The organism is Alteromonas sp. OM2203 (genome assembly GCF_048517045.1).
In the GTDB taxonomy this organism is placed as follows: Bacteria; Pseudomonadota; Gammaproteobacteria; order Enterobacterales; family Alteromonadaceae; genus Alteromonas; species Alteromonas gracilis.
Genome location: NZ_CP183209.1, coordinates 461,372 through 574,746, shown reverse-complemented (window position 1 = coordinate 574,746; position 113,375 = coordinate 461,372). Strand labels below are relative to the sequence as shown.

The following is a 113,375-nucleotide window of genomic DNA, read 5'->3' as shown; positions in this document are numbered from 1 at the left end:
CGTTGACGAACAATGATGTTACCAGCAAGAACAGATTCGCCACCAAAGCGCTTAACACCTAGGCGTTTACTCTCTGAATCACGACCGTTTTTGGTACTACCACCAGCTTTTTTGTGTGCCATGTGTTCGTGCTCCTATTATGCGTTGATACCAGTGATTTTCACTTCTGTGAACCACTGACGGTGACCCGCTTGCTTACGAGAGTGCTTACGACGACGGAACTTAACGATTTTTACTTTATCGCCACGACCGTGTGTAACAACCTCAGCTGTCACCTTACCACCAGCAACGATTGGTGTGCCGATTTTTACGTCGTCACCGTTGCTTACCATTAAAACTTTGTCAAATTCAACCGATTCGCCTGGGGCTACTTCGATTTTTTCAAGACGAACGGTTTGGCCTTCGGCCACACGGTGTTGTTTACCGCCACTTTGGAAAACCGCGTACATAGTTAACTCCGCTCTGCGTCCACTGACGCTTCAATTCAAAAAACAGGGCGCGAATTGTACGTGAAACATCCGTAAATCACAAGCCCGATTCGCAGAAAAAATGATTATTTTTCCAACATGGGGCGAATTATGCCTCAATTGCTTATTTGATGCAGCTTCAAATGCGCATAATCATTGAAAAAACATCAATTTTTTTTAGAAAATGAAACTTAATTTCGAAATCTCAGAAAGAAAACATCGAGCTTTGAGCGGGTTTTATTGGCTAACATCGTATGGAAAACGCGTGGGATCCCGCGTCGCGGATCGGGTAATCTTGAAACAAAGATAATGGCGATCTATTTACGATCCCACGTTGAGATCGCATTACCTCCTTATATCAATCAGCTTCCTATCACGCTATCGCAGTTTTAATTTCTCGCCATCGCCGTTGCCCTAACGCTTAAGCCGATCTTTACTACACATATTGTCGATGCCGACAAACTTCTGCATTTCTTCAAATTACATGAGGCACCATACTTTTATCAAAAATGTGCTTTTGCCTTTAAAAATGATGGAAAGCGCCTAAAAAACATAAAATATAGTATGTGGGCTCTCAAAATAAGCGCGTAATGACTTAAACTAAATGAAATTGGATTTTAAAAGAAGGGATACGAGATAAGGCCTTTGGCTAATCGTATTTTAAAAATTACACGCAAAAACGTTAAGCCGTCATTTTTTAAGACAATTTGGTGGATAGTATAGGTGATTAAGGTACAATCGCGTTTAAATTATTGCCCAAGACGTAAGAGTAAGTATTTATTGCCATGCCTATGGATATAGTTCAAATCCGCGCCCTGTCTAATGACGATATGCAGGCGGTCAACCAGCTGATACAACAACAAGTCGACTCTGATGTTGCCCTTATCAATCAGCTTGGTTTTTACATTGTAAACAGTGGCGGCAAACGCTTACGCCCACTTCTTACCGTGTTGAGTGCCCGGGCAATGGGTATCGATAATAACGACCATCATACGCTTGCAGCTATTGTTGAATTTATTCATACCGCTACTCTTTTGCACGATGATGTGGTTGATGAGTCAACCATGCGACGAGGCCGAGAAACGGCCAATGCTATTTTCGGTAATCAAGCCTCGGTCTTAGTCGGCGATTTCCTATACACCCGCTCCTTCCAAATGATGGTGAGCCTTAAGCGCATGCGCGTAATGGAAATATTGTCGGAAGCCACAAATCAAATTGCTGAAGGCGAAGTTCTGCAATTGATGAACTGTAATGATGCAAGTACGACAGAGGCTCGTTACTTCGACGTCATTTACGGTAAAACAGCCCGCTTATTTGAGGCTGCGACTCAACTTGCTGCAGTGCTTACTGATCAAGATGAGCATATTGAGCACGCGATGCAAGAGTACGGCAAACACCTAGGTACCGCCTTCCAGCTAGCTGACGATATTCTTGACTACATGGCAGACAGTGAAGAAATGGGTAAGAATGCCGGTGACGATTTAGCAGAGGGCAAGCCGACGCTACCATTACTTTACGCCATGTGGCATGCGAAAAATGAAGAAGATAAAGTACTGATTCAAGAAGCCATCGAACAGAGCAATGGTTTGCCTCATTTAACGCGCATTCAACGCATTATGGAAGAAACCGGCGCGTTAGACTACACACGCGAGTGTGCGCAAAAAGAAGTGCAAATGGCCATAGATAGCTTAAATGCCATTAACGACTCTGAGTACAAAGACGCGCTTATTGCGCTGGCGCATATTTCAATTGAGCGCACAAGCTAGGGCGTGTGGTAACTAACACGCCTTTTTTGCTGTTAAACTTAGAAAAAATACAAAACGTGGGCTTTCACACTTATTGGTACACAAAACATCTCTGGTGCTTTAACAAGCCGTTTTAGTAAACATTTTTTCTGCATCAAATAAATATTACAGCGAAGTTTAGGCTAACCCCATTTTTGACAGGTTAGCCTTCAAGCATAAAGCCAATCATCCCCACCAAGAAACCAAGAATACCACCCAATGGCGGCAGCCAATGATTTTCCATTCGAATTTGCGGTGCGATATCTTGAAATACCGAGTACAAAATACCGCCTGCGGCAAATAGCATGATGCCGCTCATGATCACGGGGAACTGCGCAAGGTAATAAAACCCGAGCAGGCTAAACAGAGGCCCCAGTAACGCCATCAGCACAAAGATTACAATGAGCTTTGTGCTCCGCTTCTTATTTTTAGGCAGCATTTCTCGGTAAGCATTAAACCCTTCGGGCAGGTTTTGAACAGCAATTAATAGACCTAATAACATGGTGCCTCCGCCCAGCGCAGCGGTAGTACCAAGAGCAATTGATTCGGGCACAAAGTCGCTAAGCATGGCCGCTAACTGGCTGCCCGCAGTTTTCTTTTTGGCTAAATAAATATCAAGGGTCATAAAAGCAAGAGCACCGCCAACAAAGCACAATATGGCGGTAAAGACTGATACGTCTTTTATTCCTTCGGGCACAAGTACAAGACCCACCGCTGAAATTAGTGCGCCAGCGCCCAGGGCCAAAATTCCATGTCGCAATTCTTTCTCTAGCCACTTGGGCTGAATGCCTTTGTACGTGGCTAACATTGCCCCCGCAGGCATAGCAAGACCCGCTACCGTTGCCATTATGAGTAAACCTACAATGTCACCTTGTGGCATAAAGACTCCTTTCAACTATTTAAACTATCTACCATTGTTTACTTATAACAGCATCAATGGTTTACATAAAAGATAACGTTAACGGCCAGTTGCGCACGCAATGCGCCCAATGTACAGACGCCACATCTCAACTTTTTATTTAAGAAATGACTGCCATTACAAACCATCGGCAATTATCTGAGACTTATCACTCTAATCACTCTTATCAAATCTTGCGAGCTTAACGAAAAAGAGCAGCTTCATGCTGCTCTTTGATTTCACTATGACAATATTTACCCGCTAACAACGAGATACAGATTGCCCCATTAGTTTAAATCTAAATCTCGGGTCATGTTCTCGTTTTTATCGCGGTGCACAATAACATTGTCTTCAATGCGAATGCCGCCAAATGGCTTGTACGCCTCAATGGTATTCCAATTAATATACTTAGACGCAGGTGTCGCTTTAAGGTCGCGCAGAAGGCTCTCAATGAAATATAAGCCTGGCTCGATTGTGAACACCTGACGGGCCTCGACCATGCGTGTGCATCGCAAGAATGGGTGATCTTCAGGAGCAGGCTTAGGTGTGCCCCTGTCATCATTTACCAGCCCACCTACATCATGAACTTGTAGCCCCAAGAAGTGACCAATGCCGTGTGGGAAGAACGTGCGTGTAATCCCCATTTCTACGATTTCAGGTGGCGTTAAATTCACCATGCCGGTGTCATGAAGAATTTGCGCAATGCCATCGTGGGCTAACAAGTGAATGTCAGTGTAAGCTACACCCGGCTTCAACGAATCGACTAAAGTCAGCGTTACCTTGTCTACCGCCTGGATGAGGTCGCGGAACATCGCTGAATTATGAACAGAGTCTTGAGCGTAAGTACGGGTAATATCTGCCGCATAGCCATGATAATTTGCACCTGCATCAATCAAAAAGGAGCGTGACTCCTTTGGCGCTACCGTATCGCATTGCATGTAATGCAGAATTGAAGCATGCTCGTTGAGTGCCACAATGCTGGTGTACGGTACGTCGTTATCACCTTGTCTGCTAGCTGCTGCATAGGCAAGGTTAATATCGAATTCACTTTTGCCCTCACGAAAAGCTCGCTCAGCGGCTTTATGCCCTGCTACCGCCAGTTTGTTAGCTTCACGCATGCAGTCGAGTTCATAGTCGGTTTTATAAGCACGTTGATAGTGCAAATAATGCAACACGCGGTCTGGATTAACATTGTCAAAACCCAGCGCTTTGGCTACTTCGATGTATTCGCCGACATAGGCAAAACGGCTTTTATCGTAAGGCAGAAATTTCTCTACCGCATCGGCTTGTTGAAGTAGCTTAATGTCGAAGCTGTCAGTCCAGAAGTCATTAGGCTCTGGCGGCACTTTGTGCCAGAAATCTTCCGGACGATAAAAAATAAGCGTAGGTTTATCTACACCATTAACCACCAGCCAGCAGTTAGGGTTATCGATGACAGGTATCCACGCTTTGAACTGCGGGTTTACCTTGAACGGATAGTGGTTGTCGTCTAAGAAAAGGCGCTTGCCCTGCCCCGAGTGAATAACTAATCCGTCTAGTCCTTCTCGCTGAAGTGCTTCGCGAGTACGAGTTTGAAGCTCTTCGATATGCTGTTGGTAGGTTACTTGATGTTGCGACATAGCCCCTCTTATCTTTTTAGTCGTTAGGTGGAACACGCATCTAGTGTATCACGAGGCTTACATGACATGCATGTATGCCTCGCTTATTGCCTGGTTTGCAGGTTAAGGCCACCGACACGTTAAAGCGATATATTCGTAACGGCGCGTTTAAGCGTGCCTCATTGTATATCGCTAGCGTGGCGCCAGTTGCAGTGTTCCCGTTACCGGATGAGTACTTACCGCATCGGCCGAAGGGATCATATCGCGAGTGAGTTGAGGGAAGATATTCTCGTTTCCACCTAGCTGCTGGTCGTAAATGTGTTGATACGCCATTACCGCTTTCACGTAAGCACGGGTTTCCTTATAGGGGATATTCTCTATCCAAATATCCACAGGTAAGGATTCATTCGCGGGCAGCCATTCCAACACTTTACGCCATCCTGCGTTGTAAGAGGCTGACACCAGTACGGGATTGTTATTGAGCTTATCCATTAAATAACGAATGTATTGAACGCCGTACTCTACATTGTCATTTACCTTAAATAGCTCGCTTCTGCTCACCTTTTCTTTTGCCACGTAGCGTGCTGTACCTGGCATAAGCTGCATTAAACCTGCGGCGCCAACCGGCGATATGGCGTCGCTTCTGAACGAGCTTTCTCGACGTGCAATCGCCATAGCAAGCGACTTTGAAATGCTGTATGCCTCGGACTTTTCACTAAATACATCGTTGAAGGCCAGCGGGAATCGACGCTCGACGTCATCCCAGTAGCCACTGCGTGCAAAGCTGGTGATAGCCTGATCGTACAGCCCCCACTCGTAAGCTAATATGCCCGCATCGGTTACTTTCGAGTCGGGTAAGTGGGCAAGCAAATAATACCATTCTCTGCGTGCTTCTGTAGGTCTGTCTAGCCTAAAAAACTCAACCGCGCGCATGGTCGCAGGGGTTTTCGCCACGCTAGCGATGGCTGCCGTATCTCTTGGCGCTGGGGTATGCACTAGCGACGGAATTTCGCCAATGTGCGCGCTCGCCATAAAACCGTAGTAATGACGCTCTTGGGCAAGCTCTTTGTAAAGCACCGTTGCTTGCATAGTTTGGCCAAGCGCCTCTAGGGCACGGGCCTTCCAGTAGCGATAGTTTTCCTCTCGCTGCAAACTTGCTGGCGCATTATCAATAACATCCACCACTTCTTGCCATTTTTTCGTGCGAAGTAAATGGGAAATGTGCCAGAGTTTTATATCTTCACTAGCGCCATCGATATCGGCAAGCTCTAACCAATGATGAGCCTGAGGAAGACGGTCTAAAGTGTAGCTAAGCGCTATTGCTCTTCGCATAACGTGCTGCTGTGCTTTCGAAAAGACTTTTTTATCGTTGTAGCGGGTAAATACTTTGCCTGCTAAATCAGGGTTTCGCCACGCAAGCTTTTCTACCGCCCAGACTATGACTTCTGCTTCATGCGATGTGTTTTTTAGGGGAAAAAGCGCCGTTCTATTTACTCGGCTTGTATCTCGAGTGACAGATAACCAAGCGTCTGCAAGGTACTGCTTATCACTAGGTAATTGGCGCTTAAGATAAGAAATAATAGCTCGGTTATCTTCCTTCGCAGCAATTTCAATGCGCTTGATTACCATTTCAGGTGTCATCATGCCCGCTTTTTTCCACTTAGCAAAAAGCGGATCGCACTCCTCGGGTTGGGACTGACCATGAAGCCAAAGTGCGTCAACCTCATGTAAAACGGTCTTTTCGCTTTCCCCCTCTTTTAAGCGATAATTTAACGCGATACATGTGAGCCTTGCGCCCATACCCGAACGGTAGTTTTCTAAAAATGTACTGCGATAATCGTTTTTCGCTAGGTAGTTAAGCCATTTATAACGCACACCATAACTAACAGGCTGCCCATCAAAATCTTCTAAAAACTGCTTAACCTCGCGCTTTGTTCTTATTGACATCGTGCGCTCTAGTTTAAGGCGCAACAAATAAGGGTAAAGTGGATAGTGTGCTAAATCGTAAATATCGTTATCGAGATGCTGAACGCTGCGCTTTGAATAGGTTAATAACTTTTTCTCGACATCTAGATAGCGAGCGCGCTCTTGTTCAAAAATATCATTGGGAAGCGTTAACGGCTGTGAAGCCCATGCGCTGAGAGAAAGAAGTGAAAAAAGTGAACCGACAAAGGCCCCTGCGAACATGGCGGCCGTTTTCTTTATATTTGCCGGCGAACGCCGACCTAACCACGAATTAAAATAAAAATCAGACACAATAGAACTCCTACCCTGCTCTACACTCGAACGCCTGTGAGCGTTGGCGACATTGCCATAACGAGCTAATTGTAAAATGTTGCTGAAAAAGCAGCATTGCGACTAAAGAACCACACACGTTTTTAAAACGAAAGGAGAACTCTAGCCTGGCTCCTTGCCAATGAAGATGTTGTGCCAGCTGTCGTTAGCTATGCTTTACACGCATAGTTGACATGATTGTAGATTATTCTTTTGCTGGATTGGCGCTTTGCACCAATTATGCTCATTATACAACCACCATTGCCGAAATGAAGCTTGAATTTGACATTTACACTTGAATTTAAGTCATCGGACCACTACCTTAGACAAAATAAAACGATTGTTTGATTTTTTGTTGAAATTTTGTGTGGCTTTGTAAAGAATCTAGCCACCCTAACGCGTTAGTGAATGCATACGACCCTACAATTCAGTTGGATTAGTTCACTAACATCCTGGCCAATGCCGAAGGAGATGATAATGATATACACAGGCAAAAGTCTTTCCGTCAGCCTGTTAGATGACGGCTTTGCTGAGCTGGTATTCGACGCCCAAGGTTCAGTAAACAAGTTCGACCGCCAAACGGTGACAGAACTTGATGAAGCAACTCAAGCCCTACTTGCTAAAGGCGACATTAAAGGCTTAGTAGTTCGCAGCGCAAAATCTGCATTTATCGTAGGTGCTGATATCACCGAGTTCACTGGCTTATTTGCCATGGACGATGCTGAAGTACTACAGTGGGTTGCTAATACGTCACAAGTATTTGACCGCTTCGAAGACCTACCTTTCCCTACCATCGCTGCAGTTAACGGTTTCGCGCTAGGCGGCGGTTGTGAAATGGCATTGGCGTGTGACATGCGTATTGCAGACACAACAGCTTCAATTGGCTTACCAGAAGTTAAATTAGGCCTTATGCCTGGTTTTGGTGGTACGGTTCGCCTACCTCGCCTAATTGGTGCAGATAACGCCCTTGAGTGGATGACGACTGGACGCGACAGAAAAGGTGCAAAAGCCCTTGCTGAAGGCGCAGTTGACGCAGTAGTAGCACCAGAAGCACTTGTTGAAGGTGCACTTTCAATGGTGAAAGACGCCGCTGATGGTAAATTTGACTGGCAAGCACGTCGAGCAGTTAAGAAAGCCCCGCTACAGCTAAACAAAAACGAAGCCATGATGAGTTTTTCTACCGCACAAGCCATGGTATTTGCTCAAGCCGGTAAACACTACCCAGCTCCGCACAAAATGGTTGAGACGGTACAAAAAGCAGCAGGCCTTGACCGCGACGGCGCACTTAAGCTTGAAAATGAAGGCTTTGTAGCGCTTGCGAAAACCGACGCTGCGAAAGCACAAATTGGTATTTTCCTTGCCGACCAGCTAGTTAAGAGCAAAGGCAAGAAGCAAGCAAAAGCAGCCACTAAGCAGTCTAAGCTTAACGCTGTACTAGGTGCAGGCATCATGGGCGGCGGTATTGCATACCAAAGCGCAGTGAAAGGCACACCGGTAATCATGAAAGACATCAATCAAGGCGCACTAGACCTTGGTCTTTCAGAAGCAGCGAAAATTCTTGGTAAAGGTATGCAGCGCGGTAAAGTCGATGCGACTAAAATGGCGCAAACACTTAACGCTATCACGCCTACCCTTGAGTACAGCACACTTAAAGATGCAGACCTTGTAATTGAAGCGGTTGTAGAAAACCCGAAAGTAAAAGGTATTGTACTAAAAGAAGTAGAAGAGAACGTAGCAGACGACGCTATCATCACTTCAAACACTTCGACTATCTCTATCAACCAGCTAGCTGAAAGCTTAGACAAGCCAGAGCGCTTCTGTGGTATGCACTTCTTCAATCCAGTGCACCGCATGCCGCTTGTTGAAATTATTCGTGGCGAAAAAACGTCAGAAGAAACCATCAATGCAGTAGTAGCCGCTACCCTTAAAATGGGCAAAACCCCTATTGTGGTTAACGACTGCCCAGGGTTCTTGGTAAACCGCGTATTGTTCCCATACTTTGCGGGCTTCAGTAAACTTCTTATCGACGGCGCAGACTTTGTTGCGGTTGATAAAGTAATGGAAAAAATCTTCGGCTGGCCAATGGGCCCTGCTTACCTAATGGACGTTGTAGGTATCGACACTGGCGATCACGCGGCAGACGTTATGGCAGCGGGTATTCCAGAGCGTATGGCTCGCCTAGACAACGACCCTGTAACCTTGTTCTATAAAGAGAAGCGTTTAGGTCAGAAGAACGGTAAAGGTTTCTACAACTACGGTGTTGATAAGCGCGGCAAGCCGTCTAAAACACCAGCTGAAGAAGCATATGCACTAATGGCGCCACACGTAGCTGAGAAGACAGACTTTGAAGCTGACGACATTATTGCACGCCTTATGATCCCTATGGCAAACGAAGCAATTCGCTGCTTAGAAGAAGGTATTGTAGATAGCGCAGCTGAAGCTGATATGGCGCTACTTTACGGCTTAGGTTTCCCTCCATTCCGCGGTGGTATTTTCCGTTGGATTGAAACCATTGGCTTGGCGAACTTCGTTGCTATGGCAGACAAGTACGCTGAACTTGGTCCTATTTATCAGATCTCAGACGGCGTTCGTGAAATGGCCGCTTCTGGTAAATCCTATTTCGCATAAGACCCGGAGGAAAAACTAATGAAAGAAGTGGTCGTAATCGATTGCGTACGTACCCCTATGGGTCGTTCAAAAAACGGTGTTTTCAGAAATGTGCGTGCAGAAGACCTATCTGCAGCGCTAATGACCGCGCTACTAGAGCGTAACCCTGGTGTAAACCCAGCGGAAATTGAAGACATCATTTGGGGCTGTGTTCAGCAAACTAAAGAACAAGGCTTCAACGTTGCACGTAACGCGCAACTATTAACACAAATTCCACGCACAACAGGCGCGGTAACGGTAAACCGTTTATGTGGTTCATCAATGCAAGCCCTTCACGATGCAACAAGCGGCATCATGAGCGGCCGTGGTGACATTTACATGATTGGTGGTGTTGAGCACATGGGTCACGTACCGATGAACTACAACATCGACTTCCACCCAGGCCTTGCTAAGTACACGGCAAAAGCGTCCGGTATGATGGGGATGACTGCCGAGCTACTTGGCCGTCAAAACGGTATTACTCGTGAACAACAAGACGCATTTGGCGCGCGATCGCACCAACTAGCACACAAAGCACACCTTGAAGGCCGCTGGGCTAACGAGATTGTGCCTGTTGAAGGTCACGATGCAAACGGCGTATTAAAGCTTATTGACTACGATGAAGTAATTCGCCCAGAAAGCACTGTTGAAAGCATGGCAGCACTTCGCCCAGTATTCGACCCAGTTAACGGTACCGTTACTGCGGGTACGTCTTCTGCGCTGTCTGACGGTGCATCGGGCATGCTACTTATGTCAGCAGACCGAGCGAAAGAGCTTGGCCTAACACCACGTGCGAAAATTCGTGCAATGGCTGTGGCTGGTTGTGATGCGGCAATTATGGGTTACGGCCCAGTTCCAGCAACACAAAAAGCCCTTAAGCGTGCTGGCCTTACTATGGACGATATTGAACTTGCAGAGTTTAACGAAGCGTTCGCGGCACAGGCACTATCGTGCATTAAGCAACTAGGTTGGATGGACCACCTAGATACTAAGATTAACCTTAACGGTGGTGCTATTGCACTTGGTCACCCTCTAGGTTGTTCTGGTTCACGTATCTCGGGTACGCTTATCAACCTAATGGAATCACAAGACGTAAGCCTAGGCTTAGCGACTATGTGTATTGGTTTAGGCCAAGGTATTGCTACCGTATTTGAGCGTGTATAAGCGTTTAAATAGCTAAATGTTTAAAAGGGCCTTCGGGCCCTTTTTTATTGACTGTAATTTGCCTGTGCAAGTTACTTCAAAACGCGAGATAAAGGACTTACCACGCCCTGCGCCCCTTGCTGAAGCACATGAGTATAAATTTGCGTAGTCTTTACGTCTGAATGTCCTAATTGTGTTTGCACCGTTCTAATATCAGCCCCAGATTGCAGCAAATGCGTTGCAAAAGAGTGGCGCAGCGTGTGAGGCGTAACTTTCTTTTTAATGTCACAGGCTTTAGCAGTATTGCGTATCGCTTTTTGTATACTCGACTCATCAATATGGTGCCGTCGCACTCTTTTGTTTTCAGGATCGACAGATAACCGAGAAGAGGGAAATAAATAATGCCAGCCTAACTCTCTGGGCGCGTTTTTGTATTTCAAACGCAGCCGGTGAGGTAGATAAACCCCCGCGTATTTCGGGTTCTCAAGATCAGCCGCCAAGAAGTTTTCTACCATCGCGATTTGCCGTGTGAGGGCCGGCTTTAGCTCAGCAGCCAACGTTACAATGCGATGCTTGCCGCCTTTTCCATCCCAAATGCGAATAGCATTGTAGTCAAAATCAATGTCTTTAACTCGTAGCCTAACCGCTTCCATTAGTCTTAAACCACTTCCGTACAATAAGGATATAGGTAATTTTAGGTTGGCAGGGATTTGCTCAAAAAGAGAGACGACCTCTTCCTGTGTTAATACAACTGGAAGTTTGGCCTGCCTGCGACTTGAAACAAAGTTAAGTTCGCAAGAAAGCGGGCGCTCCAATATATCGCGATATAAAAAGGCCAACGCATTTAGCGCGCTCGCCTGAGTGGCAGGAGCTACATTTTTAGCGTTTACTAAGTGAGACAGAAACACTTCAACTTCTTTGTCTCCCATTTCAGAAGGGTGCCTATTATTGTTAAAGCGAATAAAGCTTATGATCCATTTGCTATAGAGTTCTATCGAACGCTTTGCATAGCGACGGTTGTACATATGCTCTATCACCATTTGCATAAACATTGATTTCATTTTTTTGAATTTTATTACTGTAAATAAATACAGAATTACGGTTTTTGGCTCGACCGTAAAATAAAAAGGAAAGATTCCGTACTTAAGTACAGTATTTTCAGTTACTAAGTGTAGGTTATTGATGAAAGTGTATTTCTATGCGAAGGTAATAAGATTGTAAAAGTGATATACGGAAATTATCCACCTTGCATAAAGGATTTTTTCCTTACACTAAATTGTTATGTGCCAAAGTTTATTTAGATTCCGAAGCAGAAATTTCGTATCGTTTAAAACAAGGAAAGTTGAGTGAGAAAAATAGTCAATATTTCAAAGAAGAAGCACTGGTTCTCTACTGAGCCAGATCTGGAGCTTTTAAATCAACAGATTGAGGAAATTGAAAGAGACGGCTGGACTGTAATTTCTATTGTGACCAACTGTAATTTATTTGGCGCCATAAGCTCTTATTCACTTCTGTTGGAACATACGAGCTAGTGGCACATAACAAAAAAATAAAGTCACTCACTTCGTTCGTTGGGACGCAAACATGTGGGCTGCTCACTTCGTTCGGATTTTAGCCCACATGCCTGCGCCCCTTATTTAAAAGTTATGTAGCACGATGAGAATTGAACTCCAAGAACTGAAAGAAGAAATGATTGCCCGAGGCGTGAACGAGTCAATCTATGCAATAGACACCCTTCCATCTTACGAAGGATTCTGTATTTATGATGCACGTAGTGAAATTGAAGTATTCTATTTTGAGCGCGGGAACCGCTTTGAACTACAACGTTTCAAGGATGTTCAAGAAGCAATAACATGCTTCAAACAATTGGTTTTTAATGAGAAATAGGCTGTATTGGGCTGTGCAACATAACAACTCAATAAACTCACTCACTTCGTTCGCTGGGACGCATACACGCAGGGCGGCTTCGCCATTATGCCCTACGTGCCTGCGCCCGTTATCGAAAAGTTAGGCGTCATTTACTTACAGCATTAAAAAGTAGGTTTAACTGTGACATTCGAGCATCAAGGTTGTTTCGCTAGGTTGTCGTTACAGCTTACTTTTTCGGTAGTTTCAACGGCTTTGGCAACGTGCTTTTCATCAACACCGCAACGCCAACATTCAACATTACTAGCCGTCTAAACTCGCTCTTTTATCCAGCATTGTCGTTAACATCTGGCATTTCGCACAGGGTTGTTTTATCTTAATTTCAACAATTTAAATAAGTGGCCTTATCGGCTAGTGTTGGCAGCAAAGCTGCGTACGTTCCTTTGTACGCCTAACAAAACGCTGTTGGCACTCCCTTCGGTCGCTTGGACGCTAACACGTGGGCTGACTCACTTCGTTCGGATTTTAGCCCACGTGCTAGCGCCCCAAAGCTTAGCGTTATAAGGCGTCAGCCTAAACTGCGTTTGGCTTTATGAAAATCCCAGTGGAACTACCCTCTCCTGTTTTCATTAACATCGCTCTGGCTTGTGGTAGGTTTAAATCCGCCGCTTTCACTTTAAAGGTGGTGTAATAGGCGCTTTATCGCCAAGTTCTTATTTTGAGTCAGCAAGCGCCATTACACTCGATAGTCCAACTGGCGGCTAGCTTCAGTCAAATCAAAAACATCACTGCAAAGTCGTTTTGCTTGTTTGTATTAACAATCAATCGTATGCTGGCTTCATCAGTTTTTAAACAGACCAAAGGAACTGGCTCTGCTTCTAACAAAGCGCTCAAGTTCACTCCCTTCGGTCGCTGGGACGCTAACACGTGGGCTGACTCACTTCGTTCGGATTTTAGCCCACATGCTAGCGCCCCTTAGCTTTAAGTTATGTTCTACAAGGATAAGTTGATGAATAAGCTCTTTATATCACTGTTACCTTTACTATTATTAATTACTTCCACGCCAGTTAAGGCTGCTCAAGATATCGCAGAATTGGAAAAATTAGCTAGTACCTCAGATAAGCTTGCAAGCATAGCTAAGGAATGCAAAACATCGGAGGACACTTCTTCCTCTTCCTGCAGAGAATTTATTAAGGAATTTAACAAAGGGAACGTTAATATACAGATTAAACTCTTTAGTAAAAATCTTAAGCAAAATTTTTCTTTAGACAAAGATTTAGCATTAAAAACATTAACGTCTATAGGTGTTATTTCAGAAGCATTAACGTTTGTGTTTGAAGAAAAAACAAAGGAAGTAAAAGGGCGAACATAACAAAAAAATTAAGTCACCCGCTTCGCGGCCTGGGACGCAAACATGTGGGCTGCTCACTTCGTTCGGATTTTAGCCCACATGTCTGCGCCCCTTATTTAAAAGTTAGCAGTCAAAAGGAATTTTATGCTTTGTTTGTTTTTAGGAAATGCAATTGTTGGCTTCTTCATTCTTCTTGGCATACCAATGGAAGATAAGCTTTCTACTGGGCAATACATATTTCTCATCGCCTTTTCTATATTCTTAGATTTTCTACCAACCTTGGGCTATTTACTTGGAAGGCGTTTATCTAAAACTACGAAAATTCATTGGGAAACTTTGCTTTTTCTAGGTGTTGTTGTGGGTTTGTTTACGCAAGTTGTATTACCTGAACTAGGCTTTGGCGTACCCGAAGATAGTTCACTTTGGTACGTTTCTGCCATTTTGTTTTTTGCAGTCGCTTTCATACCTCCAAAAATTGAAAAATGGCGGTTTAAATCGGCATGACTGCTAACAAGTCAATAAACTCGCTCACTTCGTTCGCTGGGACGCATACACGCAGGGCGGCTTCGCCATTTTGCCCTACGTGCCTGCGCCCGTTATTGAAAAGTTAGGCGTCATTTACTTACAGCAGAAAAAAGTGGGTTTAAGCGTGACATTCCAGCATAAAGGTTGTTTCGCTAGGTTGTCTTCACAGCTGGCTTTCTCAGTTATTTTCACGACTTTAGCAACGCGTTTTTCATCAACACCGAAATGCCAACATTCTGCATCACCAGTATTCTAAACTCGCTCTTTTATCCAGCATTAACGTTAACATCTGGCATTTCGCACAGGGTTGTTTTATCTTAAATTCAATAATTTAAACACGCGGTCTATTTGGCTAGTGGTGGCAGCAAAGCTGCGTACGTTCCTTTGTACGTCTAACAAAACGCTGTTGGCACTCCCTTCGGTCGCTGGGACGCTAACACGGGGCCGCTTCGCGATTATAGCCCCATGTTAGCGCCCCAAAGCTTAGTGTTAGCTGCCATTAGCATTAAGGACTTGAATGTACACCCCAAAAAACATGGAAATTCCAGATATTCATTCAATTAGTGCGTTTATATCGGAGTTTGGTTTTGGTACGTTAATCACTCAAGATTTAGAGGCAACGCGCCTTCCTCTAATTTTTGATACCTCAGAAAATGAAAGTGGCTGCATAATTGGGCACATGGCTCGAGCTAACCCACAATGGAAAGATTTATCTGGAAAGAAAGTATCTGTTCTATTTAATGGGCCGCATTCATATATTTCTCCTACTTGGTATTCTTCAAAACCAGCGGTCCCAACATGGAACTACGCGTCAGTGCATTGTTTTGGAATATTTCATGAACTGGATGCAACTGAAACGCTAAGGGCAATAAACTCATTAGTTCATAAGTACGAGCCTGAGATATTAGATAGCTCAGAACTCATGCCGCAAGAATATATTCAAAGATTATTAAAGGCAGTGGTTGGATTCAAAGTAGTTGTAACCGAAATTCACGGAAAAGAAAAACTGGGTCAGCACAAGAAAAGCGAAGATCAAGTTGGCGTTTATAAAGCATTACTTGGTAGCCAAAACAACGATTCAGTTCAGCTCGCAAATTATATGAAACAGCGGGGAGTAGGCCATGGCAGCTAACAATACGCTGTTGCCGCTCACTTCGTTCGCTGGGACGCCTATACGTGGGGCGGCTTCGCCATTATGCCCCACGCATCAGCGCCCCAAAGCTTAGCGTTAGGTGCTTCAGGGAAATCAATGGCTAAATCAGAAATAAGACGATTCTTAAAAGAAATCCGCACTAAGTTTCCTGACGTTGTTCCTCTTATGGAAAAACATGAGAGTTGGGCGCTTACATTTCTAATGGAAGAGTTCGCAAATTTGACAACTATTTTGTTAAACCAAGGCGACTTAGAAGAAGCACTTGAGCAGTTGCAGTACATGAGCGAGAAACTAGATACTGCAACCAAGGCGGAATTCGAGTACATAGATGTATATTATACAGAGCACTTATTCTGGAAAGGTACCAAAGAAGGTATTGAACGTGGCTGGCCTCTCGTACCAGATAATCTCAGAAAATTGTACTTGGACTTTCATGGTAAACCACCTAGGGTAGTGGTTTAAAAATGCACGCACCTAACAAAAAAATCAAGTTCGCCCGCTGCGCGGGCTGGGACGCAAACATGTGGGCTGCTCACTTCGTTCGGATTTTAGCCCACATGCCTGCGCCCCTTATTTAAAAGTTAGGGCAAAAGGACTATTCCCACAGTGATTATTTTAAAAGAAGAGCCGCCAAACGCGATTGATTTTACTTCAATAAGAAATGCCATTGGCTGGAAAAATCCAGAGTTGTTATTCGTTCAACGCAGCATAGATTCTTCTTTATTTTGGGTTTCATTGTACCTAGATAATGAACTCGTTGGTTGTGGCCGAGTGATTGGTGACAATTCTATGTTCTTTTATATCCAAGACGTCATTGTTCACCCAAAACATCAAAAACTTGGCCTAGGTTCTAAAATAATGCAGTCTATTAATAATTACCTAACTTTAAACTGCCCACCGGGGTCAACTATTGGACTTTTTTCAGCATATGGAAAAGAAAAGTTCTATGAAAAATTTGGGTTCCAATCACGAACTGGTGAAACTCTTGGCTTTGGCATGTGCAGGTTTATTTAGCCAAAGCCCTAACAAAGCGCTGTTGCCACTCACTCCGTTCGCTGGGACGCATACACGGGGCCGCTTCGCGATTATAGCCCCGTGCCTGCGCCCCAAAGCTTAGTGTTATGAGCCACAGGGAGTTTTAGATTGGCAGCTTTTTTTGTAACTGTTTTTGTTCTGACCTTCCTATGGGTCGAACTTAATTATTACGTTTTACGCTGTTATGGACACAAGTTTACGATACTCCTGTCTTTTACTGGTGGCTTTGTAGGTTGTATTTATTCATATTTTTCTTCTTCCGACTACGTCATTGAAACGAGACAGATGGCCTTAATCAGCTTCAGTCTAATAATGTTTTTTGTACCAGTAATTGTTTTACATATTGCTTCGTGGCTAACATTAAATGTAAAACCTAAGACAAGGCATATAATTGCAACTTGTCTAGCAATGGTTAACACTATGGCTTGGCCATTTTTTGGCGTTGTAACAGGCTGTTATGTACAGCTAGATTGCATTTAACATGGCTTATAACAAACAAATTAAGTCTCTCGCTGCCGCTCGCTGGGACGCAAACACGTGGGCGGCTTCGCCATTTTCGCCCACGCGCCTGCGCCCCTTATTTGGAAGTTAGCTGCCTTTGGAAAGAATCATGGATGTATTAGATATAAAAACATTTGTTCCAAGTAAGGATTACGAAGCCTCAAAGTCTTTCTACTCGGAAATTGGATTCAAATCCGAATCCATAAACGACGATCTCACACTTTTCGAAAATGGAGATTGTTTTTTCCTCTTGCAACGCTTCTATAATGAAGACTTGGCCAAAAACTTCATGTTGCAAATTTGCGTCTCTGACGTCTACGATGCGTATGAGTTATGCGCAAAGTCCGAACACAAAACTAAAATAACCCCAGTCCAACAAGAAGCCTGGGGAAAGGTTTTTTATTTATGGGGGCCAGTTGGTGAACTGTTGCATATTACGCAGTTGGGCAGCTAACAAAACGCTGTTGGCACTCACTTCGTTCGCTGGGACGCAAACACGGGGCCGCTTCGCGATTATAGCCCCGTGCCTGCGCCCCAAAGCTTAGCGTTGGTATGACTCCCTTTGTCAACCCTGAACGAGCGTATCCCTGACATTCTTTCAGTCCATAATTAGCTTTGTTTCTCACTTAAAATAAATGAGCTAACGCACCGGATGAGGCAGTAATGTCGTCGGTTAGTATGCTGGTATTCGTAGGTTACTCATTCGTTGAATGAGCAGTGCTGACCTTACATGTTCCGCCGTAGCACCTTCTCATCAGTCTATGCTCGTGGGTCAATCACGATTAAGTGATTGCCATCATAACGCCCTCGTAGGTTGTGCCACATCCCGCGGCCTGATCCGAATGCGTTAGCTCAAACTCGTTTATCATGCAGGTACTCGGCTCAGTCTTAGTTTTGGATTAACCGGAGTAAGTACCACTTCCTTTGCAATGGCCCATATGTAAGCCGCCATCTCCCTAGCTATCGCGGTAATGATTAAATTGTAGTGTTTACCTTTTTTACTCATACGATGATAGCGTTTGCACAGACGCAATTGTGCTTTCCAAGCAATATCGACGATGTCTTTGGGTAAGCCTTCTTGCCTTAACTGTAATTCGGTAGAGACATTCGCTGGATAGCGATAGCTGTGCGCACCTTCAATTAGTAGACGCCTTGCTCTGCCGTTACCTGCTTTGGTAATGGCACCTAAGTGACGTTTACCACCGGAGGATTGTTCGCTGGGCACTAAACCTAAATACGCCATGAGTTTTCTTGGGTGATCGAAGCGGTGTAAATCACCAAGCTCTGCCACCACACCAACGGCGACTAGCAATCGAACGCCACGCATAGCCTGAATAGCCTTCACCACAGGATAATAACGCCACTGGTGAACGTGATGGGTTAACTCATTGTCGAGCCTTTCTAGCCGGCGAATACGCTCTTCTATGGTTTGCAATTGTTCCTGCAAGACAATTTGCTGGGCAGGATGAGGCAATATGAGTTCGGTAAGCCAGCGCAGATGCTTCTTGGACCAATTGGCCGTGCCTTCGTAACGAATGTTGTTGCGAAGCAGTAAGGCTTTAAGCTGATACTTGGCTTCTTTTAAATCCTTCATTGCTGCTTCACGGGCTCGGGACAAATCTCGAACTGCTTCATCCTCCGGCTCAGGCACATAGATGGGTGTAAGGTCTTCAGATTTTAGTGACCTAACGAGTTTAAGCGCATCCCTGCGATCGGTTTTAATTCGCTCCCCTGGCTTTTTAGGGATAAGAGATGGAGCCACGACATAGCAACAATGTCCCAAGCTCGTAATCAGCCGGTAAATCCAATAACCACACGGTCCAGCTTCATAAACAACGTGAAGCGTTGCGCCAGGATATTTGGATTCAAACTGGCGGAGCAGCTTCTTTACACTGACCTTAGACGAGGGAATACGCCCATAATGAACTGGTGTCGCTCCACGCTGTTCTTCACAATAAGCAACCTCATGAAACTCTTTATGCGTATCCAACCCGATAAAAATCATGCTATGTTTGTTCATGCTAGCCTCCAAATTGATTTAGTATTGAACAAACTAATTATGGCTCTGGCTGAAAAGTTAACCCACGAAAATGCGGAGGCTAGCATTTCTCAGGGAGTCATTGTGTCTAGGCGTCATTTACTTACAGCATTAAAAAGTAGGTTCAACCGTGACATTCCAGCATCAAGGTTGTTTCGCTAGGTTGTCTTTGCGGCTAGCACATATTGCTGTTTAAGCGACTTTAGCAACGTGCTTTTCATAAACACCGCAACGCCAACATTTAACAATACAAGTTATCTAAACTCGCTCTTTTATCCAACATTACCGTTAACATCTGGCTTTTCGCACAGGGTTGTTTTATCTTAAATTCAATAATTTAAACACGCGGTCTATTTGGCTAGTGGTGACAGCAAAGCTGCGTACTTTCAGTTGTACGCCTAACAAAACGCTGTTGGCACTCCCTCCGGTCGCTGGGACGCTAACACGGGGCCGCTTCGCGATTATAGCCCCATGTTAGCGCCCCAAAGCTTAGTGTTATACCGCTTGTTCATCTTAAAGGATATTTCATGGAAGGAAGTTGTAACTGTCAGAGTCTTCAATTTAGCTCATCGGATGAAATTAGAGCTATTGTTAATTGTCACTGTAATCTTTGCCGCAAAATGAATGGAAGTGCATTTTCAACATATGCAGTTGTTCCGAGTGAAAATTTTATTTTAAAAAGTGGCTCATTGAAAACTGTGCAAGTGTCAGAAAACGCTTCTAAAAGTTTCTGTGAGCATTGCGGTACGCCGATTTACAATCAAAATCCTAAACTTGCTGGCCTAAAGATTTTATACCTGGGCTCAATAGACAAGGCTCCGGATATTAAACCAGCAATCAATATTTATTGTGAGTCTCAACTTCAATGGGTTAATCAGTTGGATGCATTACCCAATTTTGAGCAAGGTGTGGTGTAGGCGGTATAACAAACGCATTAACACTCGCTGCGCTCGCTAGGGACAAAAATACGTAGGCTCCCTGCGCTTCGCTTGGTATTGTAGCCTACGTATTTTTGCCCGTTATGCGGGCCGTTATGATTCAAAGGGAACCTCGTGGCTCAACTAGACTTCTATGCCAATAGCTCAGATATAATTGAAGTCATTGACTATATGTTCGAATTATCTCCTATGAGATTATTTGAAGCCTATTCTCATACTGATCATGATATTAGAGAATTTAAATCAAGTTCAGATATTCTTATGTCTTCTCATATTGAGGATAATCACGGTGGTATATTTGTACGTGGTTGGTGGGAATCAGTTACATCTACACCATTTGTTAAAACCTTTAAATTAAGCCCTAATATTGGCAAATATCGCCAGTCGCTTGAAGGAGTGGGGACTTTTCAATTAATCCAAGGTAGACCACATGATTTGGTTGAAAATGCGCTAAGTTTGAGTCGTTTTACCCATTGGGATGAAAGAGGTGCGCGGCAAGGTGCTCATTTCTCTGAAGGTGATATCAACGAAGTGAATTGGAATGAGTTCAAAAGTCTTTCCGGTAAACTTCATAGGCACCTTCGAAACAAAATGTTTCACGCTAAGCTTTTCAAACGCCCAATTTTAAAAGGCGCATACTCTGAACTGAAAAACGGTGGTAAATTATTCGGACAGCCGGGAGTCTACTGCTTAGGCTCAGTGGAAATTGAATCATAACAATCACATTAAGTCGGTCGCAAGCTCCCTGGGACAGTAACACGTGGGCTCTGTCGCTTCGCTCGGATTTTAGCCCACGTGTTACTGCCCCTTATGTGGGTGTTATAAGGCGTCAGCCTAAACTGCGTTTGGCTTAATACAAATCCCAGTGCAACTACCCTCATCTGTTTTCATTTGCATCGCTCTGACTTGTGGTAGGTTTAAATCCGCCGCTTTCAATTCAAAGGTTGCGCATTAGGCGCTTTAGCGCCAAGTTATTACTCAACGTCAACAAGCGCCAATGCATTTGACACTTCAAATGGCGGCTAGCTTCTGCCAAATCAAAACCATCAGCCCACTGTCGTTCTACTTGTTTGTGTTAACAATCAATCGTATGCTGGCTTCAACAGTTTTTAAAAAGACCAAAGGAACTGGCTCTGCTTATAATCGGGTAGCCGGAGGTATCTAACCTCCAGCCCCCACAACACCCTGCATGCGGCTCCGCACAGGGCGTTTCACTTAGAATGGTGAAGCGCGATCCAACCATCACGCAATGAATAAAGCCCTTCGGATTTTAAGTAATCAAGTGATAAAGCTTGATTAACCCCCGGAGTTTTAGCACTGCGCCATGGCCCTTTGCTGGTGATACCACACGCAACTGCGGCCTGAACTTGCACACCCAATTTCATTAAGCGTCTCACTTTGGTGCGCGGCTTTCGCCATTGTCGCCAATAGGCCATTCTGATTCTGCGCCTGATCCAATGATCTAGATCGACGCATCGCTGATAGCCACTAGCGATACCAAAGTAATTTATCCAGCCACGTAAATATTGGCTGAGCTTAGAGAGTTGGTAGTGCATAGACACGCCCCAGTTACGGTTCGTTAACCGTCTGACCTGTTGCTTAAATTTCAGCAATGTCTTTGGGTGCCATTGAATGCGACCTGCCTTGAATGTGAATCCAAGGAACTTGCTTTCACTGGTTTTGACGACGTGGCTTTTGACCGAATTCACGATCAGTTTCAGACGGTGACTCAGGAAGCTGCTGATACTGCTAAGCACGCGCTTACCCGCACGTGGAGTATTCACCAAGATAGTGAAGTCATCCGCGTAGCGAGCAAACTTATGGCCTCGTTTCTCAAGCTCTTTGTCCAAAGGGTCGAGCATAATGTTCGCCAGTAAGGGTGATAACGGCCCGCCTTGAGGAACACCTTCTCGGCTCTCACTATAAAGCTGGTTATCGATAACCCCAGCTCGCAAGTAGCGTTTAATCAATTTAAGCAATCGCTTATCCTTCACTTTATAGCCAAGGTGGGTCATGAGTAAATCGTGATTAACGCGGTCGAAGAACTTTGACAGGTCCACATCTACAGTAAAACGGCGTCCCATTTTAATGATGCTTTGTACCTGCTTCACCGCTTGTTGCCCATTTCGGTTTGGCCTAAACCCAAAACTGTTGTCTGAGAAGGTTGGGTCGAAGATGGGCGTTAACACTTGAGCAATAGCTTGTTGGATAACCCTGTCGAAGACGGTAGGAATACCTAGTTGGCGTTTACCGCCATCGGGTTTATCAATTTCCACGCGTCTAACAGGTGAAGGTTGGTATTGGCCTGAGTGGAGCTCATTCATAATACGTTTCCAGTTGCCCTGTTTTGCCCAAGCAGGGAAATCATCAATGGACATGCCATCGATGCCAGCGGCCCCCTTATTGGCTCGAACTCGTTTCCACGCAGCTAGAATATTAGCGGGTCGGAGAATGAGCACAAGTAGATCAGCACTAAAGGCTGGCTGCTTATCGATACGCTGAGTCACGTCACTACCGGTCGGCATTCGTGTATTCAAGTTCAATAAGGCTCCTCCTTTGATCTAAGTATTCAGGCCTTCACCGTGTCCCAACCATTACGATGGGCGTTTGGCTACTATGCCGTCTGCTGACTTCTACTTAATCACCTTCAAGGTTACCCTTGTAGGCGCTATCGGTTTTCATCTAGTTCGCTCCTTCCAGTCGATGACGCTGAAAAGCCAAGGCACTTGTATACCAGAACCTCACTGGTTAATTACCGATCGCTTGTTAAGCAGATCTCCCCAGATAAGAGCATGCACTGTCTCTGCACTGCTGCATCATTTACGGTAGCCGTTAAGTCACATGGTTTCGTTGTCTTGTGCCAACTCACCTTCAGCCTACGCCTCATATGATGTTCTTGTTCATCAGCTCGCAGATTTGCTAGCGGCTTCCTCCAGACAAGCCCTCACGGGTTTGCCCTTGCCATTCGCTAGTAGTTATCATCTAATAGCAATATTAATCGCTAAGGATGGTGACCTTCCTACAGAGGACTTTCACCTCATTAGTTCATGCCCATGCTGGGCGTACACAAAAAAATCAAGTCGCCTGCTACGCAGGCTGGGACGCATACAAGCGGGGCGGCTTCGCCATTATGCCCCACATGTCTGCGCCCCTTATTTAAAAGTTAGTACCCTCGGAGCAGGAAGCTTGAAAGTAAAACCATCCAAAAAGCTATATCTAAAAATGCTAAGAAGTCTTTTGATAATTAGCGTTCTATTCGGTCTTACTGCATATGTCTGGTCAACTTCAGTTTATGAATGTATTTCTATATTTTCATGGGACTTTTGCGGCTCTATTGGCCAAGCAGAACTGATTTATCCACTTTTTGCTCTAGATGTGCTGCTAGCTTTTTATTTACTTTCGCCATTTTTTACCTATTTCAGCTATCGTGAAATAATAAAAAATAGGAATAAAATTAAATAATGTTGCTAGGTAGTATTGGGTTTACGGGTACTAACAACTCAATAAACTCGCTCACTTCGTTCGCTGGGACGCATACACGCAGGGCGGCTTCGCCATTATGCCCCACATGCCTGCGCCCCTTATTTAAAAGTTAGGAGACAAGGAAATGTCAGCAGGCGTCACACAAGCAAACAAATTTTACGAAGAAGTCGCAGCGACTCAAATAGTTTGGTTTGGTTGCCTACCAAACGAAATACTCTTAGAGTTTGATGTTGGTGACAACAAAGTATCTTTGCCCCTATGGTCTTCCAAATCTAGAATCGATAGGCTTAAAAAACTGCATCCTGAACTGCTCGGAGGCGTAGAAGCACGAAGTGTTAGCTGGGCACAATTTAAGGAGGACTTCTTACCTATCCTACAGGATGATGAGAAAGTAGTGGGAGTAAATCTTTCTGGCAAAAATCTTACAGGCATCGACATACCCGCATCACTTTTAGTTAAACAAATAGAGGCATTTGGGTAATGTCTCCTAACAAAAAAATCAAGTTCGCCCGCTGAGCGGGCTGGGACGCAAACATGTGGGCTGCTCACTTCGTTCGGATTTTAGCCCACATGCCTGCGCCCCTTATTTAAAAGTTATGCGCCAAAGCGTACAGGATTTACATCCATACTTTTATGAAGGATTCTTATGATCAGAATCTCCTGACTGCCCGTTTGTTTGTAGAAAATCACATGGCTACCTTGAGGAAATTTTCTGTATCCATCTCTTATTTCGTCGCAGCTTTTACCAATATCAGGATTTTCAGACAACATCCAAAATGAATCGTCGAATTGTTTAAGATATACATTACGCTGTTCTCGGCCCCACTTCCGTTGTGTAAACAATGCGATATCTTTTAAATCTGATTTTGCTAGTACGGTTAATTTAAACGGTTTCACTCTTTTAATTCACCGTCTAGTTCTGATATCAGATGCTCAAGGTCGTATTCAGCTTCACCGCTTTCTTCACCTGCTACAAGTAATTGACGCAGAGTGTTTAATTTGGTTTCCTGTGTTTCTAGCAAGCGAAGAGCTGAACGAATCACCTCACTTGCTGAACCATACCGACCAGTTTGAATTTGGCTTGCAATAAAGCCATCAAAATGGTCTCCAAGGGTAATGCTGGTGTTTTTAGCCATCTGATTTCTCCAAGTACCAATATATACCTAATTATGGTACTTGCGCGTTGTAAGTCAATAGCGCATAACAATCACATTAAGCCGCTCGCAGGCTTATGTGGACTCCCCCATGTCAACAACCAAAATTTAATATCACAAAAAGAAAAATGCGTGCTTATGTTCGAGCTCTAGTAGAGAAGCTATCTCTGGCTCACTGATGTTTACGCGAACAAACGGCCAAGTCTCGCTGGCGAGCTTTCATGCTCCAAGCTTGCGGCTGACTTCGAAGGGATCCATTTTTACAATATTTACCTATGGTTCCCATGACTTCTTTCCCACCAGAGGAATGCTGAATGGGCGTTAAACCAATGCAAGCAGACGCATTCTTTCCACTCTTAAATGGCTGCGATTGATTTGCACCTAGTGCGATATACAGGTTTACTGCATTAACTGGACCTACACCCTCAAGCTTTAATAGCTTCTTACAATCAGGTAATGATTGGATACTCTGTTCTAAATATTTATCGTATTCACGAATAGCGCTAATCATATTTTCAAGTTGCACTTTAGCGACCAAAAGAGTGGCACGGAAGGTATCAGACAAATTATTCTCTCCATCTTCAAGTACCCCTTCTAACCCATTTAGTAAGCCAGCTTATGTATTGGGTAAACGGATATTTAGCTCTAACAATAATGATACTATTTGTTTCTGCGAGGCATTTTGGCTCTTTATTGCTAACTCGCGCAATCGTTGAATTGATTGTAACTGTTGTTGCTCAATATTTTTGCCGTTTATAAAAGACACTTCTGGTAAAAATAAGGTCTGTGCGATTGCCAATGCATCATTTTTATCCGTTTTTTGGTTTTGCCTAACAGCTTTAACCAATTTGGCACTAATTAGTCGAGCATCATGACCAGCTTTAATGGCTTGTTGATACCAGTAGTTTGAAGTAGAGCAAGCTTCAAACGCTACAGTGACAGGTTTAGATTTAGCTAACCAAAGTGAAAATTCAACGGTACTCATCCCTACATTAGACGTAACTTTTTTACCGTGTAGTGTGCAAACCTGAATTATATTTTTTGCTAAATCGACGCCGACTTTAGTACGATACATATTAAGGACTCTCTTTAATATTTTTTGTGTGGTAACAAAAATATTACCCCAAGCCCTCAGGTGCGGGGGAGTCCAATTATCTCGCTGGGACAGTAACACGTGGGCTCTGTCGCTTCGCTCGGATTTTAGCCCACGTGTTACTGCCCCTTATGTGGGGTGTTATATGACAGGAGGTTTACTTGATCAAAAAAGGATTTAATTGGCTTCTAAGTAGGCTTCCTTTCTACTCATTATTTTTTATATTTCCAGTACTCGGAATGATGAACTGCCAAGGATGGAATGAAGGCAGCATGACGTCAGAAACATGCCTAATAAACTCATCTTTCCTTCAAGCATATGCGGACTTTTACTACGCACTAATTCTTTTTTCTTCTTTTATGCTGCTTTTACCGCTGGTAGTTTATATTGTTATCGCAATTTGGCTTTCAGAAGTCTTTGGCCGCAAGCTAGCCGGTGAGTAATGTCATATAACAAGTCAATAAACTCACTCACTTCGTTCGCTGGGACGCATACACGTGGGCTGCTTCGCATTATAGCCCACGCGTATGCGCCCCTTATTTAAAAGTTATGCGCTCACAAAAATTACGCTAGCAATCCGTAACCCCTGAGGTTACAATAGAGTCATGATTAAGAGTTTTATACATAAAGGCCTTCAGAAGTTTTACGCTAAAGGAACCACGTCAGGAATTCAGAAAAAGCACAAAAATAAGCTTCGTCTTATTCTGTCGAATCTCGATCAAGCCGAAACACCTGATGACATGGATTTACCAGGCCTTTATATGCATAAACTCAAAGGTAACAGAAATGATATTTGGTCTGTCCGAGTAAGTGGGAACTGGAGAGTAACATACCGCTTTGTTGGACGAGATGTTGAAATCGTTAATTACGAGGATTATCACTAATGAATATGCATAACCCTGCGCATCCCGGTGAGATACTCAAAGATCTTGTTATTGGTGCTCTAGAACTGACCATTACTGATGTAGCGCAACATTTAGATGTGAGCCGTAAAACATTATCGAAAGTTCTTAATGGTAAAGGGGCTATCACCCCAGAGATGGCTCTTCGTCTTGAACTAGTTTTCGGTAAGCCTTCTGCGGCCCATTGGCTTCGTTTGCAAAATGCTTTTGATTTGTGGCAAACGAGACAACATCAAGGCTCTTTGCATGTCTCACCGTATAATATGGCTGCGGTATAAAACGCGCATAACAACAAAATCAAGTTCGCCCGCTGCGCGGGCTGGGACGCATACACGTGGGCTGCTTCGCATCATAGCCCACATGTCTGCGCCCCTTGTTCAAAAGTTAGCTGCCAGAAGGTGAGCATGGACAAAACAACAAAGACGGTAGTTATTTTTCTTCTTATTGTCGGAAGTCTTTCATTGATTTCGAATTCGGTATGGAAACCTTTTTTGCAGAAAGAGTCGTTAAAAATTAGTGACGCTCAATTACAAGATGTTGTGAATCAGATGAATGAAATGACACCTATATTTCTAGACGACATTACTAAGTTAAATCGAGTCCACCTTGAAGGTAGAACAATTGTTTACGAGTATATCCTTGAACATGATGAATCCGAGGATATTTTAGCTTTTGGTCCGCTTGAAGAAGCGCAGTTAAATGAATACTGTAATTCAAATGAAAATAGTTATTTTTCTAAGGTGGGTGTTGCAGTGACTTCAAACTACGTAACCCGTGATGGGGGAAAATTACATAGTTTTACTATGCGGCCATCTGATTGCATTGGCAGCTAATCGGGTAGCCGGAGGTATCTAACCTCCAGCCCCCACAACACCCTGCATGCGGCTCCGCACAGGGCGTTTCACTTAGAATGGTGAAGCGCGATCCAACCATCACGCAATGAATAAAGCCCTTCGGATTTTAAGTAATCAAGTGATAAAGCTTGATTAACCCCCGGAGTTTTAGCACTGCGCCATGGCCCTTTGCTGGTGATACCACACGCAACTGCGGCCTGAACTTGCACACCCAATTTCATTAAGCGTCTCACTTTGGTGCGCGGCTTTCGCCATTGTCGCCAATAGGCCATTCTGATTCTGCGCCTGATCCAATGATCTAGATCGACGCATCGCTGATAGCCACTAGCGATACCAAAGTAATTTATCCAGCCACGTAAATATTGGCTGAGCTTAGAGAGTTGGTAGTGCATAGACACGCCCCAGTTACGGTTCGTTAACCGTCTGACCTGTTGCTTAAATTTCAGCAATGTCTTTGGGTGCCATTGAATGCGACCTGCCTTGAATGTGAATCCAAGGAACTTGCTTTCACTGGTTTTGACGACGTGGCTTTTGACCGAATTCACGATCAGTTTCAGACGGTGACTCAGGAAGCTGCTGATACTGCTAAGCACGCGCTTACCCGCACGTGGAGTATTCACCAAGATAGTGAAGTCATCCGCGTAGCGAGCAAACTTATGGCCTCGTTTCTCAAGCTCTTTGTCCAAAGGGTCGAGCATAATGTTCGCCAGTAAGGGTGATAACGGCCCGCCTTGAGGAACACCTTCTCGGCTCTCACTATAAAGCTGGTTATCGATAACCCCAGCTCGCAAGTAGCGTTTAATCAATTTAAGCAATCGCTTATCCTTCACTTTATAGCCAAGGTGGGTCATGAGTAAATCGTGATTAACGCGGTCGAAGAACTTTGACAGGTCCACATCTACAGTAAAACGGCGTCCCATTTTAATGATGCTTTGTACCTGCTTCACCGCTTGTTGCCCATTTCGGTTTGGCCTAAACCCAAAACTGTTGTCTGAGAAGGTTGGGTCGAAGATGGGCGTTAACACTTGAGCAATAGCTTGTTGGATAACCCTGTCGAAGACGGTAGGAATACCTAGTTGGCGTTTACCGCCATCGGGTTTATCAATTTCCACGCGTCTAACAGGTGAAGGTTGGTATTGGCCTGAGTGGAGCTCATTCATAATACGTTTCCAGTTGCCCTGTTTTGCCCAAGCAGGGAAATCATCAATGGACATGCCATCGATGCCAGCGGCCCCCTTATTGGCTCGAACTCGTTTCCACGCAGCTAGAATATTAGCGGGTCGGAGAATGAGCACAAGTAGATCAGCACTAAAGGCTGGCTGCTTATCGATACGCTGAGTCACGTCACTACCGGTCGGCATTCGTGTATTCAAGTTCAATAAGGCTCCTCCTTTGATCTAAGTATTCAGGCCTTCACCGTGTCCCAACCATTACGATGGGCGTTTGGCTACTATGCCGTCTGCTGACTTCTACTTAATCACCTTCAAGGTTACCCTTGTAGGCGCTATCGGTTTTCATCTAGTTCGCTCCTTCCAGTCGATGACGCTGAAAAGCCAAGGCACTTGTATACCAGAACCTCACTGGTTAATTACCGATCGCTTGTTAAGCAGATCTCCCCAGATAAGAGCATGCACTGTCTCTGCACTGCTGCATCATTTACGGTAGCCGTTAAGTCACATGGTTTCGTTGTCTTGTGCCAACTCACCTTCAGCCTACGCCTCATATGATGTTCTTGTTCATCAGCTCGCAGATTTGCTAGCGGCTTCCTCCAGACAAGCCCTCACGGGTTTGCCCTTGCCATTCGCTAGTAGTTATCATCTAATAGCAATATTAATCGCTAAGGATGGTGACCTTCCTACAGAGGACTTTCACCTCATTAGTTCATGCCCATGCTGGGCGTACACAAACGCATTAACACTCGCTGCGCTCGCTAGGGACAAAAACACGTAGGCTCCCTGCGCTTCGCTTGGTATTGTAGCCTACGTATTTTTGCCCGTTATGCGGGTGTTAAACTCCTTAGTCAGCGTCCAGCCTTTTTAACGCTTTTTTATATGCTTCATTTCTTTCACGTTTTCCGACTGCAAGTACTGTGACTATTACAATGTCATCGCGGACTTGGTATACAAGTCTATAGCCGGATTGTCTCAACTTGATTTTGTATACATTTTCCGCGCCTATCACTCTGTCTGGCGCTACATGCGGCGCTTCAAGTCTCTCAGACAGTTTTTTCTTAAACTGCTCTTTTAAAGTACTACAGAGCTTGCTCCATTCTTTAAGCGCGCTTTTCTTAAATTCTAGCTTATAGGTCATCTAAACTTACCGAAACGCTTTCTTCACTATTTCTTTCTTGCACTAGATGAAGTAGTTCCAGATCTTCTAGACGATCCATCATCTTTTCATAAATTTCAGCAGGTACGCAGTAGAAAGCTGGTTCATTTCTATTTAGTATGGCAACAGGATCTCCGTACGCGCTACCTGCAACTTTCATCGGGTTTGCTTTGAGTTCAGTAATGCTTGCGGCTACTTCGGCTAAAACTCTAGTAGTCATAAAGGTCTCCAAAATGGTCTTTAATTAGGTCATTTTAGGCTAAGTTTTATGGTTTAACAAACAAATTAAGTCGCCTGCTGGCGCAGGCTGGGACGCAAACACATGGGCGGCTTCGCCATTATGCCCCACATGTCTGCGCCCGTTATTGAAAAGTTACTTGTAAATCCAGCCTTTCTCTTCTCTTTTTTAGTGGTAATATCAAATCATACTCAATGGGAGTTATTTTATGTCTGATGCATTAAAAGTGATGCTTGAAAATATCGAGCAACTCAGTACTAAAGAGAAAGCTCTTGCTGCCCACTGTCTTTTAACGGCTATGGATACTAAGATTGATAGTGATGTGGAATCTGAGTGGGTAAAACTTGCAGAAGCTCGCAGCGCAGAGCTAGAGTCTGGTGCGGTAAAAAGCATTAGTTGGGAAGAGATAGAAAAGGCTCTAAATTAAAAGATGCTGCCTGTTTCCTTTCATCCAGAGGTTAAAAGGGAAATAAAAGAGTCGTTTGATTGGTATCAAGAGCAGTCACTGGGGTTGGGTCACGAATTTACCCAAGAAATCAAGGAAGCCATCGATTCAGTTAGTTCTTTGCCTTCGGCATGGACAAAAATGGGGCAAACTCATCGACGCTTTGTCTTAAGCAGGTTCCCATACTCTATTATTTATAAAATTATCGAAAACAGGGAAATTAGTGTGGTAGCTATTATGCACAACCACCGAAAACCAGGGTATTGGCACGAACGCGGCTAACAAAGCGCTCAAGCCACTCCCTCCAGTCGCTGGGACGCTAACATTTGGGCTGACTCACTTCGCTCGGATTTTAGCCCACATGCTAGCGCCCCTTAGCTTAAAGTTAGACATCAAGTTGCACCGCGTTGCGCAATACGCTACGCTCTTCCCATGATTAAGTCATTTAAACATAAGGGCCTGAAGCTGTTTTTCGAAAAAGGGAAAACTTCAGGCGTACAGACTAAGCACGCGAAAAAACTTCGCATGCAGTTAGCTGCTATCCATACCGCACAAGAAATCGATGACATAAATCTACCAGGCTTTTCTCTACATCAACTTAAAGGGGAAAGGTCAAACATTTGGTCGATATCAGTTAACGGCAACTGGAGAGTAACTTTCGAGTTCACGGATGGTAATGCTTACATCTTAAATTACGAGGATTATCACTAATGAATATGCATAACCCACCACATCCCGGTGAATTTATTGAGTCCATCTACATGGAACCACACGGCATCAGTTGCAGGACACTTGCTACCCATCTTGGTGTTGCCGCTTCAACACTAAATCGTGTCGTTAAGGGGAAAAGTGCAGTAACACCAGAAATGGCATTAAGGCTATCAAAGGTATTAGGGCGCAGCCCTGAAAGTTGGCTTAGCATGCAAGACAATTACCAGCTTTGGCAGGCAAAGCAGAACATCAATTTGGATAACGTGCAGCCCATAGATCTGCATGCCACCTAACAAACGAATGTTGGGGTGTTATATGCTAATTGGTAGTTAACTCATGGAAGAGTATTTTGCTGGCCTAAGAAAAATTAAGCTTCGTTCTGACAACGTACATGCTGCTCGTTGGCCATGCTTTTATTTAGTATCAATAGGGATCTTTCTTGGCTTCTTGTTTCCGCCGTTGGGATTTATTGCCCCACTATTCATCTATCTGTTTCTCTTTTTATTACTTCGATTGTCGTTATCAACCTGCCCACGTTGCAATAAGCGATTTTATTCCTTGTTAAACACCATATTCAACGGTAGTTTTTATTCAAAGTCAGCAATGTGGGCTGTCTCGTGTAACTCTTGTGGCTTAAAGTTAAGCGAGCTGCCGGAGGTTGACGAAATCGCCATCAGATCCCACAAAGACGAATGGTTTAAATGAACAACGCATATAACACATATGAGCCTCCGGGCTGTCAATGAAAAAAGATAGCCCTTTGACCACTATTTCAAGATCAATACCGTAGCCTTTTTAGAACTCGTTTACTTCGTCTGTCATGGCTGATGTTAGGCAAATTGCCTACGTCAAACTCATATAGAGCTGCGCCGGTCACCGGCTCTTGTTGTTGCGCTTTTCAATTCCTTTTGACTGGCAACGGCACTAGACATTCATCGGTTAACCTTCCTCTGTCTTATTCAAATCTAAGTGGCTACATTGACCAGTTAGTATCAGGTTCAGTGAAGGTGTAAGCAAATTCGTAAAAAGGTGGAGATGCGCAACAGTTTATCGGGTGAATCATCGATTTTTTATGAACAAGAATGTTATTTTCATTATCAATAATGCAGACGTAAAGCAGCCTTGTGTGAAGATCGATTCCACAATAGTACGGATGTGTATTAATATAAAAGTTCATTGAGTTTTCTCCCTTGGTTTGGTCGCCTATTAGGATAAACTCAGTTTATGCTGATAGGGAGGAGGCTCAATGATTATCAAACAACTGTTGTCGCTTACTGCGTTCGCTTGGATGCATACACGCCGAGCGGCCTCGCCATTATGCCCTACGTGCCTGCGCCCGTTATTGAAAAGTTAGTTGCCTACGGGAAATTTTTGCTTTTGGTGTAAAACTCGAAGAATGTGAATAATGTCGTCTTTTATGAAATATGAAACAATCATTGAAACCTCTGGGATTATTAACAGTCGTCCCGGTACACCCTCTCTCTCCACTCCCATAAGAGGTTGCTGATTCAAGTTTTCAACTTTTTTCTCAATTATTGCATCAGTTTTTTCTGCTGCTAATGGGTTAAATTCGTATAAAAACTCGAAAATAGCCTCACGATCATCTAACGAACTTTTTTCCCATAAGATCATTTTGTGGCTTTATTTCTAATTTTCATTTTTCGAGCTTCCATGTCCAGGTTCGCTTCTTCATGACTGACGAACTTACTTTGCCCACTCTCTAATTTACTGAAAGCAGCATTAACCTCTTCAGTAAGCCACTGGTCATGATTAATTATTTTTCGTTGCTGTTCAGCGAGTTCTTCCGTAAGCTCTCTACAAGCGTCACTTAAAGTACGTCCTTGGCTTTCGGCCATTATCTGAGCTAGCCGTTTAGTTTCTTCATCTACTCTGAACTGAATACGGGTATCCATGGTAAACTCCTTATGAAATGTACACACAAATGTTAGCACACCTATTGAATTTACGGCAATTAACAAACAAATTATGGCACACATATTTGCGCCCCTTAGTGAGAAGTTAGCTGCCACAGCGCAGTAATGCACAACATCCTGTACATGTACTCATTTCCGGTCTAAACTTGTCTCATATAATGTACAAGCGGGGTGCAAAATGAGAATTGTCTCTTTTACCGAAGCTCGAAATGGTTTAAAAGCCGTTTTGGACAATGTAATCAACGATGCAGATACAACAGTAATCACTCGTCGTGACTCTGAAGATGCTGTTGTAATGTCATTAGATTATTACAACAGTCTTATGGAAACCGTTCATTTACTTCGTTCTCCAGCGAACGCTGAACACTTAAATCGTTCAATAGCACAGTTTAAAGCAGCAAAAACGACCCAGCGAGAACTTATTGATGAGTAACAGGTTGTTATCATGGACTGATGAAGCTTGGAATAGTTACGTTTATTGGCAGACTCAAGACAAGAAAACCTTGAAACGTATCAATAAATTAATTTCAGATGTTAAGCGTTCTCCATTTGATGGAATTGGAAAACCGGAACCTCTTAAAGAAAATCTTTCAGGTTTCTGGTCCCGCAGAATAGGTGACACCAACCGTTTGGTATATGCCGTGGACGATACCGCAATTACGGTTATCTCATGTCGTTACCATTACTAGTAGATGGCAGTTAACAACCCAATAACTCACTCACTTCGTTCGCTGGGGCGCAAACATGCGGGGCGGCTGCGCCATTATGCCCCACATGTCTGCGCCCCTGAGCTTAGAGTTATACACCTAAAAGGATTTAACTAAATGAAGTACCTTGTATTACCTCTCCTTTCAATTGCCCTTTTGGGCTGTGGCACAATCAATACGCCTAATGACGGTCTCGATGCAATCTACAACACCACCTCAGCAGTGATCAAAGGTGAGAATAATAATAGTAGCTGCTCTACTGGACATATTGATGATAGAAAGAAGTGTAAGAGTCAATCACAAGCAAAAACAAATGCTATTTCAGAGTCAATCAAAAAGCATCGTCATGATAGCGGCGTATAACAATACGCTGTTCCCGCCCCCATTTCCGTTGCGTAAATAACGCGATATCTTTTAAATCGGATTTTGCGAGACAGTTAACTTAAATGGTTTCACTCTTTTGATTAACCATCTAGTTCTGACATCAGGTTCCCAAGGTCGTATTCAGCCTCACCGCTTTCTTCACTTGCTACGAGTAATTGACGCAAAGTGTTTAATTTGGTTTCCTGAGTTTCTAGCAAGCGAAGAGCTGAACGAATTGCTTCGCTCGCTGAACCATATCGACTAGTTTGAATTTGGCTGGCAATAAGGCCATCAAAATGGTCACCAAGAGTAATGTTGGTATTTTAAGCCATTTGCTTTCTCCAAGTACCAATATATACCTAAATATGGTATCTGCGCGCTGTCAGTCAATAGCGCATAACAAACACATTAACGCTGTCGCTAGCGCTCGCGGGGGCCGAAACACTCTATGGATATTTTGAATTATTTTCAGCAGATGGTCGACTTGGCATCAGAAGGGGAGCTCCAGGGAATTTGGTTCTGGGCTTCATGCTACATGCTCGTTGTATGCCTTTATTCCGCTTATTTTCAAATCCGAACACGATTTTGGGCAACTACTGTGGGCAATATCCACAACCTAGGACTTAAAAAATTTGGTATCTCAAACGATTTGTCCGAGCAACAATACCGAGGGAAAGCTCTGTATTCATATAGTGTGAATGGCCAAACTTATGAAGGAACAGTATGACCATTGCATTTATACCATGCACTGAATTGCAACGTGCGGCAGAATTCACCTTTGACAACATGCGTGTCTATTACGCACAGTACGCACCTGAATGGGACGTTGAAAAAGTTCTCAGCGCCACTTCTAAACTTATCAACTTAGACATTCTGCTTGATGAAAAAGTGGTTGGCGTAATGCGCCTTGAATATGAGGATGATAACTGTGTCCTGCGCGACTTACAGATTATCCCCAATGAGCAAAACAAAGGCATTGGTGTTACCGCACTTCAAGAAGCTAAAAGACTGGCGTTGAGCGCTAATAAAAATACACTTTCGTTGCGAGTTTTTAAAATTAGCCCTGCTGTCGCTTTATATCAAAGAGATGGTTTTGTTATAAAAAGTGAAGACGACCGTTTTTTTAACATGGTTAAAGACTTGAAGCAGTAGAGGCATAGCTCTTTCAAATTCTTAGAAGGCATTTATTTATATGGAAATTGTTATTGATGATCTAAGCTCCACAGAGGTGCTGGCACTTTTAGAAGAGCATCTGTCGGATATGTACGCCACATCTCCTGAAGAAAGTGTCCATGCTTTAGACGTCGATGCTCTCAAAGCTCCCGACATTACCTTTTTTAGTGCTTGGAAAGCACAACAACTTGCAGGGTGCGTTGCCATCAAAAACCTTGATACTAAGCATGTCGAATTGAAGTCTATGCGCACTGCCAAGACGTTTAGAGGACAAGGTGTGGCCTCTGAGTTATTACTTTTTGCTCTAGAACATGCGAAAATGAAAGGGTTTAGTAGGGTAAGTTTAGAAACAGGGACCCAGGATTACTTTTTGGCAGCGAGAACACTTTACAAAAAGTTCGGATTCATTGATTGCGGGCCCTTCGCTACTTACTCACTCGACCCTAATAGTCATTTTATGACGCTAGCACTTTAATTTAGCATTTTAAGAGAATTCAAGATGTCACTACCTCCTTGCCCGCATTGCCAATCAGAATATGTTTACGAAGATCAGCCACTGCTGATTTGCCCTGAGTGTGGACACGAGTGGAACCCGAACGCTGTTGAAGAAGAAGTGTCTGCTAAAGATTTTAATGGAACACCTTTAGTGGCCGGCGATAAAATTACCCTAGCGAAAGATTTGAAGGTAAAAGGAAGCTCATTGGTTTTAAAAATTGGCACTAAAGCGGTTATACGTCATGTGAAAGATGCCAAAGACCACCAGCTAGACTGCAAAGTAGATGGCGCTGGTGAAATGATGCTTACAGCACAGTTCGTTAAAAAAGCATAACAAACGATACTCTCCGCTTTGCTCGTTATTGAGCACGGCAGGATACATCAGTGCAATATCGCGTTGCTCATTCGGGTAGCGCGACAACTGTCTCAATTGGCATATCCGCTATACCATCTCAATTTACTTCTTTTTCCGCTTCGCGCTTATTAGCTAGAAAAGTCATTCACAAACGCCTTGAAAAGCACACTAATGGTTCTCGACGACAGGTTTTGCGAATTAGCTAAGCCATTTCCACCAAATAAACACAGCCAGAAATCCAAACAAATAGATTAGCCCTATATAGCTTAGCCCTCTTACGATGATATTGGGTGCAGCATCTGAGTGAAGCTGAGTTTGCGCAACAAGCTTATGATTAAGCCAAGCAAACATGGGCGTTGTGATAAAGGCTAGCGTCATCGCAAACCCGAGCATGGCAAGTAGTGCTGCTTTGAAAAAAAGCACAATGATAAAACTGGCTAAAGCCATAAACAATAATACGGGGGTAACAAGTATATTTCGGGTTAATTTGTCGCCTTTAAATAACAAAGTTATCGCTTCTGCCACAACCCTCGCGTAACCGTCATAGACTGTTAGCGCAGACCCAAATATGCATAAGAACGCGACGACAGCTATCAGCCAATGGGACCATTCCCCAATAGTTGATGAGTACATGCTAATAAGCTGATGAGAAAAACCAATGCCGCTTGCGCTGAGTTCAGTGCCACTGCCGTGCAGAATGAGTGCACCTAGCCCCAAAAATAAAAGCGCAAGGACGACGGTTACTGCATAACCAAGGTTAAAGTCGAACAACGCTGATTTAGGCGTTACCGCTTGGTCTGAGCATTGGCGCTTCAACCAAAGCGATGTGATAGAAGATATTTCAATGGGCGCGGGCATCCAGCCCATGGTGACGACAAGAAAACCAAGGGTGGCAAGGGTCCACGGAGAAGGCGGTGTAAAGGTGGGGTCTGCTGGCTCGGAGTAATTGCCCAGCGCTACAATAAATACAGCGACAGTAGCTATCACCAGCACTCCCATAATACCTTTGGCGATATGATCTAGCCCTTCAAAGTGCCCCTTTAATAAAATCAAAAGTATCAACGCAAGCACGATGGAAGACGACAGTGTTATGGCAATATCAAAAGGAACAAAATAAGACAGTAAGCTTGCTGCAAACAGCAAAAGTGCTGCCGCGTTTACTACCGAAGCGATTGTGTTTAAACAAAGGGCTACGGCTAAATAGCGCCGCCCCATTTTTAGATAACCCTGCTGCAATGTTTGGTTAGTGCTGATGGTGTAGCTCACACCCGCCCTGAAAAACGGATATTTGAGCAGGTTCACAACTAATATAAGAAGCGCCAGCTGCCAGCCGAACTTTGCGCCTGCCTGGGTTGAAGCTACCAGATGACTACCGCCCACCGCTGCCGTTGCCATGAGTACACCCGGGCCAAGTAGTTTTATTAATGCAGTTAAGCGAGCAAAGATCGATGTTTCAGCTGTGTACAACAAGGCAACCTCTAGGTGGGCGTTACGAAATAGCCGTCAACCTTAGCAGTTAAATTTAAAACAGAAAAGCGCGTTCATGCACATCAGCGGAACAACTAGCATAGGCTGATAAACTTGTTAGTTCACAGCCCTTGCTACATTAGCATGTTAGAGAAAAAACAAACGCTGTAAGTACTAACGTCTGTCGTAATTCACCTTCTTTTGAGGATGTTGGTAATAGCCTTCTTTAAGTAGGCGTTTAAATCTAGTGAGTTTACCTTCAAGAGTAAGTTCCTCTAGACCTTTGTTGAACAAAGAAAGAACAAGTTGACTATCAGCTGTGCCTTTAGGCACCAATAAGTGGGTTGTGATGGTTGAAACGAAGGGCTTAATAGTCATTACATCGCGGCGCTCACCGCGACTAAATTCCCGTTGTAGCAAATACCAACCAGTGAGTTCATCGATAGGGAAAATATCTATTTCTCCGTCAATCAGCGCTTGAAAGTTTTCCGTATCAGTTGCTCGCTGAATTACATTCTCATTATCTTTGATAAACGCCGCTAATTCGTCGTTATATAAGTAGCCCTCTGTCATACCCATTTTTAAGTCTTTTAGCTCTTCAAGTTCAGACCATGTTTTAGGGCCTTTCTCGGCATTAACGTAAAATACTAGGCTTTCAGCACTAATTGGGTTGCTATGGTAGAACTCGCGCTCTCTTGACCGAACAAAGTTACCGTAAGAAAGCGCATCGTACTCGCCTCTTAACGTTGCTTCTAATGCCTCTTCCCATGGCAGAGAAACAAATTCAACTTCCACGCCCGTTTCTAAAAAGGCATCGGCAATAATGTGATTGATATATCCGTCTTGCTGCATATCTGTCGAGGTGTAGGGGGCATATTCACTGGTCGCTATTCGCAGTTTCATCCACGCATGGGCAAAACTTTGCATTGGTATTAGCGCAAGTATCAAAGTCGCTATAAATAGTAATCGCATGTCAAAGTCCTGTTAGGTTTTAGAAATAAATACCAAGATTAATGTTTAGGCGATGGGTGGTTTCTTGTCGGCCGCCTAAATCTAAGCCAACGCCTGGACCACCTGAAAACCACATATTTTTGCCTTGAATACTATCTACATAAACAAACAATTTATCCCAGCCAAAGCTACAGCCATTTATCCATTGTGATGAATTTTTTCCTTCACTCCCCTCGCCTTTAGCCACGCTATACTCTGAATAACAGGTAAGTGATTCTATATGGTCGAAGTTATAAGGAACGGAATAGACAAAGTTAGCTGAATAAGTTTTGCCGTCAGCGGCAGCTAAGAATGGAAAGGTGAAAGATGAAAGCGCAATGCGGTCATCCGCCTGCCCTTCAGGCGCAGCTAAGTCATATTCATAATCAATGTACTGTAGCTCAACCTTTACATCGCCCTGAGTGTGGCGCATGTGAACTGCATAAGCAGACATATCGCCATCATCCAGAGTATCCAAATTTAAAATGTTGCCGTATTGATACGACACACCAATATCTGTAGTGGCACCACGGATAAAGTTGGCAGAGTAATTCGCTCGCAGATTATACTGACCATCTTCTTTATTTCGATATTCACCATCGTCGGCAACATCAAACGAATAGCGCCCAAATTCAGCGGCATCGTTGTATTCGTCGTTCATGAAGTACGCCGCTTGAAAATCCCAATTACCCCAATCGTGATTTATCTTCACACCAGCATCATAATCATCTTCAAAGCCTAGATAATAATTTACCGAAAACCAAAAGTTATTACTGGCAAAAGGCTGAAGACCAAAAGGCGTTTGCGTTATACCAGCGGTAATCTGTGTCTGTTCATCAAAATGATAGGTAAGGTCGGCAAAGCGTATGGTGTCGAATTCGGTATTTTCATACCAGCGATACTCTGCTTTATAGCTAAATTGATCTGACTCTCCCGACACACCAAGCTTGAATGATTCAAATTCGAACCCATCTCTAAACTCAGGTATCTGCCAATCTTGGTGACCGTAGTTTACCCGAACGTGCCCGCTTAAATTGAAAGGCAGTTCGTCGGCAGTGGCGAGACCAGCTGTGCATGTTGCTATAGAAGCTAAAGAAAATGCAGTTAGTAGCTTGTTCATTACTGTTCCTGTATTCAATTTTCGGCGAGAAACCCTTTACGACAAGTAACGTTGCAGCAAAAAGCCGGGGAGGTAACGCCGTAGTGATGGATACGCCAAAATAATTCCTTCAGTAGAACAATACTGCGTAAACCTTACAAAAAGATCATTTGCAAATGTAAGATTTATTGTTGGGATATCAAATCTGAATTAGACGCTTTTCATGTGCTAGCGTTATTTTCATTCGTATTTATTGCAAAGTGACGATGCGAATTTTAACTCGATGTTTTACATGATGCCGATTACAGCAAAATGACGTTTAAACATTAAACTGAAGAGGATTAAGTATGCGCATAGCCTGTGAGCTATACGACTATATTGAAATTACATGCATCTATCAGTTAGGAATTAGTGTTGAGCTTAAGAATGGTGAGATGAAAAGCGGCAGAGCACTAAGCACGCTTATTAGCGAAAGAAATGGTGAAGCGACTGAGTGCCTGCGTATTAACATCAATGGTCTTGATGAAAATATTCCACTTGTCGAAATCGCTCAACTTCACGCTATTGCTGACAACCCGCATTTCACCACGATAAGGTTTTAGGTAGTATTCACTCTCTACTCTCATTTATTCATTAACTGACACGGATTTTATGAACCAACACTTGTCTGCCATTACATTTTTTGTCGACGACTACGACACCGCTATTCACTACTTTACGTCGGTTCTAAACTTCACGTTAACCGAAGACAAAAGTACCGGCGAGAACTCACGCTTTGTCTTAGTAACACCACCTCAGAGCGCCGGAAGTTTGCTATTAGCCCAAGCTAAGAATGACAGAGAAAAAGCGCTTGTTGGTAATCAAGCCGCAGACAAGGTATTTTTGATTTTAAACACTGATGATTTTTGGCGGGATTTTGAAGAGATGAAAGCCAAAGGCGTGACGTTTTTAGAAACGCCACGCAAAGAAGCGTATGGCACTGTGGCTATTTTTAAAGATAAGTTTGGCAACAAGTGGGATTTGATCCAAACCGCGTAACCTTTCTTTATATAGTTACATCTTAAGAACTTTGGTAATCGTACTTGGGTCACATTACATTGCCTTATTTTCACAGAAAAGTTTTCTTTAAATAAAGACGTATAGGAGAGGACAAACGTGCAGGCCATGAAACGTTCGATTATCGCAGACGTAGTTGCAATAGCGGCCATAGCATTGTTGATCACTACGACGTTCTACTGGATTGAAGCACGGCGAGAAGTCATTATTCTTTGCGATAATTTCACGCCTGGCGTGTCGAAGAAAAGTGTTGAGCGCCAACTCGACACCGCAAACTTGCTGCTATGGGATACAGAGTTCGTTGCAAACGGCAGTAAAATCGAGGCTTACAGCCCACTTCATTTAGGCATTATGCAATGCAGCGTAGAGTTCAACAAACAAGATATCGTTGTATTCTCCATTGTTGAATAACGACAGTGCGACAAAGCGAACGGCATTTTCAGTTTTAAACTGAACCACCTTGGTGCAGCGTTTACATTGACGCAACACCCCGTTCACTGTCGCGTTAAAAGTCGTAAAGACATACTTACCTCATGGGTTTTATCGCACCATGCTAACTTTTCATCTCGCTATCACCTGTGTAGATGTAAACGTATAATTACGCCGTCTCTTCTTAACGCAAGTTCTTCTTATGCAAAAAACAAAACACAGTGTCATCGAGGATGTATTCGCTTTGATAAGCGCCGGCTTGTTTGTTGCTTTTGGCGTTTACCTTTTTCAGTCTCAAGATTTGATGGTTGGAGGGGCAGCAGGTTTAGCCCTACTAGGTACGTATGCCGTTGATATGGATTTTGGCTTATTATTCTTTCTAATCAACCTGCCGTTCTACACATTAGCTTGGACGCAGATTAGTAAACGCTTCACTATCAACACGTTTATTTCGGTTACTACGGTATCAATTTTAACCGAGCAAATCCCTGCGTTTGTGGATATTAGCCATGTAAACCCCATATTTGCCGCAGTGTTTGGTGGCATTCTAATTGGCGTGGGCATGCTTATGATGTTCCGTCATAGCTCTAGCCTTGGTGGAGTAGGTATTATGGCGTTTTACTTACAGCAGCGATTCAATATTAGAGCAGGCACCTTTCAGCTTGCCGTAGACAGTACCATTTTACTGTGCGCATTATTTTTTATCGCTTGGCATTTAGTGCTGATTTCTATTTTAGCCGCATTTTGCCTCAACATGGTTATTTCCCTTAACCACAGACCTGAGCGCTATTTCCCTGCTCAAGAGAAACAAGCAAAAAGCAAGGCCGAGACAGGCACTTTAGAAGGCTCAGACAAGCGCGTTACCGCTTAATGAGGAAGTGTTGTTCTCACATAACGTCATGTTGAGAAACAATCGAGGATCTTAGTCGTTATGGGCTAACGCTCTACTTTTCGTTCGTTTTGAGCTTTACAGCCCTTGTGATGAAGCAGTCAAAATAAAAAGCCCGATTAGGACTGTCCTAATCGGGCTTTTTTGTAACTTTTATTTGTATCCTTTTGGCGCCTATTACAAACCTATTGCTTCTTTTGAACAGGTCTAGACGGTCGACTTACAACTCCACGGTTTACTCTTGGACGAGAAAACGAAGTACGCATACAAACCTCACTTATGAGTTGTTGCCCAGCACAGTTGGAGGCGAAACATTCACCGCAATCCTGCATCTCAGCACTAACAGTATAGACCTAACTCACGGGTAAAAGTCTCATTCTTTTAATGAATAGTACTTTATTAAAACTTATATAGTGATAAGCCCAATTGGCACAGCGTTGAAATTTAAAGGTATTTCACAATGCGTGGTACACGCTGGGAAATTCTTGTCATGAGTTCATAGTCGATAGTGCCGGCACACGTGGCCACTTCCTGAATAGATACGTTTTGACCCCATAATTCAACCACATCACCCACGGCCACGTTATCGATGTGAGTAACGTCAATGGTGATCATGTCCATAGAGACACGCCCGGCAAGAAACGCTCGTTTTCCACGCACCATCACTGGCGTGCCGTTTTTACAGTGCCGAGGATATCCATCAGCGTAACCAATGCCTACTGTGGCTATTTTGCTGGGCTTATCTGCAACCCATGTTTGACCGTAACCAACGCCCTCACCAAGTGCGATATCACGAACAGCAATAACGCTTGAGCGAAGAGTCATTGTGGGGTAAACCTCTGTATCGCATTTTTGCGAAGTAGATACTGCGCCGCCATAAACCCCTACGCCCAATCGATTCCATGCATTACGACTTTCTGGCCAGTTCACGATTGCAGGCGAATTTGCCACACTAGTAGGAAAACCGAGTTTATCTGCCACCTGCTTAAAAGCGGTGAACTGAGAATCAGTAAAGCTGTTGTCTACGTCATCTGCGCAAGCGAAGTGCGTTACGATAACGGTTTGGTCGCTCAATAAATGGCGATACTTCGCAGCCACTGTTTCTATATCAGACAAGGAAAAACCCAATCGATGCATGCCACTATCGACCTTAAGCCACACGTGAGGGCGTTTGTCTTCAGAGCACTTATCTAACCACTCAAGCTGCTCTTTACAGTGCATCACCAATATGCAGTTATTCTGAAAAGCCATCTTGCACTCTTTTATCTGGTGCGCCCCTTCTAAAACGACGATAGGGGCTGTAATACCTGCGTCGCGAAGCGCAATGGCTTCTTCAATTATCGCTACGGCAAAACGCGAAGAAACATGCTGAAGAATGCGCGCTACATTTACTGCTCCATGACCATAGGCATCAGCTTTTACCACCGCCATAGACTGGCTTGAAGGCGCTAAAGCAGCAAGGACTTTGAAGTTGTGTAAAAGGGCGTCAGCATGAATGATAGCTTGCGTTTGTCGGCTCACAGAAAAACACGTTCCTTAAATGTTTAATGGGAAAGAGTATAGAATGCTAGAGTGTACCACGAGAAGCGTATTAGCGGCGCAGGATTAATAATGAAAAACGTACCATCTAACGCAAGGTTTCTTATGGCATAAAATACCGTTATGCTTTGCGCTAGCTCATTATAACAATTTCGTTGCCCCAAGGTTTTCAATGTCTTCGCACAACTCTTCTACTTCAGAATCATCCGCCAACGCCAGTATTAAAAATACAGTCAGTACTGACAATCAAGCGGGAGGTAATAAACCCACCGTTAACGAATTAGCCCAGTCACTGAATAAAATTGTGTCAGAAGGCAGAAACCCAGACACCCTCGATATAGACACGCTAAGCACGGAAGGCATTCTTGCCCGCATTAACAACGAAGACGCGAAAGTGGCAAACGCGGTAGCCTCGCAAATTCCGCAAATTGGAAAAGCGGTGGATGCTGCAACCATTAGCATTAAAAATGGTGGCAAGCTTATTTATATAGGTGCGGGGACCAGCGGCAGACTGGGCATACTTGATGCCGTAGAGTGCCGACCCACGTTTAGCGTACCTGATGAACTGGTTGTTGGCGTGATAGCTGGCGGAGAAAAGGCCGTTCAGCACGCCGTAGAGGGTGCAGAAGATGACGTCGACGCGGGGCGTGCTGATCTTGTAGCGCTGTCCTTAAACCACAACGATACCGTTATTGGTATTTCGGCAAGCGGTCGTACACCCTATGTAAGTGGCGCACTGAAATATGCCCGTTCGCTTGGCTGCTTTACCGGCGCTATTGCATGTAGCCCTAACGCCGCTATTTTTACCCATGCTGATGTAGCTATATGCCCAGTTGTTGGCCCTGAGGCACTTACTGGCAGTACGCGCATGAAGTCGGGTACGGCGCAAAAGCTAATTCTTAATATGATTAGCACCAGCACTATGATTAAGCTGGGGAAGACCTATCAAAACTTAATGGTAGATGTGAATGCCACTAACGAAAAACTAAAAGCCCGTGCGCTTCGCATTGTTATGCAGGCTACGGACTGCAGTGAAAATGCCGCTTTAGCTGCGCTTGGTGCGTGTAATAACAAAGCTAAAGTTGCTATTTTAATGGTATTAACTGGGCAATCTGCCGAGCAGGCCGCCGCTCAATTAGATGCTAGCGGTGGGTATTTACGTACCGCCGTGAATAAAAGCGAATAACCACGGTAGCCTAATGCTATGAAAGTTTTAACTTCGGTCACATTGAACAAGGTTTTTAGACGCCTAACGTCGAGCGCATTCATTGCAGTACTTTCTCTAGCACTAATTAGCTTATCGCTTAACGGCTGTGCACAGCAAAGCTTATCTACACATGTATATACAAGCGATACAGATGGCAAATCGAAGCATCCTACATTAATAGAAAAGCAGCCTACACTAGGGGATAAGCAGCCCGTATCAAGTACTAAGCAGTTTACTGTAGGCGCTGAACGCTATTCGAAAAACCTGCCCTTGCTAGCAGGTAAACGGGTTAGTTTAGTGGCAAACCAAAGCGCGTTGGTTTCGAGCCACAGCGCATTGCCTTCTAGCATGGTTGAGCCTGAAGAGCGCGAATCGAGCAACAGCTTGGCTACACAAAAAAATAAGATAAAGACAAGCCAGCGCAATCAGCATCTGCTTGATGCCCTACTTCAACGCAGTGTTAATGTTGTAAGTATTATGTCACCGGAGCACGGATTTAGAGGAGACAAAGGCGCAGGCGAAAAGGTAGATAGCAATATTGATGCTAAAACCGGTTTGCCTATTCACTCCCTTTACGGCGCAACCAAAAAACCTACTTCCGACATGTTGGAAGGCATTGATGTAATTGTTTTCGATATTCAGGATGTAGGCGTACGCTTTTACACCTATTTAAGCACCTTGCACTATGTGTTGGAGGCGGCCTTTGCGCGTGATATTGACGTTATCGTGTTAGATAGGCCAAACCCTAACGGCCGTTATGTTGACGGCCCAGTACTACAACCTGAATTTTCATCGTTCATTGGCATGCATCCTATCCCCGTCTTACACGGTATGACCTTGGGCGAACTTGCTCAAATGATTGTGGGGGAACAGTGGTTAGATATTGACGCGAGCAGTTATGACAACGCTAAGCTTACTGTTGTCCCGGTGCAGAACTATCAGCGCACTGCGCATTATTCATTGCCTGTAGCGCCTAGCCCTAACCTGCCAAACGATTTATCGATACGCCTTTACCCAACGCTGTGTTTTTTTGAGGGCACCGACGTGAGTATAGGTCGCGGCACTGACTTTCCCTTCCAACTTATTGGCCACCCTTTTGTGGAATTTGGTAAAACCAAGGTACCGGTAAAAGCAAATAGCGCAGCGCCCCACCCTAAACACGAAAATACCCTGCTAAGTGTACACGTATTTACTAATGCTGATCCTACGATTTTGGAAGGCTCTGACTCTAAGCAAACGATTCACAGGTACTCACCTATCAGTGGCTTAGATATCGCTACATTGATAGATGCCTATTCACGTTTTTCTGAATATAACAAGATGGTCAGCGCCAGTGATGCCTCTGAAGAAACCTTCTTTACTCGCCCAGATTTCTTCGACAAATTAGCGGGTACTGATGCACTACGATTTCAAATTCAAACCGGCAAAACGCCTGCAGAAATTCGTCAGAGTTGGCAGAATGATTTAAAACAATTTAGAGAAAAACGACAAGCATATCTGCTTTACGAAGACACGGATTAAGGTTCAGGCAAACGCCTTTCGCCTTGAGATTTGAGGCGTTTTATCAAGGTAAATGTGGAGGAAGCGTTAGCGATACTAAACTTCTCATACAACATGTAAGTAAATACTCACACCTATATAATCCTTGATTTAATGGAAGCTAAAAAAGTTAGTAAAAACTAACCTTCTTCATTTTTTGTTTTTACCAAAGTTGCGAGCTGAGCTTCTGCGGTGGCTTTTTGGTGTTTAAGCGCATCTCTGTTTTCGCCGTCACTCTCAGCGATTTTTGCATCAATATCGGCGATCGTCTGTATCAGCGTTTCTTTACTTTTTTCTTTTTGCTCTGCCTCTTCAGCCTTGTCAAAAATAACGTCTTCAGGAGATGCTTCTTCTTGCTTAGTGTGACCAGGCGATTTGGCTATCATCTTTAAGCCTTCCGGTTGGGGGCGTTGATTCATAAAGCTAGGAGAAACAATTTCAATATCGGCATTATGCAAAGCGTCGAGTACGGCCTTGTGAAGCCTTGAGCGCGCGCTCAGCAAACTCTTCACTTCAGTTAGTAGACCTGAAATGCGATAACTTACTGAAAAGTCGCCTAGCCCAACCACTTGTACAAATGGCTCTGACAGCTGGGCATTTTCAGCTGCCACAAGTAAGTGCTTTTCAATAATGCTGTGATGAATATCGTAACCTAAGCTGATATCCACACTAACAATTGCGCCAGATGCTCTGGTCACAGAAACGGGCGAATTCACCATCAGCGTATTGGCAAAGGCAATAAGCTCTCTGCTCTCAGTCTGAATTTCCACATCGAGCAAGCCCATTTCGGTAACGCGACCGCTGTAGCCTTCTACCTTTATGAAATCCCCCACTTTAAACGGACGATTTACACGAAGTACGATCCCCGCCATCAAATTCCCTACCATGGTGGTAGAAGAAAAGGCAATCACACCTGAAATAAGTACGCCAATAAGTGCAATAACCTGATTTCTAGTACTCTCACTTACAGGGAGCGTCATCGTAATTACGACAGTGCCAATGATAGTAAGTACCAACATTCCAACTTGGCGAGGTAACTTTTGCTCACTAGTAAGATGGCTCTGCTTGGCTAGCAGAAGGTAGTGCAGTGCGATGAGCGCACTTATTACCAATACAATAGCGAACAGGAGCGGAACAAAAGGGAACAACGCACTTAATACCGTATCGACTAATGAAGTTTGCGTAGCGCCTGATGTATTTGTTGTATTCACGATAACTCCTTTTGAAATGGCTTTTGAAATGGCTTTTGAAATGGCTTTTGAAATGGCTTTTGGCTTGGCTCTTTGTTCGCACTTAAATGGGCAATATCTTTGGTTTTGGTCTCTGCTTTCGCGTGGCTACCTATTTCAACGAAACAGGTGAACGTCCCTCAGCAAGCGCGCTACCAAGTAATACATCAACCAATGCATTAAGACTATAGCTCGTAACGTGCTGATTTTCTTTATCACTTTGCTGTGTAATGTTCACCGCATAACTAAATGTAGCAATAGCAACATCGGCTAGCTCTTTCACGTCATACACTTTGTATGGCATGCGCAGTAGAGCAAAGACCACGATTTTATTCTGTGCTTTCGCAGTAACCATCATTTTTTTGCTAAATGCCATCATTTCAGTTTCAGTTGCGCGTTGCTTTACATGCTCGGGCAAATCAAACCCACCGAGTTCGTAATTCGCATGAAGAGGACTAATATTACCAACCACCAGCACGTCAGCTTTCTTTAATAGATTCATTGCTAATTGGGTTTTAGGTAACGCAGTTAACGGCAAACACGCAAACTCCAGAGTCTTATTGTTGAAGTTGGAACGTTCGCGTGTAAGCGCGGCTTCAAATGCTAAACATCTTGCCGCGTCTGGCATGAGCGCCAACCAGCGATTTGAAGTTATTGGCAACTTATCCTTACCGGAAAGTACAGACACCGACGATTTAGAAAGCGCTTTCTCAATTTGAATTCCTCTGTTTTTCAAACTGTTAGGGGTATTCATTGAAGCATTTTCTTTCGCTTCATTGAGCCACCATGACATGGGCTTGGAGTTAAAACTTTGCAAAGCAAAGCGCTGTTTTGCCTTAATAATACGATTATGAGACGCTTTCAAGAAAGCGCTTTCTGACAGTCGATTTGCTGCATTATCCAAAAGCAACGCGAACTTTTTTATGTCGTCTTGGGTTCTTATGGTGAACGGCATAAGCGCAATGTCAGCACCTGCGCTGAATGCACTGACTAATGCTTCTTCATGGGAGAAAAACTGAGTAATACCTGCCATGTCTAACGCGTCAGTAACGATAAGGCCTTGATACCCTAATTGGTTGCGAAGCACTCCGGTTAGTATCTTCTTCGACAAAGTAGCAGGAACTATTTGTGACTTACCATGCTTATCAATAATTGTTGTATCGTCTAAAGACGGGTACTGAATGTGTGCACTCATTACCATTGCAGGAGGCGTTGCACTATTTATGATATTCGCAAAAGGAAGGATGTCGCCCGCCATAGCTTGCGCTTTGCTATGCGTTACTTGCGGCAGGCCACTGTGGCTATCTACATGGGTATCACCATGGCCTGGAAAATGTTTGATAGCACTCATTACACCCGTACTTTGCATAGCACTGACAAATGTCTGCCCGAGTGCGGCTACCTGCTCTGGGTTTTCCGAAAAGCTGCGTACGTTAATAACGGGGTTCTTCGGCTCGCTATTTACATCAACCGAAGGCGCAAAATTGGTGTTTATTCCCAGCGGTAAAAGCGTTTGGCCAATATGCGATGCCACACTTTGCGCAAATGCGCTGCCTCGTTGATGAAAGGTGGCACCAATGGCCATATTACCTGCAAACGGCGAAAGTATTTCTGAAGGCAACCTTGCGACTCTCCCCCCTTCTTGGTCGATAGCAATGAATAACGGCTGACGACCTGCTTTTACCATATGCTGCTGCATGGTGTAGTTGAGCGTTACTAATTGCTCAGTATTTTGGATATTCTCTGAAAACAAAATAACACCGCCGATGTTGTGCGTACTGAGCACATTTAACAGTGACGGTGGAATTACGGTCATAGGCGTACGGCACCGTGATGATGGCGTATTGTCTTCGCAAAAATAGCGAAAATCCAAAATGATTTTTTGCCCGAGCATGTTTTTTACAGCGCGAATGGTTTCATCATCAGCGCTGGGCTTAGGATTATTCGAAGCGTTAGCACTTACAGGTTGTGCGGTTGCGCTGGCATTCAAAAGGGCTGCACTTAATAAAATGAGCACGCCTGACAAGATAGCGCTACGGCCCATTACTGAAGCACGTTTTTTACAAATAACTTGCTGGAATAACAATGTTTATCTAATCCTTGGTAACACGAAGCACAATACGGTACGCTAGCATAAATGAGAGAAGCATGTTCGCCAACTTTGAACTGCAATCACACATTCTCTTACGCAAATAGACATACCTATAGGGCAAGTAGAGCGTAGTAACTTATCAAAGCTCAACAAGTCCTAGGCACACATAAATTTAAGTTTGGAAAGAAGTATGGATTGGATGTCAGTCATCCCCCCTCTTGTGGCTATTGCCGTCGTCTTTTGGAAAAAAGAAGTCATACTCGCATTAGCGCTGGCTGTTTTGTGCGCGGAAGCGTTAATTTTGGTAAATGCTGATATTGCTACAAGCTACATGGCGCCCATTAATGCCATAGAGCGCGTGGTTGATACCGCCGCTAGCCCGGGCAATACACGGGTGCTTATTTTCTCTGTGCTAGTTGGCGCGTTGCTCGCATTTATACGTGACTCTGGCGGCGTAACGGCAACGGTCAACTTTCTAGTAAACAAAGGGGTAGCGAAGAGTCGCAAACAAGTTGGCGGCTTGACCATGTTCACTGGCATCGCTGTATTCATAGAATCAAACTTAAGTGTGCTCACTGCCGGGATATTCGCCCGAGGCCTGTTTGACCGTTTCGGCATGAGTCGCGCGCGCTTAGCCTACATAATTGACTCCACCAGCGCGCCCGTTTGTATTTTGATTTTATTGAACGGCTGGGGGGCATTTATACTCAGCCTGCTCGATGCATACGAGCTACCAGCTTCATCAGCCTCAATTTTATGGGGCAGCGTATTTTTCAACTTTTACGCCATCTTCACCTTACTTATTGTGGCCTACACTATTTCCGCTGACAAAGTGCACGGCCCAATGGCCGAAGAAGAAAAAGCGCTCACGCATGTAGAGGTTAACCAAACTACGGAACCTGCCACCAAGGCACGTTTTATGTTGGTACCACTGATAATAATGGTATTAAGCATGGTTGGCTTCATGTTCTGGACAGGTAATGGCGTATTGTCTGAAGGTAGCGGTAGCAAGTCTGTACTTTACGCTACCGCTCTAGCCACTGCCATCGCCTATGGCCTGCTCTTAATCCACAAACGTTTTACCCATAAGGAAGCGGTAGAAATTGGTTTTAAAGGGATGGGTGAACTACTTCCTCTAGTGACCATAGTGCTACTGTCGTTAACCTTGGGCAATAGCCTTAAGGTACTTGGAACAGGTGTGTTTGTTGCGGGCATAGTAGGAGAGTACCTTCCTTTAGTGCTTATTGTTCCCATGCTATTTATTGCCGGAGCGATCATGTCGTTTACCACGGGCACATCATGGGGCACATTCGCCATCCTAATTCCTATTGGTGTGCCGCTGATTCAAAGTTTAGGGTTGCCTCCTTCTCTAGTTATTGGAGCTATATTGGGTGGCGGTATATTTGGCGATCACTGTTCACCTATTTCCGACACAACGGCTGTATCGTCGCTAGCAGCAGGTACTGACGTATTAACTCACGTTAAAACTCAGTTCCCCTACGCACTATTTGCGGGCGCACTTACGCTTATCGCCTATTTTATCGCGAGTTTAGTGATGCTTGGCTAATCCAGAAAGCATAGACATAGTGATAGCGTCGATTAACTGCTAAATATTACCAGTAAAAAATGAGTCGCAAATTTTCAGCAAGGAGTTTTTACATGATAAAACGGATAATGATCTTAGCGGTTATTTCTGTAGTGGTGGCCTGTTCCCACGCACCAAATAACACAGTAGATAACACGAACAACACCACTGTTGGCATTAGCCAGCAGGCCGTTGCCATGCCTGACAGCTATAGCGCCGATGCCGCAATGCAGGTACTCCAAGAAGGTGGCAACGCCATTGACGCTGCTATCACAGCACAGTTTGTTTTAGCCGTAACACTGCCGGAGGCGGGCAATGTAGGCGGTGGTGGCTTTATGACGATAAAGTTTGAAGATAGCACCGACTTTTTAGATTACCGTGAAATGGCGCCTGAAAATGCCCATCGCGATATGTATCTTGACGAGCAAGGTAATGTAAAACCTTACGAATCCTTGTTTGGGGCTAAAGCGTCTGGCATTCCCGGTACCGTAGCAGGCATGTGGGCCGCGCATAAAAAATACGGCACATTGGATTGGGAGCGTCTACTTGCGCCCGCAGTAGATTTAGCCGAGCAAGGTTTTGTGGTTCACGAAAAATTGGCCAATAACATTGCTCACTATATTAAACGCGCCGAAGAAGAAGGTATCAATAATAACTTCAGCGAGTATTTTGCACGCGCTAAAGCCGGCACTACTTTCAAACAGCCGGAACTAGCGATGACGCTTAAAGCCATTCAGCAACAGGGAAAGGATGGCTTTTACAAAGGCGATGTAGCAAAGCACATTGTTGATTTTATGCAGCAAAATGGCGGCCTTATTACCTATGAAGATTTGCTGGCTTACAAAGCAGTGTGGCGCAAACCTCTTCACTTAAACTGGCAAGGTTATGAGCTGGTGACCGCTCCTCCTCCAAGTTCTGGTGGTGTTGCCGTTGCCCAGTGGATCGGCATGCTAGAAGCCTATGACGCAACCCACGATTTGCCAGCGCAAAACAGCACTGAATACATTCACGTTATGTCAGAAATTGGTAAGCGCGTGTTTGCCGATCGCGCTGAATACATGGGCGATCCTGATTTTGTTAGTGTTCCGGTAAAAGCGCTCACAGACGCTAACTATATTACTCAACGCGCAGCAGATATTCAGCCTACCAAAATTTCTGATACCCCAAGCGTTAAGCCTGGTTTAAAAGAAAGCGAAGATACAACACACTTCTCCATTATGGACAGATGGGGTAACGCTGTTGCCAATACAACGACCATCAACCTTACGTTTGGTAGCGGTGTTGTTGTGGCTGGCGCTGGCTTTTTATTGAATGATGAAATGGACGATTTTAGTGCTAAGCCTGGTGTGCCAAACTTCTTTGGCGCAGTAGGTGGTGAAGCAAATGCTATTGAACCTTACAAGCGCATGCTGTCTTCTATGACGCCAACGCTGGTCACTAAAGACGACAAAGTGGTTCTGGTAACGGGCTCTCCGGGCGGCACTACCATTATTTCTTCAGTAGCTCAGTCGCTATTGAATGCCCTGCTTTACGATATGAGCGCCGAAGAAGCCGTTAACTCACCACGCTTTCATCACCAGCTATTGCCCAAAGACACCATTCGTATGCACGACGGGTTTACAGAGGCAACGGTAAATGAGCTTAAAGCCATGGGCTATATTATTGATAACCGTCGCTTTGGTGATGTACATTTAATTAAGCGTACTAAAGAAGGTGTAGAAGCCGCATCTGAAAAAAGCGGACGAGGTAAAAGCCTAGTCCAGCCTTATTAGCACAGCAGTATTAATGTAAGCCATATTAGGGTAAGCCGTATTTGCTCAGCCCTTTAAAGGCGAAGCAATGATGACTGAGAACTCATGGCTACTAGCTAAAGGGCTGATGGAAACGTGGAACTTCAAGTGGTTTCAGTATTCATACAGCCCTTTTTCAGAGGGGATAGCTGTGGAGTATTCCACAGTTGGCCTTTTTAAATATCGCATCAACTCTGGCGAAACTGCTAGTGTGTTTACAGCAACAATGCAGCGTCGATTGGAACATACTTAGACGCCACTTTTTGAATACTTTCAGCCGTTAATGCAGGAACACCGTACACCGTTACAGTTTTCCCTTTTGCTTTAAGGGCGTTTACAAGAATATCGAAATCGCCGTCGCCCGACACCAAAATGATCTCATCAACATCGTCGGCGTGTTCAAGTGCATCTACTGTTATACCTACATCCCAATCACCTTTCGCCGAGCCGTCAGCACGTTGAATGAAAGGCTTTAACTTTACTTCAAACCCAATAGCACGAAGAATGTTTTGAAATTCACGCTGCTTGCTGTCACCCCTGTCTATGGCGTATGCAAAAGCATGTGCTATGTCTAAATTGTAGGTGAGTTCACGCCAAAACTGGTTGTAATTAAAGTTACGTTTGTACGCCTGACGGCAGGTGTAATACACGTTTTGTACGTCTACCAGCACTAATGCTTTATTCAAAACCACCCTCTTCTTCGGTTTACTCGGTTATTGTTTTCTGATGTTATAGCCTTTTGATAATAAAACCAAAAAACCTGATGATGAAATTTATGCGCAAAGCGCACAACTATTTGGGCTTAATTCTGTTTGTTCAAATAGGCCTATGGTTTTTAAGCGGCTTGGTTATGGCCTGGTTACCCATAGAGGAAGTAAGAGGCAACCACTTAAAACAGGCCGTCACTACGTCGTGGCACAACGTTACGGTTACCCCTTCAGACATTTTGCGCCGCCACAGTAGCGCTGCCGTACTTTCACTTACTCATCGTATAAATGAAGTAGGCCATGCTGACCCAAACACGCTTGATGCTATTCCTGTTTATCAGGTCGTGGATGACAACATTGCCTATCGCTACAGCGCATTAACAGGTGAAGCTTTGCAAACCATGCAAGAAGGCGCTATTCGTAAAGCAGCAAAAGGGCAATACGCAGGTACTGGCGATATTGGTGAGACCCAGTTATTAAGCGTGTTACCTCAAGAAGTGCAAAACCTGTCTGCGCCATTATGGCAGGTAAACTTCGATGACGACCTTAAATCGCGGTTTTATATCGACCCAAACACAGGCAGTGTTCTGCGCGTACGTACCGACACATGGCGGCTGTTTGATTTTATGTGGATGCTGCACATAATGGATTATAAGGACAGAAGTAACTTTAACACGCCGTGGTTAATTGCTTTTTCGGGCAGCGCCTTTTTGTTCACCCTTACAGGTGTTGCGCTTTTATATAAGCGCTTCAAACCGAAAAAGAAGAAGCGCTAGCTTAGTATCAGCTGCGCTTTGATGTACGGCAAAAAGCAACTGACACCAATCATTATGAAGCGAAAAGCTGAGAAATATCGGCGAACGCTTTGAACTCTAACGCGTTACCGAAAGGGTCTTTGAAAAACATGGTGGCTTGTTCACCCGGCTTACCTTTAAAACGAATATAAGGTGCGATAACAAACTCGGTATCGGCAGCCTCTAATTTACTTGCCAGTGCTTGCCAATCGTCCATGGTTAGCACAACGCCAAAGTGCGGCACCGGCACAGCATGATTGTCTACCCCGTTGTAAGCAGGCGGCGAAGGCATAGCCTCTACGCAGTGCGTTACTAACTGATGGCCGAAAAAGTTCCAATCTATCCACTGGGTGTCACTGCGCCCCTTTTCACAACCTAACAACTCACCGTAGAACGCTTCGGCGTCGGTTAAATTAGTGACCGGTATGGCAAGGTGAAAAGGTTGAACCATGAAAACTCCTGTTATAAAAACTTCTTAAGTAGCGATAATTTAAATTTAGAAAACGGCGCGTAACGAAAGAACACGTCGAGCGCGAATGAGCGCTTCATTACCGTTTTAATATGACTGAATGTATCAAAACCTGCTTGCCCATGATAGCTACCCATGCCGCTATTTCCTACGCCGCCAAACGGCAACTCAGGGTTTGTCATAAACAGCATAGTGTCGTTAGTACACACGCTGCCCGAGCTGGTTTTACTGATAATATTATCGAGCACCTCATCCTTGTCGCTAAATGCATAAAGGGCGAGTGGCTTAGGCCTGCTGTTCACAAGCTTAATGCCCGCGTCCATATTATCAACAGTGATAATAGGTAGAATGGGGCCGAAAATCTCTTCTTTCATTAACGGGCAATCTAACGATGGTGCTAACACGAGCGTGGGAGCCATCGCAGGGCGGGATGCATCTGTCTCTCCGCCATATACCACATTTACGTTTTCAAGGTAGCTCTCAAGGCGTTTTAGGTGGCGATGATTAACGATATTGCCGTAATCCGGTGAAGACAGCGGTACTTTGCCGTACTGTTTTTTCAGCTCTTTTTTTATTGCATCGATAAGCTTTTGCTCTACGCCCTTTTCTACAATGACATAATCAGGGGCAATACAGGTTTGCCCCGCGTTCATCCATTTTCCCCACACTAAACGGCGCGCCGTTACCGCAAGATTTGTGTGCTTATCAATAAAGCAAGGGCTTTTTCCGCCGAGTTCAAGGGTGACTGGCGTAAGGTTTTTGGCCGCCGCGCTCATTACAATTTTGCCTACGGCTTCCCCGCCAGTATAGAAAATATGGTCCCACTTGCACGCCAGCAGCGCCGTTGCTTCGTCTTTACCGCCTTCTACTACGGCAACGCATGAGTTATCCATATATTGGGGGATAAGCTTTGCCACTAGCGACGAAGTTTCTTCGGCCAGTTCTGAGGGTTTTAATACCGCACAGTTGCCCGCTGCAATAGCAGCGATATAAGGGGCAAGTAACAACTGGAGTGGATAATTCCACGCACCGATAATGAGCACAGTGCCAAGGGGCTCTGGTTTTCGGAAGCTTTTACCCGGCCACGCCACCATGGGTGTAGATACTTTGCGCGGCTTTGCCCATTTATCAAGATGCTTCAGCGTATGCTTGATATCAGAAAGCAGAAAGCCTTGTTCCGCCACCATTGCTTCGGTTTTACATTTACCCAAATCATTTTTAAGTGCCTGCAAGATATCGTGCTGGTTGTCTTTAAGCAGGGTTTCTAATGCCTTAAGCTGACTTTTACGCCACTCCAGGGACTGAGTTTTACCAGTATCAAAACTGTCGTTAAGTTTGTGAACAACATCAACGAAACACACGCCGGTTTCTACTGCGTGAAGAGAAGGTCTATTTGGCATAAGAAAGCTCCGATAGCATTACACCCACTACAACAATTCTATGGTTCATCTTAAGGTTGTTGCCGGGCAAAGCAGCGCAATAATTAACTGATACTATCTTATATTAATAGGGATGTTCGAAGACAACGCAACTAAAATGTTAATTAATGTTTAATGCGAACGTGTCTAACCGTCCGTAAGCGCAATGAAAATGTATAGCGGACGAGCGCTAGACAAAGAGGACTGACTGGAATTCCATAAGAAAGAAATGAAAAAGCCCAGTGAAAACTGGGCTTTTGAAGGTATTCAACGTGGCGTTATTACGCGTCGTATGGGCTACGTAAAACGATAGTTTCGTTTCTGTCAGGGCCTGTTGAAACGATGTCAACTGGAACACCTGTTAGTTCTTCAAGACGCTTAATGTAGTTTTTCGCCGCTTGAGGAAGGGCTTCAAACTCAGTTACACCGAAGGTGTTATCTGTCCAACCTGGCATTTCTTCATAAACTGGCGTTACTTTGTCGTAACCGTCAGCTGCCATAGGTGGTACATCTTTTACATTGCCGTCCGCATCTTTGTAGCCAACACAAATTTGAAGGCTTTCAAGGCCGTCTAGTACGTCAAGCTTGGTCAAGCAGAACCCAGTGATAGAGTTAATTTGTACTGCGCGCTTCATCGCAACGGCATCAAACCAACCCGTACGGCGCTTACGACCTGTAGTAGCGCCAAACTCGTGACCTTTAACACCTAAGTGCTCACCTACTTCGCAATCTAATTCAGTAGGGAAAGGACCTGAGCCTACACGCGTGGTGTATGCTTTAACGATACCCAGTACGTAATCTAGCTTAAGTGGCCCAAAGCCAGCACCCGTCGCTACACCACCAACGGTAGTGTTTGACGACGTAACATAAGGATAAGTACCGTGGTCGATGTCTAAAAGTGTGCCTTGGGCACCTTCAAACATGATAGGTAAACCTGCTTTGTCCGCTTTGTCTAGCTCGTCAGTTACATCGACAACCATCGCTTTAAGGATGTCAGCAACTTCCATTGCACCTTTTAAGGTTTCATCAAAGTCTACTGCTTCTTCGCCATAGTATTGCGTAAGCGTGAAGTTATGAACATCTAGCACTTCTTTTAGCTTAGCTGCGAAGTCTTCTGCGTTAAATAGGTCACCTACGCGTAAACCGCGGCGCGCAACTTTATCTTCATACGCAGGACCGATACCACGACCGGTCGTACCAATTGCTTTCGCACCACGTGCTTTTTCGCGCGCGACGTCTAGTGCAATGTGATAAGGAAGAATAAGCGGACAAGCTTCACTAATCTTTAATCGCTCGCGCACTGGAACGCCACGCTCTTCAAGCATGGTCATTTCTTTCATTAGTGCGTCTGGGCTAAGCACAACACCGTTACCAATAATACAGGTAACGTTATCGCGTAGGATGCCTGATGGAATTAAGTGAAGTACGGTTTTTTCACCGTCGATAACTAGAGTGTGACCTGCATTGTGCCCGCCTTGGTAGCGAACAACATATTTTGCGCGATCAGTGAGTAGGTCTACGACCTTGCCTTTACCCTCGTCACCCCATTGAGTGCCGAGTACCACAACGTTCTTTGCCATGAATCATATGTGTAAGAAAATTAGGCGGGGATTCTACAAAATTCTAGGGCAAGGATCACCCCTTTTTCGAACAAAAATACCACTATTTTATTTTTGCTTTTAAAAACCGTTGGATGTGAACGATTTCTTCAACCACGTTTATTCACGCGCCGAATGATTTTCAAGCAACACAGAGACAGTGGCAGTTTCACTTTGAAATTTCACTCACCAAGAGAGCAAGAGATAAAAAGGTAAAGCGACGGCATGTTAACCGCTACTAGCTAAAATAAAACAATAAAAGCGCACCTAGAATAACCAGTGTACCGCCGATTTGGCGAAGCTGATTGGTTGGCTGCTGACTGATTTCTTGTAGATAATTTCGCCATTTGTTAGGAAAGAGCAGCGGGCCAATTCCCTCGATAATTAAAACCAGCGCCACTGCGGGCAAAAGCCACTCCATATTTTATCCTTTCGTTAATGCTTCATTGACGGTCTATATCATCTTGGAAAGTGCAGCAAGGTCAATGTAGTCCGCCGTATGATAGAGACCAAAACCAAACCGTAAGCGGTTGCCTCGAAAGTCGGTAAGAATGTGGTGTGATTTAAGGGTTAACGCTAATTGTTTTGTAACGTCAGCATTCTCTAATTCGAACGTCAAAAAGTGCCCTCTTTTTGATGCATCCCTTACCACCAAGTTTTCTTCATTGAGTAGCGGATGATTATATTCAGCCAGCTTGTCTAAAAATATACGCTGCATGCCCATCACATGGTCATTCACCGTTTCGACACTGATATCATTCTGCTCAAACATGCGAAGTACCGCTCTTAGACGATACAGAGCTGTAAAGTCCATTGTTGCGCCCGCAAACCGCATTCCATCAAGACTGTAGGGAACGCTTTCCTTCCCACCTGCTTCGCGAGGCTTGTCTAGCTCACCAAACTCAGCAAACCAACCTGTATAAACCGGTCTTAAATCGCATCCTGTGGGCACATGTGCAAAGCACGCCCCCTCACCTGCTTGAGCGTATTTATAACTACCAGATAGATAAAAAGCGCGGTGAGCTATGGCTTTTAAATTCGTGGGTTTTGCCATAAAACCATGATACCCATCGACTACCACTAATGTGTCGTTATTGGCAACACTGTTTACAATGTCAGCCACGTCGTCTACAACATAACCCGAGTTGAAGAACACCTGGCTAAAGAAAACTAACTCTGGATTATGCTCGGCAATAGCTGCCATGAAGCGTGAAGAGAAGGTGTCATAAGGTTTAGTAGGCACGGTAATGAGTTCTATCGTGCCTTGCTCTTGCATTCTAATGGCCTGACGCTGAAAACTATGGAACTCGCTGTCTGTCGATACCACTTTATACGGCCCAGACGAGTCGATACAACTCATAATGCGGTACAGTAGTTCATGGGTATTGGGCGCAAAGACAATTTGCTCTGGGGCACCCGTATTCAGGATATCGCTAATGCGTTGCTGTAGTTCTGGTACGAGTGTTTCGAAGAAGTATCCCCACTTCTCGTCTACATAAGTTGCGCTGTCATCCCAGTATTCCAAAATTGCGTCACGGGTGCAGTCAGGCCAAAAATAATGACTGTGACAGGCATAGTGTTGTTTATTTTTATTCGCGTTAAGAAAACCCGTGTAAAACTTTTGATATGACATGCCTGCTACCTACGTGTAAAACCGTGCAAAATAAATAACCGAGTAAACAGTATCAAAGTTCCGTGGTGCGCGCACGGCGCTGACTAAAGCCGATAACATTTATTTACAATTAAAGTGTAAATAGTTTTGCCCAATTTGTGTGAATTGATGTTATTTCTGATGTTTGTCAAACAAGTGTGGAATCCACATCCGTAGCTGACATTTCAAAAACGAGTTTGTGTTTCTCGATTTAATGGTTAGTCTTATATCAGTGGATCTATAAAAAGGTTTTTTATGCGTTTCCCTAAATATGGAAATTACTCTTTGGATATATCAGGTAACGTACTTGAAGTGTTCGCGACAGGCGCATGGAACTTGAAAACCACTGAATTCTTCGTAGAAGAAATGCATGACATCATTAGCACTTTTGACAGCAAACCATGGGCAGCGTTAATGGACGCTCGGCGATGGGTGCTATCTACCCCTGAATGCCAAACCCGGCTAACCGAAGCAATAAAAGTCAATATTATCCGGGGGTTGACCCGTTCAGCTTATGTCCTAGATGTTGGGATGGTAAAACGTGCTCAGTTAGAGCGAACTCACCCTTCAAAACATCGCGACTTCATCAGTAATAACTACGAACGAGAATATTTTCACAAGTACTTCGACGCGCTTAATTGGCTACATAAAGAAAGGTTTTCACCTATAGTGAAACCATAGCGCTTTATGTAGCCTGCTGATTAATGGCCGTTTATCGGTGTTTAATTATAGACGGCGCTGGTTAGTACAGAAGGCTGTAGACCTTACGACGATATTCTGACTTAAGCGGATCTCCATCTGCCAGCGCATTTATCATATCCATCATTAGCTTTCTTGCATCACCAAAGCCGAGTTCTTTTTTCAGCACGCTGTACAGAAGCGCTAGCGCATCTTGAGATTTGTTTGCTTGATGCAACTGCACGGCTAAGTCTACTTTTAGTTGAAGGTCATCTGGATTAGAATCTACCGCCGCTTGAAGATTACGAATCTCCGGAGTGTCAGCCGCCTGCTCTGCCAACTCAATTTTGCCCGCTAAGCTTTTGTAGCGAGAGTCTTGGTCGACCAACTTAATCTCTTCAAGTAACGCTTTCGCAGTGTCAATTGACCCTGTCTCAATGTAGCAGTCAATAAGCATATACTTGGCATTAACGTTATCAGGATTAAGCGTCAACGCTTCTTTGGCCGCTGGAAGTGCTTCTGCGTATTCCCCCTGCTGAATGGCCTTACCCGCAGTAGCAAGCAAATCATCTTCTGGGTTAGGGAGGTATTTAGAAAGCATTTCGCGAATTTGCTGCTCAGGCTGGACGCCAGCAAAGCCATCGACTGGCTGACCATTTTGAACCACCATTACTGTAGGTAGGCTTCTGATACCGAACTGCGCGGCAACTTCTTGTTGCGCTTCACAATCTACTTTCGCCAAGATTAGGTGCTGGCTATATTCACCCGCTAACTTCTCAAGAATAGGCATGAGATCTTTGCACGGCTCGCACCAGTCAGCCCAAAAGTCGATAAGCACCAGCTTATCTTGAGATGCTTCAATAATAATTTGTTGAAAGTTTTCTACCGTAATATCAACAATAGTTGCTTGGCTATTCGCAACGAGATTTTCCATAACGCAGGCCTTTAATTTCTTATGTTGTGTGGAATATGGGGCAGTAATAGATAAATTACAAGGCTAGGTTAACGTGAATAAAGCCTTTACCTTTGTCGGATTGACGACTATTTGTTACGAAGTGAGATGTTAATGTAGTGTGAAGTTTTGCTGTTGCACCTAGACTGAGAGGGGTTTATGACTACACAAACCAGCGAGAATACTGAATTTACTTCGTTTAAAGCCTTTTATCCTTTCTACCTAAATGAACATAGAGATGGAACATGCCGAACCCTTCACTTCATTGGTTCATGGTTAGTTTTAGGCGTAATTGCTGCCGCTATCGTAACAGGCAACTGGGCTATATTGTGGGCAATTCCTTTAGTGGGCTATGGTTTCGCTTGGGTCGGTCATTTCTTTTTTGAGAAAAATCGTCCTGCCACTTTCAAGCACCCTATTTACAGCCTAATTGGTGACTGGGTGATGTTTAAAGATATTCTGACGGGCAAAATCAGCCTAAGGGGAGAGGAAAAATAAGACAACGCTCTTTTTAACACGTTATTTCGCGTCTTTACCGCACACTCTTTACATACGAGAAACTAAAGCGATATGTTTAAGGCAAGGCTTGCCCTACTAGGCTGATTCTAATGTTCAGTCAATAACAGCAATCGCCAAATCTATCGCGCTCTGCGCCAGAACAATAAAAAGGAACCACCATGTCTGCGTTTCGCTTTACTTCTTGGTCTATCCGAAAAGGTTTTTTAGTCACATCCACAGCGTTTTCATTACTTGCCGTTAGTGCAGGTCAAACCTATGCAATACAGGAGCAGGAAGACAGCGCCTCTCTCGTTCCTTCTAATGCACTCGTCTTTGATGACACCTTTAATTTAGAGTTTGTCGCTAACCCCCAGTTTATTAATGACAAAACCGTGGTATATGCTCGACAGAGCATGGATATTATGACGGACAGTCGTCAAAGTAGGCTTTGGCAGGTAGATATAAAATCAGGCGAACACCGTCCATTTATTGGTTTGGATGAGAACCTATCTCAAGCTACGTTATCACCCAACGGTAAAATGGTAGCCTACACGAAGGTAGTTAATGGCAGAGGGCAACTCCACCTTTACTATTTAGATACAATGCAGTCTGTGCGCCTAACGAATACCAGTGAAACGCCTCGCCAATTGACCTGGTCTCACGACAGTAAATCGCTGGCATTTACGTTATTTACACAAGAAAAGCAAAAGCCTATTTTTACCGCTATGCCAAGTAAACCAGAAGGCGCTCAATGGGCAGAGCAAGCGACTTATATTGATGCAGTACAATATCGAGGTGACGGCAGAGGCTACCTGAGAGAGGGGTTTGACCAAATCTATGTGCTGCCCGTTGAGGGTGGTACACCACGTCAATTGACTTCAGGAAAATTCCCAAGTGGTGGTGCGCTTTCATTTTCGAATGACAATGACTGGGTTTACTTCGCCACCCCACACCAAGAAGACTATGCATTGAACCCTCTGTCTAGTGACATTTACAAAGTGAATGTAAAGACGGCAGATATTGAACAAGTTACCAATCTTGACGGGCCTGAAGGCAGCCCTACGTTAAGTCCTGACGGTAAGTACTTGGCTTTTACTCAACTGAATGACAGAAAGCTATCCTACCAGAATGGCGATCTCGTTGTCCTTGAACTTAATAGCGGCGACCTTACTCGCTTAACCGAGGCGTTAGATAGAAGTTTAGGTAAATTTGAGTGGCGTAGAGACAGTCGTGGCTTAGTATTTTCTTACCTTGATCACGGGGAAACCAAGCTTGCCACTGTGAATTTAAAAGGTGACATAAAACCCATTGATGTAACGCTTGGTGGCCAAGCCTTTGGGCGCCCTTATACTTCTGGCGATTTCGCTGTTAGTGATAAAGGCGATATTGTTTACACAACGGCAAGTCGAACTACCCCTGGTGACCTCGCGCTTTACCGTAAAGGGAAAAAAGACACACAGCTTACTGATTTAAATAGCGATGCGTTAGGACATAAGGCACTTGCTCAAGTTCAGGACCTATCTGTTGTATCTAGCGTTGATGAACGCCCCATTGACGCGTGGATTGCCTTGCCTCCTGGCTTTGATAGCAGCAAAAAGTACCCACTTATTCTAGAAATTCACGGCGGCCCGCATGCGGCTTATGGTCCTCACTTTGCGATGGAAATACAGCTTATGGCTGCGCAGGGCTACGTAGTGGTATGGTCAAACCCAAGGGGCAGTAGCTCTTACGGTGAAGATTTTGGCAACCTTATTCATCACAACTATCCATCTGAGGACTACAACGACCTAATGGATGTGGTGGACGCGGTGGTAGCGAACGGTTACGTAGACAGCGACAACCTGTTCATAACCGGTGGCTCCGGCGGCGGCGTATTAACCGCCTGGTCTATCGGTAAAACCGAGCGCTTTAGGGCTGCAGTAGTAGCTAAACCTGTGATTAACTGGATGAGCTTTGCACTGACTGCTGATGCCTACCCTTTCTTCAGTCAATATTGGATGGCTGATAAGCCTTGGAATATTGCAGATAAGCTTTGGAAGCGTAGCCCGTTGAGTTTAGTAGGTAACGTGAAAACGCCAACAATGCTACTCACGGGTGAGGCTGACTACCGTACTCCGATCAGTGAGTCTGAACAGTATTACCAGGCGCTGAAGTTACAAGGCGTCGATGCTGCTATGGTCCGCATCCCGGGAGCGTCACACGGGATAGCAAGCCGGCCCTCGCGTTTAATCCAAAAGGTGGGGAACATCATGGCGTGGTTTGAGCGCTATAGGAAAGAAAAAGACACCGAATAAGGTTTGTCCTTAATGTAAAAAGCGCCACATGATGTGGCGCCTTTTGTTGTGCTTGCTAATTCAGCTACTTAGTTAACTTTAGGACTTTTCCATCAGGCGCGTCGGTTAATAAATAGATAGCGCCATCGGGGCCCACTTCAACGTCACGAATACGGGCTTGATTGTCTCGTAAATATTCAAATTGTTCCACTGCCTCACCATTTTCTACTTCAATTCGACGAAGGTGAGTAAACTTTAAAGAGCCAACTAATATATCGCCGTTCCACTCTTTGAACATATCCCCCTGATAAAAGGTTAGCCCGCTTGGCGCTATGGATGGGTCCCAGTAAATCCATGGCTGCTTCATACCATCCATATGGGTCTTGTCGCTGATGATTTCACCGCTATAGTCAATACCGTATGTTATTGAGGGCCAGCCATAATTCGCCCCTTTTTCGAGGATATTGATTTCATCACCGCCTTTAGGGCCGTGCTCCATCGCCCAGACTGTGCCTGTTTTAGGATGGATTGTTATTCCTTGCACATTACGATGACCATAACTGAATATTTCAGGCGCATCACCATCAGTAAACGGATTGTCTTGCGGTACGCTACCATCGGCATTGATACGTACTATTTTACCGAAGTGGTTATTCGTATTTTGTGCTTCCTTCATGTATTTATAGCGATCGCCCATGGCAACATATAGCTTGTTGTCGGCATCAAACGTAAGGCGACAGCCAAAATGAAAGCCGTTATCTACGATTGAATCGGCGCTAAATATCACCTGAACGTTTTCAAGACCTTTGTCAGCTAAGGTGGCTTTGGCAACACTGCTGCTACTTCCAGGTTTATCCGCTACATCACTTGCCTTGCTGTAACAAAAATAAATGGTGTTGTTGCTGGCAAAATCCGGGTCTATAACAATATCAAGCATACCGCCTTGGTTTTGCGCTACAACGTCAGGCACGTTTTCTAGTTGTCCAGACAACGTACCGTCTTTCGATAAACGCTGAATACCACCCGCACGCTCAGTAATTAACATGTCACCATTCGGTAAAAATGCCATTCCCCACGGATGAACAAGCCCCTCTGCCAGAGTAGTAACAGTAAGTTCATCGTCACTTACGCCGTGATTGTGGTCGCCGTGGGCCAGTGCAAACTGGCTAGCAGATAAAGTAGCTACACACGCAACTGAAGCAGCGATTTTGCACATTCGCTTAGCATTTACAGACTGGGGAATATTTGTTTTCATTCAAAAATGGGCCTCAAAGTTCAAGAGAGCTGGTACTTTTTTGCACACGCCTCTTTTTTATTGTCGTTTTCGTTTTTTCTTTGAAAAGCAGTATACAAAAAAGGGTACAGCCCTGCTGTACCCTTTTTGATGGATTCACTCCCTGACGGGATTAATCGACATATATTATCGGTTTATCGAGGTAAGGTTGCGCGAAGCATCCATGCGGTTTTTTCGTGTACACGCATGCGGTCGCCAATTAGTGCAGCTGATGACTCGTCGTCAGCATCTTGCGCTAGCTTCAGCGATTCTCTACACGTTTTTACTACTTGCTCGTGGCCATGGGTGAGCAGACGAACCATTTCCGTCGCCTCTGGCACGCCCTCTACTTCTTCAATTGAACTTAGCTCCGCGAAAGACTTGTACGTACCAGGAGCGGCTACACCTAGGGTACGTATACGCTCTGCGATTTCATCTACCGCTTCTGCAAGTTCGGTGTAATGCTCTTCGAACATTAAGTGAAGTTCGCGGAACTGCGGGCCTTCAACGTTCCAATGAAAGTTATGTGTCTGTAGATACAATGTGTAAGAGTCTGCCAGCAGCTTCTTAAGACCTTCTGCTACTGCATTACGATCGCTCTCAGAGATACCAATATCAATCTTGCTCATTTCACACTCCTTAGTGTACAACTCTGTTGAATTTAGCTTCGGCTATTTAGCTAGGCCGTAACATCATGGTTTAATAGTACTACAGAAATTTTGATTTAGATTAACGGTTAAATTGATTGCGCTTATCGCCTTATTCGATGGCGACGTTATTATAACGTTTTGATTAATGGTGGTTGTGATGACTTTTCGCATCGTCTTTTTTGACAGGCAGTGTAATGTCGAGTTCATCATTGCCTTCAAAAATTAAGGTAAGTTTTAATTCACTGCCTTCAACTAAGCCTTTGTTCAAACCCAACAGCATAATGTGATAGCCGCCAGACTCGAATGACACCATTTCACCAGCGCCTATCGTTACACCATCTGCAAGCTCACGCATTTTCATAACATCGCCTTCCATAACGGTAGTGTGAATTTGCGCATCGCTGGCCAGTTCTTCAGGGACAGTTACACTGGTCAGTATTTTATCTTTATCGCTTTGATTATGTAGCGTGAAGTAAACCGCACCAGTTTTCGCTAGGGGGAACGTTGCTCTGGCATAACCGTCCATCACCATGATATCGGTTTGCTGGTTAACGTGATGCTCTTGATGCCCATGAGCAAAAGCTATAGAAGACGCATAAAAGCTCAACGCTGTGATATAAGTAGCAGTAAGTATTGGCTTTAGAAGTTTGGATAGATAGCTCATACATTAAGTTCCAAAGTGATAATTGGAACCAGTGTACGTAAGATTGGCATAGGAAAAAAGAAAAATGGTGCCGACTGCCGGAATCGAACTGGCGACCTACTGATTACAAGTCAGTTGCTCTACCAACTGAGCTAAGTCGGCACACTTTTTTAAAACCGCTGCCTAGACAGCGGATGCGTATTCTAGCGATAAACGCGTGGGTGTCAACCTTTTAATCGTGTTGCTTCACCAACTAATTTCGGGAAGTACTCAAGTGGCAAATATTTACTCAATGCCATGAGCTTTTCACCTAAACTTTCGTAGCTGTTGGTGGTGACATTAATGTGACCCATTTTACGCTTTTCACGCACAGACTTTCCGTACCAGTGAAGGTGGCTACCATCAATACTGAGAAGGTCTCTTGAGAAGCTACTGCAACCGATGATATTAACCATGGCGCTTGGACCAATAGCTGAGGTATCGCCCAGCGGCAAACCACAAACAGCGCGTAGATGATTCTCGAACTGGCTTGTGACCGCACCTGACTGACTCCAATGGCCAGAATTGTGCACTCGAGGGGCTAGTTCATTCACTAGTAGCGTGTTACCTACCTGGAATAATTCCACGGCAAGTACGCCCACATAATCCATCCCTTCTGCCAGCTTCACGAATATGTCGTGCGCTTGCGTTTGCAACGCTTCATCGACATGTGTTGCCGGCGCAACAGATACATGCAGTTGGCCTTGATGATGTAAGTTTTCAGCAAGTGGATAGGTTCTAACATCGCCATTCGCATTGCGCACGCCAATAAGCGATAGCTCTCTATCGAAATCCACCATTTTTTCAACAACAAGCGGAACGGTTTCTAAGTCTAACCCTTGAAGAGAATTTTTCAGCGCTGGCAAATCGGCTTCATCACTTAGTCGCCACTGACCGTAACCGTCGTATCCATCACGACTTGCTTTAAGAATAAGCTTAGAACCAAGCTGCTTAATGCAATCATCTAGCTGAGCAAGGTCTGTCACAATCTGATGTTCGCAATTCGCCACCTGCATGCTTTCAAGTAACTTTTTTTCGCGAACGCGGTCTGCGCCGACAAGAATACTGTCAATATTGGGCATCAACTTATTCGTCTTAGCCGCATCTTCTAGCAGTCTTTCAGGCACATGCTCAAACTCTACCGTCAACGCGTCTGCATCTTCTAGCGCTTGAGCAAGCGATAAATCGAGTGGTGTTTTGCTAACTGGATGTACAACGGAATCGTTGTTTACGTCCACAGCTTGAACTTCAATACCTAGTGGACTTCCCGCTAGGTACATCATTTGAGCAAGTTGGCCTGCGCCGTAAACGACTACTCTCATTCATCTAACTCCAATGTGTTGCTTGACGCTAGAACGGTTTCGGTTTGAGATTTTCTAAAAGCAATAACCGCATCACGTACACTTTCTTCTTGAAGTGCAACTACTTGCGCTGCCAGAAGACCTGCATTAGCGGCTCCCGCCTCACCGATAGCCAATGTACCTACCGCAACGCCCTTGGGCATTTGAACAATTGAGAGAAGTGAATCTAACCCATTTAATGCTTTTGATTTAACTGGGCACCCGAACACAGGTAAATGCGTATGTGCGGCAATCATGCCCGGTAAGTGAGCTGCGCCACCTGCGCCAGCAATGATTGCGCTGAAACCTTCATCAGCAGCATTTTCTGCAAACTCTACTAGCAAGTTAGGTGTGCGATGCGCCGACACCACCTTCGCTTCAAATTCAACACCAAACGACTTCAGCATCTTTGCGGCCTGCTGCATAGTAGGCCAGTCTGAAGTTGAACCCATTACAATCGCGACTTTTGCCATCTAGAGATCCTCGAGGTAGGTAAAATGGTCAACCTTGGAAAGCCGGCGATTGTAGCCTAAAACAGTTTAAAATCCCACCGCAAATACCGCCAAACAAAGTGTCAGCAGCAAAACGCCAACATGAGTTTAAAACTCGTTTAGGTGATCTTTCACCGTGAGGTAGCCCGTATTAACTATAATTAATTTATACGCTTAAACTAGCCTGAATTGCACGGGTTAAGAAGGTCGCCAACCTTTTTTTTGAACTTAGTAGCAAGGCATTAGAGGTTATTAATGACAGATAAGCATGAAAACGATGTACTCGATGATGTTATCGAAGAAGTACAAGATGTGGTATCTGATTTCCTGAATAGAGAAGCTGCGCCGGGCATTTTGCTTATGGGGGCTACGCTTTTGGCGCTTATTATCGCCAATTCTCCTTTAGATTTTATGTACGACAAGCTAATTAGTATGCCTGTACAGATTTCAGCGGGAAGTTGGGCTATCGATAAACCCCTGTTGCTCTGGATAAACGATGGCTTTATGGCCATCTTCTTTTTCCATGTTGGCTTAGAGCTTAAACGGGAAGTATGTGAAGGTGAATTAGCAAACCCAAAAGATATAATTTTACCCGCTGCGGGAGCCATTGGTGGAATGGCGCTGCCGGCGCTCATTTATGTAGGCATAAATTATGACAACCCGGTCGCGATAGCAGGCTGGGCAATCCCTGCTGCAACAGATATCGCCTTTGCGCTAGGCATTCTCGCGTTGTTAGGTAGTCGGGTGCCTACCAGTCTTAAGGTATTTCTTGTAACCCTTGCGATTATAGATGACATCGGTGCTATCATTATCATCGCGCTATTCTACACCGAGAATATAACCACTGGAGCGCTCGCTATTGCAGCGGGATGTTTGCTGTTGCTGTGGCAGATGAATAAACGAAATGTTGTCGACATTCCAGCATATGTCCTTGTTGGCATTGTTTTGTGGGTTGCTATGCTTAAGTCTGGCGTACACGCTACCCTTGCTGGTGTCGTGCTGGCCGCTTTCATTCCTATGCGAGACCAGAAAGATGAATCATACTCTCCTGTCACCCGACTTGAGCACGGTCTTAACGGCTCAGTGAGCTTCGCAATACTCCCATTATTTGCATTTGCCAACGCTGGGATCAGTTTTGGCAACATTAGCCCAGAGGGTATTTTTCACCCCGTCACGTTCGGGATCTTTTTGGGGCTAGTCATCGGGAAACAAATAGGCGTCTTTGGCTTCTGTTATTTGATGGTAAAACTTAACCTAGCTAAACTGCCGGCGGACCTTAATTTTAAGCACATTTATGGCTGCGCTTTGCTCTGCGGGGTAGGCTTCACTATGAGTTTATTTATTGGTGGTCTTGCCTTCGTACAAACAGGCATAAACCAAATCTTTGACGAACGTGTAGGGATTCTGGCAGGCTCTCTAGTATCAGCATTACTCGGCTATATTGTGCTTCGCTTAGTGAGTGAAACACCGGATGGTGACAACACTGATGTTGCTTCAAACGCGAGTAAGCTGACTGGAAATACAGTCAAATAGTACCTGTTTACGAATAGGTTTGCTCAGATGTGCATTCATGCCTGCTGCCAAGCAGGCATTTTTGTCTTCGGCAAACACATTTGCAGTTAGCGCGATAATAATGAGGCTGTCTTTGTTTCTGCCTTCTCGCCTAATAATTTCAGCGGCGGCATACCCATCCATTACCGGCATCTGACAATCCATTAAAATGACATCAAAGTCGTGCTTGCGCTCTGCAATTACGGTGTCCTCACCGTTTCTTGTTCTAATGCATTTGACCTTTGTAGCCTTTAGCATATCCATCACTATCTCTGCGTTGATATCATTGTCCTCGGCAAGGAGTATCCGCAAGCCAGGCGGTAGCGCAACCTGAGTTGCTTCGCTATTCTTTAGCGTGCTGCTTAGGTCCATTTCTCCTACCGAAGCAGGCATGACTAGCTTGAAGCTAGTTCCCTTACCTATTTCACTTTCAACGTTCAGTTGTCCGTTCAGCAACTCAACCAGCCCCTTTGTTATAGGCAAGCCTAACCCCGTTCCACCAAAGTGCCTTGTTGTGCTCGCATCAGCTTGCTCGAATTGCTCAAAAATAAGGTCTAGTTTCTCTGGAGGGATGCCAATTCCGGTGTCGGTAACGGCAATATTAAGCGCATTACTTCCGTAACTCACGCTTACCAATACCTCACCTTCACGGGTAAATTTGATGGCATTACTTAACAAATTATTAAGAATTTGGCTTAGCTTGCCAGCATCGAGGTTAAGCACGGCCGGCACATCATTTTCTATTTGCAGCTGAATGTCGTATCCCTTTGCAGCTGCTGTCGAGCGATAAAGCTCGCAGGATGCGTCGAGTAGCTCACGCAACACACAGCTTTGTATATCAATTTGCATCTTACCTGAGTCGATCTTCGACCAGTCTAATATGCTATCTAGAATCATTAACAAGTTGGCTGCCGAGCGTGAAATCACTTGAGCGCGGGCGCGGACATGTTCAGGCAAATCACTATCAAGCATAAGCTCGCATGATCCAATAATGCCGTTCATCGGTGTTCTTATTTCATGACTCATATTCGCAAGAAATTGAGTTTTGGCTACGTTAGCAGCCTCAGCCCTTTTAAGCGCGTATTCTAAGTGCTCCGTTTTTTCCGTTATTCGCGATTCTAACGATTGATTTAGCTCTCCGAGCTCAACGTTTAACATTTGCTCTGCTTTTCTTGCATCTTTAAGCTCAGCAAATGCCCCCCTAAGACGAGACTCTAAACTCATAAACTCATCGCTTAATGACGAGAGTTCTTGGATGTGAAGTGCGCGCTGAGGCGCTTCAGCAATGTCTTTATTCGACGGGTCAAAATCGGCGATGTAACGAACAAGACGGCGAATAGGGGCGCCCACCATTTTGGCCACGACGTACCCAGTGAATGTCCCAAACGCGGAGAGAGCCAATAGCAACAACAAATCTTTTAGTAAGTAGTTGCTCATTGATATGAGTAACAATCGTTTGTCGAAGTAATAGCTCACTCTCCAATTGGCGAATGACATAGTTTCAGTGAGCCTTAACCACGTTTTCCCCTGCACACCGTTTTCAATTTCAACACCGCATTGAGGTTCACAGGCGTAAACGGGTGCTTTGGATAAAGACTTTAAATCAAGGGCTTGAGATGCATAGATAACATCTCCTTTTTGATCTTCAATAAGCATTGAAAAGCCGTTTAAGCTTAAACGGTCAATAGCGGCAAAGCTTTTTAGAGAAAGCGACCCCTCTACAATTCCTTTTGGTAAGCCCTCTTTATCCAAAATTGGCGCCGATAACGCCACAATAGGATCGTTGCCGAACCCTCTTCCCTGAAACACGTTAGATAAATATGTCTTACCCGATTGCATCACTTCGTAAAAATAAGGCCGATAAGCAACATTAGGCACGCCGTTTCGCTGTGCTTTTTCGAGCATGCCAAAAGGGTAAGCATGGGTTATATCGCCGCTTTTATCCGCGATAAGAAACGTCAAAAATTCGGGGTTGTGAGACGCCAGAACCTCAAGTGAGGTAGACGCCGCATCATCGAAGCTTGCTTCCACTGCATCGCTGGAAAGAAGTTGAGCGGTGCTGGTGACTGCGTTTTGATGCTGTTTGATAAAGTTAGAGAGTTGGAACGCTAACACATTGACCCGCTGGGCCATGTAATTACGAATTTGTTGTTCTTGTTGATGCTGAAATAAGCTTACGGACAGATAGATTACTGCCATTGAAGCCACAAAGAAGCAGCCGGAAAAAAAGTAGCTAAATAGGAAGTGAAGCGTCACTCGTTGGGATTCACCGGATGTTTGCCGCTTTAATCCATGAATTGCTAAATAAGCAAAGTGACCCGTTATCAAACCAAATACACCGCTTACCCACGTTACCAGTACGCCGGAAAACAACATATTTACGTTGTCGCCATTATGCAATGAATGTTCAAGCAGTAATATTGGTAAAAAGACAATAGACCAGAAGCCTGCCCCAATTTTTATTACTTGTTTGAGTGATTTGTTATACCCGAAAAAACTGATTACGATGGGCAATAAAGTAAGGCTTTCTTTACCTACAATACTGCCGTGTTCTAGCCATAGTGGAATGCTAATGATTAGCGCAAGAGGAATTGAAAAAACAGGTGGGAATCGAAGTGAAGCGTAAACCGCAACGCCCACTCCAAAGACGGCTATGCCTGCACTGTCAAAAGGCGCAGCAAAGCTATTTATTCCGTAACCAAGTACGCAGGCAACTACAGCCTGTAGGGCCAGAGACCATGACAAAGAGTGTGAATTGATACTACCTGAATTCAACGCATGCCTCCGGCCATTGCACTCAGTGTTGAGCCATGTAGTCTAACGTAAAATTGGTTAGTAGCTTAACGCCTAACTTCATTCCCGCATCATCGACATAAAACTCTGGGGTATGGTGTGCAGGGCTGTCTTTCTCAGATACATCGAGAGGCTTCCCCCCTACCCACACGTACAAGCCGGGTACTTGTTCTTGAAAGAAAGAAAAGTCCTCTGCGCCTGTAACGGGCTTAGAAAGTAAGGTATTTTCTGCACCAGCGGTGCGCTGCATTGTTGGTAACATTGCCTGCGTCAATTCTGGGTCGTTATAAGTGATGGGATAAGAATAGTCTAACGGCAAAGTAAGTTCTGCCTCAGCCCCCATACTCTCTGCTATCGCTTTTACTTTACGAGGAAGCGATTCATAGATGTGTTCTCGGGCTGCCTTGTTAAGCGTTCGTATTGTCCCGACCATTTCTACTTCATTGGGAATAATGTTTGAGCGGTTACCGCCATGAATAGAGCCTATAGAAACTACAGCGGCGTCATCAATGAGTTTTAGCTCACGGCTTACAATGGTTTGAATTGACATGATCATTTGCGCGGCAGTCACTACCGGGTCCACACTCTTCCATGGATAAGCACCGTGCGCTTGTTTACCGTGTATCACAATTTTAAACGGATCAACCGCCGCCATAGTACCACCCGCGTTGTAACGAACTTTACCCACGTCGGTATTGGCATTAATGTGAAGACCAAAGATAGCATCAACGTCTGGATTTTTAAGCACCCCTTCGGCGACCATCACTTCAGCGCCACCCTTTTCCCCTGCTGGCGCACCTTCTTCGGCTGGCTGGAATATAAATTTCACTTTACCTTTTAACTCACCTTTCATGTCAGTGAGTATTTTTGCTGCCCCCATTAGCATGGCCATGTGTGTATCGTGACCACAAGCGTGCATCACTGGGACCTCTTTGCCGTTATATTCACCCACTTGGGTAGAACGGTAACTTAAATCATTTTGTTCTTTAACTGGAAGCCCGTCCATATCGGCACGAAGGGCAACAACGGGGCCTGGATTTCCAGAGTCTAAAATGGCTACAACGCCTGTTTTAGCTACGCCCGTTTGTACATCTAACCCCAAACTTTTAAGATAGTTAGCAACATACTCTGCGGTTTTGAATTCTCGATTTGATAGCTCTGGAAATTCATGGAAGTGATGACGCCATTTGATAACGTCAGGCTCTACTTTATCGGCCAGCTCATCAACATTAATTTGGCTGGTTGCGTTCGCAGACGCACAAACCAACCCAACAAAAGCAAGTGACAACAATTTTCGATGCATAGTTATTTCCTTTGGTGTTTTTAGACAGAGTAATTCATCTACAGAAAGAAGACACCACTGAAATTATTATTGTTGGGACAAATAGAGCGTTGAAACTACCCGATTCAATAGATTGAAGATATTAGCCGAAAGTATAATTAATGAGGTTCTTTGAAATCGATCAATAAAAAAGGCGCCTGTTGGCGCCTTCTACTTAATTATCAATTAATTGCTTAGCTCTTTTGTCTACGCATAGCATCGAAAAACTCATTATTAGTTTTTGTCATTGACAGTTTGCTAATGAGGAAGTCCATGGCGTCAATCTCTGACATTTCATGAACAATTTTGCGTAGGATCCACATTTTCTGAAGCTCGTCTTGGGTGGTAAGTAACTCCTCACGACGCGTACCAGAGCGGTTGAAGTCGATAGCTGGGAAGACACGCTTTTCCGCAATCTTGCGGTTCAGGTGTAGTTCCATGTTACCTGTACCTTTGAACTCTTCGTAGATAACTTCATCCATTTTAGAGCCGGTATCGATAAGCGCTGTAGCGATAATCGTTAAGCTTCCGCCTTCTTCAACGTTACGTGCAGCACCGAAGAAGCGCTTAGGCTTGTGAAGGGCATTTGCATCAACACCACCGGTAAGTACTTTACCTGACGAAGGAATAACCGTGTTATATGCACGCGCTAAACGGGTAATCGAGTCAAGAAGAATAACTACGTCCTTCTTGTGCTCAACTAAGCGCTTCGCCTTTTCAATAACCATTTCGGCAACTTGTACGTGACGGCTCGCTGGTTCATCAAACGTTGATGCAACCACTTCACCTTGAACAAGGCGATGCATCTCGGTAACTTCTTCAGGACGCTCGTCAATAAGCAATACCATCAGCTCACAGTCTGGGTGATTCGCCGCAATCGATTGTGCAATGTTCTGCAGTAAAAGGGTCTTACCTGCTTTAGGTGGTGCAACGATAAGTCCGCGCTGGCCTTTACCGATTGGAGACGCCAAGTCAAGAACACGCGCTGTAATATCTTCTGTTGAACCGTTACCACGCTCCATACGCAAACGATCTGCAGCATGTAGAGGAGTAAGGTTTTCAAAGAGGATTTTATTACGAGAGTTTTCAGGTTTGTCGAAGTTTACTTCACGGATTTTTAAAAGGGCGAAGTAACGTTCACTGTCTTTAGGAGGACGTATTTTTCCTGCAATCGTATCACCGGTGCGCAGGTTAAAGCGTCGGATTTGGCTTGGCGACACGTAGATGTCGTCAGGACCTGCTAGATACGATGAATCAGCTGAGCGTAGAAAGCCGAAACCGTCCTGTAAAATTTCTAGTACCCCGTCCCCAAAGATGTCTTCACCGCTTTTTGCGTGCGTCTTTAAGATCGAGAAAATGATGTCTTGTTTTCTGGCGCGTGCCATGTTTTCCAGGCCCATTTCCTCGGCCAGGTTAACCAACTCGCTTATTGGTTTGTTCTTTAATTCAGTTAAATTCATACTGGTGGGTCTTTGTGCTTGAACTTCGCTTACAGGACTTATTGTCACTCTGTTCTAGTTTAGATTTGATATCACCCGGATATGGGCGTAAGCAGAATGCTGCTCGGATGAGCGCTGAAGAAAAGTTAGCACTATATTTAGACAACGTCCAGCGTTTTACTACCGAAATGTTAAATAAATTGCAACTCTTTCTCCTAGAATGGAGCTTTGGGACCTGTGACTTGAATAAAAACCGGCACTTATTAGCACCGGTTTTTTATTATTTTCAATTAAAGATTTTCGTTAAGAAACTCTGTTAATTGTGCTTTTGATAAGGCACCAACTTTCGTTGCAGCAACGTTACCATTTTTGAAAAGAAGCAATGTAGGAATACCACGAATACCATATTTAGGTGGAGTTTCGTTATTTTCATCGACATTCAACTTGCCAACTGTTAACTTGCCTTCAAACTCGTTCGCAACTTCTTCTAAGATTGGTGCGATCATTTTACACGGGCCACACCATTCGGCCCAGAAGTCAACCAGTACAGGACCTTCAGCATTGATAACATCTGCTTCGAATTTATCGTCAGATAACTGGATAATTTTGTCGCTCATTCTTTTCTCCATTATTGGTCTGTCGCTGATTTGTCTCAGCCCGACCATAAGTGTTATATAGAAACTGTTTTTTAATGCAAGCACTGATAAGCTATAAGCTATGCCTACTCACTTAACTGATACTCATTTTTCCGACCTGCCGATTAACGGCAAGGTTGTTGACGCCTTAACGGCAGCTAATTTTTCACATTGTACACCAATTCAAGCACTTGCACTGCCTCCATTATTAGAAGGACACGACATTGCAGGTCAGGCTCAAACAGGAACCGGTAAAACTATTGCCTTTTTGGTGGCTACATTTCACTATTTGCTAAGCAAAGCAGAAAATGAAGACAACAGCAAATCAAATGGCCCGCGCGCTATCATTATGGCGCCAACCAGAGAACTCGCCGTTCAAATTTATAACGACGCCAAGCTCCTTAGTGAGCACACCGGATTGTCGCTTGGTTTGATTTATGGGGGCGAAGGTTACCAAAGTCAACGTGAAACTTTGGAAGAAGGGGTGGATATTATTATCGGCACGACAGGACGCATTCTGGATTATTATAAACAGAACGTGTTTACACTGAAAAATATTCAGGTTGCCGTGCTAGATGAAGCCGATCGAATGTTCGATTTAGGTTTTATCAAAGATATTCGTTTCTTATTCCGTCGTATGCCACCTGCGAGCGAACGCTTAAGTATGCTGTTTTCAGCTACCCTTAGCTATCGCGTGCAAGAGCTGGCTTATGAACACATGAATAATCCAACTCACGTTCAAGTGGCACCCGAACAAACCACCGCTACCCGTGTATCGCAAGAATTGTTCTACCCTTCTGACGATGACAAAATGTTGCTGCTTCTCACTCTTATCGAAGAAGAGTGGCCAGAAAAAGCGATTGTCTTTGCCAACACTAAGAGCAGCTGCGAAAAAGTCACTGACTGGTTAACTGCTGATGGCCACCGCGTGGGCTTACTCAGCGGTGATGTTCCGCAGAAGAAACGCTTGGGAATACTTGAAGACTTCACTAAGGGTAACCTGGATATTTTGGTTGCGACAGATGTTGCGGCTAGAGGTCTTCACATCGACGCCGTTACCCATGTTTTTAACTACGATCTTCCGGATGATGCCGAAGATTATGTACACCGTATAGGTCGTACAGGGCGTGCGGGACAAAGCGGTATCGCAATTAGTTTTGCTTGCGAAAAATATGCGCTTAATTTACCTGCAATTGAACAATACATTAACCAGACTATACCTGTGACTGATTATGATCGCAGTGCGCTTCTTGAAGATATTACGCCGCCCAAACCGCGTAGAAGACGTGCACCAAGTAATCGTAATACATCGCGTCGCGGAAATACTCGAGGCCGTGGAAAGCCCCAAAATCGAAACAATAGGGCGTAATAACAGAGCGCAATCATAAGGTATAAAGGTATTTAATTAGAATCGAGATATTATGCAGGCAGAACTCCAGCACAATGCACAAACCTACGGTGAGTATTATGCAGCCGTAGACTTAGGCTCTAACAGTTTTCACATGGTTATTGTTCATGTCGTTAATGGTAGTGTGCAAATAATAGGGAAGATTAAACAGAAGGTGCGTCTAGCTGCGGGGTTAGACAATGATTTAGCACTTGATGACGTTAGCATGGAACGCGGCTGGCAGTGCCTGCAGGTATTTTCGGAACGCCTGCAAGACATCCCCCCTTCAAATATCAAAATAGTGGCAACCGCTACATTGAGGCTTGCCACTAATGCCCATTTATTTATTACCAAAGCGGAAGAAATTCTAAACCATAAGCTAGAAGTAATAAGTGGTGAGGAAGAAGCCCGACAAATTTATCTTGGCGTAGCTTATACTTCAGCGAACCAAGGAAATAGCTTGGTTATTGATATTGGTGGCGCCAGCACTGAAATTATTATTGGTAACGACATGCAGCCTATCCACCTGAAAAGTTTGGATATGGGATGCGTGACGTTCATGGAGCGCTATTTCACCGGCGGTGAGATATCAAAAGAGTGCTTTGAAAACGCTAAATCTGCCGCACATGCATTGATAGCGCACGTGTCTGATGCGTTTTTGTGTTTCGATTGGGAGAACTGCCTCGGCGCGTCAGGTACGCCTCAAGCAATCACTGAAATTTTAGTGGCTCAGGGTATCAGCGACGCTATTCGCTTAGACTACCTCTATCACCTAGAGAAGCAATGCATCGATTGTGGTGATATTAAGTCACTTAATATTGACGGTCTTGAAGACAGCAGAAAAGCTATTTTTCCATCAGGGCTTGCTATCCTTATTAGCTTATTTGAAGCGTTACATATTGAACACATGAATATTTCTGGTGGCGCGCTTCGTGAAGGGCTTATTTATGGCATGCTAGACAACGTGACCGAGAACGATCGTCGTCAGCAAACCATTAATCAAACTAAGCAGCGCTATCACATCGACAAAAGCCATGCGGATTCGGTACGGCATGTTGCTATTAACTTGTGTCACCAGCTATGTGCTCAACAAAATATCTGCCATTTAGATACAGAGACTATTTTAGGGGCTGCCGCTCAGCTTCACGAGATAGGCCTTCACATCGAATATAAGCGTCATCATGAGCACGGTGAGTATATACTTACTTACATTGACTTGCCCGGTTTTACGCGACTTCAACGAGCCGCCATAAGAGATTTAGTTGCTCAGCATCGCCTGACAATGGGTGTCGAGGCTTTTGATAAGTACCACGAAGATTACCGACCTATGTTGAAAGGGCTGCTGCGGGTTTTACGCATCGCAGTTGTGTTGTGTTTACGACGTCAAAACAAGCATATTCCAGAAGTAAGTCTGGCATGTGAAGATAGTAAGTGGACACTAACATTCCCCGAAGGTTGGCTTAAGGCGCACCCGTTAATTAATGCAGAGTTAGCGAATGAGTGTTGGCTTCAGCACAAAGCTGGCTTTGAGCTAGTTTGTAAGTAATCACTATAGCTTTAGTGACAAGAAGAAAGCATAAAAAAGGCGTGCCATGCACGCCTTTTCTATCTTTGATATCGTACTTTAAAAATATCTCGTATTATTTAGCAAGCAGTTGCGCTGCTCTGGGTGCAAAGTAGGTTAAAATACCGTCTGCGCCAGCTCGCTTAAACGCAAGTAACGACTCAAGCACCACAGCCTCTTCGTTTAACCAGCCGTTAGCAAATGCAGCTTGATGCATAGCGTACTCGCCGCTAACCTGATAAGCGAAGGTCGGTACTTTAAACTCATCTTTGCACCGGCGAACTACGTCAAGATACGGCATGCCTGGTTTTACCATTACCATGTCTGCACCTTCCTCAATGTCTAGCGCAATTTCGTGCAGCGCTTCATCAGTATTGGCAGGGTCCATTTGATATGTTTTTTTATTGCCGCCTTTTATGTTGGCCGCAGAGCCGACGGCGTCTCTAAACGGGCCATAATACGCTGATGCATATTTAGCCGAGTAAGCCATAATACAGGTATTAAGATGCCCCGCCTCTTCAAGTGCTTTTCGTATACTTCCAATACGACCGTCCATCATATCTGACGGTGCCACAATATCAGCTCCAGCTTCAGCGTGTGATAGCGCCTGTTTGATTAACACATCAACGGTTTCATCATTCATCACATAGCCACTTTCGTCCAAAAGCCCGTCTTGACCATGGGATGTAAACGGATCCAAGGCGATATCTGACATTAGCATAACATCTGGAAATGCCTTTTTGAGCGCCCTCATTGCTTGTTGCGCCAGCCCTTCAGGATTAAATGCTTCACTGGCGCATTCTGTTTTAAGCGTCATTGGCGTTACAGGAAATAGCGCAAGTGTTTTTATTCCCAGCTTTATCCAGTTAGCCGCTTCTTCAACAAGAAGATCAATAGACAGTCGCTCGACGCCTGGCATTGAAGGTACCGCCTCTCGATTTTGACTTCCTGGTAATACAAATACAGGGTAAATAAGGTCGTCTGTGGTTAAGCGATGCTCTGCAACCAGCCCACGCAATGCATCTTTTGCACGAAGTCTACGCATTCTGCGGTGGGGAAAAGAAGAAGATGTCATAGTTTTTCCTGTAATGTTTTATATTCTACTCGATTGCGCCCTGCTGATTTCGCCTCATATAAAAGCTCATCGGCAAACTTAAACAAGCGCTGTGCATGGTCTTCATCCACGATAACAGTGGTCGACAGGCCCGCACTTGCCGTTAATTGAATGCTCTCATTCCCGTACACAAGAGGCGAAGATTCAAGGCCCCGTCGCATACTTTCAGCCACGTGTAGCGCGCCCTCTATACCGGTATTAGGCAGTATAACCGCAAATTCTTCACCCCCAATGCGACACAAGTCATCTGTTGGACGATGGATGTGATTTTGAAACACTCGTGTAACGTGTTTGAGACACTCATCGCCACCGTCATGCCCATATCTATCGTTTATACTTTTGAAGTGATCGACGTCAATAATAATAAGGGAAAGTGGGGTTTGCTCACGACGGCTTCGCCGCCCTTCCGAACGTAGTCGTTTATCAAAATGCCTGCGATTATGTGCCCCCGTTAGTGGGTCAATAGCATTAAGCCTTTCAAGCTCATTATTAGCTTCAGACAGTTCACGTAGCGTGACCTCTAATTCTAACGTGCGCTCTTCAACCTTATATTCGAGATCCTCTTGATGGCGTTTTTGCGCTTCAATCAGGTTTTCTTTGGCGCTATTGGCGTGCTTTTCCTGTTCAAGAGCAAATTGCTGCGCATCGACCAAGTCATCGCGGCTGTGGCTATAGTTAATAGCAAGTATAAGTGCCAAGATCAGTGTTTCTACTGCACCACCGATAATCAGCAAGTTGTTAGACGATATAGGGAGCTGAATGAGGTTCACATTGTCGAGGCTTGCACTTAAGCCGCTCACTAATAAAAAACCCCACGCAATCGTAAAATAACGTGCCACAACTACGCCTTTCAACGCTAACCAAATGCCTAACCACATGATAAATATGACAGTAAAGCTAAGTAATAGTAAGAAGGCTTTTATCATTAAAGAATAAGGAAGAAAGAAGCTGGTTACTATACTTATGCCATAAACCCAGCTCAGTGCTTTTACTATCTTATCAACTTTGCCACTGTAAACGCTTATCGGCAAAAGACTTCGAGTAAACAGCATGGCAAACATAATAGTGGCGTTTGAGAACAATAAAATAGCTTTCGATTGAAACAGGGCACTGCCTGACCACAAATATGCAAACCCATAACCGTGAAGCGTAGCCAGTATTAGCGCTAAGTTAACGATGTAGCCCGAGTAGAACAAAAAGGATACGTTGCTTGTTGTTACCGTAAGAAAGGCGTTACTAACACCCATTGCAACCAAAATTCCAAAGAAAATACCCAGTGCAAGATTTCTACTTGAAGTAAATGAAATGAACTCAGCTTCTTCCCATATCCTAATGGGCAAACGAATAGTGCCTGAAGTTTGAACCCGAATAATAACCCGCTGCGATTGCGCACTCTCGGGAAGCGGAAACAGTGGCTTAACGTGTAAAACAGGTCGGTTATCAAACGGTTCAGCATCCCCGCTAGCATAAGTCACCACCGGCGAGCTACCCAACTGACCAAACACGGCAACATCGAGATGATCTATCAACGGATAATCGATGTGCAGCAAGTAGCGACTTCCCGTACTTTGTGTCGGTGACACTATCATGGAAAACCAGTGCACTTTTGTATCCATTCCCAAATTAATGGGCGACGAGACCGACTGCCACTCATCTAATGATTTCTGGGTTACAGTTCTGAAATTTAACGCCTCACCTTCCGTCTCTTTGAGGTAACTTAGTTGCGAGTACTTTGAATTAGTATTTGTTATTGGGGAAAGGCTTAGTAGAACAGAAATAAAGCCAACAGCAGCAACGATTGTTACAAATATGAGACCCGCATCATATTTGCGCATGGCTTTAAGATTTGTTTGCATATGAACCTAGGGTTAACTGAGAGAAAACAACTCACAAGTATTAGCATAACTGCTAATACGTAACTTTTCAGTGTCTACCTGCAGATATTCTGCTAATTGTTGACCTATATGGGGTAGAAACGCTGGCTCATTGTTGCGTTTTCTTGGTCGTAAAGTTTTTGGAAAAAGGTATGGTGCGTCAGTTTCTAAAACAAGACGGTTCAAAGGTATATGCTTTACCGCGCCCCGCAGTTCTTCACCGCGCTTTTCATCACATACCCAGCCGGTAACGCCAATATAAAGGCCCAAAGCTAAGTATTGCTTTAATTGTTCAGTGCTGCCGGTGAAGCAGTGTGCGATACCGCCTTTTATATTCGGCATGTACCGATTTAAAAGTGACAACTGCTCACTGAACGCGTCCCTTTCGTGCAAATACACAGGTAAATTGACATCGGCGGCTATTTTTAATTGCTCTTCGAAGACATCACGCTGTAAGGACTGGGGTGAAAAGTTTCGATTAAAATCCAGTCCACACTCACCTATAGCAACGCACCCTTCTTGCTGCGCTAGTTCGCGTAAAAGAGGGTAGTCTTTCTCGGACACGTCTTTAGCGTTATGAGGGTGCACGCCAATGGTATAACAGCACTCATTCGGATATTGGTTGTAAAGCGCAATAGCGCTCTCCCACTCTTTTGGATGGGTAGTTATAATGCACAGCTTATCGACACCAGCATCCTTAGCACGCTGAATAACCTCGTCAGCGTCAAATCGCCTGTCTAGCAAATTGACGCCACCATCAAACCAAGACATTTACTTAACGCGCTTCACTTTCATACGTTTATTTAGGTCTTCTACACTCAGGAAGAAAGCACCTAATAGACCGCGTTCAATAGAAACCACCTGACCTTCCTCAAGCTTCATGTAGGTATCATCAGTCTGCTGCCATTGAGAACCATCACTGAAAGTAATGACGTACTTATCGCGGAGGTTTTTCTTAAATGAATCGATGGTTACCGCTATCTCAGACGCTTCTTTTGTTAAATCGCGTTTATGCTCTAAACCAAATTCACTTTTCGGTTTAGCTGGCGCGCTTGGCATTTGCGTCGATGGCACTGGGCGAGAACTCGCGACATTGCCATTAGCCCCTTTATACGCTTGAAGCTGATTAACTTGCGCATCAACACCATCGTACTGGTTCAATGATTTAGCCACTTTGTCATAACACATCAAACGCTTTAAGCTGTTATCTGTATTCCGGCATTTCTCCATAGCATCGCCTATCGATTCGGCCGATACGTTAAACGCGCTAAAAGCACATAGCAAAGTGGCAACAGAAAGCAGTCGAGTTTTCATTTTTATTCCTTTCTTTTTATAACTTTTATGTGTTGTCAGTGGTTTCAGAAGGCGTCTCATCGCTGGGTTTCTTACCTGCATAGAACCCACCTACAATAACGCCAACCTCAAACAGTAACCACATTGGAATGGCTAGCAGCGTTTGAGAGATAATATCTGGTGGAGTAAGCAACATGCCAACCACAAAAGCCCCTACCACTACATACGGACGTTTAGCACGCAGTGATTTAGCGTCGGTGACCCCAGTCCAACACATTAAAATAATAGCGATTGGTATCTCGAATGAGACCCCAAATGCGAAAAACAGTTTCAATACGAAGTTTAAATAGCTGGAGATGTCTGTACTTACTGTAACTCCTTCGGGCGCGACACTGGTAAAAAATGCAAACGCGATGGGGAATACTACGAAATACGCAAAAGCCATACCTGCGTAGAAAAGTAATGTACTTGAAAGTAGTAACGGCGCTACTAGGCGTTTCTCGTTTCGATATAGACCGGGTGCTACAAACCCCCACACCTGATAGAGAACGTAGGGTATGGCAATGAAAAATGACAAAACCAACGTAAGTTTGAAAGGTGCGAAGAAAGGAGACGCAACGTCGGTTGCAATCATACTCGAATTTTCGGGCAGCGCCTCAAGCAGCGGCATAGCTAAAATCTGATACAGATCTTGCGCAAAAGCAGCTAGACAAAGAAACACAATGAGTACACTCAAAAGCGCTTTGAGAATACGACTGCGCAGTTCAATTAAATGAGAAATTAGGTTGTTAGCGTCAGACATCTATTGCTTTTTGTAAGGTTCTTGAACCGACTCTGCAGCTTTTTTAAGCTCATCGACACTTTGTTCAAGTTCAGGTGAAAGATCTTTAAGCCCTTGTTGCTCGGCTTTTTTCAAGTTTTCATGCAGTTCATGCACGCGCAGCTGATGCTCAACTTCTTGCTTAAAGCCTGTTGCAACATTTCGTACACTACGAATTGTATTGATAGTAGAGCGCATGGCACCCGGCAGTCTCTCTGGCCCCAAAATAAGAAGGGCCAACACGCCAACAACCAATAGCTCCCAAAAGCCAATATCAAACATTAGGATTTTTCTTTAACGTCGCTCTTTGTCTGCGTTGTAACAGGCTCTGAGGCTGACTTTTCTTCAACTTGCTTCTTTTGCTCAAAGTCCGCGTCTTTCTCTTCTTCGCTGACCGCTTTTTTGAAACCTTTGATTGCGCCGCCTAGATCAGTACCAATGCCTTTTAGTCGCTTTGTACCAAACAAAAGCACTACGATAACCAGTATGATCAGCAACTGCCAAATACTAATACCACCCATATAATTTATCTCCCTAACAACGATTGATACAGTATGCCACTGCACGCCAATGCTTTCACCTGAATATTTACGCCGATGAATAAAGATTGACGTTTTGTCTACGACAATTCATGCTCTGTGTATACTGAACACGAATAGTAAAACATTCAACTATTCTAATTTTTACAAGGAGTTAGTGAGCAATGCTTTGTCTTACTGTGGTCTATTGCCATTTGATGCTTACTGCCCCTTTCACTACCGTTCCTACCGACAGTACGGTGAAAGCCACTGCAAATGCGACCAGTGTGCATGAAGCCTATAGCCATGTTGATGCGCCTCCTCAGAATGCAGCCTTTCAGAACCTTGATGAGGATAGCGTATTGCATGCTTCACCACTTGAACACGACGAAGCATGGTTTGACATTTGGCAGCGCAGTTTCACAGACACCATGGACTTCACCGTAAAGCAGATTGATGGCTTGTTTGAAAATTCTGACGCACTTGGCGCTTCAAAGAGAAAAGAGGCTAGAGCCGAGGGTCGAGTTCAGTTAGCGTGGGAGCCAAGAAGTGGAATGCTGTCAGACACAGATTTACGCTTTCGCATTCGTGTGCGACTACCGGCATTAAAGGAGCGCGTCGATTTACTGTTGAGCGACAACGAAGACGAGACACAAACCAATACCATCCGTGCAGCCCGAGAAACGGGGAATAATAATAGAGATAGAACGACAATCGCCCTTCGCTTTCGCCCCGACCAAGACTCTCACTACTCGTTTCGAATTGGCGCAGGCCGCCGCGATCAGCTCTACGGTATGGCCAGATACAGAGATGCTTTCGCTTTTTCTAAACAATGGGCCATGCTTTATGACGCAGAACTTTACTACTACACCCGCGACCGCCTAGGGGCTGAATTCGGCGCAGCATTCCAATACGAAATAAACAAAAAACACTTAGTGCGGCAAAACAATCGGTTTTACTTTCGCGATGAAACTGATGATTGGCTGTGGCGACACGAAGTCCATCATTTGTTTTCAGTAGATAAGCATAACGCAATTATTCCTCACATAATGGTGGAAGGGTTAAGTCAGCCTAATTATCGAGTAGAAGAAGTCTATGCTGGTTTCAGATGGAGAAATAACACGCTTCGCGATTGGCTATTTTTTGAAGTGGAACCTTTCGTATTGTGGCTACGCGAAGAAGATTTTAAAACCTCATATGGGGCAGCACTGCGGGTAGAGGCCTATTATGGGAACAGCAATTAAATTAGAGCGTTAGCCAGCTGCCCCTTGATTTTATAACCTTGTTATAGCGAAATTCTTTAATATCATGCAAATAAAAAAGGCTGTTTATGAAACAGCCTTTCTCATCATTCGTACTTGGTAAGGAAGCCCCTATGGACGAAGTGCCCTATCACCACGTGCAAGACCACATACACCAGTGCGCGACGACTCGATAATCTCCGCACATTGACCCATCGTTGTAGCAAATGCATCGAGCTTATCTGTGGTACCTGTAATTTCAATGGTGTAATTGTTTACGTTCACATCCACAATACGCGCACGGAAGATATCTGCGTTTCGCTTAACTTCAGCACGTACTGACTCAGTACGCGTTGCAACCTTAATAAGCATCAGCTCACGTTCAATGTGTGTACCTTCAGTTAGGTCCACCACTTTAAGCACGTCAATAAGCTTATTTACTTGCTTAGTAATCTGCTCGATAACTTTATCATCGCCATGAGTGATGATCGTAAGACGCGAAAGACTCGCATCGTCGGTTGGTGCTACACACAGTGAGTCGACGTTGTACCCACGTTGTGAAAATACACCAACGATACGAGATAGTGCGCCAGGGGCGTTTTCCATTAATACTGAGATAATACGTTTCATCAGGTTCGCTCCGTCTTGCTTAAGCGCATGTCATCCATTGCGCCAAACTTAATTTGCATTGGATATACGTGTTCGTTTTGGTCTACTGCTATGTCCATAAACACTAAGCGATCTGTGTAGCTGAAACATTTCTCCATTGCTGCGTCTAGCTCATCGAGCTTGTCTACTTTAATGCCCACATGTCCGTAAGCTTCTGCCAACTTCACAAAGTCAGGCATTGAATCCATATATGAATGTGAATGGCGCCCTTTGTAAATCATATCCTGCCATTGTCTCACCATACCTAGAGCGCGGTTGTTCAATGAGATGATCTTGATGGGCAAGTTATACTGCAAACAGGTAGATAACTCTTGTATATTCATTTGAATACTGCCATCACCTGTGACTACTACAGACGTTGAAGTCGGATGCGCGAACTGAACGCCCATTGCAGCCGGTAAACCAAAGCCCATGGTGCCTAAGCCACCTGAGTTAATCCACTGACGCGGCTTATCGTAAGGGTAATAAAGCGCAGCAAACATCTGGTGCTGACCCACGTCAGAGCTTACATAAGCTTTACCGTCTGTATGCTTATACAAGGCTTCGATAACGCGCTGAGGTTTAATTACCTCTTCACCTTGGTTGTAATTTAAGCACTGACGAGAACGCCAGGTCTCAATTTGCTGCCACCAGTCGGCCAGCTTTTCGCTTTGACCTGATAAATCTTTTTTATTTACCTGACTGAGAATCTGGTCAAGAACCTTATCAACCGAGCCTACCACTGGTATATGCGCGTTGACAGTTTTAGAGATTGAGGCAGGGTCGATATCAACGTGGATAATATCTGCATGAGGGCAGAATTTATCTACATTATTGGTAACACGATCATCAAAACGTGCACCTAATGCAATAATACAATCGGCATTATGCATGGTTTTGTTCGCTTCAAGCGTACCGTGCATACCTAGCATGCCGATAAACTGCTTATGTGTGCCAGGCATGGCGCCAAGGCCCATCAATGTGCAGGTAACAGGGGCGTTTAACTTCTCAGCTAACTCAATAACTTTTGCTGACGCATCGCAGGCTACTGCTCCACCGCCAACATACAGTACAGGGCGCTCCGCTTTAAGTAACGACTCAACCGCTTTTTTAACCTGCTTAGGATGGCCTTTTTCAGTTGGGTTATAAGAGCGCATTGTCACGTCTGTTGGGAACACATACGGGTGCTCTTCGGCCACATTCACAATATCTTTTGGCAAGTCGACTACCACTGGGCCTGGACGCCCTGTGTTAGCGATATAGTAAGCTTTAGCAATCGCTTCTGGAATATCCACCGCGCGCTTTACCAAAAAGCTGTGTTTAACGATAGGGCGTGAGCACCCTACCATATCAGTTTCTTGGAATGCGTCTTCACCAATGTGCTTTGAAGGCACCTGCCCCGATAGAATAACCATCGGAATAGAGTCCATGTATGCGGTTGCAATACCGGTGATGGTATTCGTTGCGCCTGGACCTGATGTGACGAGCACTGTGCCGGTTTTGCCAGTTGAACGTGCGTAACCATCCGCCATGTGGGCGGCTGCCTGTTCATGACGTACGAGGACGTGTTTGACATCATCTTGCGCAAATAACGCATCATAAATGTCTAGTACGGCACCGCCTGGGTAACCGAACACGTGTGTCACTCCTACATCTTTTAGCGCTTCAACCACCATGGCTGCGCCCGACATCATTTTCACAGTGCTTTCTCCTGTAATGGGTTGGGGGGTTTGTCAGCGTACGTTGACGATGCCCCGACTATAACTAAGGTAATAGGAAGATAAAACACTAAATTCAGCAAAAGTGAGATATATATCCCAATAATCACAATAATTAGGATAAATATTTCGATGCTATGGATATTTTCACGAAAAGTAGGATATATATTTACACAAAATTAACACCAAAAGAAAAAACTAGGCTTCTTATTTTTCTGTGTAGACGGTTGGAATGAATAAACACAACCACTTAATCATCAAGGTCGATATCAAGGTCGCTGTTATCGCTTATGTCATCGTCATCAACATCGTCGACAGCAGGCTTTTTAGAACCATATATACTCGCCGTCTTCGGTCTGTTAATACGCGCTTGGTATTTTAACCACGCTTTTTCTTGTGGAGTGCCGGGCTCGCGATGTCCCAGTGCCGACTCCAAGTACGCTTGTTCTTCATCGTTCTCTGGCGTTATCTTTCCATCCACCAGTGCCGCAAACAAGCTTCCGTAGGTTTGAAGCAGTTTACTTTCATTTATGGAAAAGTCGCCAGAGCGGGCGAAACCATAAGGATAGTGTTTCTTATCTGCAAAGGGTTTTCTGGTAACTTGCTCTTTTGTGATCACAGACATCTTAACCTCTTTAATCGTGGAAACCCGAAATGATTGCTCAGAACATTGCCACAAAAATAGTTGGATGAAATAAACTACCGATTTAGCGCCTTAATCTTTTACACCAATATTCTTAGTTGGGTTTCGTTTTCCTGTCAAACTCTAAACGTCCTGTCGTAAAAACTTAATAATTCCCTTTGAGTCATTATAAAAAAGGGCCGCAAATGCGGCCCTTGTAAGAGTTTAAAACCTATTCGCGCTTTTCACTTACCCAAACGGTAATCGTGCCATCGACAACCACAGTACCTGACGCGTTGTACGCTTTTACTGCAATAGGTAGATCACCCGGTTTCCAAGCATCCGCAGGCACTTCAGCAACGCAGCGAATATCAGAGTCTGCTTTTGCTGGATATCTCACTTCCATACCTTTGGGGATCCACCTGAGGTTCTTGGGAATTGAGGCTTCGCACATGAACCCCATGGCCATTTCTAACCCGTTGCAAATAGCAATAACGTGAACCGTGCCTATATGATTTTCTACCCCTTTGCGTTTTTTGATGAGTACTTCACAGTAATTTGGTTTAATGTCTGTAATAAGTGGAGAAACAGTTGAAAAATATGGCGCTCTGCGCGCTGAGTACCAGCTAAAAAGCTTTTTGCCAAAGGGCAGTTTTAGAAATTTGTTGTAGGTATTGAGTACGTAATTCTTTGACATTGTTATCTTGCCACTTCATGTATGGTGAGAACAGTGGCCAATAAACTCATGCGCTTTTCTAGAACAATTCTCTAGTGCATATGCATCTGGTTTGACCAGCTTGAAGATTAACAAAATAATCGCATGTTACTTCTGTTGCAATAACCTTTTTGATAAAAATTAATTTACCTTGTGACAAATGTAAAAAAAGCAGCTCATAAGAGCTGCTTTAACGGTACTGATAACAGCTTAGTTAAGCTGCATGTCAAACCCTATGAAGTAAAACCTTCCACGGGCACTCGCCGGATAAGCAAAGTTCGTCAAGAAAGGTTCTTCGTTGGTAATGTTTTTAATACCACCGTACATTTTAACTGTGTCGGTAAGTACATAGGAGAAGTTAATATCGTGCTGGAAAAATTCATCCATTACGACAGAGTCATCGTAATCACCGCGTTCATACTCTTCGATTTCAACAAATGCAACTAACTGCTCATCCATGTACTGAGTTTGCCAACCGATTTGCAGATCCTGCCACTTCCACGTCACGGTAAAGTTGCCAGCCCATTCAGGGCGATTTACTTCACCAAGCTCTGGGTTAACTTCGGTAAGATCATTCGGGTTAGTAAACTGGTCAATCTCGTTCACCTTGGTTCCAGAGATTTTGGTTAAAAACGTATGGTCATCAATTTCAAAGTCATAGCCAACACTGAAATCAACACCTGATGTTTCTAAGCGAGCAAAGTTAACCTGTGTTGAACGCAAGAAGTTAAGGCCGCCGAACTGTGGTGAATTTGCATCGGTATTACGGGTAAACAAAGAGCAGAAATTTTCGTTTAAGTTTTCACCGATATAGCATCCATTAACAATATCATTAGAGCTAACCGAACTGATTGCTGACTCAATTTCGATGCTCCAGTAGTCAGCGGTCACTGACAGGCCTTCCAACCAGCTTGCCTGATATACGAAGCCCACTGTTGTCGTGTCGGCTGTTTCCTCTTGCAATTCTGCGTTACCACCAGTAACACCAGGGAATGCAGCAGATAGTGGGTCAGTGTAAACATACTCACCTGCGTCGTTGAACGGGTTGTAACCGATTGACTGGAAATCTGCTACACAGTTGGCTTGTATCTGATCAGCCGCAGCAGGATCATTACCGCGGATACCCGCAATCACGCTGGCATTACACGGGTCAGTAGGACGGAATGTTGTACCCACTTCAGGACCGAAAAGCTCTGTAATGTTTGGCGCACGAACAGCTTGAGACTGCGACAAACGAATCATAAGATCTTCGTGAGGCGCATACATTAAGTTTGCACGCCATGTCGTTGTGTCGCCAATAGTAGAGTAATCAGAATAGCGCGCAGCCAAATCTAACGTAAGTTCTTCAGCAAGCATCTCACCTTCAATTAGAGGAATAGAGACTTCAACAAATACTTCACTTACATCAAAGTCACCGGTTTCATTTGCCGTTTTAATAGACGGCTGGAATACCAGTGAGTTATTAGACGAATAGTCAGAGATAAATGTTCCAGCTTGGTACTGTGAACCCTCAGGAATAATACCAAGTTGCCAATTATCGAAGGTCGCTTCTGATTTTTCTTTTCTATACTCCCCACCTAGAGCAAAGAATATCGGACCATACGGAAGCTCAAAGTAGTCAGATGAATCACCAGATAGTGAACCACTCACCACGAACTGTTCGATGGTAGTTTTACTACGGCTGTCTTGCGTTACCCAATCAACCGCTTCTTGAGAAATTCCGCCTGCGCCAGCCCAAATATTTAGAGGTACACAGCTGCCGTCACCTGGAGTAAACGAAAAGTAACCTGGGTCATATACTGGGATATTAAATGCGGTGGTAACCTGAGGGGTATCTGCGTCTAAGTTCACACGACAGGTTGCCTCTCCCGTTGCAGGGTCTGTTACCGCGTCGATTGCAGAGAAGAAACGGTCTACTACAACAATATTTTCTGTACCTTCTTGCTCAAACTCGAATCTTCCGTAATTTAACGCAAGGTTATACTGCCAGTCGTTCTCTAGGAAGCCTTCTAGCCCAATAACACCACGAAGGGTTCTACGCTCGTTCTCGATTTTACCTTGACCAATGCCAATAGGATCAGCCGTAATGGCAACACCACCTATTTCGTTCGCTAACGGCTGAATGAAAGAAGGCAAGTAAGGGTTATCTGCTGCACCAAATAACAGGTCCCAGTATGAAGAGGGCTGGCTTTCATTTTCTGTTGTCTGAACAACGTACTTAAACTCACCAAACACGGTGCTTGTATCAGTAAGGTCGTAATGGCCTAACAGGTTTAACGCAATTTTGTCGTTTGGCGTAATTAGATAGCCACGCTGTTGCTGTATGGTGTTGAATGAATCACCGCCAAAGCCTTCAAAGTTTCCTGACACTAAACCATCTTGAATAGGTCTGTAAGAACCATCTTCTAACACGTTCCAGCAACCACCTAGTGCGCCAAATGATGCGGCGCCAAACGAACTGTTATATCCAGAGAACGAGTCCAGACAGTCTGGCGTACCGTTACCATCAAGGTCGATATTAGTTGCAGGATCAAACCCCTCAAACGTATAAGGGTTACCCGGTATGATGTAGCCATAACCTGAAGTGAACGGGAAAGTGCGATAAGGAAGAACAGCGCGAGGGTTTGCTGTCGCCGCGCGGTTAAACAGGGCTAGTTCTTCTGAAGTTAAATTCGGTTGGGTTCCAAAAGTATCTACGTAGTTTTGAATGAACGCATCCTGAGATGGAATGCTTAAACCGAAATTGAATAGGCCGGTGTTGTCGTAGTTATAGTATTGCGCCAAGTTTGGTGTACTAGCACCAATATCGCCTTGTTGGAATCGCAAAGCGGGGTTAGTCCAATCTCGCGCAGAGCCAATGATCAAACCATTGTCTCTTTCACTTACTCGCACACCTTCATCGTTTTGATACTCAATATTTATTGCAAAATTACCTCTGTCGTTGTCAAAGTTTTCACCATACAACGCAGACATACTAATTTGCTCACCATCGCCTTCAGACGAAATGCCCGTATTTACATCAAATTCAAAACCTTCATAGTCATCTTGCAAAATGAAGTTAACTACACCAGTTACCGCATCGGCACCATAAACGGCAGACGCACCACCGGTAAGCACTTCTACAGACTTAATCAGTTTTACGGGGATTGAACCCACATCTACCGCTGCAGAACCTGCAACACCGCCCACATGACGACGACCATTTACTAGCGTTAAGGTACGGTTTGAACCTAAACCACGCAGGTTAAGGATATTCGCACCGTCTGCAAAACCTGAGTCGATAGAGCTTTCCGCTGTGGTTGATGAAAACAGCGCAGGGATGTCGTTGATTACATCAGTTACGGAAAACTCGCCTGATAGCTGAATATCTTCTTCTGATATAGCCTGAACAGGTGAAGGAGATGCCAGGTTAGGATCTCGTGCTATACGAGAGCCTGTGACCACTACTTTTTCAACATCCTTTTCGTCAATAGCGGCTTCTTCCTGAGCCTGAACTGCAGTTGCACTTAATGCCAGTGCAGATGCTACTGCACACGCAAGTACAGTAAGCTTGTTTTGCTTTGATGAATCAAAAGCCATGTGTGTTTCTCCAAATATACTTTTTCGTTCCAGAACGCTCTTTCTGGCGCTTATTAAGGAGTCTAAAAGCGATGGTTATTTTTTATATGTCTGAGATATGCGTTTTACATAGTCTTTTTAGTTGCCACACTATGCTTAGCAAACCGTGTGGGTTTGCAAACTATGTGCCTACCAAAAGGCGAGTAGCTAGCTAATTTACCGCCAAAAAACGGCGCATTATGCATATTTACCCACTAAAATCTATTTAATATTCAAATTGATTTATTAACCCCCTACCAAACGCACATTTATTGTGCAAAAGAGCCAATAAAATTTAGATTTATCGAGAATTGGCCTGAAATCAAGGCGATTGCGCACCAAATGAGTGCGCACCGGGATGAATAAGGATTCATGAGAGTGCGTAAGTGCAGGTAGAATCAGTGCTAAAGCGCGATATAACAAAAAACTTATACTTTAGTATAGTTTTGGAAAAAGCAGCTATTGTAGTTTGTTTAAATACCTATCAATGTGCATTTGAAAACTTCTGTGATCTCGACACTTCACCGTTCCCTGAACTGATCTCGTTGTGTCAGCCGCGAGCGCGGGAAATCACGATTATCAATTGTTACGCCCTTATTTTTACTAAGGGCGCTAAATAGCTTTCCTTTTAAAGTGCTGCAATCTACAACAATTTCTAAGCTTTCCATGTAATCATCATCCTCTATTCTACGATTGTGAAAGTTGTTCACTTCACTGCCTCCTAATTTTCTACTAAGCGGTTGCTCAGGAATATCATGTAAACGCTGCCTGTTAAGTTTATTGATATAAGCTTCTGAAGTTTCGAGAATATTCGGCATAGCCTCTTCAGAGACTTCTGATCCTACGTTTTTTTTGTGCAAGGGTTTGACGTTTATTTTGTCGCTATATGAAGAGGCGTTATGTGGTTTTTCAGCATCCTGCACATCGACGTCATTTGCTGTATTAGTGAGCACCTTTTGCTCTAGCGAAAGCTGACTTTCACGCTTTTTAGGGAAACCTTTTAGTTTTAAAAACTTGTTTGGCTGCAGTAGTACCGCCTCTAGAATGCGTAGTTGGGGCCCCTGATGACTAATAGATTTAGTTTTTGTACCTATTGCTAACGCAAGCAATAGCAACCCATTGATTACGAAAGAGAGAAAAAGTGCTCGAAGAGTAGAATTGTTCGGTGAACTTGTTTGGGTGAAAAAGCGCCCCTGGTGTTCTACGTTATAAACCCTTAGCTCTTTCATCAATGCATCCGTTCATAAAAGCATGTAGCAATTGAGCATTAATCGAACAGAAAGTTCAGATAACTTTGGTGTAGAAAATAATGTTAATTATCAAATGTAATTGATGAGGTATGAAAGTGTGGAGCGGGAAACAGATTTGAACTCGTTGCGAAGCAATGGCCGACACTCGGTCGCGGGCCCATCAAGGGGTCGCACCAATACATCTGTAAATGTTTAGATTTTCGTGATGTTTGAAAATTTGGAGCGGGAAACGAGATTCGAACTCGCGACCCCGACCTTGGCAAGGTCGTGCTCTACCAACTGAGCTATTCCCGCATAGAGTCGATGCTTTGCATCTTTTAGATACTTACCGAACGTAAGTGAATTTGGAGCGGGAAACGAGATTCGCCAATTGGCCGACACTCGGTCGCGGGCCCACATGGGGTCGCGCTTTTCACGCCCACTGAAAGTAAATTTTACTATCAGCTTTAAAATTTGGAGCGGGAAACGAGATTCGAACTCGCGACCCCGACCTTGGCAAGGTCGTGCTCTACCAACTGAGCTATTCCCGCAACAAAAGAGGTACTTCGTTTGAAGTGGTGCGCATTTTACAAAAATTTTGGGGTAACGCAACCTTTAATTCTACTTTTTTTGTACCTCTTGGTCTGAATGCTTAAATCGTAAACACTTTCTCACGATAATAGCGCATTTCTTCAATAGACTCGCGAATATCATCGAGTGCCAAATGCACACCTTTCTTTTCGAACCCATCTAAAATCTCAGGTTTCCAGCGGCGGGTTAACTCTTTTATTGTGCTGACATCGATACTTCGATAATGGAAATAATCTTCAAGCTCTGGCATATACTTCACTAAAAAGCGTCTGTCCTGACCTATCGTGTTACCGCAAAGAGGTGATTTTCCTGCATCAACCCATTGCTCTAGAAATGCGATTGTTTGCTTGGCGGCTTCTTCCACACTAATTTTACTTTCTCGACAGCGCGCAGTTAACCCGCTTTCACCATGCACTCGTGTACACCATTCATCCATGTTGTCGAGCACGTCATCACTTTGGTGCACGGCTATCACTGGTCCTTCAGCCAAAATATTTAGCTGCGCATCAGTGACAATGGTAGCAATTTCCATCACCACACACGTTTCAGGGTCTAACCCAGTCATTTCCATGTCTATCCAAACAAGGTTACTGTCGTGTTTACTCATTACTTTCCTCATTGCGCTACAGGCATGGCAACCATGCCCTACAAACGGTATTATTGTCATAGTATACGTCAAACTAGAAAAGAATCGTGGCGAAAAAACCAAAACTTACACAACGACAGAAACGACAAGTAGCTGCAAATAGAAGCAAGCGCTTACAAGAGAAGCGCGGCACAAAAGGCGCTGCTAGCTTTGATGAAAGCACGTTAGAGAGCGGCACAGTAATTGGCCGTTTTGGTAAACATGCAGATGTTGAAGATAATGATGGCGCAGTTTCTCGATGCCATATTCGACGTACCGTAGACTCAGTGGTGTGCGGCGATAAAGTATTTTTCAGCAAAGGAGACGATGCCGAGTCAGGTGTAAGTGGCGTTATTGAAATTGTAAAAGACAGACACTCGGTTCTTACTCGCCCCGATTATTATGATGGCATAAAGCCTATAGCGGCGAATATAGACCGCATCATTGTGGTGAGCGCAATCTTACCAACCCTTTCCCTCAATATTATTGACCGCTATCTTGTGGCGTGCGAGGACATTGGCATCACGCCACTAATCGTACTTAATAAAGTTGAACTTCTGAGCGAAGAAGAGCGAGCAGAAGTGAATGAACAGCTCAAAACTTATGAAAAGCTAGGTTACGAGGTGCTATTTACTAGTTGTAAAACCGGTGAGGGTATCAGCAAACTTAATGAATACCTGAACGATAGCATTAGTGTTTTTGTAGGTCAGTCGGGGGTTGGTAAGTCGAGCCTTATTAATCAGGTTCTACCAGACGCCGATGAATTGACCGGTGATATTTCGGATAACTCTGGTCTTGGACAACACACCACCACCGCGGCTAAATTACTTCACTTACCTGCTGGCGGCGATTTAATTGATTCACCCGGCGTGCGGGAATTTGGCTTGTGGCATATTCCTACCGAGCGCATCACATGGGGCTTTATTGAATTTAGAGATTACCTAGGCGGCTGTAAATTTAGAGACTGTAAGCACTTGAATGACCCAGGCTGCCTATTAAGAGAGGCCGTTGAAGACGGTAAAATTAGCGCTGAGCGCTTTGACAGCTATCACCGAATATTAACGACCATGGAAGAGCAGCGGCCTAGTCATAGTCTGCCTCCAGGCTCGTAGTCGGCTTTTAGCATGCCATCCGTCTGGTTTCGCTGAATCAAGGTGGAACCTATTTTCACTATGAACCACGTGCTTATGCTTTTGCGTAAGCACTCATAACCCTAAAGTTGCTTTAAATACTACGACTTACTATACAATAGCGCTATCTATGCAGTGCGACATTACCTGCATAAAAGAAACGGAGATATTTTGTGTTAGATTGGCTTAAAGTTAATTTGCAATATGTAACCCCCAAGCACTTGCTTTCACGCCTAGTGGGCAAGCTTGCCGAAGCAGAAATGGGTAGCGTTACTACCTTTTTTATTAAGCTTTTTATCAAGCAGTATAACGTTGATATGACAGAAGCTCTGCATGAAGAGCCTGAGCATTACCGAAGCTTTAATAAGTTTTTCACTCGCCCACTTAAGCCTGAAGCACGTAGCATTGATGCAAATGACGACGTACTCATCCACGCAGTTGACGGAACAGTGAGCCAGTTTGGTGACATTCATAGCGACAGCATCTTTCAAGCGAAAGGACACGACTTCAGCCTAACCACACTGTTAGGTGGAAAGCCCGATATTGCAGCGCCATTTAAAAACGGTAAGTTCGCGACCATTTATCTTGCGCCGCGCGACTATCACAGAATTCATATGCCTGTTGAAGGCACGCTTACAGATATGCTTTATGTGCCCGGTGAACTCTTCTCGGTAAACCCACTAACTGCGCAAAATATTCCCGGCCTGTTCGCCCGCAATGAACGTGTCGTTGCGCTTTTCGATACGCCTGTGGGAAAAATGGCGATGGTACTTGTTGGCGCAACGATTGTTGCCAGTATTGAGACTGTATGGGCAGGTACTGTTACCCCACCAGCGGGAAAAAACGTTCAACACTGGTCGTATGAAAAAGATAGTGAAGCAGCGGTGAAGCTAGAAAAAGGCGCCGAACTGGGTCGCTTCAAACTAGGGTCTACTATTGTGGTATGCTTCGAAAAAGACATGATTGACTTTGAGGAGCTAGCCTCTGGTATGGTCACCCGTCTTGGTGAGCCTATGGCATTGAAAGCGTCAGCACGCGATGACGAAGTAACAGAACAGCCTCCCCTAGACACAAAAGATAGTGGATCCGTTTTAGACGACTCAGGCAGTGACGCTAAAAAGGAAACGCCATCAGAGGGCGCCGACAGCTAATCTATGGATGCTGTTAAAAAAAGCCTGATATCACTTCATTTCACCGTAATCTTACTTGGTGGTACAGCTCTCTTCTCGAGGGTTGTGCCTCTAAGTGCCAGTGATATAACGCTGGTACGTTCAATATTTGCGTGCATCGCGCTGTTTGCGTTTTTAAAGCTGGCAAATAACAAAATAAAGCTTAATTCGAAAAAAGATTACGGCGTCGCGCTAGGTTTAGGTGTACTTATGGCACTGCACTGGGTGACGTATTTTGCTGCGATGCAGTTTGCTGGGGTGTCCGTGGGCATGATTGCTCTGTTCACGTTTCCGGTAATCACCGTACTTATTGAACCTTTTTTTGAGCGCGTACGTTTGGTATGGCAAGACATCGTATCAACCCTCACCGTCATTGTCGGCGTTTACCTTATTGTGCCAGAAACGTCCCTTGAGAATGATGTGACACTGGGTGTTTTGATTGGCATTGCTTCTGCTATTCTATATTCGTTTAGAAACCTCATTCATCGCAAGCATTTCAAACACTACAGTGGCGCACAGGCTATGGCATGGCAGACGTTAGTTATCAGTGCTTTAATGTTGCCCGTCGGCAGTGAAGCCATTACTTCTGCTTCAGCTAATTCTTGGTTAATGCTGCTATTATTAGGCACGGCGTTTACTGCCCTTCCCCATGCATTAATTGCAGCAAGCCTTCGACATCTTAGAGCGAAAACCTTTTCTCTTATTGCCTGTATGCAGCCGCTTTATGGCGTTTTTCTAGCCATTATTTTATTAAATGAAAAGCCCGGTTGGAGTGCGTTAATTGGCGGTATACTGATCACGTCTGCGTCAATCTACGAAACACTTAACACCCATAAATTGCATAGCGCTAACGACTCGTAACGCTCTGTTTTTAACGCAAGGATCTCTTCGCCTATGTTAATTTTTGCGCACCGTGGAGCCAGTAAGGCGGCACCTGAAAACTCAGTAAAAGCATTTAACCTTGCCTTTGAACAAAATGCAGACGGCATTGAATTCGATACCTATCAGCACGACAGCGGCATTGTGGTGTTTCACGACAGAACGCTGGCACGCAGGGCCCGAGAACCGGGCTATCTGCTGGACACGCAGTGGGAAACGCTAAGGAAAATGGATATTGGTGAAGGCGAACGCATTCCAACCCTTGCGGAAGCCCTTAACTGTGTTGCAGTTAATAAATGGTGCAATATTGAAATAAAGCACTTACAGGATGTTGATGGCTGGGTACATGAAGTTAAAACTGCTGTACAGCAAAGCGACATTGACACTGAAAAATTACTTATTTCTTCATTTAACCATCACTGGTTACAAGCTATTGCATCACGTTGGTCAGACGTAAAGATTGGTGCCTTGTCTGCCAGTTATGAACTAGACTGCACGGCAAGTGCACGCGCTCTACATGCATATTCCGTGAACATAGCTTTAGATGCCGTTGACAAGGAGTTTGTGCAAACAGCGCAGCAAGAGGGTTTTGACGTATTTGTTTACACCGTTGATGAGCCAAGAGATATGTTAATGCTTAAAGCGTGGGGAGTAGCAGGGATATTTACAAACGTACCCGATACCGCTCGCAAAGTATTACTTTAATCCTTGTGCTTTTAAACACAAAAACGAGCCATTGGCTCGTTTTTTTTCTGTCAGCAACCCAGACTACTTATTTAAGTTCGGTGGACAGATGCTCTGAAAAGACGGTGCGCTTGCAGCATTTGCACTGTCTACACAAACGCATATTTACCCAGTGACCCGCTACAATTAACGCCGCACCAATAGCAATGGTAAAGGGCTCGTAGTGATGGCCGAAAATATCTTTGTGCCAGTAGATGGCTCCACCTGTGAAAAGCAGCGCGAGTGGGTAATATTTACCGTGGTAGCGAATAGCGCCGCTAAGCAAAGCAACTGCACCTACGATAAGAGAAAACGTTAAAATTGTTCTTTCAAACCATACTTGCGCAAAAAAGCTTGAACCTATAAGCGGTAGCAGAGGCACCAAAACAGGCAGCGCTAGACAGTGCAGCGCGCACAAACCGGACACCCAGATGCCAAGTTTGTCTAGTTTTGTTGGATTCTCGTCAATTGGAGTCATTACTCTAATTACCACCGTAAAAGAAAATTTGTTCGCGGCATCATCGCCAGATGACGTTATATTATAACAGACTATTTAAAATGCGAAACGTTCACACATTAAATTTTGATCTTAATGAGATTAAAATAGACTAATTAAGTAGCGAAGACGTTGGAGAGACACTTGTAAGAGATGCTGTATGCGCGTGTTTTTCAGCAAATTGTTTAGCCACTTTAGGTGCGTGTGAAAAATAGTCGGCGACAGAGGTTAGCGTAAACCCTTCCCCTTCAAGTGAAGGAAGATGGGTGTTTAAGAAGTCTATCGTTGCAGGATGAGGATGGCCAATAACAACCACGTGCCCGTCTCTTTTAGCAATTTGCTTCATTTGATTAAACTGTTTAAGCAAGAACCTTGGGTCTAACTTATGATCAAGAAATACCTGTCGACTAGCATTAGGCACTCCTAGTCGCTCTGCAATTTCTTCGCCTTTCGTTAGCACCGTTGTGCGACTGTCGACGAAAAATAAACCTTGGCGCTTTACTTCTTTTAACAGTGCCTCCATCGCCTCATGTTGCCCAGTAAACGCGCTCCCCATATGATTATTAAGTCCCACTGCGTTGGGTAAACTTTTAATCGCTTTACGTACGTTATGCGTTATCGCTCCGGCAAACATATCTGTAGTCAGCCCAAGGGGCCCCATATCCTTACCGTTTTGCGCTTGCATAGGCATATGCAGCATAATCGCTCTGCCTTCTTGATCTGCGCGCCTTGCGATCTCAGAGGCCAATGGAGTCTGTGGGAGAATAGAAAAAGTAACTTCTTTAGGGAGAGAAAAAGCAGCGACATCGGACGGCCTGTACCCCAGGTCATCTAATATTATTATTATGTCTGACTTTGCTTTTACTTGAAGGCTAATTAGCCCGCATAAAACAAAGATTATACAAGGCATTAGCAGACGCAAAAGCATCTAAATTACATCCATTTTTCTTCATTATTATTAAGCGTAAGCGCACAATGTGGGCTGTCACCCATTGCTGGAATTTCTAGAATACCAACAACTGATTCAGTTTCAACTTTGTTTGTGCATAACCGTGCTAATCGAGCCAGGCGCTTGGATTAAGCGCCTTTCCTTTGTGACGGATTTCAAAATAAAGATTGGGGTATTCCTGACCACCGCTTCGGCCAACAAGCGCAATACGCTCCCCCTGCCTTACATCGTCGCCTGCTTGTTTAAGCAGAGCCTGATTGTGCCCGTAAACGCTCATGTAACCTTTACCGTGATCAACAATGGCAACTAATCCGAAGCCTCGAAGCCAGTCTGCATATAACACCTTACCAGGCGCAATACTATTGACCTGGTCGCCTTCTGCACCATCTATGACAATGCCCTTCCACGACACCTGACCTTGGCGGCGACTTCCAAATAAGTTACGTATTCTTCCGTTCACGGGCGGGGCGAGCTTTCCTTTAAGTTTCGCTAAACCCGCCATCGACACTTCCGCTTCTCTTGCCGCTCTCTCTGCAGCGATTCTCGCTGCTTCAATGGCATCTTTAAGCGCTTTTTCATCGGCTTGCAGTGACGCAATTCGTTGATTTTCTGAAGCTATCGTTTTGTTTATTTTCTTCAGTGTGGTCTTTCTGTCGTCCTGACGGGTTATCAAGACCGCGCGTTGGCCCTCTTGTTCCTCTTTAAGCGCCGCGAGTGACTGCGCCTTCTCATCAAGTTCAGCATTCACTTCTTCCAATCTCGCCACATTCGAGCGGAAGCTTTCTATTTCTTTCTGACGGGCTTTTGCAACGTATTGATAATAGGTAATAACCCGCTCAAATGTGCGAGCATCATCTTGGTAGAATACCATTTTTGCGTAGTCGTAATGCCCTGCCATAAATGCACTTTTAAGCTGGCTGGACAACAAAGATTGCTGTTTTCGGATGGCTGCTTTAAGCGCTTCCTGTTCGCTTTCAAGTGTGGCTTGTTCTTTTTGAACGTCTTTTAACGCTTGGCCGGTTGTCGCCAACGCTTTAGCGACTTTTGCAATTTCAAGCTCTGAAGCTTTAAGCACATTCTCAAGTTCTTGTGCACTGGCCTTATTGTTTTCTAGCACCTGCTGACGGGCGCGAAGTTCAGCCTGAAGTTCAGCTAATTTCTCTTTTTGAGCACTGGCATTACTTACTTGCGCAAAAGCACTACTTCCAATCGGCAGCAAAGTGAGGGCAATAATGCACCCGATGATTGAAAATAATGACCGTGCTGACATAACGTGCGCTTAAAACCTCAACTTATATCAATAATGAACTACCTGGTTTCATCATTGCTGCTAATAACCCAATCCAGTGTATCTGACGACTATCCATAAGCCCAGTGCAATTTATCCGTAATATCAATCATCTAAAGTATTTGACTAAGATGTACTACGCCTTGGACACATCTTACGTGAAGGTAGGCTGGTTTCTCGCCCAGTTTTCTATATACTTTGCACACTTTTCATGGTCTGTAGACAGGGTTAGAGGTAATGGATCAACTAATTGAATTTGCTAGCAACAATTTTATTCTTGCTGGTATTTGGGTTGCACTGATTGCGATGTTGATATTTAGCTACATCAGTGCATGGACATCGCCGGTAAAAGAGTTGAGCACTCACGAAGCAACACTTCTAATTAATAAAGAAGATGCAATAGTGCTAGACACACGCCCTGCGAAAGAGTTTAAGTCTGGTCATATTTTGGGTGCCAGACAAATTAAACCTGAAGAGTTGCGTGAGAAAAACTTTAAGAAACTTGAAAACAGTAAAGACAAACCCATTATCGTAGTATGCGCTATGGGTAATCAGGCTCGTGGTACAGCAAGCGCGATGCAAAAAGATGGCTTCGCTAATGTGAATGTATTAAAAGGCGGAATGAACGCATGGCAAAGCGCCAGCCTTCCCGTTTCTAAATAACAGGTAACCTTTATGAGCAAAGTAGAACTTTACACCAAGGGCCATTGCCCCTATTGCCACCGTGCAAAAGCACTGTTGACGCAAAAAGGTGTAGAATTTATTGAATACCCGATCGATGTTAAGCCTGAGCTGCGCGACGAGATGATCGAGCGCGCCAACGGCGGCTGGACTGTTCCGCAAATTTTCATTGACGATCAGCACGTTGGTGGCTGTGATGATATGATGGCTTTAGAAGCACAAAGCAAACTAAATCCGATGTTGGGTTTAGCGTAAGCGTCAGCGCATACAGCAACGCACTACATTAAATTAAAACGACAATTAAATAGGAAATACCATGGCTGACGAAAATCAGACAAACAACGGCGAAGCAGCAAGCGCACCTGCGCAGCAAGGTGCTCAGTTCAATATTCAGCGTATTTACACAAAAGATATTTCTTTTGAGTCTCCAAACGCACCTGCTATTTTCACTAAAGAGTGGAAGCCAGAAATTAAACTAGACATCGACACTAGCACGAACAAGCTAGAAGAAAATGTGTTTGAAGTGGTGCTTTCAGTTACCGTTACAGCAACACTTGGCGAAGAAACAGCGTTCCTTTGTGAAGTTCAGCAAGCAGGTATCTTTGCCATTGGCGAAATGCCAGATCAAAACAAAGCACACACGCTAGGTTCGTTCTGCCCGAACATGCTATTCCCATATGCGCGTGAAGCTATCTCTAACCTGGTTAACCGTGGAACTTTCCCTCCACTTAACCTAGCACCTGTAAACTTTGACGCTATCTTTGCCGCTTACGTACAAAAACGTGCACAGCAAGCGCAAGGCGAAGCGCCTAAAATGGACGCCTAATTAGGTGACCATAAAGGACGTGGACATGAAGTCGAATTCGGTTTCAGAGTCGGTTTCAGTATTGGGGGCGGGGTCTTACGGCACCGCCCTTGCTTTTTGTCTTGCCAGAAATGGCAACCCAACACTGCTTTGGGGCCGTGATGAAAAGCACATTGCTGAAATGGCGGCGAATCGCGAAAACACGCGATACCTCCCTGGCGCTACGTTTCCCGAAGCGTTAGTTGTAAACGCAGATTTAGAAGACGTTGTTGCCGCAAGCCGAGATATATTGGTTGTGGTTCCAAGCCATGCATTTGCAACCATGCTTCACAGCTTAAAACCATTGCTAAAACCGCATCAACGTATAATTTGGGCGACTAAAGGGCTCGAACCTAAAACCGGCCGTTTACTTCGTGATGTAGCGGAGGAAATACTGGGTACTGACTATCCCCTAGCCGTGTTATCAGGACCTACCTTTGCAAAAGAAATGGTAGCAGGATTACCTACCGCCATCTCGCTCTCATCCACTGACGATACCTTAAGCGATGAATTTGCAGCAAAATTGCATTGTGCAAAGTCGTTCCGCGTTTATAAGAATTCAGACTTTACCGGTGTTCAGTTAGGTGGAGCGGTTAAAAACGTTATCGCCATTGGCGCAGGACTAGCCGACGGCCTAGGGTTTGGTGCCAATGCACGTACTGCACTGATTACTCGAGGCTTAGCAGAGCTTACGCGTTTAGGTGTAAAGCTGGGGGCGAATCCAGAAACCTTTATGGGTATGGCCGGCCTTGGCGACCTCGTACTAACTTGTACCGATAATCAATCGCGTAACCGCCGCTTTGGGTTGGCATTAGGCCAAGGCAAGAGTGTCGATGTGGCTATTGAAGAAATTGGTCAGGTGGTTGAGGGTTATCGCAATACCGAAGAAGTACATATTTTGTCAAAGAAAGTAGGCGTGGAAATGCCTATTTGTGAACAAATTTATGCCGTGCTTTATCACGGAAAATCGCCTAAAGATGCAGCGTTAGCCCTGCTAGGACGAGACTTAAAGCAAGAAGCTTAATAAGTAATTGATGGTCTTGGCTAAGCGCTAAAGACCATCACCCTCTTAACGATTCTTTTTCCCTAATTTTTCGCCAGCTTTCAAAGCTGCATTTATCGCCCTTCCCTCACCATTATTATTTTCTTATTGCTATGATAGCTATGCTGATTATGTTTATAACGTTTAGCTTTTTTTACTTTTTTATAGGGTGAATCTACAGCCACGTAGCGATTACCATGCTTGCGATAATAACGATTATTCGCAACGTAGTAATGATTGTTATCGATAATCTCTACCCTATGCGCACCTGGTAATACATTAACGTACAGTCCAATTTCAGGAAAGCGTATGGCTACGTCAATAAGCGGGCGAGCAGGTTGGGTATAAAAAAAGCCCCTACACCGGGGCTTCATAAAAACGAATGTCTTCAGGCTGCTTTATCCGTCTTGTGTTATCGCGCTCCGTCGTAACCTAATTGGCGCCAGCTTTCATAAACAAAAACCGACACTGCGTTCGACAGGTTCATACTGCGACTATCTGGCAACATAGGAATGCGAACGCGCTGCTCTGGAGGTAGCGATTGAATGTAATCGTCTGGTAAACCGCGGGTCTCAGGGCCAAAGATTAGCGCGTCGCCTTTTTTATAAGATACATCGCTATGAAACGCTTTTCCCTTCGTCGTACAGGCAAATACGCGGTTTGGCTTTGCATCCTCAAGGTAGGCTTCTAAATTTGCATGACGCTTAACGTGAGCAAATTCGTGGTAATCTAAGCCAGCACGGCGAACACGCTTATCGTCCCACTCGAACCCTAACGGCTCAATCAGGTGCAGCGTAAATCCACTATTTGCACATAAACGAATGATATTTCCCGTGTTAGGCGGGATCTCTGGCTGATAAAGTACGATATCGAGCATGCCTTTCTACACTACCTTAATAGTTAATCACTCGGCTATTTTATAACGAAACTGAGGTTACCATCATCTTTGACGTTGTTTTTATGGCTAGAAAGCGGCGCTTTCTGTCAAACGAGGTTATTGCTAACGCTAATCAAAGGCTAAAAAGTCGAGAATACGTTTAACGGAACGCTCGCGTATCTCGTCAGATTCAGTAAAAAGCTCATGATAAGCACGATGCACAATTTCAAGCGTTGCATTGGGCATTAGCTGAGCGACACGCCTTTGCCGCTTATTATCAATAATCGCGTCATCATCGGCGCTAAGTACCAGAGAAGGCGTTGAAATCCCTCTTGCACTGTTTTCAATTTTATTCATTGCCTGATGTGCTGCGGCCAGCCATTCAGTAGTTACACCACCAAGCTGAATTTCTTGCTCTTCATCGTACAATTCACGAAACAACGCATACCGCGCTTTACTGTGAGTGAGCTTATTCAATGAAAAAGGAAATGCGATATAGGGTGTTTGTCCAAAGAAATAACCCGCATCTTTCTTTGTCATTCTATTTACGGCAAGCCCCGTGCGAATTAATCCGTTTGCTAGCCAATTAGGCAAGGAAGGCTTAATGCCAAACATGGGCGATGCAAGGACCGCTTTGGAAAATAGATTGGGCAAGCGCAGTAAAGTAAGCGCACCAATCGCGCCACCCATTGAATGACAAATTAACTGCAGAGGGCCTTGCTGCAACGGCTTAACAATGGTCTCTACAAACGTGACGAAATCATCGACGTAGTCATCAAAGTGCGCTACATAACCGTGCTGAGGATCCCTTGTCATTCTATCTGACAAGCCTTGACCTCTGTGATCTAAGATAAAAACAGCAAATCCGTTTTGATATAAATCGTAAATAAACTCTTTGTACTTTAGATAAGATTCTATACGCCCCGAACAGATGACTATTGTTGCTCTTGGTGATTCGGGAATGCAATGCGCAAAACGCACTGTGATGTCACTTTTGCCGAGGAAATGGCCCTGTGTAACATTGTCTAACCAAAAAGGATTAATATGCGAGGCAAAGGTGCTTGCTAAGTTATTTTCAGACGTGAGCGTCCAGTTCATAAATCCCCTTTCTACAATAAAGTTGCGCTTAAATACGGCCAGTAACCACTGTCGTTGCCCTATTCAGCACTTGGGAAAAGACAGAGTAACGCGAAGCCCACCGCGCTCAGCAGGTTCAGCGATAATACGGCCATGATGCAACTCAACCGCCGCTTTTGCAATGGATAAACCCAAGCCAACGCCACCGGATTCACGTTCCCGAGCAAGGGAGGCGCGGTAGAAGGGAGAAAATATGCGGTCACATTCTTCAACCGTTAGTCCCTCGCCATCGTCTGTAATATGAATGCACCAGTGCTTGTAATCCTCGCTAAATGAAATATGCGTAATAAATTTACTGTGCCTAATAGCGTTGCGTAGAACATTCTCTACTGCACGGCAAAGCATCATACTGTCGATGAGTACGATCGTTTTGGGAATATCGTCTATTTGCAATTGCTTGTTCTTGTTCGCCGCTTCAAAGTGAGCATCGGTAAAGACATCGTTTAGCACTAGGGTCAATGCTTGTCGCTGCATTGTCGCCTCTCCAGATTCTGCGCGGCTTAACGTAAGTAGCTGCGCCACAAGCGCTTCCATTCGATCAGCTTCTCGCTCAACGCGGGACAGAGTATCCGGGTCTACATTTTGCTGATGAGCCAGGCCAAGCGCCATTTGCAGTCGTGCAAGAGGCGAGCGTAGCTCGTGAGACACATCTGCTAACAGGCGCTTTTGCGCTCCCCACATCGACTCTAGCTGTTCTGCCATCTTATTAAAATCACGAGCAAGTTGCCCCAGTTCATCTTGACGCTTCTCAGCCCCTTCAACCCGCGTTCGCCAATCTCCGCCCGCTAAACGCTTTGCTGAGCCTTGAATATGCAATATCGGCGTCGTGAGCGATTTAGCAAATAACCAGCTTAAAAGGATGGTGGTAATAAGGGCGATGGTCAAAAAGAGTAATATCGGAGGGGTTCTCTTTTCGGGCATATCTAGCTTTGCTGAGAAAAGCGCAAAGCGTTTGCCCTCTCGCTCAAAAAATAATGGGCCTATAATTTTAAATGCGCCTCGCTTAACCGCAATGGGTGACGTTTGATTTACCAGGCGCAGTAAGTCAGCTACATCGTTGTCTCGCAGCGGTGGGCCACCAACTGATGTTAAGCTGTTATCTTGGACGTTTACGGCAATCAACCGTCCTCTTACACCCCGAGAACTCCGCTCGAGCGCTGCCTCTAATGGCATTGTTTGCAATCGGTCACGCTGCATGCGTTCAATTGCTTGGTTTAAGTCAGCCACTTCACGGGGCTTCATCTGCACCACTTGCAGGTCTTCGAAAAACAGGCGGCTTCCCCATATTGCCAGAAGAGCAGTAACAATAAAGGTTGCCCAAAACCAAAGAAAAATGCGCCCCATAATGGCACGCGTTGGATTTATGCTGCGTAATATTTTTACCATTAATGGGTCCCAGTAATTAACATATACCCTACGCCCCGGATGGTTTTAATTTTTTCATCGACGGCTACTGCACTCATTTTCTTACGCAGGTTGCTAACGTGCATATCGATGCTGCGGTCAAACGCTTGAAGCGGTTTGCCCAGTATCTTTAAGCTTATTTCTTCTTTCGTCACTCGCTGTGCAGCATTTAGCATGAGCAAACGTAAGATCAAAAACTCAGTAGTGGTAAGTGTAAGTTCAACATCATCGACTTTGGCAAGCTGACTACTTGGACTTAAAAAGATCCCATTTACAAACAAATCCTGCTCAACGGCTCCTCCCGTTGCTGAGAGGTTGTGTCGACGAACAATGGCCTTGATACGGGCCACTAGTTCTCTATGGTTAAATGGCTTAGGCAAATAATCATCTGCGCCCATTTCAAGACCTAAAATGCGGTCGTAGTCATCGCCTCGTGCCGTAAGCATAAGTACAGGCGTACTGTGGCTTGCTCGCAACTTTTTTAAGACATCGAAGCCGTCCATTTTCGGCATCATTACATCAAGCAAAATCAGGTCGTAATGACGCCCTGAGATAGCCTCCGACAAGCCTTCTTCGCTATCGTTTTTCACCTGAACCTGATAGCCCATACCGGACAAGTACGCCGAAAGCATTTCTGTAAGCTCAAGGTCATCATCAATAACTAGAACTGACTGCAAGTGAAAATCTGAACTCATGGTATTAAACTCTTTTGCTGCAAGATTCATGAAAGTGCCTGTAAACGAAGTAAACTTCAACTCACGCTTGAAGCGAAGCTTTCAAACATTGCCGAAAGCGAAAGTCAAACGCATACTATAACTTTTCAGACCTTTACAATTACAAAACGGCATCACCTTTACATAAGCTTTACAGTACGTTGACAGCTTTCCTTGTTGAGAAAGCTACTATTATCGTGTCCTAACAAAAAGGAGACGACAATGAAAAAGGTATTAATTGCTAGTGTTACTGTAGCGGCGATTAGCTTAAGCGGCCTAACGTTGGCTCAGCCCGCGGGCCCTGGTATGCGTCACCACGAACCGGTTAAAGAAATGGTTAAACACCTTCGCGGCATAGGCTTGAGCGACTTGCAGCGTGAAGAAATAAAAACTCTGGTTAGCGCGTTTAAAGAGGCCAAGCCTCGACCTGTGCGGGGAAGTGTTGACAAGCCCGATTTTGATTTTGAGACCGCCTCTGAAACCCAAATCAGTACATTTATACAAACTCAATTTGAAGCGCGTGAGACTCAACATTTTGCTCTTGCACAACTTCGCCATGACATTTTCAACGTGCTAACTGAAGAGCAGCAAGCAAAAGTTTTAGCTCGAGAAGCAAAGAGAGAAGCTAAAAAAGAAAACCGTCGCAATGCATCTGAAGAGAAAAAAGCGCAATTTGCGAAACGTTTAGACAGAGAAGGTAAAGATAAAAAATTCTCTCATCACAACCGTAAAGGCCATGAACATAAGCGCGATGGCCTGCCATTCGAAGGCATTGAGCTAAGTGATACACAGAGAGAGAGTCTTAGTGCACTTCGGGAGTCTTTTAAAGACACCGCCGAAGCAAACAGACAAATCATGCGTAGCTTTAAAGATGCACAGCGCGAATTAATTCGTAGCTCGTCATTCTCGCAAGCTTCCTGGGAAGCGCTTGTTACGAAATACAAGGACGACATTATTAGCGCTGGTGTGGAGAAAGCCAAACATCGTCAAGCCATGTTTGCCTTACTTACCGATGAGCAAAAAACGGAACTAAAAACCCACCGTGAAGATGAGCGTAAAATACGGGATATATTTAGATAAGACCTACCTGTGTCTTTGACCGATTACCCACTATAAAAAGTGCTGGCCTAGTCCAGCCTTTTTTGTTTCATCTAATAAATCAGCATGCCCGTTCAGACAAACTCTACTGACCTTAAAAGGCGTATTAAAAGTTCGGTTTCACCGGTTTGTAGTCTGGCGATAAGAATAATGGCGACGTTATTACTAAGTCTGCCGTCGCTGGCGTGCAGGCTACAGGCACATTCCAGACCGAGCACAATCGCAGCAGCGCTTTAACATCCGGATCATGTGGCGCTGGATTTAGTGGGTCCCAAAAAAAGAAAAGTGCATCAAGTTTATTTTCAGCGATGAGTGCCCCTATTTGCTGGTCGCCACCAAGCGGGCCACTTTTATACCGAGTGACATCAAGTCCGGTTTCGCTGGCAATGAGGCCGCCGGTCGTTCCTGTTCCCACTAAATTGCATTGTTCAAGTACGTTAATGTGTTGCTTGACCCATGCTAACAACTCAGGTTTTTTATGATCGTGCGCAACAAGCGCCAAGGTAAGTTTGCCCATTTGATTTTCCGGTTATTCCAAAACGTATTCACAGCCGAGTGTAGGTTTTCATCCACTCGTTAGACACTTTAAGATAGTTCAATGTACTAATTAAAAGACCACGCCAACAGGCAAGCTGTTCAGTTCGTTATGGTTATGCGACAACGTATATAAATATTCAGTTTTCTTGCTCGCGTTGTCAACTGACTGTAACAACTATAAATGTACTATTACTTAATTCGTTACCGGCGAACTGCGCGAAACACCAAAACAAAATATTTATACATTTTTATTGAATAAAAATTCAATATCGTTAGAATAGTCGACGGTTAAAGCATCCAACCCACTTATTTAGGGTTGTAACATGATAGGAATTGATGATGGCACAACCAACTCACGTTGTTGGTTCAACCACTAGCAACGACAAAGAGTTTACCTCTCCCCTGGCTGGCTACACCTTGCATAGCGCACGACGATGCGTGTGCACTCCTATGCGCATTCTGTAGCACACTTTTTACCTTTGTAATGTGGTCGCGGTTAGGCAAGAATTTACGCCCAACCAGTTTACAAAGGTAAAAAGTGATTTTTTCTCCTTTTATTGAATTTTAAATTATGTACAACGTTTCAATTATCGGTGCCAGTGGTTACACAGGGGCACAACTTGTTCAGTTGGTGAATCAACATCCTACGTTAAAACTAGCGGGTACCTACGTGTCTGAAAATAGCAATGACGCTGGTAAAGATATCGCAGAGCTACATGGCAATTTGGCTCACGTGAACGCTACGCTTACACCTATTTCAAATGCTGCATTAAAAGAGATGGCAGATAACGTTGATTTTATCTTCCTAGCCACGCCCCACGAGGCCAGCCACGACTGGATGCCAGTGCTATCTTCAGGTAAAGCCAAAGTACTCGATTTATCCGGCGCATTCAGGCTAAAAGACACCCAAGTTTTCGAACAATTTTATGGCTTTCCCCATACGCAAGAACAAAGCCTAGCTCAGGCTGTTTATGGTCTTGCCGAATGGCACGAAGCCCAAATTGCCGGTGCCGATGTTATTGCTGTGCCGGGTTGCTACCCCACTGCGAGCCTTAGTGCACTTAAGCCTCTTGCTCACCATAATTTGCTGGATGAAAGCGTACGCCCTGTGATCAACGCCGTATCTGGTGTATCCGGTGCGGGCAGAAAAGCTAGCCTTACCACCAGTTTTTTCGAAGTAAGCCTGCAAGCATATGGCGTGCTAGGCCACCGTCATACGCCTGAAATAGAAGCATATTTAGGCACACCGGTTATCTTTACGCCGCACTTAGGAAACTTCAAAAGAGGAATATTGGCGACGGTGACGGTTAAAGTTAAAGCTGGTACCACCAGCACCCAACTTGAACAAGCGTACACTGACGCCTATGCTGATAAACCCATTGTGCGGTTGCGCAAGAGTTTTCCAAAAATTGACGACGTTGCCCACACCCCATTTGTCGATCTTCACTGGAAGTTAGACGAGGCATCTGGGTATGCAGTGGTAACAGCGGCCATAGACAACGTGATGAAGGGCGCGGCCTCGCAGGCTATACAGTGCCTGAATATAATGACGAAACAACCAGTAGAAACAGGGTTAGTACTATGAGTGTTTCACCTATTGTAATTAAAGTTGGTGGTGCATTACTTGACGATGCAGCGGCAATGACGCGCTTATTTTTAAGCGTAAAAGAAGTTCAAACCATACGCCCCGTCGTTGTGGTGCACGGCGGCGGCCCGTTAGTTGAAACCCTAATGGCGAGCCTGGGCCTTCAAAGTACAAAAATTGATGGCCTTCGCGTTACGCCCGATGAGCACATGCCTTATATTTGCGGCGCACTTGCAGGCTCTGCGAATAAACAGCTTTGTGCAGCGGCACTAGCCACGGGTATTACTCCAGTTGGTTTATCTTTGCTTGATGGAAATATGGTGGTATGCGAGCCACTTGCTGACCAATATGGCGCCGTGGGCGTGCCTTCGACAGCTGATGCATCTTTTTTAAAAAGCGTACTAGCACAGTCTACACTTCCGGTAATCAGCTCTATTGGCTCAAGCCCACAAGGTAGATTACTGAATGTAAATGCCGATCAAGCAGCTACGGTTATCGCCGAACTTCTTAACGCGGAACTTTTATTACTTTCAAATGTTGAAGGTGTACTTGACGGTGACAAATTGCTAATTAGCGAACTTAATGCTGCAAGTATTGCGAAATATGCAGACGAAGGCGTGATCACTGACGGAATGAAGGTGAAAGTAGATGCGGCACTTGCGTCTGCAGAGAGCCTAAACCGCGCGGTTTA

General features: G+C 44.5%; 117 protein-coding genes, 3 tRNA genes and 1 pseudogene (2 of these 121 running past the window's edge). 54 read left to right on the top strand and 67 right to left on the bottom strand.

Going from position 1 to position 113,375, the window contains the following annotated elements:
* Window positions 1–122 carry the start of a 50S ribosomal protein L27 gene (gene rpmA, locus ACM0P2_RS02610; protein ID WP_012517170.1) on the bottom strand. The gene continues 136 nt to the left of window position 1, outside the view, so only the first 122 of its 258 coding nucleotides appear in the window; the start codon lies at window positions 120–122; its stop codon lies off the left edge, out of view.
* A gap of 15 nt (window positions 123–137) precedes the next feature.
* On the bottom strand, window positions 138–449 hold the full coding sequence (gene rplU / locus ACM0P2_RS02605) for a 50S ribosomal protein L21 (RefSeq protein ID WP_105930829.1): 312 nt from the start codon (window positions 447–449) through the stop codon (window positions 138–140).
* A gap of 809 nt (window positions 450–1,258) precedes the next feature.
* Between rplU and ispB the strand changes: the two genes are divergently transcribed.
* Window positions 1,259–2,233 (top strand): octaprenyl diphosphate synthase, encoded by a 975-nt coding sequence (ispB, locus tag ACM0P2_RS02600; protein ID WP_419227682.1) that lies wholly within the window; start codon window positions 1,259–1,261, stop codon window positions 2,231–2,233.
* A 181-nt stretch (window positions 2,234–2,414) separates the two neighbouring features.
* On the opposite strand, the gene ACM0P2_RS02595 is transcribed toward ispB, so the two are convergent.
* The 3 genes from ACM0P2_RS02595 to ACM0P2_RS02585 all read right to left on the bottom strand — a co-directional run bounded on the left by ACM0P2_RS02595 (window position 2,415) and on the right by ACM0P2_RS02585 (window position 7,003).
* On the bottom strand, window positions 2,415–3,131 hold the full coding sequence (locus ACM0P2_RS02595; protein ID WP_173360138.1) for a ZIP family metal transporter: 717 nt from the start codon (window positions 3,129–3,131) through the stop codon (window positions 2,415–2,417).
* Between the two features lie 305 nt (window positions 3,132–3,436).
* A complete protein-coding gene (pepQ, locus tag ACM0P2_RS02590; protein WP_419227257.1) occupies window positions 3,437–4,768 on the bottom strand; it encodes a Xaa-Pro dipeptidase in 1,332 nt (443 codons plus the stop codon).
* 171 nt (window positions 4,769–4,939) lie between these two features.
* Window positions 4,940–7,003, bottom strand: coding sequence for a transglycosylase SLT domain-containing protein (locus ACM0P2_RS02585; protein WP_419227256.1), 2,064 nt, complete (start codon window positions 7,001–7,003; stop codon window positions 4,940–4,942).
* A 495-nt stretch (window positions 7,004–7,498) separates the two neighbouring features.
* On the opposite strand from ACM0P2_RS02585, the gene fadB reads away from it, so the two are divergent.
* Together fadB and fadA are read left to right on the top strand one after the other, a co-directional pair.
* Window positions 7,499–9,649 carry a fatty acid oxidation complex subunit alpha FadB gene (fadB, locus tag ACM0P2_RS02580; RefSeq protein WP_419227255.1) on the top strand — a complete coding sequence of 717 codons (2,151 nt, stop codon included), beginning with the start codon at window positions 7,499–7,501 and terminating at the stop codon, window positions 9,647–9,649.
* A gap of 18 nt (window positions 9,650–9,667) precedes the next feature.
* On the top strand, window positions 9,668–10,831 hold the full coding sequence (gene fadA, locus ACM0P2_RS02575) for an acetyl-CoA C-acyltransferase FadA (protein WP_419227254.1): 1,164 nt from the start codon (window positions 9,668–9,670) through the stop codon (window positions 10,829–10,831).
* A gap of 71 nt (window positions 10,832–10,902) precedes the next feature.
* On the opposite strand, the gene ACM0P2_RS02570 is transcribed toward fadA, so the two are convergent.
* Entirely contained in the window at window positions 10,903–11,871 is a 969-nt protein-coding gene (locus tag ACM0P2_RS02570; protein WP_159119625.1) for an integron integrase, read from the bottom strand.
* A 595-nt stretch (window positions 11,872–12,466) separates the two neighbouring features.
* On the opposite strand from ACM0P2_RS02570, the gene ACM0P2_RS02565 reads away from it, so the two are divergent.
* The 7 genes from ACM0P2_RS02565 to ACM0P2_RS02535 all read left to right on the top strand — a co-directional run bounded on the left by ACM0P2_RS02565 (window position 12,467) and on the right by ACM0P2_RS02535 (window position 17,695).
* Entirely contained in the window at window positions 12,467–12,697 is a 231-nt protein-coding gene (locus ACM0P2_RS02565; protein ID WP_044056456.1) for a hypothetical protein, read from the top strand.
* A gap of 988 nt (window positions 12,698–13,685) precedes the next feature.
* Window positions 13,686–14,048: a hypothetical protein gene (locus tag ACM0P2_RS02560; protein WP_419227253.1), complete on the top strand. Its 363-nt coding sequence runs from the start codon at window positions 13,686–13,688 to the stop codon at window positions 14,046–14,048.
* Window positions 14,049–14,171: 123 nt separating this feature from the next.
* Window positions 14,172–14,531 (top strand): hypothetical protein, encoded by a 360-nt coding sequence (locus tag ACM0P2_RS02555; RefSeq protein ID WP_419227252.1) that lies wholly within the window; start codon window positions 14,172–14,174, stop codon window positions 14,529–14,531.
* Between the two features lie 538 nt (window positions 14,532–15,069).
* A complete protein-coding gene (locus tag ACM0P2_RS02550) occupies window positions 15,070–15,684 on the top strand; it encodes an FMN-binding negative transcriptional regulator (RefSeq protein WP_173360141.1) in 615 nt (204 codons plus the stop codon).
* A gap of 117 nt (window positions 15,685–15,801) precedes the next feature.
* Complete coding sequence (locus tag ACM0P2_RS02545) at window positions 15,802–16,167, top strand: DUF7674 family protein (RefSeq protein ID WP_419227251.1); 366 nt, start codon at window positions 15,802–15,804, stop codon at window positions 16,165–16,167.
* A 144-nt stretch (window positions 16,168–16,311) separates the two neighbouring features.
* A complete protein-coding gene (locus ACM0P2_RS02540; protein WP_201285098.1) occupies window positions 16,312–16,719 on the top strand; it encodes a GNAT family N-acetyltransferase in 408 nt (135 codons plus the stop codon).
* Between the two features lie 631 nt (window positions 16,720–17,350).
* Window positions 17,351–17,695 (top strand): lactoylglutathione lyase, encoded by a 345-nt coding sequence (locus ACM0P2_RS02535; protein WP_419227250.1) that lies wholly within the window; start codon window positions 17,351–17,353, stop codon window positions 17,693–17,695.
* 411 nt (window positions 17,696–18,106) lie between these two features.
* Here the strand turns inward: ACM0P2_RS02535 and ACM0P2_RS02530 are convergent, their stop codons facing one another.
* Entirely contained in the window at window positions 18,107–19,261 is a 1,155-nt protein-coding gene (locus ACM0P2_RS02530; RefSeq protein ID WP_419227249.1) for an IS110 family transposase, read from the bottom strand.
* A gap of 545 nt (window positions 19,262–19,806) precedes the next feature.
* Here ACM0P2_RS02530 and ACM0P2_RS02525 point away from each other — a divergent pair.
* Both ACM0P2_RS02525 and ACM0P2_RS02520 read left to right on the top strand, forming a co-directional pair.
* Complete coding sequence (locus ACM0P2_RS02525; RefSeq protein WP_419227248.1) at window positions 19,807–20,196, top strand: GFA family protein; 390 nt, start codon at window positions 19,807–19,809, stop codon at window positions 20,194–20,196.
* Between the two features lie 135 nt (window positions 20,197–20,331).
* On the top strand, window positions 20,332–20,934 hold the full coding sequence (locus ACM0P2_RS02520; RefSeq protein WP_419227247.1) for a hypothetical protein: 603 nt from the start codon (window positions 20,332–20,334) through the stop codon (window positions 20,932–20,934).
* A gap of 494 nt (window positions 20,935–21,428) precedes the next feature.
* On the opposite strand, the gene ltrA (ACM0P2_RS02515) is transcribed toward ACM0P2_RS02520, so the two are convergent.
* Window positions 21,429–22,742, bottom strand: coding sequence for a group II intron reverse transcriptase/maturase (ltrA, locus tag ACM0P2_RS02515; RefSeq protein WP_173361254.1), 1,314 nt, complete (start codon window positions 22,740–22,742; stop codon window positions 21,429–21,431).
* A 1,082-nt stretch (window positions 22,743–23,824) separates the two neighbouring features.
* On the opposite strand from ltrA (ACM0P2_RS02515), the gene ACM0P2_RS02510 reads away from it, so the two are divergent.
* Window positions 23,825–24,181 carry a DUF2750 domain-containing protein gene (locus tag ACM0P2_RS02510; RefSeq protein ID WP_419227246.1) on the top strand — a complete coding sequence of 119 codons (357 nt, stop codon included), beginning with the start codon at window positions 23,825–23,827 and terminating at the stop codon, window positions 24,179–24,181.
* A gap of 113 nt (window positions 24,182–24,294) precedes the next feature.
* Here the strand turns inward: ACM0P2_RS02510 and ACM0P2_RS02505 are convergent, their stop codons facing one another.
* The 4 genes from ACM0P2_RS02505 to ACM0P2_RS02490 form a co-directional block, all read right to left on the bottom strand.
* A complete protein-coding gene (locus tag ACM0P2_RS02505; RefSeq protein ID WP_069943669.1) occupies window positions 24,295–24,597 on the bottom strand; it encodes a type II toxin-antitoxin system RelE/ParE family toxin in 303 nt (100 codons plus the stop codon).
* Window positions 24,594–24,836 carry a type II toxin-antitoxin system ParD family antitoxin gene (locus tag ACM0P2_RS02500; RefSeq protein ID WP_014978218.1) on the bottom strand — a complete coding sequence of 81 codons (243 nt, stop codon included), beginning with the start codon at window positions 24,834–24,836 and terminating at the stop codon, window positions 24,594–24,596. Before ACM0P2_RS02500 ends, ACM0P2_RS02505 begins: the two co-directional genes overlap by 4 nt.
* Window positions 24,837–25,026: 190 nt before the next feature.
* Window positions 25,027–25,419, bottom strand: a complete 393-nt coding sequence (locus tag ACM0P2_RS02495; protein WP_159120611.1) for a transposase — start codon at window positions 25,417–25,419, stop codon at window positions 25,027–25,029.
* A gap of 51 nt (window positions 25,420–25,470) precedes the next feature.
* Entirely contained in the window at window positions 25,471–25,929 is a 459-nt protein-coding gene (locus tag ACM0P2_RS02490) for an IS110 family transposase (RefSeq protein WP_159120612.1), read from the bottom strand.
* Between the two features lie 179 nt (window positions 25,930–26,108).
* Between ACM0P2_RS02490 and ACM0P2_RS02485 the strand changes: the two genes are divergently transcribed.
* The 4 genes from ACM0P2_RS02485 to ACM0P2_RS02470 all read left to right on the top strand — a co-directional run bounded on the left by ACM0P2_RS02485 (window position 26,109) and on the right by ACM0P2_RS02470 (window position 27,682).
* Window positions 26,109–26,390 (top strand): hypothetical protein, encoded by a 282-nt coding sequence (locus tag ACM0P2_RS02485; RefSeq protein WP_159120613.1) that lies wholly within the window; start codon window positions 26,109–26,111, stop codon window positions 26,388–26,390.
* Between the two features lie 162 nt (window positions 26,391–26,552).
* Window positions 26,553–26,831, top strand: coding sequence for a type II toxin-antitoxin system RelE/ParE family toxin (locus ACM0P2_RS02480; RefSeq protein WP_173361240.1), 279 nt, complete (start codon window positions 26,553–26,555; stop codon window positions 26,829–26,831).
* Complete coding sequence (locus ACM0P2_RS02475) at window positions 26,831–27,127, top strand: HigA family addiction module antitoxin (RefSeq protein ID WP_173361239.1); 297 nt, start codon at window positions 26,831–26,833, stop codon at window positions 27,125–27,127. Before ACM0P2_RS02480 ends, ACM0P2_RS02475 begins: the two co-directional genes overlap by 1 nt.
* 126 nt (window positions 27,128–27,253) lie before the next feature.
* Complete coding sequence (locus tag ACM0P2_RS02470; protein ID WP_159120614.1) at window positions 27,254–27,682, top strand: hypothetical protein; 429 nt, start codon at window positions 27,254–27,256, stop codon at window positions 27,680–27,682.
* A gap of 68 nt (window positions 27,683–27,750) precedes the next feature.
* On the opposite strand, the gene ltrA (ACM0P2_RS02465) is transcribed toward ACM0P2_RS02470, so the two are convergent.
* The 3 genes from ltrA (ACM0P2_RS02465) to ACM0P2_RS02455 all read right to left on the bottom strand — a co-directional run bounded on the left by ltrA (ACM0P2_RS02465) (window position 27,751) and on the right by ACM0P2_RS02455 (window position 30,251).
* Window positions 27,751–29,064, bottom strand: coding sequence for a group II intron reverse transcriptase/maturase (gene ltrA / locus ACM0P2_RS02465; RefSeq protein ID WP_173361254.1), 1,314 nt, complete (start codon window positions 29,062–29,064; stop codon window positions 27,751–27,753).
* Window positions 29,065–29,719: 655 nt separating this feature from the next.
* A complete protein-coding gene (locus tag ACM0P2_RS02460; protein WP_159119722.1) occupies window positions 29,720–30,013 on the bottom strand; it encodes a type II toxin-antitoxin system RelE family toxin in 294 nt (97 codons plus the stop codon).
* Window positions 30,003–30,251 (bottom strand): type II toxin-antitoxin system Phd/YefM family antitoxin, encoded by a 249-nt coding sequence (locus ACM0P2_RS02455; protein WP_070174548.1) that lies wholly within the window; start codon window positions 30,249–30,251, stop codon window positions 30,003–30,005. Before ACM0P2_RS02455 ends, ACM0P2_RS02460 begins: the two co-directional genes overlap by 11 nt.
* Before the next feature lie 226 nt (window positions 30,252–30,477).
* Between ACM0P2_RS02455 and ACM0P2_RS02450 the strand changes: the two genes are divergently transcribed.
* The 4 genes from ACM0P2_RS02450 (at window position 30,478) to ACM0P2_RS02435 (ending at window position 31,718) form a co-directional block, all read left to right on the top strand.
* Window positions 30,478–30,696 (top strand): addiction module protein, encoded by a 219-nt coding sequence (locus ACM0P2_RS02450; RefSeq protein WP_159119721.1) that lies wholly within the window; start codon window positions 30,478–30,480, stop codon window positions 30,694–30,696.
* A 3-nt stretch (window positions 30,697–30,699) separates the two neighbouring features.
* Window positions 30,700–30,996 carry a type II toxin-antitoxin system RelE/ParE family toxin gene (locus ACM0P2_RS02445; RefSeq protein ID WP_159119720.1) on the top strand — a complete coding sequence of 99 codons (297 nt, stop codon included), beginning with the start codon at window positions 30,700–30,702 and terminating at the stop codon, window positions 30,994–30,996.
* Window positions 30,997–31,146: 150 nt separating this feature from the next.
* Window positions 31,147–31,425, top strand: a complete 279-nt coding sequence (locus ACM0P2_RS02440; protein ID WP_159119719.1) for a type II toxin-antitoxin system RelE/ParE family toxin — start codon at window positions 31,147–31,149, stop codon at window positions 31,423–31,425.
* Window positions 31,425–31,718, top strand: coding sequence for a HigA family addiction module antitoxin (locus tag ACM0P2_RS02435; protein ID WP_159119718.1), 294 nt, complete (start codon window positions 31,425–31,427; stop codon window positions 31,716–31,718). Before ACM0P2_RS02440 ends, ACM0P2_RS02435 begins: the two co-directional genes overlap by 1 nt.
* Window positions 31,719–32,491: 773 nt before the next feature.
* Here the strand turns inward: ACM0P2_RS02435 and ACM0P2_RS02430 are convergent.
* From ACM0P2_RS02430 to ACM0P2_RS02420, 3 genes and pseudogenes are all read right to left on the bottom strand, one after another.
* A pseudogene (locus ACM0P2_RS02430) lies at window positions 32,492–32,602 on the bottom strand (IS110 family transposase); the annotation flags it as partial.
* 173 nt (window positions 32,603–32,775) lie between these two features.
* Window positions 32,776–33,057, bottom strand: coding sequence for a type II toxin-antitoxin system RelE/ParE family toxin (locus ACM0P2_RS02425; protein WP_419227245.1), 282 nt, complete (start codon window positions 33,055–33,057; stop codon window positions 32,776–32,778).
* The gene (locus tag ACM0P2_RS02420) at window positions 33,054–33,338 is read right to left on the bottom strand and encodes a damage-inducible protein J (protein WP_419227244.1); all 285 of its coding nucleotides are present in this window, start codon (window positions 33,336–33,338) and stop codon (window positions 33,054–33,056) included. The genes ACM0P2_RS02425 and ACM0P2_RS02420 overlap by 4 nt, the downstream gene beginning before the upstream one ends.
* 199 nt (window positions 33,339–33,537) lie before the next feature.
* Between ACM0P2_RS02420 and ACM0P2_RS02415 the strand changes: the two genes are divergently transcribed.
* From ACM0P2_RS02415 to ACM0P2_RS02405, 3 genes are all read left to right on the top strand, one after another.
* Window positions 33,538–33,792, top strand: coding sequence for a type II toxin-antitoxin system Phd/YefM family antitoxin (locus ACM0P2_RS02415; RefSeq protein WP_018982647.1), 255 nt, complete (start codon window positions 33,538–33,540; stop codon window positions 33,790–33,792).
* A complete protein-coding gene (locus tag ACM0P2_RS02410) occupies window positions 33,785–34,048 on the top strand; it encodes a Txe/YoeB family addiction module toxin (protein ID WP_419227243.1) in 264 nt (87 codons plus the stop codon). Before ACM0P2_RS02415 ends, ACM0P2_RS02410 begins: the two co-directional genes overlap by 8 nt.
* A 135-nt stretch (window positions 34,049–34,183) precedes the next feature.
* Window positions 34,184–34,429, top strand: coding sequence for a hypothetical protein (locus ACM0P2_RS02405; RefSeq protein WP_419227242.1), 246 nt, complete (start codon window positions 34,184–34,186; stop codon window positions 34,427–34,429).
* 101 nt (window positions 34,430–34,530) lie between these two features.
* Here ACM0P2_RS02405 and ACM0P2_RS02400 read toward each other — a convergent pair whose 3' ends face one another.
* Window positions 34,531–34,743, bottom strand: a complete 213-nt coding sequence (locus ACM0P2_RS02400; RefSeq protein ID WP_419227680.1) for a type II toxin-antitoxin system ParD family antitoxin — start codon at window positions 34,741–34,743, stop codon at window positions 34,531–34,533.
* Window positions 34,744–35,152: 409 nt separating this feature from the next.
* Between ACM0P2_RS02400 and ACM0P2_RS02395 the strand changes: the two genes are divergently transcribed.
* From ACM0P2_RS02395 to ACM0P2_RS02385, 3 genes are read left to right on the top strand one after another with little or no spacing between them, the layout of a single operon-like run.
* A complete protein-coding gene (locus ACM0P2_RS02395; RefSeq protein WP_419227241.1) occupies window positions 35,153–35,581 on the top strand; it encodes a GNAT family N-acetyltransferase in 429 nt (142 codons plus the stop codon).
* Window positions 35,582–35,621: 40 nt separating this feature from the next.
* Complete coding sequence (locus tag ACM0P2_RS02390; RefSeq protein ID WP_419227240.1) at window positions 35,622–36,077, top strand: GNAT family N-acetyltransferase; 456 nt, start codon at window positions 35,622–35,624, stop codon at window positions 36,075–36,077.
* Between the two features lie 24 nt (window positions 36,078–36,101).
* Window positions 36,102–36,431 carry a zinc ribbon domain-containing protein YjdM gene (locus ACM0P2_RS02385; protein ID WP_419227239.1) on the top strand — a complete coding sequence of 110 codons (330 nt, stop codon included), beginning with the start codon at window positions 36,102–36,104 and terminating at the stop codon, window positions 36,429–36,431.
* A gap of 219 nt (window positions 36,432–36,650) precedes the next feature.
* On the opposite strand, the gene ACM0P2_RS02380 is transcribed toward ACM0P2_RS02385, so the two are convergent.
* The 3 genes from ACM0P2_RS02380 to ACM0P2_RS02370 all read right to left on the bottom strand — a co-directional run bounded on the left by ACM0P2_RS02380 (window position 36,651) and on the right by ACM0P2_RS02370 (window position 40,029).
* On the bottom strand, window positions 36,651–37,922 hold the full coding sequence (locus tag ACM0P2_RS02380) for an NRAMP family divalent metal transporter (protein ID WP_419227238.1): 1,272 nt from the start codon (window positions 37,920–37,922) through the stop codon (window positions 36,651–36,653).
* A 171-nt stretch (window positions 37,923–38,093) separates the two neighbouring features.
* Window positions 38,094–38,891 carry a substrate-binding periplasmic protein gene (locus ACM0P2_RS02375; protein WP_419227237.1) on the bottom strand — a complete coding sequence of 266 codons (798 nt, stop codon included), beginning with the start codon at window positions 38,889–38,891 and terminating at the stop codon, window positions 38,094–38,096.
* A 19-nt stretch (window positions 38,892–38,910) separates the two neighbouring features.
* A complete protein-coding gene (locus ACM0P2_RS02370) occupies window positions 38,911–40,029 on the bottom strand; it encodes a hypothetical protein (protein WP_419227236.1) in 1,119 nt (372 codons plus the stop codon).
* Window positions 40,030–40,355: 326 nt separating this feature from the next.
* Between ACM0P2_RS02370 and ACM0P2_RS02365 the strand changes: the two genes are divergently transcribed.
* The 4 genes from ACM0P2_RS02365 (at window position 40,356) to ACM0P2_RS02350 (ending at window position 42,364) form a co-directional block, all read left to right on the top strand.
* Window positions 40,356–40,610 carry a Rho-binding antiterminator gene (locus ACM0P2_RS02365; RefSeq protein ID WP_419227235.1) on the top strand — a complete coding sequence of 85 codons (255 nt, stop codon included), beginning with the start codon at window positions 40,356–40,358 and terminating at the stop codon, window positions 40,608–40,610.
* A gap of 49 nt (window positions 40,611–40,659) precedes the next feature.
* Window positions 40,660–41,046, top strand: coding sequence for a VOC family protein (locus tag ACM0P2_RS02360; protein ID WP_419227234.1), 387 nt, complete (start codon window positions 40,660–40,662; stop codon window positions 41,044–41,046).
* Window positions 41,047–41,163: 117 nt separating this feature from the next.
* The gene (locus tag ACM0P2_RS02355) at window positions 41,164–41,475 is read left to right on the top strand and encodes a hypothetical protein (RefSeq protein ID WP_105930458.1); all 312 of its coding nucleotides are present in this window, start codon (window positions 41,164–41,166) and stop codon (window positions 41,473–41,475) included.
* Window positions 41,476–41,695: 220 nt separating this feature from the next.
* Window positions 41,696–42,364, top strand: coding sequence for a YitT family protein (locus tag ACM0P2_RS02350; RefSeq protein ID WP_419227233.1), 669 nt, complete (start codon window positions 41,696–41,698; stop codon window positions 42,362–42,364).
* A 462-nt stretch (window positions 42,365–42,826) separates the two neighbouring features.
* On the opposite strand, the gene alr is transcribed toward ACM0P2_RS02350, so the two are convergent.
* Entirely contained in the window at window positions 42,827–43,903 is a 1,077-nt protein-coding gene (alr, locus tag ACM0P2_RS02345) for an alanine racemase (RefSeq protein WP_419227232.1), read from the bottom strand.
* 190 nt (window positions 43,904–44,093) lie between these two features.
* Between alr and murQ the strand changes: the two genes are divergently transcribed.
* Window positions 44,094–45,107, top strand: coding sequence for an N-acetylmuramic acid 6-phosphate etherase (gene murQ, locus ACM0P2_RS02340; RefSeq protein WP_419227231.1), 1,014 nt, complete (start codon window positions 44,094–44,096; stop codon window positions 45,105–45,107).
* A gap of 18 nt (window positions 45,108–45,125) precedes the next feature.
* Window positions 45,126–46,649 carry an exo-beta-N-acetylmuramidase NamZ domain-containing protein gene (locus ACM0P2_RS02335; protein WP_419227230.1) on the top strand — a complete coding sequence of 508 codons (1,524 nt, stop codon included), beginning with the start codon at window positions 45,126–45,128 and terminating at the stop codon, window positions 46,647–46,649.
* A 158-nt stretch (window positions 46,650–46,807) separates the two neighbouring features.
* Here ACM0P2_RS02335 and ACM0P2_RS02330 read toward each other — a convergent pair whose 3' ends face one another.
* On the bottom strand, window positions 46,808–47,878 hold the full coding sequence (locus tag ACM0P2_RS02330; protein ID WP_419227229.1) for a mechanosensitive ion channel domain-containing protein: 1,071 nt from the start codon (window positions 47,876–47,878) through the stop codon (window positions 46,808–46,810).
* Between the two features lie 130 nt (window positions 47,879–48,008).
* Window positions 48,009–49,940: a glycoside hydrolase family 3 N-terminal domain-containing protein gene (locus tag ACM0P2_RS02325; RefSeq protein WP_419227228.1), complete on the bottom strand. Its 1,932-nt coding sequence runs from the start codon at window positions 49,938–49,940 to the stop codon at window positions 48,009–48,011.
* A 238-nt stretch (window positions 49,941–50,178) separates the two neighbouring features.
* On the opposite strand from ACM0P2_RS02325, the gene ACM0P2_RS02320 reads away from it, so the two are divergent.
* Together ACM0P2_RS02320 and ggt are read left to right on the top strand one after the other, a co-directional pair.
* Window positions 50,179–51,555: a Na+/H+ antiporter NhaC family protein gene (locus ACM0P2_RS02320; RefSeq protein ID WP_419227227.1), complete on the top strand. Its 1,377-nt coding sequence runs from the start codon at window positions 50,179–50,181 to the stop codon at window positions 51,553–51,555.
* 92 nt (window positions 51,556–51,647) lie between these two features.
* Window positions 51,648–53,345, top strand: a complete 1,698-nt coding sequence (ggt, locus tag ACM0P2_RS02315) for a gamma-glutamyltransferase (RefSeq protein WP_419227226.1) — start codon at window positions 51,648–51,650, stop codon at window positions 53,343–53,345.
* Between the two features lie 233 nt (window positions 53,346–53,578).
* Here the strand turns inward: ggt and ACM0P2_RS02310 are convergent, their stop codons facing one another.
* Complete coding sequence (locus ACM0P2_RS02310; RefSeq protein ID WP_168463103.1) at window positions 53,579–54,049, bottom strand: NYN domain-containing protein; 471 nt, start codon at window positions 54,047–54,049, stop codon at window positions 53,579–53,581.
* An 89-nt stretch (window positions 54,050–54,138) separates the two neighbouring features.
* Between ACM0P2_RS02310 and ACM0P2_RS02305 the strand changes: the two genes are divergently transcribed.
* Window positions 54,139–54,846, top strand: coding sequence for a PepSY domain-containing protein (locus ACM0P2_RS02305; protein ID WP_419227225.1), 708 nt, complete (start codon window positions 54,139–54,141; stop codon window positions 54,844–54,846).
* Window positions 54,847–54,898: 52 nt separating this feature from the next.
* Here ACM0P2_RS02305 and ACM0P2_RS02300 read toward each other — a convergent pair whose 3' ends face one another.
* From ACM0P2_RS02300 to ACM0P2_RS02280, 5 genes are all read right to left on the bottom strand, one after another.
* Entirely contained in the window at window positions 54,899–55,315 is a 417-nt protein-coding gene (locus ACM0P2_RS02300) for a VOC family protein (protein WP_419227224.1), read from the bottom strand.
* A gap of 11 nt (window positions 55,316–55,326) precedes the next feature.
* The gene (locus ACM0P2_RS02295; RefSeq protein ID WP_419227223.1) at window positions 55,327–56,733 is read right to left on the bottom strand and encodes an aldehyde dehydrogenase family protein; all 1,407 of its coding nucleotides are present in this window, start codon (window positions 56,731–56,733) and stop codon (window positions 55,327–55,329) included.
* Between the two features lie 299 nt (window positions 56,734–57,032).
* Window positions 57,033–58,331 (bottom strand): adenylosuccinate synthase, encoded by a 1,299-nt coding sequence (locus tag ACM0P2_RS02290; RefSeq protein WP_105930470.1) that lies wholly within the window; start codon window positions 58,329–58,331, stop codon window positions 57,033–57,035.
* Window positions 58,332–58,587: 256 nt separating this feature from the next.
* Window positions 58,588–58,770 (bottom strand): DUF2065 domain-containing protein, encoded by a 183-nt coding sequence (locus ACM0P2_RS02285; protein WP_105930471.1) that lies wholly within the window; start codon window positions 58,768–58,770, stop codon window positions 58,588–58,590.
* 33 nt (window positions 58,771–58,803) lie between these two features.
* Window positions 58,804–59,982 (bottom strand): aminotransferase class V-fold PLP-dependent enzyme, encoded by a 1,179-nt coding sequence (locus ACM0P2_RS02280; protein WP_419227222.1) that lies wholly within the window; start codon window positions 59,980–59,982, stop codon window positions 58,804–58,806.
* Between the two features lie 273 nt (window positions 59,983–60,255).
* Between ACM0P2_RS02280 and ACM0P2_RS02275 the strand changes: the two genes are divergently transcribed.
* The gene (locus ACM0P2_RS02275; protein ID WP_419227221.1) at window positions 60,256–60,681 is read left to right on the top strand and encodes a hypothetical protein; all 426 of its coding nucleotides are present in this window, start codon (window positions 60,256–60,258) and stop codon (window positions 60,679–60,681) included.
* 61 nt (window positions 60,682–60,742) lie between these two features.
* Here ACM0P2_RS02275 and trxA (ACM0P2_RS02270) read toward each other — a convergent pair whose 3' ends face one another.
* Window positions 60,743–61,612, bottom strand: a complete 870-nt coding sequence (gene trxA / locus ACM0P2_RS02270) for a thioredoxin (RefSeq protein WP_419227220.1) — start codon at window positions 61,610–61,612, stop codon at window positions 60,743–60,745.
* A 177-nt stretch (window positions 61,613–61,789) separates the two neighbouring features.
* Here trxA (ACM0P2_RS02270) and ACM0P2_RS02265 point away from each other — a divergent pair, with 177 nt between their 5' ends.
* On the top strand, window positions 61,790–62,128 hold the full coding sequence (locus ACM0P2_RS02265) for an Mpo1-like protein (protein WP_120963405.1): 339 nt from the start codon (window positions 61,790–61,792) through the stop codon (window positions 62,126–62,128).
* A gap of 179 nt (window positions 62,129–62,307) precedes the next feature.
* The gene (locus ACM0P2_RS02260) at window positions 62,308–64,422 is read left to right on the top strand and encodes a prolyl oligopeptidase family serine peptidase (protein ID WP_419227219.1); all 2,115 of its coding nucleotides are present in this window, start codon (window positions 62,308–62,310) and stop codon (window positions 64,420–64,422) included.
* A gap of 64 nt (window positions 64,423–64,486) precedes the next feature.
* On the opposite strand, the gene ACM0P2_RS02255 is transcribed toward ACM0P2_RS02260, so the two are convergent.
* From ACM0P2_RS02255 to purE, 6 genes are all read right to left on the bottom strand, one after another.
* The gene (locus tag ACM0P2_RS02255) at window positions 64,487–65,617 is read right to left on the bottom strand and encodes a PQQ-dependent sugar dehydrogenase (protein ID WP_419227679.1); all 1,131 of its coding nucleotides are present in this window, start codon (window positions 65,615–65,617) and stop codon (window positions 64,487–64,489) included.
* A 212-nt stretch (window positions 65,618–65,829) separates the two neighbouring features.
* Complete coding sequence (locus tag ACM0P2_RS02250) at window positions 65,830–66,303, bottom strand: Dps family protein (RefSeq protein ID WP_105930478.1); 474 nt, start codon at window positions 66,301–66,303, stop codon at window positions 65,830–65,832.
* 163 nt (window positions 66,304–66,466) lie between these two features.
* Complete coding sequence (locus ACM0P2_RS02245) at window positions 66,467–66,988, bottom strand: copper chaperone PCu(A)C (protein ID WP_419227218.1); 522 nt, start codon at window positions 66,986–66,988, stop codon at window positions 66,467–66,469.
* Window positions 66,989–67,053: 65 nt separating this feature from the next.
* Window positions 67,054–67,129 (bottom strand) — tRNA-Thr (locus tag ACM0P2_RS02240).
* A 62-nt stretch (window positions 67,130–67,191) separates the two neighbouring features.
* Window positions 67,192–68,328, bottom strand: a complete 1,137-nt coding sequence (locus tag ACM0P2_RS02235) for a 5-(carboxyamino)imidazole ribonucleotide synthase (protein ID WP_419227217.1) — start codon at window positions 68,326–68,328, stop codon at window positions 67,192–67,194.
* Window positions 68,325–68,819: a 5-(carboxyamino)imidazole ribonucleotide mutase gene (gene purE / locus ACM0P2_RS02230; protein ID WP_105930481.1), complete on the bottom strand. Its 495-nt coding sequence runs from the start codon at window positions 68,817–68,819 to the stop codon at window positions 68,325–68,327. Before purE ends, ACM0P2_RS02235 begins: the two co-directional genes overlap by 4 nt.
* 273 nt (window positions 68,820–69,092) lie before the next feature.
* Between purE and nhaA the strand changes: the two genes are divergently transcribed.
* Window positions 69,093–70,370 carry a Na+/H+ antiporter NhaA gene (gene nhaA / locus ACM0P2_RS02225; RefSeq protein WP_419227216.1) on the top strand — a complete coding sequence of 426 codons (1,278 nt, stop codon included), beginning with the start codon at window positions 69,093–69,095 and terminating at the stop codon, window positions 70,368–70,370.
* Here nhaA and ACM0P2_RS02220 read toward each other — a convergent pair.
* From ACM0P2_RS02220 to trxA (ACM0P2_RS02205), 4 genes are all read right to left on the bottom strand, one after another.
* Complete coding sequence (locus tag ACM0P2_RS02220; RefSeq protein WP_419227215.1) at window positions 70,332–73,163, bottom strand: ATP-binding protein; 2,832 nt, start codon at window positions 73,161–73,163, stop codon at window positions 70,332–70,334. The two genes, nhaA and ACM0P2_RS02220, sit on opposite strands and share 39 nt — an antisense overlap.
* Window positions 73,164–73,185: 22 nt before the next feature.
* Window positions 73,186–74,484 carry an amidohydrolase gene (locus ACM0P2_RS02215; protein WP_120963412.1) on the bottom strand — a complete coding sequence of 433 codons (1,299 nt, stop codon included), beginning with the start codon at window positions 74,482–74,484 and terminating at the stop codon, window positions 73,186–73,188.
* 212 nt (window positions 74,485–74,696) lie between these two features.
* Entirely contained in the window at window positions 74,697–75,962 is a 1,266-nt protein-coding gene (gene rho / locus ACM0P2_RS02210) for a transcription termination factor Rho (RefSeq protein WP_105930485.1), read from the bottom strand.
* A gap of 269 nt (window positions 75,963–76,231) precedes the next feature.
* Window positions 76,232–76,558 carry a thioredoxin TrxA gene (trxA, locus tag ACM0P2_RS02205; RefSeq protein ID WP_044055842.1) on the bottom strand — a complete coding sequence of 109 codons (327 nt, stop codon included), beginning with the start codon at window positions 76,556–76,558 and terminating at the stop codon, window positions 76,232–76,234.
* Window positions 76,559–76,658: 100 nt separating this feature from the next.
* Here trxA (ACM0P2_RS02205) and rhlB point away from each other — a divergent pair, with 100 nt between their 5' ends.
* Window positions 76,659–77,945 (top strand): ATP-dependent RNA helicase RhlB, encoded by a 1,287-nt coding sequence (gene rhlB / locus ACM0P2_RS02200; RefSeq protein ID WP_419227214.1) that lies wholly within the window; start codon window positions 76,659–76,661, stop codon window positions 77,943–77,945.
* Between the two features lie 52 nt (window positions 77,946–77,997).
* On the top strand, window positions 77,998–79,509 hold the full coding sequence (locus ACM0P2_RS02195) for a guanosine-5'-triphosphate,3'-diphosphate pyrophosphatase (RefSeq protein WP_159119712.1): 1,512 nt from the start codon (window positions 77,998–78,000) through the stop codon (window positions 79,507–79,509).
* Window positions 79,510–79,603: 94 nt separating this feature from the next.
* On the opposite strand, the gene hemB is transcribed toward ACM0P2_RS02195, so the two are convergent.
* The 7 genes from hemB to tatA are packed head-to-tail and all read right to left on the bottom strand — an operon-like array spanning window position 79,604 to window position 85,149.
* Entirely contained in the window at window positions 79,604–80,602 is a 999-nt protein-coding gene (gene hemB / locus ACM0P2_RS02190) for a porphobilinogen synthase (protein ID WP_159119711.1), read from the bottom strand.
* Entirely contained in the window at window positions 80,599–82,497 is a 1,899-nt protein-coding gene (locus ACM0P2_RS02185; RefSeq protein WP_159119710.1) for a sensor domain-containing diguanylate cyclase, read from the bottom strand. Before ACM0P2_RS02185 ends, hemB begins: the two co-directional genes overlap by 4 nt.
* A gap of 12 nt (window positions 82,498–82,509) precedes the next feature.
* Entirely contained in the window at window positions 82,510–83,286 is a 777-nt protein-coding gene (locus ACM0P2_RS02180; RefSeq protein ID WP_419227213.1) for a TatD family hydrolase, read from the bottom strand.
* Window positions 83,287–83,829, bottom strand: a complete 543-nt coding sequence (locus ACM0P2_RS02175) for a hypothetical protein (RefSeq protein ID WP_419227212.1) — start codon at window positions 83,827–83,829, stop codon at window positions 83,287–83,289. It abuts the gene before it with no gap.
* A 25-nt stretch (window positions 83,830–83,854) separates the two neighbouring features.
* Window positions 83,855–84,610, bottom strand: coding sequence for a twin-arginine translocase subunit TatC (gene tatC / locus ACM0P2_RS02170; protein WP_105930492.1), 756 nt, complete (start codon window positions 84,608–84,610; stop codon window positions 83,855–83,857).
* A complete protein-coding gene (gene tatB / locus ACM0P2_RS02165) occupies window positions 84,611–84,910 on the bottom strand; it encodes a Sec-independent protein translocase protein TatB (RefSeq protein ID WP_012517066.1) in 300 nt (99 codons plus the stop codon).
* Window positions 84,910–85,149: a Sec-independent protein translocase subunit TatA gene (gene tatA, locus ACM0P2_RS02160; RefSeq protein WP_120963418.1), complete on the bottom strand. Its 240-nt coding sequence runs from the start codon at window positions 85,147–85,149 to the stop codon at window positions 84,910–84,912. The genes tatB and tatA overlap by 1 nt, the downstream gene beginning before the upstream one ends.
* A gap of 182 nt (window positions 85,150–85,331) precedes the next feature.
* Between tatA and ACM0P2_RS02155 the strand changes: the two genes are divergently transcribed.
* A complete protein-coding gene (locus tag ACM0P2_RS02155) occupies window positions 85,332–86,390 on the top strand; it encodes a hypothetical protein (protein ID WP_419227211.1) in 1,059 nt (352 codons plus the stop codon).
* Window positions 86,391–86,519: 129 nt separating this feature from the next.
* Here the strand turns inward: ACM0P2_RS02155 and ilvN are convergent, their stop codons facing one another.
* The 9 genes from ilvN to orn all read right to left on the bottom strand — a co-directional run bounded on the left by ilvN (window position 86,520) and on the right by orn (window position 96,114).
* A complete protein-coding gene (gene ilvN, locus ACM0P2_RS02150; RefSeq protein WP_105930498.1) occupies window positions 86,520–87,017 on the bottom strand; it encodes an acetolactate synthase small subunit in 498 nt (165 codons plus the stop codon).
* Entirely contained in the window at window positions 87,017–88,735 is a 1,719-nt protein-coding gene (locus tag ACM0P2_RS02145) for an acetolactate synthase 3 large subunit (protein WP_159119706.1), read from the bottom strand. The genes ilvN and ACM0P2_RS02145 overlap by 1 nt, the downstream gene beginning before the upstream one ends.
* Window positions 88,736–89,003: 268 nt before the next feature.
* The gene (gene maoP / locus ACM0P2_RS02140; protein WP_173360165.1) at window positions 89,004–89,378 is read right to left on the bottom strand and encodes a DUF413 domain-containing protein; all 375 of its coding nucleotides are present in this window, start codon (window positions 89,376–89,378) and stop codon (window positions 89,004–89,006) included.
* A 229-nt stretch (window positions 89,379–89,607) separates the two neighbouring features.
* Window positions 89,608–90,072 (bottom strand): hotdog fold domain-containing protein, encoded by a 465-nt coding sequence (locus ACM0P2_RS02135; protein WP_419227210.1) that lies wholly within the window; start codon window positions 90,070–90,072, stop codon window positions 89,608–89,610.
* 228 nt (window positions 90,073–90,300) lie between these two features.
* Window positions 90,301–93,669: a TonB-dependent receptor domain-containing protein gene (locus ACM0P2_RS02130; protein ID WP_419227209.1), complete on the bottom strand. Its 3,369-nt coding sequence runs from the start codon at window positions 93,667–93,669 to the stop codon at window positions 90,301–90,303.
* A 539-nt stretch (window positions 93,670–94,208) separates the two neighbouring features.
* Entirely contained in the window at window positions 94,209–94,916 is a 708-nt protein-coding gene (locus ACM0P2_RS02125) for a hypothetical protein (protein ID WP_419227208.1), read from the bottom strand.
* Between the two features lie 239 nt (window positions 94,917–95,155).
* Window positions 95,156–95,231: transfer RNA gene (locus ACM0P2_RS02120), tRNA-Gly, on the bottom strand.
* A 160-nt stretch (window positions 95,232–95,391) separates the two neighbouring features.
* A tRNA-Gly gene (locus ACM0P2_RS02115) sits at window positions 95,392–95,467 on the bottom strand.
* A gap of 101 nt (window positions 95,468–95,568) precedes the next feature.
* Window positions 95,569–96,114: an oligoribonuclease gene (gene orn, locus ACM0P2_RS02110; protein WP_105930503.1), complete on the bottom strand. Its 546-nt coding sequence runs from the start codon at window positions 96,112–96,114 to the stop codon at window positions 95,569–95,571.
* 86 nt (window positions 96,115–96,200) lie between these two features.
* Here orn and rsgA point away from each other — a divergent pair, with 86 nt between their 5' ends.
* From rsgA to ACM0P2_RS02090, 4 genes are all read left to right on the top strand, one after another.
* Window positions 96,201–97,244, top strand: coding sequence for a small ribosomal subunit biogenesis GTPase RsgA (rsgA, locus tag ACM0P2_RS02105; protein ID WP_159119700.1), 1,044 nt, complete (start codon window positions 96,201–96,203; stop codon window positions 97,242–97,244).
* 191 nt (window positions 97,245–97,435) lie between these two features.
* Window positions 97,436–98,413: an archaetidylserine decarboxylase gene (gene asd, locus ACM0P2_RS02100; RefSeq protein WP_419227207.1), complete on the top strand. Its 978-nt coding sequence runs from the start codon at window positions 97,436–97,438 to the stop codon at window positions 98,411–98,413.
* 3 nt (window positions 98,414–98,416) lie between these two features.
* On the top strand, window positions 98,417–99,292 hold the full coding sequence (locus ACM0P2_RS02095) for a DMT family transporter (RefSeq protein WP_419227206.1): 876 nt from the start codon (window positions 98,417–98,419) through the stop codon (window positions 99,290–99,292).
* 33 nt (window positions 99,293–99,325) lie between these two features.
* Complete coding sequence (locus tag ACM0P2_RS02090; RefSeq protein ID WP_419227205.1) at window positions 99,326–100,015, top strand: glycerophosphodiester phosphodiesterase; 690 nt, start codon at window positions 99,326–99,328, stop codon at window positions 100,013–100,015.
* A gap of 67 nt (window positions 100,016–100,082) precedes the next feature.
* On the opposite strand, the gene ACM0P2_RS02085 is transcribed toward ACM0P2_RS02090, so the two are convergent.
* From ACM0P2_RS02085 to ACM0P2_RS02075, 3 genes are all read right to left on the bottom strand, one after another.
* Window positions 100,083–100,511, bottom strand: coding sequence for a MerC domain-containing protein (locus tag ACM0P2_RS02085; RefSeq protein ID WP_159119696.1), 429 nt, complete (start codon window positions 100,509–100,511; stop codon window positions 100,083–100,085).
* A gap of 130 nt (window positions 100,512–100,641) precedes the next feature.
* Window positions 100,642–101,439: a divergent polysaccharide deacetylase family protein gene (locus tag ACM0P2_RS02080; protein ID WP_236547158.1), complete on the bottom strand. Its 798-nt coding sequence runs from the start codon at window positions 101,437–101,439 to the stop codon at window positions 100,642–100,644.
* 145 nt (window positions 101,440–101,584) lie between these two features.
* Window positions 101,585–102,748: a murein hydrolase activator EnvC family protein gene (locus ACM0P2_RS02075; protein ID WP_419227204.1), complete on the bottom strand. Its 1,164-nt coding sequence runs from the start codon at window positions 102,746–102,748 to the stop codon at window positions 101,585–101,587.
* A 255-nt stretch (window positions 102,749–103,003) separates the two neighbouring features.
* Here ACM0P2_RS02075 and ACM0P2_RS02070 point away from each other — a divergent pair, with 255 nt between their 5' ends.
* The 4 genes from ACM0P2_RS02070 to gpsA all read left to right on the top strand — a co-directional run bounded on the left by ACM0P2_RS02070 (window position 103,004) and on the right by gpsA (window position 105,315).
* Window positions 103,004–103,429 (top strand): rhodanese-like domain-containing protein, encoded by a 426-nt coding sequence (locus ACM0P2_RS02070; RefSeq protein ID WP_159119693.1) that lies wholly within the window; start codon window positions 103,004–103,006, stop codon window positions 103,427–103,429.
* Window positions 103,430–103,441: 12 nt separating this feature from the next.
* A complete protein-coding gene (grxC, locus tag ACM0P2_RS02065) occupies window positions 103,442–103,702 on the top strand; it encodes a glutaredoxin 3 (RefSeq protein WP_014948069.1) in 261 nt (86 codons plus the stop codon).
* 61 nt (window positions 103,703–103,763) lie between these two features.
* Window positions 103,764–104,273: a protein-export chaperone SecB gene (secB, locus tag ACM0P2_RS02060; protein ID WP_105930511.1), complete on the top strand. Its 510-nt coding sequence runs from the start codon at window positions 103,764–103,766 to the stop codon at window positions 104,271–104,273.
* A gap of 25 nt (window positions 104,274–104,298) precedes the next feature.
* Entirely contained in the window at window positions 104,299–105,315 is a 1,017-nt protein-coding gene (gpsA, locus tag ACM0P2_RS02055) for an NAD(P)H-dependent glycerol-3-phosphate dehydrogenase (RefSeq protein ID WP_105930512.1), read from the top strand.
* Between the two features lie 92 nt (window positions 105,316–105,407).
* Here gpsA and ACM0P2_RS02050 read toward each other — a convergent pair whose 3' ends face one another.
* The 5 genes from ACM0P2_RS02050 to ACM0P2_RS02030 all read right to left on the bottom strand — a co-directional run bounded on the left by ACM0P2_RS02050 (window position 105,408) and on the right by ACM0P2_RS02030 (window position 109,476).
* Entirely contained in the window at window positions 105,408–105,707 is a 300-nt protein-coding gene (locus ACM0P2_RS02050) for a hypothetical protein (RefSeq protein ID WP_419227203.1), read from the bottom strand.
* Between the two features lie 38 nt (window positions 105,708–105,745).
* Complete coding sequence (gene trmL, locus ACM0P2_RS02045; RefSeq protein ID WP_105930513.1) at window positions 105,746–106,210, bottom strand: tRNA (uridine(34)/cytosine(34)/5-carboxymethylaminomethyluridine(34)-2'-O)-methyltransferase TrmL; 465 nt, start codon at window positions 106,208–106,210, stop codon at window positions 105,746–105,748.
* A 129-nt stretch (window positions 106,211–106,339) separates the two neighbouring features.
* The gene (locus tag ACM0P2_RS02040) at window positions 106,340–107,308 is read right to left on the bottom strand and encodes an alpha/beta fold hydrolase (protein WP_159119691.1); all 969 of its coding nucleotides are present in this window, start codon (window positions 107,306–107,308) and stop codon (window positions 106,340–106,342) included.
* A 63-nt stretch (window positions 107,309–107,371) separates the two neighbouring features.
* Window positions 107,372–108,733 (bottom strand): ATP-binding protein, encoded by a 1,362-nt coding sequence (locus tag ACM0P2_RS02035; protein WP_159119690.1) that lies wholly within the window; start codon window positions 108,731–108,733, stop codon window positions 107,372–107,374.
* A complete protein-coding gene (locus ACM0P2_RS02030; protein ID WP_159119689.1) occupies window positions 108,733–109,476 on the bottom strand; it encodes a response regulator transcription factor in 744 nt (247 codons plus the stop codon). Before ACM0P2_RS02030 ends, ACM0P2_RS02035 begins: the two co-directional genes overlap by 1 nt.
* A gap of 210 nt (window positions 109,477–109,686) precedes the next feature.
* Here ACM0P2_RS02030 and ACM0P2_RS02025 point away from each other — a divergent pair, with 210 nt between their 5' ends.
* Complete coding sequence (locus ACM0P2_RS02025) at window positions 109,687–110,544, top strand: Spy/CpxP family protein refolding chaperone (protein WP_159119688.1); 858 nt, start codon at window positions 109,687–109,689, stop codon at window positions 110,542–110,544.
* 124 nt (window positions 110,545–110,668) lie between these two features.
* Here the strand turns inward: ACM0P2_RS02025 and ACM0P2_RS02020 are convergent, their stop codons facing one another.
* Window positions 110,669–111,079, bottom strand: a complete 411-nt coding sequence (locus tag ACM0P2_RS02020) for a methylglyoxal synthase (RefSeq protein WP_159119687.1) — start codon at window positions 111,077–111,079, stop codon at window positions 110,669–110,671.
* A 591-nt stretch (window positions 111,080–111,670) separates the two neighbouring features.
* Between ACM0P2_RS02020 and argC the strand changes: the two genes are divergently transcribed.
* Together argC and argB are read left to right on the top strand one after the other, a co-directional pair.
* The gene (gene argC, locus ACM0P2_RS02015) at window positions 111,671–112,684 is read left to right on the top strand and encodes an N-acetyl-gamma-glutamyl-phosphate reductase (protein ID WP_419227202.1); all 1,014 of its coding nucleotides are present in this window, start codon (window positions 111,671–111,673) and stop codon (window positions 112,682–112,684) included.
* Window positions 112,681–113,375, top strand: partial view of an acetylglutamate kinase gene (gene argB / locus ACM0P2_RS02010; protein ID WP_159119685.1) — the 5' portion only. 136 nt of this gene lie beyond the right edge of the window; 695 of the gene's 831 nt are visible here — the first part of the coding sequence; its start codon is at window positions 112,681–112,683; its stop codon lies off the right edge, out of view. The genes argC and argB overlap by 4 nt, the downstream gene beginning before the upstream one ends.

What these genes read in the sequence shown, in the direction of transcription:
- rplU (WP_105930829.1), bottom strand. Translation starts at nt 449, where the DNA reads ATGTACGCGGTTTTCCAAAGTGGCGGTAAACAACACCGTGTGGCCGAA.
- ispB (WP_419227682.1), top strand. Translation starts at nt 1,259, where the DNA reads ATGGATATAGTTCAAATCCGCGCCCTGTCTAATGACGATATGCAGGCG.
- ACM0P2_RS02595 (WP_173360138.1), bottom strand. Translation starts at nt 3,131, where the DNA reads ATGCCACAAGGTGACATTGTAGGTTTACTCATAATGGCAACGGTAGCG.
- pepQ (WP_419227257.1), bottom strand. Translation starts at nt 4,768, where the DNA reads ATGTCGCAACATCAAGTAACCTACCAACAGCATATCGAAGAGCTTCAA.
- fadB (WP_419227255.1), top strand. Translation starts at nt 7,499, where the DNA reads ATGATATACACAGGCAAAAGTCTTTCCGTCAGCCTGTTAGATGACGGC.
- fadA (WP_419227254.1), top strand. Translation starts at nt 9,668, where the DNA reads ATGAAAGAAGTGGTCGTAATCGATTGCGTACGTACCCCTATGGGTCGT.
- ACM0P2_RS02570 (WP_159119625.1), bottom strand. Translation starts at nt 11,871, where the DNA reads ATGAAATCAATGTTTATGCAAATGGTGATAGAGCATATGTACAACCGT.
- ACM0P2_RS02565 (WP_044056456.1), top strand. Translation starts at nt 12,467, where the DNA reads ATGAGAATTGAACTCCAAGAACTGAAAGAAGAAATGATTGCCCGAGGC.
- ACM0P2_RS02560 (WP_419227253.1), top strand. Translation starts at nt 13,686, where the DNA reads ATGAATAAGCTCTTTATATCACTGTTACCTTTACTATTATTAATTACT.
- ACM0P2_RS02555 (WP_419227252.1), top strand. Translation starts at nt 14,172, where the DNA reads ATGCTTTGTTTGTTTTTAGGAAATGCAATTGTTGGCTTCTTCATTCTT.
- ACM0P2_RS02550 (WP_173360141.1), top strand. Translation starts at nt 15,070, where the DNA reads ATGTACACCCCAAAAAACATGGAAATTCCAGATATTCATTCAATTAGT.
- ACM0P2_RS02545 (WP_419227251.1), top strand. Translation starts at nt 15,802, where the DNA reads ATGGCTAAATCAGAAATAAGACGATTCTTAAAAGAAATCCGCACTAAG.
- ACM0P2_RS02535 (WP_419227250.1), top strand. Translation starts at nt 17,351, where the DNA reads ATGGATGTATTAGATATAAAAACATTTGTTCCAAGTAAGGATTACGAA.
- ACM0P2_RS02530 (WP_419227249.1), bottom strand. Translation starts at nt 19,261, where the DNA reads ATGAACAAACATAGCATGATTTTTATCGGGTTGGATACGCATAAAGAG.
- ACM0P2_RS02525 (WP_419227248.1), top strand. Translation starts at nt 19,807, where the DNA reads ATGGAAGGAAGTTGTAACTGTCAGAGTCTTCAATTTAGCTCATCGGAT.
- ltrA (WP_173361254.1), bottom strand. Translation starts at nt 22,742, where the DNA reads ATGCCGACCGGTAGTGACGTGACTCAGCGTATCGATAAGCAGCCAGCC.
- ACM0P2_RS02510 (WP_419227246.1), top strand. Translation starts at nt 23,825, where the DNA reads ATGTCAGCAGGCGTCACACAAGCAAACAAATTTTACGAAGAAGTCGCA.
- ACM0P2_RS02500 (WP_014978218.1), bottom strand. Translation starts at nt 24,836, where the DNA reads ATGGCTAAAAACACCAGCATTACCCTTGGAGACCATTTTGATGGCTTT.
- ACM0P2_RS02490 (WP_159120612.1), bottom strand. Translation starts at nt 25,929, where the DNA reads ATGTATCGTACTAAAGTCGGCGTCGATTTAGCAAAAAATATAATTCAG.
- ACM0P2_RS02480 (WP_173361240.1), top strand. Translation starts at nt 26,553, where the DNA reads ATGATTAAGAGTTTTATACATAAAGGCCTTCAGAAGTTTTACGCTAAA.
- ACM0P2_RS02475 (WP_173361239.1), top strand. Translation starts at nt 26,831, where the DNA reads ATGAATATGCATAACCCTGCGCATCCCGGTGAGATACTCAAAGATCTT.
- ACM0P2_RS02470 (WP_159120614.1), top strand. Translation starts at nt 27,254, where the DNA reads ATGGACAAAACAACAAAGACGGTAGTTATTTTTCTTCTTATTGTCGGA.
- ltrA (WP_173361254.1), bottom strand. Translation starts at nt 29,064, where the DNA reads ATGCCGACCGGTAGTGACGTGACTCAGCGTATCGATAAGCAGCCAGCC.
- ACM0P2_RS02460 (WP_159119722.1), bottom strand. Translation starts at nt 30,013, where the DNA reads ATGACCTATAAGCTAGAATTTAAGAAAAGCGCGCTTAAAGAATGGAGC.
- ACM0P2_RS02455 (WP_070174548.1), bottom strand. Translation starts at nt 30,251, where the DNA reads ATGACTACTAGAGTTTTAGCCGAAGTAGCCGCAAGCATTACTGAACTC.
- ACM0P2_RS02450 (WP_159119721.1), top strand. Translation starts at nt 30,478, where the DNA reads ATGTCTGATGCATTAAAAGTGATGCTTGAAAATATCGAGCAACTCAGT.
- ACM0P2_RS02445 (WP_159119720.1), top strand. Translation starts at nt 30,700, where the DNA reads ATGCTGCCTGTTTCCTTTCATCCAGAGGTTAAAAGGGAAATAAAAGAG.
- ACM0P2_RS02440 (WP_159119719.1), top strand. Translation starts at nt 31,147, where the DNA reads ATGATTAAGTCATTTAAACATAAGGGCCTGAAGCTGTTTTTCGAAAAA.
- ACM0P2_RS02435 (WP_159119718.1), top strand. Translation starts at nt 31,425, where the DNA reads ATGAATATGCATAACCCACCACATCCCGGTGAATTTATTGAGTCCATC.
- ACM0P2_RS02425 (WP_419227245.1), bottom strand. Translation starts at nt 33,057, where the DNA reads ATGATCTTATGGGAAAAAAGTTCGTTAGATGATCGTGAGGCTATTTTC.
- ACM0P2_RS02420 (WP_419227244.1), bottom strand. Translation starts at nt 33,338, where the DNA reads ATGGATACCCGTATTCAGTTCAGAGTAGATGAAGAAACTAAACGGCTA.
- ACM0P2_RS02415 (WP_018982647.1), top strand. Translation starts at nt 33,538, where the DNA reads ATGAGAATTGTCTCTTTTACCGAAGCTCGAAATGGTTTAAAAGCCGTT.
- ACM0P2_RS02410 (WP_419227243.1), top strand. Translation starts at nt 33,785, where the DNA reads ATGAGTAACAGGTTGTTATCATGGACTGATGAAGCTTGGAATAGTTAC.
- ACM0P2_RS02405 (WP_419227242.1), top strand. Translation starts at nt 34,184, where the DNA reads ATGAAGTACCTTGTATTACCTCTCCTTTCAATTGCCCTTTTGGGCTGT.
- ACM0P2_RS02395 (WP_419227241.1), top strand. Translation starts at nt 35,153, where the DNA reads ATGACCATTGCATTTATACCATGCACTGAATTGCAACGTGCGGCAGAA.
- ACM0P2_RS02390 (WP_419227240.1), top strand. Translation starts at nt 35,622, where the DNA reads ATGGAAATTGTTATTGATGATCTAAGCTCCACAGAGGTGCTGGCACTT.
- ACM0P2_RS02385 (WP_419227239.1), top strand. Translation starts at nt 36,102, where the DNA reads ATGTCACTACCTCCTTGCCCGCATTGCCAATCAGAATATGTTTACGAA.
- ACM0P2_RS02375 (WP_419227237.1), bottom strand. Translation starts at nt 38,891, where the DNA reads ATGCGATTACTATTTATAGCGACTTTGATACTTGCGCTAATACCAATG.
- ACM0P2_RS02370 (WP_419227236.1), bottom strand. Translation starts at nt 40,029, where the DNA reads ATGAACAAGCTACTAACTGCATTTTCTTTAGCTTCTATAGCAACATGC.
- ACM0P2_RS02365 (WP_419227235.1), top strand. Translation starts at nt 40,356, where the DNA reads ATGCGCATAGCCTGTGAGCTATACGACTATATTGAAATTACATGCATC.
- ACM0P2_RS02360 (WP_419227234.1), top strand. Translation starts at nt 40,660, where the DNA reads ATGAACCAACACTTGTCTGCCATTACATTTTTTGTCGACGACTACGAC.
- ACM0P2_RS02350 (WP_419227233.1), top strand. Translation starts at nt 41,696, where the DNA reads ATGCAAAAAACAAAACACAGTGTCATCGAGGATGTATTCGCTTTGATA.
- murQ (WP_419227231.1), top strand. Translation starts at nt 44,094, where the DNA reads ATGTCTTCGCACAACTCTTCTACTTCAGAATCATCCGCCAACGCCAGT.
- ACM0P2_RS02335 (WP_419227230.1), top strand. Translation starts at nt 45,126, where the DNA reads ATGAAAGTTTTAACTTCGGTCACATTGAACAAGGTTTTTAGACGCCTA.
- ACM0P2_RS02325 (WP_419227228.1), bottom strand. Translation starts at nt 49,940, where the DNA reads ATGGGCCGTAGCGCTATCTTGTCAGGCGTGCTCATTTTATTAAGTGCA.
- ACM0P2_RS02320 (WP_419227227.1), top strand. Translation starts at nt 50,179, where the DNA reads ATGGATTGGATGTCAGTCATCCCCCCTCTTGTGGCTATTGCCGTCGTC.
- ggt (WP_419227226.1), top strand. Translation starts at nt 51,648, where the DNA reads ATGATAAAACGGATAATGATCTTAGCGGTTATTTCTGTAGTGGTGGCC.
- ACM0P2_RS02305 (WP_419227225.1), top strand. Translation starts at nt 54,139, where the DNA reads ATGCGCAAAGCGCACAACTATTTGGGCTTAATTCTGTTTGTTCAAATA.
- ACM0P2_RS02300 (WP_419227224.1), bottom strand. Translation starts at nt 55,315, where the DNA reads ATGGTTCAACCTTTTCACCTTGCCATACCGGTCACTAATTTAACCGAC.
- ACM0P2_RS02295 (WP_419227223.1), bottom strand. Translation starts at nt 56,733, where the DNA reads ATGCCAAATAGACCTTCTCTTCACGCAGTAGAAACCGGCGTGTGTTTC.
- ACM0P2_RS02290 (WP_105930470.1), bottom strand. Translation starts at nt 58,331, where the DNA reads ATGGCAAAGAACGTTGTGGTACTCGGCACTCAATGGGGTGACGAGGGT.
- ACM0P2_RS02285 (WP_105930471.1), bottom strand. Translation starts at nt 58,770, where the DNA reads ATGGAGTGGCTTTTGCCCGCAGTGGCGCTGGTTTTAATTATCGAGGGA.
- ACM0P2_RS02280 (WP_419227222.1), bottom strand. Translation starts at nt 59,982, where the DNA reads ATGTCATATCAAAAGTTTTACACGGGTTTTCTTAACGCGAATAAAAAT.
- ACM0P2_RS02275 (WP_419227221.1), top strand. Translation starts at nt 60,256, where the DNA reads ATGCGTTTCCCTAAATATGGAAATTACTCTTTGGATATATCAGGTAAC.
- trxA (WP_419227220.1), bottom strand. Translation starts at nt 61,612, where the DNA reads ATGGAAAATCTCGTTGCGAATAGCCAAGCAACTATTGTTGATATTACG.
- ACM0P2_RS02265 (WP_120963405.1), top strand. Translation starts at nt 61,790, where the DNA reads ATGACTACACAAACCAGCGAGAATACTGAATTTACTTCGTTTAAAGCC.
- ACM0P2_RS02260 (WP_419227219.1), top strand. Translation starts at nt 62,308, where the DNA reads ATGTCTGCGTTTCGCTTTACTTCTTGGTCTATCCGAAAAGGTTTTTTA.
- ACM0P2_RS02255 (WP_419227679.1), bottom strand. Translation starts at nt 65,617, where the DNA reads ATGTGCAAAATCGCTGCTTCAGTTGCGTGTGTAGCTACTTTATCTGCT.
- ACM0P2_RS02250 (WP_105930478.1), bottom strand. Translation starts at nt 66,303, where the DNA reads ATGAGCAAGATTGATATTGGTATCTCTGAGAGCGATCGTAATGCAGTA.
- ACM0P2_RS02245 (WP_419227218.1), bottom strand. Translation starts at nt 66,988, where the DNA reads ATGAGCTATCTATCCAAACTTCTAAAGCCAATACTTACTGCTACTTAT.
- ACM0P2_RS02235 (WP_419227217.1), bottom strand. Translation starts at nt 68,328, where the DNA reads ATGAGAGTAGTCGTTTACGGCGCAGGCCAACTTGCTCAAATGATGTAC.
- purE (WP_105930481.1), bottom strand. Translation starts at nt 68,819, where the DNA reads ATGGCAAAAGTCGCGATTGTAATGGGTTCAACTTCAGACTGGCCTACT.
- nhaA (WP_419227216.1), top strand. Translation starts at nt 69,093, where the DNA reads ATGACAGATAAGCATGAAAACGATGTACTCGATGATGTTATCGAAGAA.
- ACM0P2_RS02215 (WP_120963412.1), bottom strand. Translation starts at nt 74,484, where the DNA reads ATGCATCGAAAATTGTTGTCACTTGCTTTTGTTGGGTTGGTTTGTGCG.
- rho (WP_105930485.1), bottom strand. Translation starts at nt 75,962, where the DNA reads ATGAATTTAACTGAATTAAAGAACAAACCAATAAGCGAGTTGGTTAAC.
- trxA (WP_044055842.1), bottom strand. Translation starts at nt 76,558, where the DNA reads ATGAGCGACAAAATTATCCAGTTATCTGACGATAAATTCGAAGCAGAT.
- rhlB (WP_419227214.1), top strand. Translation starts at nt 76,659, where the DNA reads ATGCCTACTCACTTAACTGATACTCATTTTTCCGACCTGCCGATTAAC.
- ACM0P2_RS02195 (WP_159119712.1), top strand. Translation starts at nt 77,998, where the DNA reads ATGCAGGCAGAACTCCAGCACAATGCACAAACCTACGGTGAGTATTAT.
- hemB (WP_159119711.1), bottom strand. Translation starts at nt 80,602, where the DNA reads ATGACATCTTCTTCTTTTCCCCACCGCAGAATGCGTAGACTTCGTGCA.
- ACM0P2_RS02185 (WP_159119710.1), bottom strand. Translation starts at nt 82,497, where the DNA reads ATGCAAACAAATCTTAAAGCCATGCGCAAATATGATGCGGGTCTCATA.
- ACM0P2_RS02180 (WP_419227213.1), bottom strand. Translation starts at nt 83,286, where the DNA reads ATGTCTTGGTTTGATGGTGGCGTCAATTTGCTAGACAGGCGATTTGAC.
- ACM0P2_RS02175 (WP_419227212.1), bottom strand. Translation starts at nt 83,829, where the DNA reads ATGAAAACTCGACTGCTTTCTGTTGCCACTTTGCTATGTGCTTTTAGC.
- tatC (WP_105930492.1), bottom strand. Translation starts at nt 84,610, where the DNA reads ATGTCTGACGCTAACAACCTAATTTCTCATTTAATTGAACTGCGCAGT.
- tatB (WP_012517066.1), bottom strand. Translation starts at nt 84,910, where the DNA reads ATGTTTGATATTGGCTTTTGGGAGCTATTGGTTGTTGGCGTGTTGGCC.
- tatA (WP_120963418.1), bottom strand. Translation starts at nt 85,149, where the DNA reads ATGGGTGGTATTAGTATTTGGCAGTTGCTGATCATACTGGTTATCGTA.
- ACM0P2_RS02155 (WP_419227211.1), top strand. Translation starts at nt 85,332, where the DNA reads ATGCTTTGTCTTACTGTGGTCTATTGCCATTTGATGCTTACTGCCCCT.
- ilvN (WP_105930498.1), bottom strand. Translation starts at nt 87,017, where the DNA reads ATGAAACGTATTATCTCAGTATTAATGGAAAACGCCCCTGGCGCACTA.
- maoP (WP_173360165.1), bottom strand. Translation starts at nt 89,378, where the DNA reads ATGTCTGTGATCACAAAAGAGCAAGTTACCAGAAAACCCTTTGCAGAT.
- ACM0P2_RS02135 (WP_419227210.1), bottom strand. Translation starts at nt 90,072, where the DNA reads ATGTCAAAGAATTACGTACTCAATACCTACAACAAATTTCTAAAACTG.
- ACM0P2_RS02130 (WP_419227209.1), bottom strand. Translation starts at nt 93,669, where the DNA reads ATGGCTTTTGATTCATCAAAGCAAAACAAGCTTACTGTACTTGCGTGT.
- ACM0P2_RS02125 (WP_419227208.1), bottom strand. Translation starts at nt 94,916, where the DNA reads ATGAAAGAGCTAAGGGTTTATAACGTAGAACACCAGGGGCGCTTTTTC.
- orn (WP_105930503.1), bottom strand. Translation starts at nt 96,114, where the DNA reads ATGAGTAAACACGACAGTAACCTTGTTTGGATAGACATGGAAATGACT.
- ACM0P2_RS02095 (WP_419227206.1), top strand. Translation starts at nt 98,417, where the DNA reads ATGGATGCTGTTAAAAAAAGCCTGATATCACTTCATTTCACCGTAATC.
- ACM0P2_RS02090 (WP_419227205.1), top strand. Translation starts at nt 99,326, where the DNA reads ATGTTAATTTTTGCGCACCGTGGAGCCAGTAAGGCGGCACCTGAAAAC.
- ACM0P2_RS02085 (WP_159119696.1), bottom strand. Translation starts at nt 100,511, where the DNA reads ATGACTCCAATTGACGAGAATCCAACAAAACTAGACAAACTTGGCATC.
- ACM0P2_RS02080 (WP_236547158.1), bottom strand. Translation starts at nt 101,439, where the DNA reads ATGCCTTGTATAATCTTTGTTTTATGCGGGCTAATTAGCCTTCAAGTA.
- ACM0P2_RS02075 (WP_419227204.1), bottom strand. Translation starts at nt 102,748, where the DNA reads ATGTCAGCACGGTCATTATTTTCAATCATCGGGTGCATTATTGCCCTC.
- ACM0P2_RS02070 (WP_159119693.1), top strand. Translation starts at nt 103,004, where the DNA reads ATGGATCAACTAATTGAATTTGCTAGCAACAATTTTATTCTTGCTGGT.
- grxC (WP_014948069.1), top strand. Translation starts at nt 103,442, where the DNA reads ATGAGCAAAGTAGAACTTTACACCAAGGGCCATTGCCCCTATTGCCAC.
- secB (WP_105930511.1), top strand. Translation starts at nt 103,764, where the DNA reads ATGGCTGACGAAAATCAGACAAACAACGGCGAAGCAGCAAGCGCACCT.
- gpsA (WP_105930512.1), top strand. Translation starts at nt 104,299, where the DNA reads ATGAAGTCGAATTCGGTTTCAGAGTCGGTTTCAGTATTGGGGGCGGGG.
- ACM0P2_RS02050 (WP_419227203.1), bottom strand. Translation starts at nt 105,707, where the DNA reads ATGAAGCCCCGGTGTAGGGGCTTTTTTTATACCCAACCTGCTCGCCCG.
- trmL (WP_105930513.1), bottom strand. Translation starts at nt 106,210, where the DNA reads ATGCTCGATATCGTACTTTATCAGCCAGAGATCCCGCCTAACACGGGA.
- ACM0P2_RS02040 (WP_159119691.1), bottom strand. Translation starts at nt 107,308, where the DNA reads ATGAACTGGACGCTCACGTCTGAAAATAACTTAGCAAGCACCTTTGCC.
- ACM0P2_RS02035 (WP_159119690.1), bottom strand. Translation starts at nt 108,733, where the DNA reads ATGGTAAAAATATTACGCAGCATAAATCCAACGCGTGCCATTATGGGG.
- ACM0P2_RS02030 (WP_159119689.1), bottom strand. Translation starts at nt 109,476, where the DNA reads ATGAATCTTGCAGCAAAAGAGTTTAATACCATGAGTTCAGATTTTCAC.
- ACM0P2_RS02025 (WP_159119688.1), top strand. Translation starts at nt 109,687, where the DNA reads ATGAAAAAGGTATTAATTGCTAGTGTTACTGTAGCGGCGATTAGCTTA.
- ACM0P2_RS02020 (WP_159119687.1), bottom strand. Translation starts at nt 111,079, where the DNA reads ATGGGCAAACTTACCTTGGCGCTTGTTGCGCACGATCATAAAAAACCT.
- argC (WP_419227202.1), top strand. Translation starts at nt 111,671, where the DNA reads ATGTACAACGTTTCAATTATCGGTGCCAGTGGTTACACAGGGGCACAA.